General features: G+C 63.6%; 99 protein-coding genes and 2 pseudogenes (1 of these 101 running past the window's edge). 60 read left to right on the forward strand and 41 right to left on the reverse strand.

Going from position 1 to position 115,343, the window contains the following annotated elements; all coding sequences use genetic code 11:
- The 4 genes and pseudogenes from ACZYOF_RS04675 to ACZYOF_RS04690 form a co-directional block, all read left to right on the forward strand.
- Positions 1-132, forward strand: a pseudogene (locus ACZYOF_RS04675) (IS481 family transposase); the annotation flags it as partial.
- 302 nt (positions 133-434) lie between these two features.
- Positions 435-1,079, forward strand: a complete 645-nt coding sequence (locus ACZYOF_RS04680; RefSeq protein WP_463714972.1) for a response regulator transcription factor — start codon at positions 435-437, stop codon at positions 1,077-1,079.
- A gap of 244 nt (positions 1,080-1,323) precedes the next feature.
- A complete protein-coding gene (locus ACZYOF_RS04685; RefSeq protein ID WP_463714973.1) occupies positions 1,324-1,701 on the forward strand; it encodes a response regulator transcription factor in 378 nt (125 codons plus the stop codon).
- Between the two features lie 211 nt (positions 1,702-1,912).
- On the forward strand, positions 1,913-3,529 hold the full coding sequence (locus ACZYOF_RS04690) for an ATP-binding protein (RefSeq protein WP_130578467.1): 1,617 nt from the start codon (positions 1,913-1,915) through the stop codon (positions 3,527-3,529).
- Positions 3,530-3,571: 42 nt separating this feature from the next.
- On the opposite strand, the gene ACZYOF_RS04695 is transcribed toward ACZYOF_RS04690, so the two are convergent.
- Together ACZYOF_RS04695 and ACZYOF_RS04700 are read right to left on the reverse strand one after the other, a co-directional pair.
- Positions 3,572-4,816, reverse strand: a complete 1,245-nt coding sequence (locus tag ACZYOF_RS04695; RefSeq protein ID WP_130578466.1) for an oxalate decarboxylase family bicupin — start codon at positions 4,814-4,816, stop codon at positions 3,572-3,574.
- A complete protein-coding gene (locus tag ACZYOF_RS04700) occupies positions 4,765-5,022 on the reverse strand; it encodes a Rieske (2Fe-2S) protein (protein WP_463714974.1) in 258 nt (85 codons plus the stop codon). The genes ACZYOF_RS04695 and ACZYOF_RS04700 overlap by 52 nt, the downstream gene beginning before the upstream one ends.
- An 83-nt stretch (positions 5,023-5,105) precedes the next feature.
- Here ACZYOF_RS04700 and ACZYOF_RS04705 point away from each other — a divergent pair.
- Positions 5,106-7,399: pseudogene (locus ACZYOF_RS04705) on the forward strand (FdhF/YdeP family oxidoreductase).
- A gap of 178 nt (positions 7,400-7,577) precedes the next feature.
- Here the strand turns inward: ACZYOF_RS04705 and ACZYOF_RS04710 are convergent.
- The 3 genes from ACZYOF_RS04710 to ACZYOF_RS04720 are packed head-to-tail and all read right to left on the reverse strand — an operon-like array spanning position 7,578 to position 12,284.
- Positions 7,578-7,988, reverse strand: coding sequence for a thioesterase family protein (locus ACZYOF_RS04710; RefSeq protein WP_130582077.1), 411 nt, complete (start codon positions 7,986-7,988; stop codon positions 7,578-7,580).
- Between the two features lie 10 nt (positions 7,989-7,998).
- Complete coding sequence (locus ACZYOF_RS04715) at positions 7,999-11,112, reverse strand: efflux RND transporter permease subunit (RefSeq protein ID WP_463714975.1); 3,114 nt, start codon at positions 11,110-11,112, stop codon at positions 7,999-8,001.
- The gene (locus ACZYOF_RS04720; protein WP_463714976.1) at positions 11,109-12,284 is read right to left on the reverse strand and encodes an efflux RND transporter periplasmic adaptor subunit; all 1,176 of its coding nucleotides are present in this window, start codon (positions 12,282-12,284) and stop codon (positions 11,109-11,111) included. Before ACZYOF_RS04720 ends, ACZYOF_RS04715 begins: the two co-directional genes overlap by 4 nt.
- A 964-nt stretch (positions 12,285-13,248) precedes the next feature.
- On the opposite strand from ACZYOF_RS04720, the gene ACZYOF_RS04725 reads away from it, so the two are divergent.
- Positions 13,249-14,097, forward strand: coding sequence for a helix-turn-helix transcriptional regulator (locus ACZYOF_RS04725; RefSeq protein WP_394569170.1), 849 nt, complete (start codon positions 13,249-13,251; stop codon positions 14,095-14,097).
- Between the two features lie 33 nt (positions 14,098-14,130).
- On the opposite strand, the gene ACZYOF_RS04730 is transcribed toward ACZYOF_RS04725, so the two are convergent.
- On the reverse strand, positions 14,131-14,481 hold the full coding sequence (locus tag ACZYOF_RS04730; RefSeq protein WP_463714977.1) for a hypothetical protein: 351 nt from the start codon (positions 14,479-14,481) through the stop codon (positions 14,131-14,133).
- A 230-nt stretch (positions 14,482-14,711) separates the two neighbouring features.
- On the opposite strand from ACZYOF_RS04730, the gene ACZYOF_RS04735 reads away from it, so the two are divergent.
- From ACZYOF_RS04735 to ACZYOF_RS04770, 8 genes are all read left to right on the forward strand, one after another.
- The gene (locus ACZYOF_RS04735; protein WP_463714978.1) at positions 14,712-15,914 is read left to right on the forward strand and encodes an MHYT domain-containing protein; all 1,203 of its coding nucleotides are present in this window, start codon (positions 14,712-14,714) and stop codon (positions 15,912-15,914) included.
- Between the two features lie 174 nt (positions 15,915-16,088).
- Positions 16,089-16,952, forward strand: coding sequence for an FAD binding domain-containing protein (locus ACZYOF_RS04740; protein WP_463714979.1), 864 nt, complete (start codon positions 16,089-16,091; stop codon positions 16,950-16,952).
- A 13-nt stretch (positions 16,953-16,965) separates the two neighbouring features.
- Positions 16,966-17,466 (forward strand): (2Fe-2S)-binding protein, encoded by a 501-nt coding sequence (locus tag ACZYOF_RS04745; protein ID WP_463714980.1) that lies wholly within the window; start codon positions 16,966-16,968, stop codon positions 17,464-17,466.
- Positions 17,463-19,883: an aerobic carbon-monoxide dehydrogenase large subunit gene (locus ACZYOF_RS04750; protein WP_463714981.1), complete on the forward strand. Its 2,421-nt coding sequence runs from the start codon at positions 17,463-17,465 to the stop codon at positions 19,881-19,883. Before ACZYOF_RS04745 ends, ACZYOF_RS04750 begins: the two co-directional genes overlap by 4 nt.
- Positions 19,884-20,756, forward strand: coding sequence for an AAA family ATPase (locus ACZYOF_RS04755; RefSeq protein ID WP_463714982.1), 873 nt, complete (start codon positions 19,884-19,886; stop codon positions 20,754-20,756).
- Positions 20,753-21,958: a vWA domain-containing protein gene (locus ACZYOF_RS04760; RefSeq protein ID WP_463714983.1), complete on the forward strand. Its 1,206-nt coding sequence runs from the start codon at positions 20,753-20,755 to the stop codon at positions 21,956-21,958. The genes ACZYOF_RS04755 and ACZYOF_RS04760 overlap by 4 nt, the downstream gene beginning before the upstream one ends.
- 75 nt (positions 21,959-22,033) lie before the next feature.
- Positions 22,034-22,861, forward strand: a complete 828-nt coding sequence (locus ACZYOF_RS04765; RefSeq protein WP_282528023.1) for an XdhC family protein — start codon at positions 22,034-22,036, stop codon at positions 22,859-22,861.
- A gap of 21 nt (positions 22,862-22,882) precedes the next feature.
- Entirely contained in the window at positions 22,883-23,389 is a 507-nt protein-coding gene (locus ACZYOF_RS04770; RefSeq protein WP_282528022.1) for an SRPBCC family protein, read from the forward strand.
- A gap of 968 nt (positions 23,390-24,357) precedes the next feature.
- Here the strand turns inward: ACZYOF_RS04770 and ACZYOF_RS04775 are convergent.
- The 23 genes from ACZYOF_RS04775 to ACZYOF_RS04885 form a co-directional block, all read right to left on the reverse strand.
- Complete coding sequence (locus ACZYOF_RS04775; protein ID WP_463714984.1) at positions 24,358-24,984, reverse strand: FMN-dependent NADH-azoreductase; 627 nt, start codon at positions 24,982-24,984, stop codon at positions 24,358-24,360.
- Positions 24,985-24,997: 13 nt separating this feature from the next.
- The gene (locus tag ACZYOF_RS04780; protein ID WP_463714985.1) at positions 24,998-26,569 is read right to left on the reverse strand and encodes an isochorismatase family protein; all 1,572 of its coding nucleotides are present in this window, start codon (positions 26,567-26,569) and stop codon (positions 24,998-25,000) included.
- A 20-nt stretch (positions 26,570-26,589) separates the two neighbouring features.
- Positions 26,590-27,438, reverse strand: a complete 849-nt coding sequence (locus ACZYOF_RS04785) for an MBL fold metallo-hydrolase (protein WP_456635424.1) — start codon at positions 27,436-27,438, stop codon at positions 26,590-26,592.
- Between the two features lie 46 nt (positions 27,439-27,484).
- Complete coding sequence (locus ACZYOF_RS04790; protein ID WP_463714986.1) at positions 27,485-28,372, reverse strand: amidohydrolase family protein; 888 nt, start codon at positions 28,370-28,372, stop codon at positions 27,485-27,487.
- A complete protein-coding gene (locus tag ACZYOF_RS04795) occupies positions 28,369-29,487 on the reverse strand; it encodes a vWA domain-containing protein (RefSeq protein WP_463714987.1) in 1,119 nt (372 codons plus the stop codon). The genes ACZYOF_RS04790 and ACZYOF_RS04795 overlap by 4 nt, the downstream gene beginning before the upstream one ends.
- Positions 29,484-30,365, reverse strand: coding sequence for an AAA family ATPase (locus ACZYOF_RS04800; RefSeq protein WP_394565541.1), 882 nt, complete (start codon positions 30,363-30,365; stop codon positions 29,484-29,486). Before ACZYOF_RS04800 ends, ACZYOF_RS04795 begins: the two co-directional genes overlap by 4 nt.
- A gap of 11 nt (positions 30,366-30,376) precedes the next feature.
- On the reverse strand, positions 30,377-31,399 hold the full coding sequence (locus ACZYOF_RS04805) for a xanthine dehydrogenase family protein molybdopterin-binding subunit (protein ID WP_028162190.1): 1,023 nt from the start codon (positions 31,397-31,399) through the stop codon (positions 30,377-30,379).
- A gap of 2 nt (positions 31,400-31,401) precedes the next feature.
- Complete coding sequence (locus tag ACZYOF_RS04810; protein ID WP_394565539.1) at positions 31,402-32,982, reverse strand: xanthine dehydrogenase family protein molybdopterin-binding subunit; 1,581 nt, start codon at positions 32,980-32,982, stop codon at positions 31,402-31,404.
- A gap of 12 nt (positions 32,983-32,994) precedes the next feature.
- Positions 32,995-33,474 carry a (2Fe-2S)-binding protein gene (locus tag ACZYOF_RS04815; protein ID WP_130582371.1) on the reverse strand — a complete coding sequence of 160 codons (480 nt, stop codon included), beginning with the start codon at positions 33,472-33,474 and terminating at the stop codon, positions 32,995-32,997.
- 19 nt (positions 33,475-33,493) lie between these two features.
- Complete coding sequence (locus ACZYOF_RS04820; RefSeq protein ID WP_394565538.1) at positions 33,494-34,312, reverse strand: FAD binding domain-containing protein; 819 nt, start codon at positions 34,310-34,312, stop codon at positions 33,494-33,496.
- A gap of 16 nt (positions 34,313-34,328) precedes the next feature.
- Positions 34,329-34,772, reverse strand: a complete 444-nt coding sequence (locus ACZYOF_RS04825) for an SRPBCC family protein (protein ID WP_130582373.1) — start codon at positions 34,770-34,772, stop codon at positions 34,329-34,331.
- A 1-nt stretch (position 34,773) separates the two neighbouring features.
- The gene (locus ACZYOF_RS04830; protein ID WP_225116590.1) at positions 34,774-35,211 is read right to left on the reverse strand and encodes an SRPBCC family protein; all 438 of its coding nucleotides are present in this window, start codon (positions 35,209-35,211) and stop codon (positions 34,774-34,776) included.
- A gap of 9 nt (positions 35,212-35,220) precedes the next feature.
- Positions 35,221-38,103 (reverse strand): flotillin family protein, encoded by a 2,883-nt coding sequence (locus ACZYOF_RS04835; protein WP_463714988.1) that lies wholly within the window; start codon positions 38,101-38,103, stop codon positions 35,221-35,223.
- 21 nt (positions 38,104-38,124) lie between these two features.
- Positions 38,125-38,958: a phosphoenolpyruvate hydrolase family protein gene (locus ACZYOF_RS04840; protein ID WP_282526769.1), complete on the reverse strand. Its 834-nt coding sequence runs from the start codon at positions 38,956-38,958 to the stop codon at positions 38,125-38,127.
- Positions 38,959-38,961: 3 nt separating this feature from the next.
- Entirely contained in the window at positions 38,962-41,178 is a 2,217-nt protein-coding gene (locus ACZYOF_RS04845) for a Tm-1-like ATP-binding domain-containing protein (RefSeq protein WP_463714989.1), read from the reverse strand.
- The gene (locus ACZYOF_RS04850; RefSeq protein WP_463714990.1) at positions 41,171-41,953 is read right to left on the reverse strand and encodes an ABC transporter ATP-binding protein; all 783 of its coding nucleotides are present in this window, start codon (positions 41,951-41,953) and stop codon (positions 41,171-41,173) included. The genes ACZYOF_RS04845 and ACZYOF_RS04850 overlap by 8 nt, the downstream gene beginning before the upstream one ends.
- Positions 41,946-43,016 (reverse strand): branched-chain amino acid ABC transporter permease, encoded by a 1,071-nt coding sequence (locus ACZYOF_RS04855; protein WP_463714991.1) that lies wholly within the window; start codon positions 43,014-43,016, stop codon positions 41,946-41,948. The genes ACZYOF_RS04850 and ACZYOF_RS04855 overlap by 8 nt, the downstream gene beginning before the upstream one ends.
- A gap of 1 nt (position 43,017) precedes the next feature.
- Positions 43,018-44,028: a branched-chain amino acid ABC transporter permease gene (locus tag ACZYOF_RS04860; protein ID WP_463714992.1), complete on the reverse strand. Its 1,011-nt coding sequence runs from the start codon at positions 44,026-44,028 to the stop codon at positions 43,018-43,020.
- Positions 44,029-44,304: 276 nt separating this feature from the next.
- Entirely contained in the window at positions 44,305-45,132 is an 828-nt protein-coding gene (locus tag ACZYOF_RS04865) for a helix-turn-helix transcriptional regulator (RefSeq protein ID WP_463714993.1), read from the reverse strand.
- A gap of 123 nt (positions 45,133-45,255) precedes the next feature.
- Positions 45,256-46,506 carry an ABC transporter substrate-binding protein gene (locus tag ACZYOF_RS04870; RefSeq protein ID WP_463714994.1) on the reverse strand — a complete coding sequence of 417 codons (1,251 nt, stop codon included), beginning with the start codon at positions 46,504-46,506 and terminating at the stop codon, positions 45,256-45,258.
- Positions 46,507-46,699: 193 nt separating this feature from the next.
- On the reverse strand, positions 46,700-47,707 hold the full coding sequence (locus ACZYOF_RS04875; protein ID WP_463714995.1) for a CobW family GTP-binding protein: 1,008 nt from the start codon (positions 47,705-47,707) through the stop codon (positions 46,700-46,702).
- Complete coding sequence (locus ACZYOF_RS04880; RefSeq protein ID WP_245475688.1) at positions 47,700-48,041, reverse strand: hypothetical protein; 342 nt, start codon at positions 48,039-48,041, stop codon at positions 47,700-47,702. Before ACZYOF_RS04880 ends, ACZYOF_RS04875 begins: the two co-directional genes overlap by 8 nt.
- Entirely contained in the window at positions 48,016-48,771 is a 756-nt protein-coding gene (locus ACZYOF_RS04885; RefSeq protein WP_130577282.1) for a GntR family transcriptional regulator, read from the reverse strand. Before ACZYOF_RS04885 ends, ACZYOF_RS04880 begins: the two co-directional genes overlap by 26 nt.
- A 71-nt stretch (positions 48,772-48,842) precedes the next feature.
- Here ACZYOF_RS04885 and ACZYOF_RS04890 point away from each other — a divergent pair, with 71 nt between their 5' ends.
- Genes ACZYOF_RS04890 through ACZYOF_RS04920 form a run of 7 tightly spaced genes read left to right on the forward strand, consistent with a single transcriptional unit; the run spans position 48,843 to position 55,790 of the window.
- The gene (locus ACZYOF_RS04890) at positions 48,843-49,715 is read left to right on the forward strand and encodes a branched-chain amino acid ABC transporter permease (protein WP_463714996.1); all 873 of its coding nucleotides are present in this window, start codon (positions 48,843-48,845) and stop codon (positions 49,713-49,715) included.
- Positions 49,712-50,701: a branched-chain amino acid ABC transporter permease gene (locus ACZYOF_RS04895; protein ID WP_245475689.1), complete on the forward strand. Its 990-nt coding sequence runs from the start codon at positions 49,712-49,714 to the stop codon at positions 50,699-50,701. The genes ACZYOF_RS04890 and ACZYOF_RS04895 overlap by 4 nt, the downstream gene beginning before the upstream one ends.
- Positions 50,688-51,440: an ABC transporter ATP-binding protein gene (locus ACZYOF_RS04900; protein WP_463714997.1), complete on the forward strand. Its 753-nt coding sequence runs from the start codon at positions 50,688-50,690 to the stop codon at positions 51,438-51,440. Before ACZYOF_RS04895 ends, ACZYOF_RS04900 begins: the two co-directional genes overlap by 14 nt.
- On the forward strand, positions 51,437-52,153 hold the full coding sequence (locus ACZYOF_RS04905) for an ABC transporter ATP-binding protein (RefSeq protein WP_282526781.1): 717 nt from the start codon (positions 51,437-51,439) through the stop codon (positions 52,151-52,153). Before ACZYOF_RS04900 ends, ACZYOF_RS04905 begins: the two co-directional genes overlap by 4 nt.
- 18 nt (positions 52,154-52,171) lie before the next feature.
- Entirely contained in the window at positions 52,172-53,566 is a 1,395-nt protein-coding gene (locus ACZYOF_RS04910; protein ID WP_463714998.1) for a dihydroorotase, read from the forward strand.
- A gap of 29 nt (positions 53,567-53,595) precedes the next feature.
- The gene (locus ACZYOF_RS04915) at positions 53,596-54,798 is read left to right on the forward strand and encodes an amino acid ABC transporter substrate-binding protein (RefSeq protein ID WP_463714999.1); all 1,203 of its coding nucleotides are present in this window, start codon (positions 53,596-53,598) and stop codon (positions 54,796-54,798) included.
- Positions 54,795-55,790, forward strand: coding sequence for an amidohydrolase family protein (locus ACZYOF_RS04920; RefSeq protein WP_463715000.1), 996 nt, complete (start codon positions 54,795-54,797; stop codon positions 55,788-55,790). The genes ACZYOF_RS04915 and ACZYOF_RS04920 overlap by 4 nt, the downstream gene beginning before the upstream one ends.
- A 104-nt stretch (positions 55,791-55,894) precedes the next feature.
- Here the strand turns inward: ACZYOF_RS04920 and katG are convergent, their stop codons facing one another.
- The gene (katG, locus tag ACZYOF_RS04925; RefSeq protein WP_394565525.1) at positions 55,895-58,078 is read right to left on the reverse strand and encodes a catalase/peroxidase HPI; all 2,184 of its coding nucleotides are present in this window, start codon (positions 58,076-58,078) and stop codon (positions 55,895-55,897) included.
- A gap of 104 nt (positions 58,079-58,182) precedes the next feature.
- On the opposite strand from katG, the gene ACZYOF_RS04930 reads away from it, so the two are divergent.
- Together ACZYOF_RS04930 and ACZYOF_RS04935 are read left to right on the forward strand one after the other, a co-directional pair.
- Entirely contained in the window at positions 58,183-59,127 is a 945-nt protein-coding gene (locus ACZYOF_RS04930; protein WP_130577290.1) for a hydrogen peroxide-inducible genes activator, read from the forward strand.
- A 27-nt stretch (positions 59,128-59,154) separates the two neighbouring features.
- Positions 59,155-60,390, forward strand: a complete 1,236-nt coding sequence (locus tag ACZYOF_RS04935; RefSeq protein ID WP_463715001.1) for a dienelactone hydrolase family protein — start codon at positions 59,155-59,157, stop codon at positions 60,388-60,390.
- Positions 60,391-60,417: 27 nt separating this feature from the next.
- On the opposite strand, the gene ACZYOF_RS04940 is transcribed toward ACZYOF_RS04935, so the two are convergent.
- On the reverse strand, positions 60,418-61,428 hold the full coding sequence (locus tag ACZYOF_RS04940; RefSeq protein ID WP_282526788.1) for a LacI family DNA-binding transcriptional regulator: 1,011 nt from the start codon (positions 61,426-61,428) through the stop codon (positions 60,418-60,420).
- Between the two features lie 121 nt (positions 61,429-61,549).
- Here ACZYOF_RS04940 and ACZYOF_RS04945 point away from each other — a divergent pair, with 121 nt between their 5' ends.
- Together ACZYOF_RS04945 and ACZYOF_RS04950 are read left to right on the forward strand one after the other, a co-directional pair.
- Positions 61,550-62,422 carry a phytanoyl-CoA dioxygenase family protein gene (locus ACZYOF_RS04945; protein WP_463715002.1) on the forward strand — a complete coding sequence of 291 codons (873 nt, stop codon included), beginning with the start codon at positions 61,550-61,552 and terminating at the stop codon, positions 62,420-62,422.
- Between the two features lie 87 nt (positions 62,423-62,509).
- Positions 62,510-63,859, forward strand: coding sequence for an MFS transporter (locus ACZYOF_RS04950; RefSeq protein ID WP_463715003.1), 1,350 nt, complete (start codon positions 62,510-62,512; stop codon positions 63,857-63,859).
- Between the two features lie 78 nt (positions 63,860-63,937).
- Here ACZYOF_RS04950 and ACZYOF_RS04955 read toward each other — a convergent pair whose 3' ends face one another.
- Positions 63,938-64,603: a VOC family protein gene (locus tag ACZYOF_RS04955; protein WP_463715004.1), complete on the reverse strand. Its 666-nt coding sequence runs from the start codon at positions 64,601-64,603 to the stop codon at positions 63,938-63,940.
- 773 nt (positions 64,604-65,376) lie between these two features.
- Between ACZYOF_RS04955 and ACZYOF_RS04960 the strand changes: the two genes are divergently transcribed.
- The 5 genes from ACZYOF_RS04960 to ACZYOF_RS04980 all read left to right on the forward strand — a co-directional run bounded on the left by ACZYOF_RS04960 (position 65,377) and on the right by ACZYOF_RS04980 (position 69,604).
- Positions 65,377-65,814 (forward strand): hypothetical protein, encoded by a 438-nt coding sequence (locus tag ACZYOF_RS04960; RefSeq protein WP_282526792.1) that lies wholly within the window; start codon positions 65,377-65,379, stop codon positions 65,812-65,814.
- Positions 65,811-66,668: an alpha/beta fold hydrolase gene (locus ACZYOF_RS04965; protein ID WP_463715005.1), complete on the forward strand. Its 858-nt coding sequence runs from the start codon at positions 65,811-65,813 to the stop codon at positions 66,666-66,668. Before ACZYOF_RS04960 ends, ACZYOF_RS04965 begins: the two co-directional genes overlap by 4 nt.
- A gap of 20 nt (positions 66,669-66,688) precedes the next feature.
- Entirely contained in the window at positions 66,689-67,885 is a 1,197-nt protein-coding gene (locus tag ACZYOF_RS04970) for an ABC transporter substrate-binding protein (protein WP_130577298.1), read from the forward strand.
- 63 nt (positions 67,886-67,948) lie between these two features.
- Positions 67,949-68,833 (forward strand): NAD(P)-dependent oxidoreductase, encoded by an 885-nt coding sequence (locus tag ACZYOF_RS04975; protein ID WP_463715006.1) that lies wholly within the window; start codon positions 67,949-67,951, stop codon positions 68,831-68,833.
- Between the two features lie 15 nt (positions 68,834-68,848).
- Positions 68,849-69,604, forward strand: coding sequence for an IclR family transcriptional regulator (locus tag ACZYOF_RS04980; protein ID WP_130577300.1), 756 nt, complete (start codon positions 68,849-68,851; stop codon positions 69,602-69,604).
- A gap of 13 nt (positions 69,605-69,617) precedes the next feature.
- On the opposite strand, the gene ACZYOF_RS04985 is transcribed toward ACZYOF_RS04980, so the two are convergent.
- Positions 69,618-70,298, reverse strand: a complete 681-nt coding sequence (locus ACZYOF_RS04985) for a GntR family transcriptional regulator (RefSeq protein ID WP_130577301.1) — start codon at positions 70,296-70,298, stop codon at positions 69,618-69,620.
- A gap of 140 nt (positions 70,299-70,438) precedes the next feature.
- Here ACZYOF_RS04985 and tcuA point away from each other — a divergent pair, with 140 nt between their 5' ends.
- Genes tcuA through ACZYOF_RS05000 form a run of 3 tightly spaced genes read left to right on the forward strand, consistent with a single transcriptional unit; the run spans position 70,439 to position 73,254 of the window.
- Complete coding sequence (gene tcuA / locus ACZYOF_RS04990; protein WP_463715007.1) at positions 70,439-71,830, forward strand: FAD-dependent tricarballylate dehydrogenase TcuA; 1,392 nt, start codon at positions 70,439-70,441, stop codon at positions 71,828-71,830.
- Complete coding sequence (gene tcuB / locus ACZYOF_RS04995; RefSeq protein WP_130577303.1) at positions 71,817-72,923, forward strand: tricarballylate utilization 4Fe-4S protein TcuB; 1,107 nt, start codon at positions 71,817-71,819, stop codon at positions 72,921-72,923. Before tcuA ends, tcuB begins: the two co-directional genes overlap by 14 nt.
- Positions 72,924-72,942: 19 nt before the next feature.
- Positions 72,943-73,254 (forward strand): putative quinol monooxygenase, encoded by a 312-nt coding sequence (locus ACZYOF_RS05000; protein WP_463715008.1) that lies wholly within the window; start codon positions 72,943-72,945, stop codon positions 73,252-73,254.
- A 3-nt stretch (positions 73,255-73,257) separates the two neighbouring features.
- Here the strand turns inward: ACZYOF_RS05000 and ACZYOF_RS05005 are convergent, their stop codons facing one another.
- Positions 73,258-73,845, reverse strand: a complete 588-nt coding sequence (locus ACZYOF_RS05005; protein WP_130577305.1) for an ANTAR domain-containing response regulator — start codon at positions 73,843-73,845, stop codon at positions 73,258-73,260.
- Positions 73,842-75,017, reverse strand: coding sequence for a transporter substrate-binding domain-containing protein (locus ACZYOF_RS05010; protein ID WP_463715009.1), 1,176 nt, complete (start codon positions 75,015-75,017; stop codon positions 73,842-73,844). The genes ACZYOF_RS05005 and ACZYOF_RS05010 overlap by 4 nt, the downstream gene beginning before the upstream one ends.
- Positions 75,018-75,437: 420 nt before the next feature.
- On the opposite strand from ACZYOF_RS05010, the gene ACZYOF_RS05015 reads away from it, so the two are divergent.
- The 9 genes from ACZYOF_RS05015 to ACZYOF_RS05055 all read left to right on the forward strand — a co-directional run bounded on the left by ACZYOF_RS05015 (position 75,438) and on the right by ACZYOF_RS05055 (position 84,963).
- Positions 75,438-76,838, forward strand: coding sequence for an amidase (locus ACZYOF_RS05015; protein ID WP_463715010.1), 1,401 nt, complete (start codon positions 75,438-75,440; stop codon positions 76,836-76,838).
- A gap of 17 nt (positions 76,839-76,855) precedes the next feature.
- Positions 76,856-77,854 carry an acetamidase/formamidase family protein gene (locus ACZYOF_RS05020; protein WP_282526800.1) on the forward strand — a complete coding sequence of 333 codons (999 nt, stop codon included), beginning with the start codon at positions 76,856-76,858 and terminating at the stop codon, positions 77,852-77,854.
- 33 nt (positions 77,855-77,887) lie between these two features.
- Positions 77,888-79,126: an urea ABC transporter substrate-binding protein gene (locus tag ACZYOF_RS05025; RefSeq protein WP_463715011.1), complete on the forward strand. Its 1,239-nt coding sequence runs from the start codon at positions 77,888-77,890 to the stop codon at positions 79,124-79,126.
- Between the two features lie 82 nt (positions 79,127-79,208).
- The gene (locus ACZYOF_RS05030; RefSeq protein ID WP_463715012.1) at positions 79,209-80,075 is read left to right on the forward strand and encodes an ABC transporter permease subunit; all 867 of its coding nucleotides are present in this window, start codon (positions 79,209-79,211) and stop codon (positions 80,073-80,075) included.
- An 11-nt stretch (positions 80,076-80,086) separates the two neighbouring features.
- Positions 80,087-81,160 carry a branched-chain amino acid ABC transporter permease gene (locus ACZYOF_RS05035; RefSeq protein WP_463715013.1) on the forward strand — a complete coding sequence of 358 codons (1,074 nt, stop codon included), beginning with the start codon at positions 80,087-80,089 and terminating at the stop codon, positions 81,158-81,160.
- A gap of 1 nt (position 81,161) precedes the next feature.
- Positions 81,162-81,881, forward strand: a complete 720-nt coding sequence (locus ACZYOF_RS05040; protein ID WP_463715014.1) for an ATP-binding cassette domain-containing protein — start codon at positions 81,162-81,164, stop codon at positions 81,879-81,881.
- Positions 81,871-82,581 carry an ABC transporter ATP-binding protein gene (locus tag ACZYOF_RS05045; protein ID WP_282526805.1) on the forward strand — a complete coding sequence of 237 codons (711 nt, stop codon included), beginning with the start codon at positions 81,871-81,873 and terminating at the stop codon, positions 82,579-82,581. Before ACZYOF_RS05040 ends, ACZYOF_RS05045 begins: the two co-directional genes overlap by 11 nt.
- An 82-nt stretch (positions 82,582-82,663) precedes the next feature.
- Positions 82,664-83,425 (forward strand): SDR family NAD(P)-dependent oxidoreductase, encoded by a 762-nt coding sequence (locus tag ACZYOF_RS05050; RefSeq protein WP_282526806.1) that lies wholly within the window; start codon positions 82,664-82,666, stop codon positions 83,423-83,425.
- A gap of 134 nt (positions 83,426-83,559) precedes the next feature.
- Positions 83,560-84,963 carry an amidase gene (locus ACZYOF_RS05055; RefSeq protein ID WP_463715015.1) on the forward strand — a complete coding sequence of 468 codons (1,404 nt, stop codon included), beginning with the start codon at positions 83,560-83,562 and terminating at the stop codon, positions 84,961-84,963.
- Positions 84,964-84,980: 17 nt separating this feature from the next.
- On the opposite strand, the gene ACZYOF_RS05060 is transcribed toward ACZYOF_RS05055, so the two are convergent.
- Positions 84,981-85,136 (reverse strand): hypothetical protein, encoded by a 156-nt coding sequence (locus ACZYOF_RS05060; RefSeq protein ID WP_463715016.1) that lies wholly within the window; start codon positions 85,134-85,136, stop codon positions 84,981-84,983.
- 242 nt (positions 85,137-85,378) lie between these two features.
- Between ACZYOF_RS05060 and ACZYOF_RS05065 the strand changes: the two genes are divergently transcribed.
- From ACZYOF_RS05065 to ACZYOF_RS05090, 6 genes are all read left to right on the forward strand, one after another.
- The gene (locus tag ACZYOF_RS05065; RefSeq protein WP_463715017.1) at positions 85,379-85,948 is read left to right on the forward strand and encodes a cytochrome c oxidase subunit 3 family protein; all 570 of its coding nucleotides are present in this window, start codon (positions 85,379-85,381) and stop codon (positions 85,946-85,948) included.
- The gene (locus ACZYOF_RS05070) at positions 85,949-86,215 is read left to right on the forward strand and encodes a cytochrome C oxidase subunit IV family protein (protein WP_463715018.1); all 267 of its coding nucleotides are present in this window, start codon (positions 85,949-85,951) and stop codon (positions 86,213-86,215) included.
- 105 nt (positions 86,216-86,320) lie between these two features.
- Positions 86,321-86,773, forward strand: a complete 453-nt coding sequence (locus tag ACZYOF_RS05075; protein WP_027578878.1) for a c-type cytochrome — start codon at positions 86,321-86,323, stop codon at positions 86,771-86,773.
- Between the two features lie 40 nt (positions 86,774-86,813).
- Positions 86,814-88,160 (forward strand): cbb3-type cytochrome c oxidase subunit I, encoded by a 1,347-nt coding sequence (locus ACZYOF_RS05080; protein ID WP_463715019.1) that lies wholly within the window; start codon positions 86,814-86,816, stop codon positions 88,158-88,160.
- A gap of 61 nt (positions 88,161-88,221) precedes the next feature.
- A complete protein-coding gene (locus ACZYOF_RS05085; protein WP_463715020.1) occupies positions 88,222-89,034 on the forward strand; it encodes an AAA family ATPase in 813 nt (270 codons plus the stop codon).
- A 10-nt stretch (positions 89,035-89,044) separates the two neighbouring features.
- Positions 89,045-90,958, forward strand: a complete 1,914-nt coding sequence (locus ACZYOF_RS05090) for a nitric oxide reductase activation protein NorD (RefSeq protein ID WP_463715021.1) — start codon at positions 89,045-89,047, stop codon at positions 90,956-90,958.
- Between the two features lie 279 nt (positions 90,959-91,237).
- Here ACZYOF_RS05090 and hemN read toward each other — a convergent pair whose 3' ends face one another.
- From hemN to nirK, 3 genes are all read right to left on the reverse strand, one after another.
- Positions 91,238-92,590 carry an oxygen-independent coproporphyrinogen III oxidase gene (gene hemN / locus ACZYOF_RS05095; protein ID WP_463715022.1) on the reverse strand — a complete coding sequence of 451 codons (1,353 nt, stop codon included), beginning with the start codon at positions 92,588-92,590 and terminating at the stop codon, positions 91,238-91,240.
- 76 nt (positions 92,591-92,666) lie between these two features.
- A complete protein-coding gene (locus ACZYOF_RS05100) occupies positions 92,667-93,530 on the reverse strand; it encodes an SUMF1/EgtB/PvdO family nonheme iron enzyme (RefSeq protein ID WP_463715023.1) in 864 nt (287 codons plus the stop codon).
- 65 nt (positions 93,531-93,595) lie between these two features.
- A complete protein-coding gene (nirK, locus tag ACZYOF_RS05105; protein WP_463715024.1) occupies positions 93,596-94,717 on the reverse strand; it encodes a copper-containing nitrite reductase in 1,122 nt (373 codons plus the stop codon).
- Positions 94,718-94,889: 172 nt separating this feature from the next.
- Between nirK and ACZYOF_RS05110 the strand changes: the two genes are divergently transcribed.
- A complete protein-coding gene (locus ACZYOF_RS05110) occupies positions 94,890-95,102 on the forward strand; it encodes a DUF1858 domain-containing protein (protein ID WP_463715025.1) in 213 nt (70 codons plus the stop codon).
- A 34-nt stretch (positions 95,103-95,136) separates the two neighbouring features.
- On the opposite strand, the gene ACZYOF_RS05115 is transcribed toward ACZYOF_RS05110, so the two are convergent.
- Positions 95,137-95,859 (reverse strand): Crp/Fnr family transcriptional regulator, encoded by a 723-nt coding sequence (locus ACZYOF_RS05115; protein ID WP_463715026.1) that lies wholly within the window; start codon positions 95,857-95,859, stop codon positions 95,137-95,139.
- 189 nt (positions 95,860-96,048) lie between these two features.
- Between ACZYOF_RS05115 and ACZYOF_RS05120 the strand changes: the two genes are divergently transcribed.
- A complete protein-coding gene (locus tag ACZYOF_RS05120; protein WP_463715027.1) occupies positions 96,049-96,504 on the forward strand; it encodes a pseudoazurin in 456 nt (151 codons plus the stop codon).
- A 343-nt stretch (positions 96,505-96,847) separates the two neighbouring features.
- Here the strand turns inward: ACZYOF_RS05120 and ACZYOF_RS05125 are convergent, their stop codons facing one another.
- Positions 96,848-96,979 (reverse strand): hypothetical protein, encoded by a 132-nt coding sequence (locus ACZYOF_RS05125; protein ID WP_282526816.1) that lies wholly within the window; start codon positions 96,977-96,979, stop codon positions 96,848-96,850.
- Between the two features lie 381 nt (positions 96,980-97,360).
- Here ACZYOF_RS05125 and ACZYOF_RS05130 point away from each other — a divergent pair, with 381 nt between their 5' ends.
- The 10 genes from ACZYOF_RS05130 to ACZYOF_RS05175 form a co-directional block, all read left to right on the forward strand.
- Positions 97,361-98,668 (forward strand): hypothetical protein, encoded by a 1,308-nt coding sequence (locus ACZYOF_RS05130; RefSeq protein WP_463715028.1) that lies wholly within the window; start codon positions 97,361-97,363, stop codon positions 98,666-98,668.
- A gap of 22 nt (positions 98,669-98,690) precedes the next feature.
- Positions 98,691-99,197: a DUF2249 domain-containing protein gene (locus tag ACZYOF_RS05135; protein WP_463715029.1), complete on the forward strand. Its 507-nt coding sequence runs from the start codon at positions 98,691-98,693 to the stop codon at positions 99,195-99,197.
- Positions 99,194-99,508, forward strand: a complete 315-nt coding sequence (locus ACZYOF_RS05140; protein WP_463715030.1) for a metal-sulfur cluster assembly factor — start codon at positions 99,194-99,196, stop codon at positions 99,506-99,508. The genes ACZYOF_RS05135 and ACZYOF_RS05140 overlap by 4 nt, the downstream gene beginning before the upstream one ends.
- 234 nt (positions 99,509-99,742) lie before the next feature.
- Positions 99,743-101,602: a flagellar hook-basal body complex protein gene (locus ACZYOF_RS05145; RefSeq protein ID WP_463715031.1), complete on the forward strand. Its 1,860-nt coding sequence runs from the start codon at positions 99,743-99,745 to the stop codon at positions 101,600-101,602.
- Between the two features lie 41 nt (positions 101,603-101,643).
- A complete protein-coding gene (gene flgK / locus ACZYOF_RS05150) occupies positions 101,644-103,536 on the forward strand; it encodes a flagellar hook-associated protein FlgK (protein ID WP_394567450.1) in 1,893 nt (630 codons plus the stop codon).
- Positions 103,537-103,543: 7 nt separating this feature from the next.
- Positions 103,544-105,112, forward strand: coding sequence for a flagellar biosynthesis protein FlgL (locus tag ACZYOF_RS05155; RefSeq protein ID WP_463715032.1), 1,569 nt, complete (start codon positions 103,544-103,546; stop codon positions 105,110-105,112).
- A gap of 268 nt (positions 105,113-105,380) precedes the next feature.
- A complete protein-coding gene (locus ACZYOF_RS05160) occupies positions 105,381-106,016 on the forward strand; it encodes an STN domain-containing protein (protein WP_463715033.1) in 636 nt (211 codons plus the stop codon).
- The gene (locus ACZYOF_RS05165) at positions 106,013-106,525 is read left to right on the forward strand and encodes a sigma-70 family RNA polymerase sigma factor (RefSeq protein WP_463715034.1); all 513 of its coding nucleotides are present in this window, start codon (positions 106,013-106,015) and stop codon (positions 106,523-106,525) included. The genes ACZYOF_RS05160 and ACZYOF_RS05165 overlap by 4 nt, the downstream gene beginning before the upstream one ends.
- 100 nt (positions 106,526-106,625) lie before the next feature.
- Positions 106,626-107,636, forward strand: coding sequence for a FecR family protein (locus tag ACZYOF_RS05170; RefSeq protein WP_463715035.1), 1,011 nt, complete (start codon positions 106,626-106,628; stop codon positions 107,634-107,636).
- Positions 107,637-107,787: 151 nt separating this feature from the next.
- Positions 107,788-115,343 carry the 5' portion of a two-partner secretion domain-containing protein gene (locus tag ACZYOF_RS05175; RefSeq protein ID WP_463715036.1) on the forward strand. It continues 385 nt past the right edge of the window, so the window shows 7,556 of its 7,941 coding nt (coding positions 1-7,556); its start codon is at positions 107,788-107,790; its stop codon lies off the right edge, out of view.

Raw genomic sequence — 115,343 nt, forward strand, 5'->3', positions numbered from 1 at the left:
CGTCGTGCCGACGAGCTTCCGATCTGGCTGCACCAATACAACTGGCATCGGCCTCACGGCGGTATAAAATCTCAAACGCCGATCAGCAGACTCGGTCTCACCGAGGACAACCTCTTGAGGCTCCACATCTAGCTCTTTGTTTGAGCATGATCTTTTTCGGAAAACCGGTCTCCACTTTTCCGGATCATGCTCTAGCCTCTTCCGCAGTTTGGCCCTTCGATCCCGATCGGCTATTTTGTCGCAGGCATGGCAGCAGCGCCGCCGGAGCATGGTTGCGTCCTGTTCCCGGCATCCCCGTAGAATTGCGGAGGTTCCCCTGATGTGTTCTAACGTCAGGGGCCAGCGTTACCCGGAAAATCAGTTTTGAATCCGAAACATCCGTCTGCTGCCGTCCGGTGGAGTTTTCATACGGCCATTGCATGCGGAGATAGCGCATGAAGCCGTTTGCGTCGCCTTACGATCTGACGAACGGGCAGGAGTCAGTCGTCGTCGACGATGACGAGAGCGTACGACGGGCGCTTGCCAACTTGTTCCAATCGGTGGGCCTACAGGTGCAGGAGTTCGGCTCCGCTGCGGAACTGCTGCACAGCAAGCTGCCTGATGTCGCGAGTTGCCTGGTGCTGGACATCCGGCTGCCGGGGTTGAGCGGGCTCGATCTCCAGCTCGAATTGGCCAGGGCGGACGTCCACATTCCCATCATCTTCATGACCGGTCACGGCGACATTCCGATGAGCGTCCGGGCCATGAAGGGCGGGGCAGTCGACTTCCTGACCAAGCCGTTCCGCGATCAGGATATGCTCGATTCCGTGATGACGGCGATCAAGCGCGATCGCGAAAGGCGCGAGGCGGAGAAAGCCGTTACGGGCCTGCGAGAACATTTCGAGACCTTGACCGAACGTGAACGCGAAGTGCTCGCTTTGGTGGCTGCGGGCCTCATGAACAAGCAGATTGCGGCGCAGATCGGTGTTGCCGAGATCACCGTCAAAATCCATCGTGGCCGCGTCATGAAGAAGATGGGCGCAAAATCGCTGGCCGATCTGGTCAGGATGGCCGAAATGATCGGGATTCGTCGCCGATAGGTGTGGGCGAGAAACCTAAGTATGATTCCCCGCTGTATCGATAGAGCGCATTTTACCATTACCAGTGCACGATCCGGGGAAGCGGGTACCGGCTTTTCCGCGCGACAAACGGGGAGGGTTTGCGCGCAGATCGTGTCCCAGACAACATCTAGGGCGGGCTGACGGTTCGTGGAAAAGTCATCGCGCGCTAGCGGAAGCTTTATCCCCGTTTCCCCGAAGGACAGCGATCTTGCCGACAACACCGATGATTTCCATCATCGACGACGACGCGTCCGTCCGTACCGCGACCGACAATCTACTGAGGTCCCTGGGTTATGGCGTTCTCACGTTCGGGTCGGCTGACGAATTTCTGCAGTCGGATGTGCTCGACCTGACCTCCTGCGTGATCGCCGACGTCAATATGCCCGGCACCAACGGCGTCGAGCTTCTGCTTCGCCTGCGCGCCAGGGGCACGCAGATACCTTTCATCTTTATCACGGCTTTTCCCGAGGCGGCCGTGTCCGCCCGGGCCGCAAGCGCCGGTGCAGTCTGTCTCTTGACCAAGCCGTTCGAGACAGACAATCTGGTTCAAAGCCTTGAGCAGGCCCTGCAGGGGCGTGGTGGGCAAGGTCCGGACCAGTAAGGTCCTGAATTCTTCGGCCGGCGGGCTTTCCCGACCCCGGTCGGTCGGTAGGCGGGACAGGTCCCGACTGATCACCAAAACCGCAGCTCGGCCGCCCTTCACGGCTCGTCCAGTCCTGCCACACGGAAATTCAACGGGTCTTGAGTTGGAAGAACTCCTGAGCGACCGTAAGCAGGTATACCACGATCGGGCGGCATAAGGAGCATTCGGCATGTATCCGGGCCAGCGTAGCAGCGAAACACGTGCGCCGGTCTTGTCCGTCGATGCGCCGCGCGGCCCTTCAGATTGGCGTTTGGGACTGACCGATATCGATCAGACGCCTTGGGTGACGTTCTCCCGTTATGCGATTGCGATCTTGTCGGTTACTGCAGCTCTATTCGCCTCCAAGGCCGCGGTCGAGTACCTGAACATCGAACCGTACGTATCGCTGTTTCTATGCGCGATCATGTTTGCGGCCTGGTTTGGGGGCCTCGGCCCGGGCTTGGTGTCGACCGCGCTTGCCGGTTTGGCGTTCGAGTATTTTGTGACGACTCCGACCCATTCGTTCGAGATCGATGTTCATCAGATCCCGCGCGTGAGCTTGTTCTTGATCACGGCGCTGTTCGTCAACTGGATCAGTGCGGCGCAGAGAAAGGCGACGAGATCGTTGGAGCTTTCCCGCCGCGACCTCTTGGCCGCGCTCGATGAGCAGAAGCGGACCGAGGCCCGGCTGCTGCGGAGCGAAATGTACCTGGCCGAGGCCCAGCGGCTGAGCCGGACCGGAAGTTTCGGCTGGAAGGTGGCGACCGGCGAGATCAGTTGGTCGGAGGAGACGTTTCGGATCTTTGAATGCGATCCGGCGACAACGCCGACACTGGAGTTCGTTCTGCAGCGTATGCATCCCGAAGATCGGGATTTCGTGCAGCAATTGCTCGAGGAGGCGTCCCGGGATGGCGTGGATTTCGGTCATGATGCCAGGCTGGTGATGCCGAACGGCGCGGTGAAGCATATCCGAACCTTGGCCCATGCGGTGACGGACGGTCCTGATGGCATCGAGTACATCGGTGCGGTGACCGACGTCACGGCCGCCAAGCAGGCCGAGGCCGCGCTCAACGACGCGCAGGCGGACCTCGCGCACGCCACGCGCGTGATCTCGCTCGGCGAGTTGACATCCTCCATCGCCCACGAGGTGAACCAGCCGCTGGCCGCGATCATGTCCAACGGCGAAGCCTGCCTGCGCTGGCTCGATCGCGGCGCGGCGGGCATGGAGCATGCGCGGCGCTCGGTGGAATGGATCGTCAAGGATGTCAGCCGTGCGGCCGACGTGATCGGGCGCGTTAAGGCGCTGGCACGCAAGACCGATACCGAGCGGGCGCTTCTTGACATCAACGAGGTCGTCAACGAAGCCCGCGTGCTGATGCGGCGCGAGCTCACGAGCAAGCAGATCACGCTGCGCACGGAGCTCGCGGCCGATCCGCTGATCGTCCGGGCCGACCGCGTTCAATTGCAGCAGGTCGTCATGAACCTGGTGATGAACGGCGTCGAGGCGATGCAGCCGGTCACGGATCGGCCGCGCGAATTGCTGATCCGATCGCAGCGCAGTTTCGACGCCGATCAGGCCATCCTGATCATGGCGGACTGCGGCGTCGGTTTCTCCGACGAGAACGCCGAGCGGCTGTTCAATGCGTTCTTCACCACCAAGTCGACCGGCCTTGGCTTGGGATTGTCGATCTGCCGCTCGATCGTCGAGGCCCATGGCGGAAAGCTGTCCGCCACCCGCAATGCCGGGCCCGGCGCGACCTTCCAGTTCACCCTGCCTCTCCATGAGGATGTCGGGCGGGCGCAATAAGCCTGCCCGACTGAGCTCATGCCTTCGGCAAGATGCCCAGGTTCATGCCTTCGGCATGATACCCGGGCTGTTGTCGGGCCACTTCGCAATCGTCGCTTCGTCGATGTTCAGATGCTGCGCGACCAGCTTGGGCGGCGTATGCGTGAGCCAGTTCGTCAGCGAGACTTCCTCATAGCGAGGCGCGCGGAACACGCCGACGAATTGCAGGTCGGTATCGCCGACGTTCTCGACATAGTGCCCGTAGTTCCGCTTGACGTAGCCGATGTCGCCCGCGTTGAAGTCCATCGTCAGCGCATTGGGGCCGGTGTTGAACACCGTCATCCGGCCCTTGCCCTTGATGTAGTATTGCCACTCGTCGGCGTTCGGGTGCCAGTGCATCTCGCGGACCGCGCCCGGTTTGAGCGTGACCAGCGCCGACGCGACGGTCGTTGAAACATTGAAGTTGGTGCTGTCGGCAACGTGAATCGTGCCGGCATCGGACTGCTTGAGCGGACGCGAGCCTTCCAGCGAGAAGATGAAGGGATGCGGCGGCATCTCCGCATTCCTGCTCATCGCAGCGCGGTCGGCGGCGAGGTCGCCGGGCACGGTACCCTGGAATATCCAGAGGTTGTGCAGCGGAATGTTCGCGAAGCTCTCGACGGGAACGCCGAAATTCTTGGCGAGCACTTCGGGCGGCGTATGGGCCATCCAGTCTGACAGCAGCAGCGTATTGAATTCGTCGGCGTGGCCGTCATCGAAGCAGATCACGAATTCGCATCCGTCTGGTCCGAGACCCTGCAGCGAGTGCGCCGTGCCGGCCGGGAAATACCAGAGGTCGCCCGCCTTGACGTCGCCGACATAAGGACGCCCCTGCGCATCGAGAACGGTCACGCGGCAGGTGCCATAGGTCATGATCGCCCACTCGGCGGCCTGATGCCAATGCAGCTCCCGGATGCCGCCGGCGGCGAGGCGCATGTTCACGCCGGATATCTCCGTCGAGATCGCGAAATCGTCGACCGTGACCTGCCGCGCCCAGCCGCCGTTCTGGATGCGTCTCGCTGCATTGTTGAAGGACGCCCAGGTCGTCGGCAGGCCGCCAACGTCGGTCGCGGGCGGAGTGAATGCGGATGGAAACTGTTTTGCAATGGCCGGATTCTGCGGACCGGGATCGGTCAGACTTCCAGGCGACTTGGCATTGATGGCGCCCTGAGGCGGCTCGTCCGGGTTACCGAAGCTTGCAGCATGCGCGGATGCGGTCATTGCGGCTCCGACAGCCGACGCCGCCAGAAGATCTCGTCGCGAGAACATGGATTGAGACTCCAGAAAGAGAAGATCAGACCGGCATAGATCCGCTCATCAGCGGACCGTTCGTCGACAGTTAAACAGGCGATCCTCGTTTCACTTCCGTAATGACACGCGTTTTTCCGGAATGCACTGCCGTGATGACAGATGACGCGCAGTTGCGTGAGCGCGATGCGCAAGCTCTTCACGCGGCGGGCGGTGCGATTGCGCAATTCCGGCCTCGTTTTGGAAAGACATCTGTTGGACGGCTCTCCTTTACTCAGTCGATCCCGCCCATTTTCAAAGGCCTTTGCCAATGACCGTTCGCAAATCCATCCGTCCCTATCATCAGCCGGCCGGCGGGTGGGGAGCGCTCAAGGCGCTGAGCGAGCATCTGATCGAGCAGCGCGTTCCGATAAAGGGTGCAACGACGCTGAGCCGGATGAACCAGCCCGAAGGATTCGACTGTCCGGGCTGCGCCTGGCCGGATCCGAAGCATACCTCGTCGTTCGAATTCTGCGAGAACGGCGCCAAGGCGGTTGCCTGGGAAGCGACGGCGAAGCGCTGCACGCCGGAGTTCTTCGCCGAGCACTCCGTCACCGAGTTGTCCGGCTGGAGCGATTACGATCTCGAAATGGTCGGCCGGCTCACCCATCCGATGGTCTATGACGGGGAATCCGATCATTACCGTCCGGTAAGCTGGGACGATGCGTTCGCGATCATCGGCCGTCACCTCAACGCGCTGCCCGACCCGAACACGGCGGAGTTCTACACCTCAGGTCGCACGTCGAACGAAGCCGCGTTCCTCTATCAGCTTTTCGCCCGCGAATACGGCACCAACAATTTTCCTGATTGTTCGAACATGTGCCATGAGGCAACCAGCGTCGGCCTGCCGCAGTCGCTTGGGGTAGGGAAAGGCACCGTGCTGCTCGACGACTTCGACAAGGCGGACTGCATCTTCATCTTCGGCCAGAATCCCGGCACCAACAGCCCGCGCATGATGACGAGCCTGTGGAAGGTGTCGCGCCGGGGTGCAGCGATCATTTCCTTCAATCCGTTCCGCGAGCGGGCGCTGGAGCGCTTTCAATATCCGCAGAATCCGATCGAGATGGCGACGTTGTCGGCGACCAAGATCAGCTCGCCGCTCTACCAGGTGCGCGTCGGCGGCGACATCGCCGCGCTCAAGGGCATCATGAAGGTGATGGTCGAGGAAGACGCGGCCGCGCGCGCAAGCGACAAGCCCGAGCTCCTCGATTGGGATTTCATCCGTGGCCATACCGCCGGCATCGAGGCGTTCATTGCGGATCTGAAAGCTGTGCAATGGCCCGATATCGAGCGGCAATCCGGTCTCTCGCGCGAGGATCTTGAGCATGCCGCCCACGTCTATATGAAAGCCGAGCGCGCGATCATCGTCTATGGCATGGGCATCACCCAGCACAAGCGCGGCGCCTGCAATGTGCAGCAGCTTGCCAACCTCGCGCTCCTGCGCGGCCACATCGGACGCGAGGGCGCAGGCCTCTGTCCGGTGCGCGGCCACTCGAATGTGCAGGGCGACCGCACCGTCGGCATCACCGAAGTGCCGACAAAGGAGTTCCTCGACCGGCTGGAGCACCGGTTCGGCTTCGAGCCGCCGACCGCGCACGGCCACAATGTGGTGACGGCGCTCGAGGCGATGCTTCGCGGCGAGGTGAAGGTGTTCGTCGCCATGGGCGGCAATTTCGCTGCGGCTATACCGGACTGGCAGCAGACGCAGGCCGCGTTGCGCAATCTCGATCTCACGGTCCATGTCTCGACCAAGCTCAACCGCAGTCATTTGATCCATGGGCGCGATGCGCTGATCCTGCCGTGCCTCGGGCGCACCGAGATCGATATCCAGGCGACCGGACCGCAATCGATCACGGTCGAGGACTCGATGTCGATGGTTCACGCCTCCGGCGGCCGCAACAAGCCAGCCTCGGAGCATCTTTTGAGCGAGCCTGCGATCATCGCCGGAATCGCGCGTGCCACCCTCGGCAACCGCAGCGTGGTGGACTGGGAGCCCTTGTCGCCGACTACGATCGCATTCGCGATGCGATCGAAGACGTGTTCCCGATCTTCCAGGGCTACAACGCCCGCATCCGCGTGCCGGGCGGTTTCCATCTCACTTCGACCGCGCGCGAGCGCATCTGGATGACGCCGTCGGGAAAAGCCAATTTCCTGCTGTTCGATGGACTTGGCGAAGATACGTGCGAGAGCGATCCGGAGATGCTCTGGCTGAGCACCATCCGCAGCCATGATCAGTACAACACGACGCTCTATTCGATGTCGGACCGCTATCGCGGCGTATACGGCCAGCGCGACGTGGTGTTCCTGAACGAGGAAGAAATGAAGAAGCGCGGCCTTGCCGACGGCGACCGGGTCGATCTCGTCACGCTGTCGACTGATGGGATGGAGCGCAGCGTGCACAATTTCCGCGTGGTCCGCTATTCCTTCCCGAACGGCTGCTGCGCCGCCTATTATCCCGAGACCAACCCGCTCGTGCCGCTTTATGCGCATGATCCCATGAGCTTCACTCCGTCGTCCAAGGGAATTCCGATTCGGATCGTGCGCTCAGCGACGGAGCAAAGCTGAAGCGACGAGCCACCTGACCTCGCCCCGCTCGCGGGGAGAGGTCGGAATTCAAGCGAAGCTTGAATTCCGGGTGAGGGGGACTCTCCGCAGACGTAACTCTCACCATGTTCGCGGAGCCAACCCCTCACCCCGCCCTCTCCCCGTGAAGGACGGGGAGAGGGAGAGACAGAGGCCGCGGTCACGCGGCGGCATTCTCATTCACGCCGAACCGCTTCTCGAATTCTGCGACGTTGACGAGGCCGCGGCGGTGGGTGCCTTCGCCGATCTTGCGCTCCTCGTTCCAGGCCTCGACCGCGAACAGGATGTGCCTGGAATCGAGCTCGATGACGCGGGCGGTCGCGCGCACGGTGTGGCCGATCGGAGTTGCCGCGAGGTGGCGGACGTTCACCTCCATGCCGACGCTGACAAATCCCTTCGGCAGCGCCGCTGAGATGGCGGCACCTGCGGCGATTTCCATGTGCAGGATCATCATCGGTGTCGCATAGACCCGCGGCATGCCTGGAACGAAATGTCCAACCGTCAGTTCCGGCGTCACGATGATCATCGTCTCCGCGGTCATGTCGAGCTTCAATAGTTCACGTGCATCCATATCCGCTTCCTTATTCTGCTGCCGCCGCAACCACCTTCTTGGCGTGCCGCTTGCCGGTGTTGCCGAGCCATTGGCCCAGCCTGTCGAGATAGAGGTAGACCACTGGGGTCGTGTACAGGGTCAGCACCTGCGACAGCATCAGGCCGCCGACGATGGTGTAGCCGAGCGGCTGGCGCAGCTCCGACCCGGTACCGGTTCCAACCATCAGCGGCACGCCGCCGAGCAGCGCCGCCATGGTCGTCATCAGGATCGGCCGGAACCTCATGGTGCAGGCCCGATAGATCGCCTCTTCCGGGCTCAAGCCCTCGTTGCGCTCGACCTCGAGCGCGAAGTCGACCAGCATGATGCCGTTCTTCTTGACGATGCCGATCAGGAGGATGATGCCGATGATGGCGATGACAGTGAGATCCATGCGCACCGCCATCAGCAGCAGCAACGCACCGATGCCTGCCGAAGGCAATGTCGACAGGATCGTGATCGGATGGATGAAGCTCTCATAAAGCACGCCGAGAATGATGTAGATGACGATCAGCGCCACGCCGATCAGGAGCGGGGTGCCCGACAGCGACGACTGGAAGGCCTGGGCGTTTCCTTGGAACGACGTCGCGAGCGACGCCGGCTTGCTGGTTTCCTTTTCGATGTTCTGAATGCCGCTTACCGCCTCGCCCAGCGACGCGCCGGGCTTCAGGTTGAAAGAGATGGTGACCGACGGGAACATGCTCTGATGGTTGACGAGGATCGGCGCCGGCTTGATCTCGCTCTTGACGAGCTGGCTGAGCGGGACCTGCTGGCCGCTGGCGGAATTCACGTAGATGTTTTTCAGTGCCTCGGGCCCGTACTGGAAGCTCGGATAGACCTCCATCACAACGTGATACTGGTTCAGCGCAGTGAACATGGTCGAGACGATGCGCTGGCCGAAAGCGTCATCCAGCGTGTTGTCGATGGTGGAGGGGAGAATGCCGAAGCTCGACGCCACTTCGCGATTGACGGTGACATCCAGCATCGGCCCGGCGTTGGCCTGATCGCTGGCGACGTCGGTGACGAAGGGCAGGCTCCTGATCCGTTCGAGGAAGATGGCCGACCAATGCGTCAGCTCGTTCGAATCCGCGTCGGTCAACGTGTACTGATACTGGGTCTTCGACAGCCGCGCGCCGATCGTGATGTCCTGCGCGGCCTGCATGTAGAGGGTGATGCCCTGGATGTGGGCGAGCTGCGACCTCAGGCGGTTGATGATCTCGTCCGCGCTCGCCTTGCGCTGTGGCTTGGGCTTCAGCATGATGAAGATGCGGCCCTGATTGAGCGTCGCGGTCGGCCCGCCCGGCCCGATATAGCTCGCCACCGAATCGATCGCGGGGTCCTTCAGCAGCGTGTCGACCAGCACCTGCTGGCGCTCGGACATCGCCGGGAACGAGATATCCTGTGCGGCTTCGGTGATGCCGACGATCTGGCCGGTGTCTTCCTGCGGGAAGAAGCCTTTCGGAATGATGACGTAGAGATATCCGGTGAGTGCGATCGTGCTCAGCATCACCATCAACGTAACGAAGCGATGGCGCAGCACCACCTTCAGGCCGCGGGCATAAAGCGCGAGCAGGGAATCGAAGCCCCACTCGAAGGCAAGATAGATCCTGCCATGCTTCTTGTGGCTGTCGTCCTTCAAGAGCCGCGAGCACATCATCGGCGTCAGCGTCAGCGAGATTACGAGCGACAGTATCAGTGAGGCGGTGATCGTGATCGCGAATTCCTGGAACAGCTTGCCGACATAGCCGCCCATCAGGAACAGCGGGATGAACACTGCGATCAGCGACAGCGTGATGGAGACGATCGTGAATCCGATCTCGGCCGAGCCCTTGAGCGCAGCCTGCATCGGGGTGAGGCCTTTCTCGAGGTGGCGCACGATGTTCTCGATGACGACGACGGCATCGTCGACAACGAAACCGACCGCGATCGACAGCGCCATCAGCGACAAATTGTCGAGGCTGTAGCCGAGCACGTAAAGCGCAGCAAAGGTGCCGATCAGCGATAACGGAACGGTCACCGCCGGAATCACCGTCGCCCACAGATTTCGCAGGAACAGGAAGATCACCATCACCACCAGAGCTACCGTCAGCATCAGCGTGAACTGGACGTCGGCGACGGCGGCGCGGATGGTGGTAGTGCGATCGGCCGCGATCGTCACCTTGATCGCTGGCGGAATGGATGCCTGAAGCGTGGGCAATAGCTTCTTGATGCGGTCCACGGTCTCGATGACATTGGCGCCGGGCACGCGCTGAACCGCGAGGATGATCGCCGGCTGCTTGTCATACCACCCGGCCAGCAGGTCGTTCTCGGGAGCCTCGATCGCCTTGCCGATATCGCGGATCCGCACCGGAGAGCCGTTGCGATAGGCGATGATCAACTCGTCATAGGCGGCGGGGTTGAGCAACTGATCGTTGGTGTTGAGCGTGTAGGTCACGCGCGGGCTGTTGAGCGTGCCCTTCGGCAGATCGACGTTGGCGCCGGCGATGACGGTGCGGACGTCCTCGAGGCTGATTCCCCTTGCGGCGAGCGCCTGCGGGTTGACCTGGATGCGGATGGCGGGTTTCTGCTGACCGCCGATGCCGACCAGGCCGACGCCGGGAATCTGTGAGATCTTCGGCAGCAGGATGTTCTCGGCATAAGCATCGACCGTGGTCATCGGCAGCGAGTCCGAGGTCAGCGCGATCAGCATGATCGGCGTCTCGGCCGGGTTCACCTTCCGGATCGTCGGTGGGTACGGAATGTTCTGCGGCAGATAGGGGCTCGCGGCATTGATCGCCGAGAGCACGTCGACGGCGGCGCTGTCGACCGTGCGCGAGAGCTCGAACTGCACGACGACCTGGGCCACACCGAGCGCGCTCGACGACGTCAGTTGCGTCACGCCGGGGATCTGGCTCAGTTGCTGCTCGAGCGGCGTCGCGACGGACGATGCGATGGTTTGCGGATCGGCGCCGGGCAATTGCGCTGAGATCTGGATCGTCGGATAGTTGACATTCGGCAGTGCGCCGACCGGCAACAGCGGATAGGCGGCAAGCCCGCACAGCAACAGCCCGGCCATCAGCAGGATGGTCGCGATCGGCCGGGCGATGAAAGGCGCCGACAGGTTCATGGAATGGCCTTCTGCACCGAGCTTTGCAGATCGGCTTCCGTTGCGGCCTTGCCATGCAATTCCTTGACGCGGCTGCCCTGCTGCAATCTGTATTGGCCATCGACCACGACGGTCTCATTGGCCTTCAGTCCGTTATCGATCAGTGCCTGCCCCTGGCTGATCTGTCCGACTTTCACGGAACGCAACTGGGCGGTCTTATCCGGCGTCACCACGTAGACATAGGAGCCGTTCTGGCCTTGCTGGACCGCGGAAGCGGCGATCGTCAGACCATCCTTTCGGGTTTCAAGCAGCAGGTTGACATTGACGAGCTGGCCGGGCCAGAGCCGATGCGCGGCATTTGGAAATTCGGCCTTGAGCTGGATGCTGCCGGTCGTCTGCACGATCTCGTTGTCGACCAGGAGCAGCTTGCCTTCGTCGAGCTTGATCTTGTTGTCCTGGCTGTAGGCGATCACCTTCAGCGGACCCTTGGCCATCTCCTCTTGAATTCGCGGCAGATAGCTTTCCGGGAGCGTGAAGATCAGTGAAATCGGTTCGATCTGGGTGACGACCACGAGGCCGTTCGGATCGGTCGGGTGAATGATGTTGCCGACGTCGATCTGGCGCACGCCGGTCACGCCGGGAATCGGCGACGTCAAGCGCGTGTAGCTGAGTTGGATCTTAGCCTCGTCGATCTGGGCCTGATCCGCCTTCACCGCGCTTTGCAACTGCGCCACCTGCGCCTGCTGGGTCTGGATCAGTTGCGGGGTGGCATAGCCCTTGTTGCCGAGCTGGGTGTAGCGCGACAGATTGGCCTGCGCATTCTCAAGCTGCGCATTGTCGCGCGCGAGGTTCGCTGTTAGTTGCTCGATCTCCGCCTGATAAGGCCGCAGATCGATTTGCGCCAATAGATCGCCGGCCTTGACGGTTTGTCCTTCGACGAAGGTGATTTGTGTGATCTGTCCCTGGATTTGGCTGCGCACCAGGTCGGTATTGTAGGCAATCACCGTGCCGACGCCGGTCAGATAGATCGGGACATTACCGCTGGTGACGGTCGTCGCGACCACCGGGATCGGCGCCGGCTCCGGCACTGCGGCGGCTTGCTCCGACGTCAGCGAGCGCTTGAAGTACCAGAATCCGCCGCCCGCCAGCACCACGAGCAGAACGGCCACTGCGATCGCGATCTTTCGCTTCACGGCATGCCTCGCAAATGTGTTTGTCTCAACAGCCGCCCGGCGCCGTTGTCGTGGTTGTCGCGCCATCGGTCGGGCAAGGCATCGCCTCGGTCGGAGGCGAAGAGCCTATCGGCGATGACGCAGGTAATGGGAGCGACAGCGCCGGACTGAGACCTGCACTGCCCAGTTCAGTCGAGCCCAAGGGAATCGAGTCCGAGCGAGTTCCGATCGGCCCCACGGATGACGATGTCGAAATCATGGGACGCACGATGCTCGTCGTGCCGCGCGCACCGCAGCCGGCCGATGAATGTCCCGACAGCCCTCCGCCATCGAAAATCGCTCCCGGTTTGCTCGCCATGAAACAGTTTTCGTTTCCGAAGCTCATGTTGGCGCCGGATTGCGGCAGCACCGGACTCGTGCCGGGTATTGCAAGTTCCGTCGATCCCAGCGGAATGCCTGCCGGCCGGATCGCGGAGCCCGTTCCCGAACCGAGCGGCGAGGTGAGGTTCGGAACTGGCTGCACGCCAGGCGTCGCTGCCTGCGCGCTTGCAGGTTCTGACGACATCGATTCGACGGCGAGCCACAGCGAAGTGCAAGCAGCGAGTGCGGCGATTAAGGATCGTCGTCCGGACGTGCGCGAAAGCTGGTTTCGCGTCGACCGAAGCAGACCTGTCATAGGACGGCTCTCCGGAGGTTAAGCTCTCCGAAAAGTTACTTCCCGCCTTCCGCGACGGTATTTCAAGAACGCACGCCCCACCCGCCGAACGCACGCAGCAGATACCAAGGTATGATGTCCTAAGCCCACAATATACGTAGGTGAAAACGCCCGTAGAATGGAGCGCGCGGCGGTGCTAGATATTCTCCAAGGCACAAGTCGGAATGCGGCCGCTCCGAGGAGAGACGCTCAACGAAGAGTGATCTCTCGATTGGTAACTTGAAGGGGCCTTCCGGCGTACGGTCACCATGGCGACAGAGAGATGGTACCATGCCGCAGATTCAGCTTCGACGAGATGACAACGTTCACTTCAACGATGATCTGCCGGTTCACGCGACTGTCTACGAAACACCATATCGCCGTAAGACAGTTGCAACCGACCGTTTGGATAAGCCGACGCAGGCCGCAGTGCTGCTGCCCGGCCGACCTATCGTCGATGACAGGATGGCGCTTGCCTTTGAACGCCTGCACCTCGTGCTCGCGATCGCAGCGCAAGGTCATGCGGAGGGGAATGCCGCTGAGCGCGACGCGCTGCTGAACGCCGCCAGCAGCCTCGATGTCTTCCAGCACAAGGCTGCGATCGAACGGCTCAAGGATCCCGTCATCAAATGCCTGTCGGATGCGCTCGCGGACACCGGGCAGGCCTATGACCGTCATGCCGGAATTCGCGCCGATGCGCTGCGGCTCGCCGTGGCCATCAGGTTGCTTGGCCTGCAGGCCGAGAACAGCTCAGCCATCGATGATCGAGCTGTCACCACTGTTCCTGCCGAGCGAACGGTCGGGGGATTGCAGAAATGGCGGCTGAAGCGTGTCGGCGAATATGTCGACAGCCATCTGTCGAAGAAGATCACGCTCTCGGATCTGGCGGTCGTCGCGGGATTGAGCCGGATGCATTTCGCTTCGCAATTCCGGATCGCGACCGGCCTTCGGCCGCACGAATATCTGCTGCGACAGCGCATCCGCCGGGCCGACGAACTGCTTCGGCACACGACGATGACGATCGTCGAGGTCGCCCTGAGTGTCGGATTCCAGACCCAGGCTCATTTCACCACCGTGTTCAAGCGGATCGCGGGAAGCACGCCGGCTCAGTGGCGAAACGCGCACTCCGTTAACGGCTAGGCCTCCGCGCGACGTGCGGCCGCGTGTGACCGCTCATCGCGCCGCCGCGAGCGCGCGCGTTGCCCTGTCGAGTTGCGCGTTGCATTGCGCCACATCCCCTGCGCGATCGGCGGCACGCGCAAGGTCGAGCGCATTGAGCACGCGTTGCAGACGCCGCCCATATTTGCCTTCTGAGGCCGCGATCGATCGCGGCGTCGGCTGGTAGTTGCGCGTCGCGTCGAGACTCTCCTTCTGCCAACCTCCGGCGCCGGCGCGCTTCTCGATGGCGGCATCGGCCTGGGCTTGAACGCGCACGATCGAGTCCTCGCAGGGGCCGGCGTGGCCCGGCGGAGTAGTCAGAAGCAGGATGAGGATGGCGGCTCCGAACGGCGCGACCTTTTCCATGGGTTCGTCTCCTTGTGTGCGGCCAACTGTTACTTGGTTACCAGATGACAATGTTCGTGACGATGTCTTTCGCAATTGAACGTGGACGCGCAACCACGAGCTTTTCGAGATAACATCGCATTTGCGAAGGGAACAAGGCGCCGCCGCAGCGGTGGACTGTCTCTAACTGTCCGGTTATGTAGGGAGGCTAGGGAGGGGCCAGCCCGTGGAGACGGGCGGCCGAGACGATCATGTTCGAAGGACACGATCCCTATCTCGTCGCGCTGTCGGTGGCGATCGCGATCCTGGGTGGATATACGGGCTTCAGCCTGGCGGCGCGGATTCGCGGCACGCCGGGCGGCAGCAACCGCATCCTGCTCGCGGGCGCCGCCGCGTTTCTGGCTGTCGGCATCTGGACCATGCATTTCGTCGGCATGCTGGCCGCGCCGCTGCCGCCCGACACCGTCTATCTGGTCCTGCCTACGATCATCTCGTTTCTGATCTGCGCGCTGGTGGTCGGCATCTCCCTGTTCTTCGTCAGCATCGGCGAGCCTTCGCTCAAGCGCGTGGTCTCGTCCGCCGTGTTGCTCGGCGCCGGTATTGCCAGCATGCATTACGTCGGCATCCACGGCCTGTCCGGTCATTTCACGATCGAGCATGACGACGTGTTCGTCCTGCTGTCGGTGATCGTTGCGATGGTGACGGCCTATGGCGGCTTGCGTGCCTTCCTGGCACAGCAGGAGGGCTTTCGCTTGGTCGTCACTTCGATCATCTTCGGAGTCGCGGTTTCCGGCATGCACTACACGGCGATGGCCGGGATGCATTTCGTGCCGCTTGCGGCGGGAGTGCATCAGCATCTCGGCGGCGGGCTTGCTGCGTCGCAACAAATCCTTTCTATCATCGTTGCCGTGCTCTGCTTCGTGATCGCGGCTGGCTTCCTGCTGTCGCTGGTGCCCGATCCGCGACGGCAGAATCTGGTTCCGGCCATGGCTGGCGATCTGGCGCCCCCGGCCGATGTGCTTGTGCCTGAACCGGTCGCGGCCGTTGCTGCACCGCGAATGAGCATGGCACCGCTTGGCGGTGTCGGCCGGCCGCCCCGTCCGGCGCCCGCGCCGCGGCTGCCAGTGGAAGGCGCCGACGGCACACACTTTATAGATATCGCGGATGTGCGCAGCGTCCGGGCCGATGCTCATTATACCCGGGTCCATGACGGGACCCGGGAACGGATGTGTCCGTGGTCGATCTCCGAGGCCGAGGCGCAGCTCGATCCCGCGCTGTTCATGCGGGTGCATCGCAGCCACATCGTCGCGATCCCGCATGTTGCGTTCGTTCGCAGGGAGGGCGATGGCGCGATCATCGAACTCGACGGTAGCTCGCCGCATCGCGTCCCCGTCAGCCGCGCCAAGATCGCCGAGGTCAAGGCGCGACTCGGTCTCAGCCGTCGCCATGCCTAGGCCCGGTCGCGGGCCATAGGTCGCGGCGGTTGACGCAATTCGTGTCTCGCCATCCGCATTTCGTGCGAAAAACCCCATTCCGTGCCCGAACGATTGCGGTCGGGAAAAACCGGAGAGACCGTCCCGCCAACGTCCACGCGCCCGACCGGCGCCAAAGGACGATTGGAGGAAACGATGATTCCGGGACCTTTCAGCTATCACCGGCCGGCAAGCCTGGCCGACGCGGTCAAATTGCTGGCCGATCTGGGCGACGACGCCCGGCCGCTGGCGGGCGGACACAGCCTGGTGCCGATGATGAAGCTGCGGCTCGCCACACCAGCTCATCTGGTCGACCTTCACGATGTCGCCGATCTCAAGGGCATCCGCCACTATGGCAGCACGATCATGATCGGCGCGATGACCACCCAGCACGAGCTGCTGGTCTCCAGGGAAATCCGGGAAAGCTTGCCGATCCTGCAGGAGGCGGCAGCCCTGATCGCCGATCCTCAGGTGCGCTACCGCGGCACCATCGGCGGCAATGTCGCCAACGGCGATCCCGGCAACGACATGCCGGCGCTGATGATGGTGCTTGGCGCGAATTTCCGGCTCAGCGGTCCAGGCGGTGAGCGAGAGGTCGCGGCGAGCGAATTCTACCAGGGCGCCTATTTCACCGCGCTCGAGCCCGGCGAAATCCTGACGTCGATCTCGATTCCGGTGCCGCCGGCCGGTCACGGCTACGCCTACGACAAGCTGAAGCGCAAGGTCGGCGATTACGCCACCGCCGCCGCGGCCGTCGTGCTGACCGTGGCGGGCGGCAAGGTCGCGACCTGCGCGATCGGGCTGACCAATTTGCACGAGACGCCGCTGCTCGCGACCGACGCCGCCAATGCCGTCATTGGCACCAGTCTCGACGTGGCCACCCTGAAGCAAGCCGCGGCCGCCGCGGAAGCGATCATGGCGCCGGCGGCGGATACCCGAGGTCCGGTCGAATACCGCAAGCATGTTGGCGGCATCATGGTGATGCGAGCGCTGCAGCGCGCCGCTGGCCGCGCGGTGTAGAGGGAGAGAACAGATGGCAAAGACACATGTGACCATGAAGGTCAACGGCGCGGAGGTCGAAGGCCTGGTCGAGCCGCGCACGCTGCTCGTGCACTTCATCCGCGAGAACCTGCAGCTCACCGGCACCCATGTCGGCTGCGAGACCACCCATTGCGGCGCCTGCACCGTCGATCTCGACGGCATGTCGGTGAAGAGCTGCACGGTGTTCGCCGTGCAGGCCGATGGTTCCGAGATCACGACTATCGAAGGCATGGCCAATCCCGATGGCTCGCTCTCGGCGCTGCAGGAAGGCTTTCGGATGATGCACGGCCTGCAATGCGGCTTCTGCACGCCGGGCATGATCATGCGCGCGCATCGGCTGCTGCAGGAGAATCCGTCGCCGACCGAGCAGGAAATCCGGATGGGCATGTCTGGCAATCTCTGCCGCTGCACCGGGTACCAGAACATCGTTCGGGCGATCCAATACGCCGCCGCCAAGCTCAACAATGTCGAATTCAAGGAGGCCGCGGAATGAACGACATGACTCCCACGCGGGAACAACGCACCGCCGCACTCGAAGGCATGGGCTGCAAGCGCAAGCGCGTCGAGGACATCCGCTTCACGCAAGGCAAGGGCAACTATGTCGATGACGTCAAGCTGCCGGGTATGCTGCATGGCGATTTCGTCCGCTCGCCGCATGCGCATGCGCGCGTCAAGGCGATCAAGGTCGAAGAGGCGCTGAAGGTGCCGGGCGTGCTGGCGGTAATCACCGCCGAGACGCTGAAGACCGTCAACCTCGCCTGGATGCCGACGCTCGCCGGCGACGTGCAGATGGTGCTGGCCGATGGCAAGGTGCTGTTCCAGAACCAGGAGGTGGCGTTCGTGGTTGCCACCGACCGCTATGCCGCCGACGATGGCATCAACAAGGTGGAGGTCGAATACGAGCCGCTGCCGCCGCTGGTCGATCCGTTCAAGGCGATGGACCATAACGCGCCGGTGCTGCGCGAGGATCTCGCCGGCAAGACCACCGGCGCGCATGGGCCGCGCAAGCATCACAACCACATCTTCGAGTGGACGGTCGGCGACAAGGACCTGACCGATGCGGCCTTCCGCAAGGCCGAGGTCACGATCAAGGAGATGATCTCCTATCATCGCACCCATCCGTCGCCGCTGGAGACCTGCCAGTGCGTCTGCTCCTTCGACAAGGTCAAGGGCGAGCTGACGATCTGGGGCACCTTCCAGGCCCCGCATGTGATCCGCACCGTGGTGTCGCTGATCGCCAAACTGCCGGAGCAGAAGATCCACGTGATCTCGCCGGACATCGGCGGCGGCTTCGGCAACAAGGTCGGCGCCTATCCCGGCTATATCTGCGCGGCGGTCGCTTCCATCGTCACCGGCAAACCAGTGAAGTGGGTCGAGGATCGAATCGAGAACCTGACCGCAACCTCCTTTGCGCGCGACTACCACATGACGACCGAGATCGCCGCGACGAAGGAGGGCAAGGTCACCGGCCTTCGCGTCCATGTGCTCGCCGACCACGGCGCCTTCGATGCCTGCGCCGATCCGTCGAAATGGCCGGCGGGGTTCTTCAACATCGTCACCGGCTCCTACGACTTCCCGACTGCGCATCTCGTTGTTGACGGCGTCTACACCAACAAGGCGCCGGGCGGTGTCGCCTATCGCTGCTCTTTCCGCGTCACCGAGGCGGCCTACTGCATCGAGCGTGCGATGGACATCCTGGCGCAAAAGCTCGGGATGGATCCGGCGGAGCTGCGGCTGAAGAACTTCATCAAGCCGGAGCAGTTCCCGTATCACTCGGCGCTCGGCTGGGAGTACGATTCCGGCGACTATCACACCGCCATGCGCAAGATGATGGAGACGACTGACTACGCCGCGCTCCGCAAGGAGCAGGCTTCGAGGCGCGCGGCGTTCAAGCGCGGCGAGACCCGCGAGATCATGGGGCTCGGCGTGTCCTTCTTCACCGAGATCGTCGGCGCCGGCCCGTCGAAGAATTGCGACATCCTGGGGATCGCGATGTTCGATTCCTGCGAGATCCGCATGCATCCGACCGGCGCGGGCATCGCGCGCATGGGCACCAAGAGCCAGGGCCAGGGCCACGAGACCACCTGGGCCCAGATCATCGCCACCGAGATCGGCATTCCCGCCGACAACATCCAGGTCGAGGAGGGCAACACCGACACCGCGCCTTACGGGCTCGGCACCTACGGCTCCCGCTCGACGCCGGTTGCGGGCGCCGCGATCGCAATGGCGGCGCGCAAGATCAAGGCGAAGGCGCAGATGATCGCCGCCTATAAGCTCGAGGTCCACGAGGATGATCTCGAGTTCGATATCGACGGCTTCCGCGTCAAGGGCCTGCCGGAGAAGTTCATGTCGATGAAGGATATCTGCTGGGCGGCCTACAACTCCGTGCCACCGGGCATGGAGCCGGGGCTGGAGGCGGTGAGCTACTACGATCCGCCCAACATGACCTATCCGTTCGGCGCCTATCTCTGCGTGATGGATATCGACGTCGATACCGGCGTCTACAAGATCCGGCGCTTCTACGCGCTCGACGATTGCGGCACGCGCATCAATCCGATGATCATCGAGGGCCAGGTGCATGGCGGGCTCACCGAAGCCTTCGCGATCGCGATGGGGCAGGAGATCCGCTACGACGACACCGGCAATGTCGTGACCGGCTCGTTCATGGACTTCTTCATGCCGACCGCGGTCGAGACCCCGCACTGGGAGACCGACTTCACGGTAACGCCGTCGCCGCATCATCCGATCGGCGCCAAGGGCGTCGGCGAGAGCCCGAATGTCGGCGGCGTGCCGGCATTCTCGAACGCCGTCAACGATGCCTTCTCGTTCCTGGGCTCGACCCACATCCAGATGCCGCACGATTTCTGGCGCAACTGGAAGGCGGCAAAGAATCTCGGAGCGGTCGCCTAGATGAAGGGACGTGAGGAGATCGCGCAAGCATTGGCCGCGTCGGGTTATATCGCCGATGCGGAGCTTGCGACCGCGATCTCGCTGATGCAATTGCTGCGGCGTCCGCTGCTGCTCGAGGGCGAGGCGGGCGTCGGCAAGACCGAGGTCGCGAAAGCGCTGGCGCAGGCGTATTCGACCGAGCTGATTCGCCTGCAATGCTATGAGGGGCTCGACCAGTCGGCCGCGCTCTACGAATGGAACTACCAGCGGCAGCTCTTGGCGATCCAGGCGCATCATGGCGAGGATGCCGATGCGGTCGAGGACCGGATCTTCTCCGAGAAGTATCTCCTCGAACGGCCGCTGCTCGCCGCGATCCGCCGCGAGCAGGCGCCCGTGCTCCTGATCGACGAGATCGATCGCGCCGATGACGAGTTCGAAGCGTTCCTGCTCGAACTGCTGTCGGACTTCCAGGTCTCGATTCCCGAACTCGGCACCGTGTCCGCGGTCACGATCCCGCACGTCGTGCTGACGTCCAACGGCACGCGCGAGCTTTCGGATGCGTTGCGGCGACGCTGTCTCTATCACTATGTCGACTATCCCGATGTCGATCGCGAGACGCGCATCATCCTGGCGCGGATTACGAATGCGAGCCCGTCGCTGTCGCTGCAGATCGCGCGCATGGTGCAGGCGATCCGCAAGGAGGATCTGCGCAAGGTCCCCGGCGTTGCCGAGACGCTGGACTGGGCCGCGGCGCTGGTCGGGCTCGATATCCGCGATCTCAACGACGCGCCCGAGACGGTGCATGAAACGTTGATCTGCCTGCTCAAGACTCATGAGGATCGCGCCCGCTTCACGCCGGAAGTGACGCAGCGGCTGTTGGGGAAGGTCGCATGAGCTGCTGTGGCACCAATCCCGGCTTCGAAGAGATCGACGAGGTCTCGCGCCTCGTCTCCGGACGGCTCGCCGTCTTCCTCCGGACGCTGCGCGACAATGGTTTTCGCATCGGCCTTGCCGAGGGCCGCGATGCAGCGGCGCTGATGGCCGAAGGCTATGCGGCGCGGCCCGGATTGTTGCGGTCGGTGTTCAAGCATCTGTTCTCGGCGCGGAAGTCGGATTGGGAGAAGTTTGACGGGCTGTTCGATGCGTTCTGGCTCGGCAGGCGCGTGCGCTCGCGGTCGCGGACGATGGCGTCGGGGCAGGCGGCGAACAGCCCGTCGCTCAAGCGCCTGCAGGATGGCCAGACCGAACCGAGCGGCCAGTCGGCGACCGACCAAGTGCCGTCGTCCGATGATGCGCCCGAGGGGCAGAGCGGCGAGGGACGGATGGAAGGCGCCTCGCGCGCGGAAAATCTCGCCGAGGTCGATTTCCGCAAGCTCGCCGATCCCGAACAGGTCGCCCAGGCCCACGAGGCTGCAGCGCAACTCGCGAAGGTCATGCGCACGCGATTGACGCGACGGGACCTCGCGCGGCGGCGCGGCTACCGGCTCGATCTCCGCCGCACCATCCACCGCAACATCAGCCATGGTGGGGTGCCGATCAGCCTGGTGAAGCGGCAGCGCAAGGACAAGCCATTGCGGCTGATCGTGCTGCTGGATGCGTCGGGCTCGATGAGCATGTACACCAGCGTATTCCTGCGTTTCATCCACGGCGTGCTCGACGAATTCCGCGAGGCCGAGGCGTTCCTGTTTCATACCCGTCTCGCTTACGTCTCCGACGCCATGAAGGAGAAGGACGCTGGCCGCGCGCTCGACCGGCTCTCGATCATGGCGCAGGGCGCGGGCGGCGGCACAAGGATCGGCGAGAGCCTGCAGACGTTCAACCGCTGGCATGCCGCGCGCGTCATCCATTCGCGCAGTTGCGTGATGATCGTGTCCGACGGCTATGAGACCGGCGATGCGGCGCTGCTCGGCCGCGAGATGGCCGCGCTTGCACGGCGCTGCCGCCGCATCGTTTGGCTCAACCCGATGATGGCCTGGGAGGGTTATGCGCCGGAGGCGCTCGGCATCAAGGCGGCGCTGCCGCATGTCGATCTCTATGCGCCCGCCAATACGCTGCAGAGCCTGCGCGCGCTCGAGCCCTATCTGGCGAAGCTCTAGATTGCTGTTATGACGCGTTTTCTTCTCGCGAACCGGTGTCCACTTCGCTCGAAAACGCTCTGAAGGAGGTGTCCGATGACTGCTCATGTCGAAGTCATGGACCTGGTCGCGCAGATGAAATCGGCCGAGCGGGCCTTTGTGCTCGCGACCGTGGTGCGTACGGTCTCGGTGACGGCGGCGAAGGCCGGCGCGAAGGCGATCATCGCGCCTGACGGCACCATCGTCGCGGGCTGGATCGGCGGCGGTTGCGCGCGAGCCGCGGTGCTGAAGGCGGCGCGCGAGGCGCTGGCCGATGGCGCGCCGCGGATGGTGTCGGTGCAACCGCAGGATCTGCTCGCCGAGCTCGGCGTCAAGGCCGGCGAGAGCCGCGAGGGCATCCGCTTCGCCAGCAACATGTGCCCGAGCCAGGGCACCATGGATATTTTCGTCGAGCCGGTGCTGCCGCATCCTTCGCTCATCATTTTTGGCGCGAGCCCGGTGGCGATGTCGCTTGCCGCGCAGGCGCGGACGCTCGGCTATCACGTCACGCTCGCCGCGCCCGCAGCCGATGTTCCCGCCAAGCCGGATGCCGACGAGCGGATCGATGGCTTCCAGTTGGGCGAGCTGAACGACGCCAAGCGCTTCATTGTGGTGTCGACGCAAGGAAAGGGCGACGAAGCCGCGTTGCGCGCCGCGGTCGCGATCGATGCCTGTTATCACGCCTTCGTCGGCAGCCGTCGCAAGATGGCTTCGATGCGCGCGAAGCTGATCGGCGAGGGCGTGGACTCTTCGCTTGTGGACCGCGTCAAGGCGCCGGCCGGCCTCGACCTCGGCGCCATCACGCCGGAGGAGATCGCGATGTCGATCCTGGCCGAGATCACGATCGAGCGGCGGCGCGGCCAGCGCCTGCCGGTGTCCGCCTGAAGTGACCTGAAGGAACTGATCATGCAGATGAACGATAGCCAGCGCATCCCCGCGTCGAAGGAAAAGGTGTGGGCGATGCTGAACGATCCCGCGGTGCTCAAGCTGTGCATTCCGGGTTGCGAGGCGCTCGAGATAACATCGGCGACCGAGATGACCGCGACCGTCGTCATCAAGGTCGGACCGGTGAAGGCGTCCTTCGGCGGCAAGGTGACGCTGTCCGATCTCGATCCGCCGAACAGCTATCGCATTTCGGGCGAAGGATCCGGCGGTGTCGCCGGCTTCGCCAGGGGCGGAGCGACGGTGCGTCTGGAGGCGGAGAGCGCCGATGTCACGGTGCTGCATTACGAGGTCGATGCGCAGATCGGCGGCAAGCTCGCGCAACTCGGCTCGCGGCTGATCGACTCCACGGCCAAAAAGCTCTCCGGCGAATTCTTCACGCGCTTCGCCGCTGCGGCAGGCGGGACGCCGGATGCGGCGCCGGCGGAAGCAGGCGAGAAGAAGGGCTGGATCGCAAGCCTGATCTCGTGATGGTTTGCACCGCGGCCGTAGGGTGGGCAAAGGCGCGAAGTGCCGTGCCCACCATCAAGCACTCCGCCCGTGATGGTGGGCACGCTCCGCTTTGCCCACCCTACGATGTCGTCCCTGCGAAGGCGGGGACCCATAACCACAGGGAGGCGTTGTGGCGTCGGCAAGTGGTTGCAGCGGAGCACATCATACAGGCCTGTGGTTATGGGTCCCGGGTCAAGCCCGGGACGACGCGGGGGTGAGTTCTGATGCAAATGTCAAACAGCGTGAGGATGTGAGCTCACGTTCTCGCGACGCGATGCGCCCGAGCTTTGCTTTACTTTCCACCCTCCTCGATATCAGAGGGCGCAGGGAAAGCCGGGTGCTGGTTGCACCCGTGGGTCCCGTGCAACAAAAAGCACGGGGGTAGGACCACAGGTTCAACCGAAGCATTCCGGCTTTCCCTGCGCGATGGTTTACGGCTTACTTCGTGCTCTCCCCGGTGACCGGGCTTTTTTGCCACCGTCACTTCGTAAGAAGTTTAGCGCCAGCGTCGGGGCGCCAGGACCACACGACTTCGCCGTCCGTGATGCGCGTGCTCGTCAGTCATACGCTTCACGTCCACCGCATCTCACCGCAACGTTCGTGACGATCGCGACCCGCCCCTCTCTTGGGTGAGACGCGCGGAGTTAAATCATTGATTTGCCCGACGGCGAAAGTGGAATATTTTTCGCGCCAAGGCTGGACAGACTTTCGGCTGATTTGCCCGTCGGGTTGTTTTGTCGCACCCAAAGCATCCACATCGTCATTGCGAGCGGAGCGAAGCAATCCATAGCGCCGCAAGCGGAGACATGGATTGCTTCGCTTCGCTCGCAATGACGGAAAGTGAGGAGTCTGTGGCTGATCCCTCGAGACGCCGCTGGCGCGGCTCCTCGGGATAAGGGGCGGTCATTTTCGGCTCGCGCCAAGAGGGGCGTAATTCGCCATCTCGATCAAAAGTTCACAGCCAACTCGGCCAAGCGGCGATTGGCATTCTCGCGCGCGATCCGGATCGGGTCGGCCGGGCCGGTGGTGGGGCCGATCGGCACGAAGCGGACGCTGCTGATGCCGATGAAGCGGAGCGCCTCGCGCAAATACGGCGTTGCCATATCGATGCGTCCGCGATTCATGCCGGTGACGAAGTCGCTGCCGCTGGCGAGGATGACGAGCGTCGGCCGGTCCTTGAGCAGCGGCAGATAGCCTTGCGACGGATCGAAGCGGAACGTCAGCCCGGGCTGGATGATGACGTCGAGCCAATGCTTCAGTTTGTAGGGAATGCCAAAATTCCACATCGGCGTCGAGATCAGCACGCGGTCGGCAAGCGCGAGGCGGAGCGCGATGCGCTCGGCGGCGGCGAAGCCGTCACGCTCAGCTTCGGTGAAGGCCTGGCCTTTCAGGCGGGCGTATTTGGCATCGAGGATCGCGCCGGAGAATTCCGGCAGATGATCGCGCCAGAGATCCATCAGATCGATGTCCCAGTCCGGTCGCACTTTTCGAAAATGGTCGAGGAAGATGCGTGCGCCGGCTGCCGATTCCGAATCGGCTCGCGGCGAGCAGGCGAGATGAAGGAGCTTTGGCACGCACCTGCGCCTTTCATCCCAGGGCCTTGATGACGGTGTCGGCATTGGTCACGACGGCAACGTTCTGCAGGGCGAAGTTGATCGAGGCGTTGTGCCAGTCCGCGTTCATGGTCGAGCAGCAATCCTCCGGCACGATCATGAAATAGCCCTTGTCGGCGCCGGTGCGGGCGGTGTGCTCGACCGACATGTTGGTCCAGGCGCCGGTATTGATGATCATGTCGCGGCCGGTGGCTTTCAGGATGGTTTCGAGCCGCGTGCCCTCCCAGGCGCTCATGCGCATCTTCTCGACGACGAAATCGCCGGCGCGCGGCTCCAGCCCCGACACCGGCGCGGCACCCCAACTCCCGCGCACCATCGCCTTGCTGTCGACGAGGCCTTCGAACAGCGGTGCATTCAGGGTGACGCCCGGCGCGCCCGGCTCGACGATGAACCAGACGTGGATGATGACGACACCGCGCGAGCGCGCGACTTCCGCAAGACGACGGACATTGTCGACGACGCGCTGCTGCCGCGCATGCGCCGGCGCGCCTGATTCCGCGAACGCGCCGCCGTCCATGATCACGTCGTTCTGCAGATCCTGGATGATCATCGCGCAGCGCTGCGGATCAAGCCGCATCTCGCCATCGGTCAGGTGAGGGGCGGGCGCCGAAGAAGCGGCTGCAGTGCCGCCGCGCCGGCCGCTCATATAGGGCTCGTGGCGCGGACCGACCTTGGTCGGGATCGCGTAAACCGAATGTGTCGCGGTCAGATAAAGCGTACGAAAGTCTGTGCCGCCCCAGGCGAGATTGGCGACAAGTTCGGGAAGGCGCACTTTGCCAAGCAGTTCGCCATTGCGCGAATAGGCCCAGACGCCGCCGGGCGCGGTGACCCAGACATTGCCGTGCTGGTCGCATTTCATGCCGTCGGGCACGCCGGGCTCGAACTCGGAGCGGATGTTGCTTGCAAAGACGCGCGGATTGGCGAGCGCGCCGTCGGCCTCGACGTCGAAGGCGCGGATCAGCGCCTGCACGGTGTCGTTGACATAGAGCACGCGCTCGTCCGGCGAGAAACAGAGTCCGTTGGGCTGCTCGAACAAATTACGGTCGACGAGCAGGCGGGGCGCGCCGCCGCCGGGCGGCACGCGATAGACACCCTGAAAGCCGAGCTGGCGCGGCCGCTCGACGCCATAGACCGGCATGCGGCCATACCACGGATCGGAGAAATAGATCGCGCCACTCGAATGGACGCAAACGTCGTTCGGGCTGTTGAGCTCCTGGTTCTCGAAATGCGAGGCGAGCACGTCGCGTCGCCCGTCCGGCCGCTCGCGGATCAGCGACGAGGTGGCATGCTCGCAGACGATCAGGTTCAATTCCGCGTCATAGGTCATGCCATTGCATTTGTTCGAGGGGCGTCTGACCTCGACGACGCCGCGCCGCGCATCCCAGCGTCGGCGCACGTCGGCCGGCATGTCCGAAAACAGGAGATAGTGATCCGTCGGATGCCAGATCGGTCCCTCCGTGAACTCGAAGCCCGTGCCGACCTGGCCGACCGGCGCATAGGGATCGATCAGGTTCTCGAATTCCGGCCGCAGGGTGACGTGCGTCATCGGCTAAAGTCCTCTTGAGCTCACGCCGGGAACCAGTGGCGCTCCGGCAGGCTCTGCACGATGGGTCCGGGGACTTGGTCGTGCAATCGGCCGACCACCGCGCCGCCTTCGATCTTGGCGGGCCGGTCGTGCACAGGCAGCAGATAGCGCGAGCCGCTGAGCAGCTTCTTGATCGCGGCCTTCTCCGCCCGCTTGGTGGTGCCATGGTTGCCGGTCGTGCGCGGCTCCCAATCATGGATCTCGTTGAAGGGCGTCACGATCTGGTCGTTGAAATCATAGATCACGTCGCCGCAGATCGTGGCGATGCCATCGGCGGTGTGGACGTGGATGTTCATCGAGCCTTCGGTGTGGGCATTGGCGGCGTCGCAATAGACGCCGGGCATCAGTTCGATCGGGCCGGTGATCTCGAGATCGAGGAAGCGCAGCGCGCCCTTGGTGTGCAACCGGTCGACCAGGTGCTTGATGTCGGGCGCCGGATATTGCGGATGCATCAGGCCGGATACGGAATATTCGAGTTCGCGGCGGTTGAGGACGACGGTCGTGTTCATCGGAAACAGATCGTCCTTGCCGGCATGGTCGATGTGAAGATGGGTGTGGCAGACGAAGCGCACGTCACCCATGCGCACGCCGTGACGCGCGAGCTGATTCTCGATCATGTTCTCGTGGAATTGCAGGCCGCGCATGCCGAGCGTCTCCATGATCTGGTTGGAGCGATAGCCGGTGTCGACCACGACAGGATAGGGGCCGCCGAGGATCAGGAAGCCGAGCGTCAGCACGCGTCGGGTGCGGCCGCAGTCGCGCCCGAGCACGAGGAAGCTCGACTCCAATTCGATATCGCCATAGTCCAGGATCTTGATTTCCAACGGCATCCATTCCCTCCCGATTGATCTTGTTTTGTGCGGCGATCCTTTGCCGTCATCCGATGCGATAGACGCGCATCGTGGTTGCCCTGAAGATCGCGTCGCGCTGCTCGCCGCGAAGCTGCACAGTAGCCGCGCGATAGGTGGCAATCAGTTCGCGATAGCTGGTCCAGAGTTTTTCGATCGGAAAGTTCGAGCCGAACAGGCAGCGCTCGGCGCCGAAGATATTGACGGTGTCCTCGATGACCCCACGGATATGCGCGAGGTCATTGCGGTGAATGAAGGTGCCGAGCCCCGAAAGTTTTGAGACCACGTTCGGGCAGCTTGCTAGCCTTGCCATGCCGGCGCGCCAGGCGGCGCGGCCTTCCGGCGACAGGTCCTCCAGCATGCCGGCGTGCTGCAGGATGAAGGTCACGTCGGGGCAGGCTTCGGCGAGGCCGGCGGCATCCGCCATCTGCGGCGCGAACACCTGCAGGTCAAAACTCCAGCCATAATCGGCGAGGCGGGCGACGTTGCGGCGGATCGCGGGATCGGCGCAGAGGTCGGCACGCGCGGCGAAACGGTAGAGCGGATTTTCATGCCAGTGCAGTTGCATGCGCACGCCGCGCACCAGCGGATAGCGCGCGAGGCGATCGAGTTGCGGGCGCACGTCACTGGCGGAGAAATCGGCATAGGCGACGATGGCATGCGGCCAGCCGTGCTCGCCCGCCGTCTGTTGCACCCAGGCCGTTTCGTCCTCGAAGCGATCAGTAGGCCAGTTGGTCTGCACATAGACCGAGCGGATCACGCCGGTGCCGGCGAGGTCGTCGAGATATTCGCGGATCGGATAGTCGCGGCGGATCGGCTCATAGGGGCCGAAGATGCGCGGCTGCATCGGTCCGGACAGCCAGGCGAGATCCGCCTGCCGCCAGATGTGGTGGTGGGCGTCAACGATGTCGGTCATGCGGCTCTCCTTCCTCCGAGCGACAACAGATGCGATACGACGGCGGCACTCGACCCGCCGTCGGAGAGATCATCGACGAAACGCTCGATCGCGATCAGCGCTTCGGTCTGCGGCCGGAAGCCGGGCCCGCTAGCCAGCGGCGTCAGCCAGCTCAGCGACCAGGCGCGTCGCGACAGTTTCGCGACTGCGTCGCGCAGCGCGGATACATCGCCACGCTCCAATCCATCGGAGACCACGACCACGGCGGCGCCGCGCGCATAGCCGCCGAACCGCGGTACGGCGAGGAACGCCTGCAAGGCGTCGCCGATACGCGTGCCGCCGTCCCAGTCGCTGACGAGGTGGGCGGCCGCGTTCAGCGCCTGCTCGCGGCGTTTCATCCGCAGGGCGCGAGTGACACGCGTCAGCCTGGTGCCGAAGGTGAACACCTCGACATTGCGCGCAGCCTGCATCAGAGCATGGGCGAGCGTCATGTTCTCCTCGGTGCGCGCCTTCATCGAGCCGGAGACGTCGATCAGGAGCAGGATCTTGCGCGGGCGCAGGCGTCGTTTCAGATGCCCGAGCCGCAGTACTTCGCCGTCATTGCGCACGCTGTCGCGCAAGGTGCGGCGGATATCGGCGAAGGGCCCGCGGCGCGCGCGCATCCGGCGGTGGCCACGGCGGCGCGGCAGCCGCCTCGGCGCTTCGCGCGAGAGCCGGCGCAGCGCGTCGTTGGTCGTGCCATGTGCAAAGCGGCGCTCGACCAGGGCCTCGGTGCGGGCGGCGGCGAGGCCAGATTCGTTGGCCTCGTCGGCGAGCGGCGGTTCATCCTCGCCGCGACCATCCTCCTGCAGGCGAACGATTTCCTCGTCTTCGCCCTCGGCGCGCTCGATGGCCTCGCTGCCGCGGAAATGGATATCGAACAGCCGGTCATAGGTCGCGCGCCGTTCCGGCGGTGGCGCCAGCGTCGCGAGACCCGCGCGGCGGATGTGTTCGAGGCTGCGCGGCCCGAGCAGTTCGATCGCGGCGAGGAAGGCGGTGGTCTGTTCCGGCGCGACCGCGAAGCCGTTGTGGCGCAGCAGCGCGACAAAGGAGATGAAGGTCTGGGCAGCGCGCGGCAGCGGCAATACGTCGTTCACGCAGCAGCCTCCGCTATCAGCGCGTCGAGCCGGGGCGAGATGAAATGAAGGTCCTCCTCGTCCTTCAGTGCGACGCCGATCGATCGCTTGAAGGCATCCGGCCAGCGCGCGCCGCCTTTGTGCAAGAGCGTGGCGGCCTCCGCCCAGTCGACCGCCTCGGCGATGCCGGGTGCCTTGCTCAGCGGTTCGCGCCGGAGCTTGCCGACGGCGGCAACGACGGCGCGCGCGGTCGCTTCGGCGACGCTGGAAGCGCGCATCATGACGATGCGCGCTTCGCGCTCGGCGGTCGGGTAGTCGATCCAGTGATAGACGCAGCGTCGCCGAAGCGCCTCGTGCAGGTCGCGCGTCCGGTTCGAGGTCAGCACCACGACCGGATGTTCAGTCGCGCGCACCGTGCCGCGCTCGGGGATGGAGATCTGGAAGTCGGACAGGAATTCGAGCAGGAAGGCTTCGAACTCCTGGTCGGCGCGATCGATTTCGTCGATCAAGAGCACGGTCGAGTCGGGTGCGCGCAGCGCGGCGAGCATCGGCCGCTCGATCAGGAAGGTCTCGCCATAGATGTCGATGGTCTCGTCGCCGGCCTGCCGGATCGCCAGCATCTGGCGCGGATAGTTCCACTCATAGAGCGCGGCCGCGGCGTCGATGCCCTCATAGCATTGCAGGCGGATCAATTTGCGCCCGAGCACGGCGGCGATGGCCTTGGCGGCTTCGGTCTTGCCGACGCCGGGCGCGCCTTCGAGCAGCAGCGGCTTGCCGAGCGCGAGCGAGAGATAAGCCGCGGTCGCGATGCCGTCGTCGGCGAGGTAATAGGCCGCGCGCAGCGCCTTCTCCAGCGCTTCCGGTGAGTCGATGCCGACGATGTTGCTGCGAACCGGCATGTGTCCTGCCTCTAGCGCCGCGCCTGTGGCCGCGCGCCGCCCTGCGCCTTGATCGCGCGCAGCACCTTCTCCGGCGTGATCGGCAATTCATCGATGCGGACGCCGACGGCGTTGAAGATCGCGTTCGCCACGGCCGGCAGCACCGGATTGGCGCACATCTCGCCCGGCCCCTTGGCGCCGAACGGTCCATCAGCCGCCGGGCGCTCGAGCACCGCGATGTCATGCGGACAGATGTCGCCGGGCCCCGGCATGAGATATTCGACGAAGTCGCGTGGCCCGTGGCTCGGGTCGGGATAATAAGGCTCGGGCGTCTCGTAGAGCGCGTGGCTGATGCCCATCCAGGCGCCGCCCACCAGTTGCTGCTCGACCAGCCGCGGATTGAGCGCACGGCCGAGCTCGTAGGCGCTGTCCATGCGGACCATCGCGACTTCGCCGGTCTCGTCATCGACCTCGACCTCAGCGACCAGGCAGGCATGCGCATAACATGTCGCGGGCGACATCTCGCCGGTTTCAGGGTCGACGTCGGAGAGCGGCACCAGGAAGATGCCGCGGCCGGAGATCGTCTTGCCCTGCTTGAACTGCGCGGCGATCGCCACGTCCTTGGTCGAGATGGAACGGTGCGGCGCGCCCTTGACGTGGATGTTGCCGCGGCCATCGGTCTCAAGGTCGGCGGCGTTCACCTCCAGCTCCTCGGCGGCGGCCTCCATCATCACGCCGCGCGCCTCGCGTGCGGCCATCATCACCGCATTGCCGACGCGATGCGTGCCGCGCGAGGCGAACGACCCCATGCAATGCGGCCCGGTGTCGGAATCGGCGGTGTCGACATAGACGTCCTCGACCGGCACGCCGAGCGTCTCCGCGCAGATCTGCCGCGTCACGGACTTCATGCCCTGGCCGAGATCGATCGAGGACAGCGCCACCGTGAACTTGCCGCTGGGATTGGAATGAACCAGCGCCTGGCTGGGATCACCGCCGAGATTCATCCCGATCGGGTAGTTGATCGACGCGATGCCGCGTCCGCGATGCCTGGTCATGGTCAGCGCCTCCTGGTGCCGAAGACGGAGGAGAAGCGGGCGGCGCCGTGCGAGGGCGCCTGCGGCCGTGGAGGAGGGGGCGGCGGAGGTGGAGGTGGGGGCGGCTCGCGCGAGGCAGGCGGCGCGCGGTCATAGGTCGTCCGCTGCTGTGACGGCGTCGCGGCCGGCGCGTAGGACTCGCGCGGCGTCGGCGGGATCGCCGCGCGGCTGCCGCCGCCGTCCTTGCGCGAGGAGGCGCGCTTGAACTCCTCGCGGATCGGCCATTTGGCCTTCTCGGCGGCGACCTGGACGCATTCGATCAACGCGGTGTTCTTGGCCTCGCGGCGATGCGCCTTCATGTCGCCGTCGCGATAGGCGTTGAGGATGCGGAACTCCATCGGGTCCATGCCGACGAGATGCGCGAGCTTGTCCATCTGGCACTCGATCGCGAAATCCATCGCGGTGACGCCGAAGCCGCGCATCGCGGTCGCGGGCGTGCGGTTGGTGAAGACGCAATAGACGTCGCCATAGACATTGGGGATCGTGTAAGGGCCCGGCAGATGCGCGGCGCATTTGACCGCGGCGTAGCTCGACAGCCGCGTATAGGCGCCGCTGTCGAAATAGGCGCGGATCTTGCGCGCCACGATCCGCCCGTCGCGCATCACGCCATCCTTGATGTAGATGCGCTCGGCGCCGCGCGGCGGACCATATTGCATCTCTTCCTCGCGCCCGAACACGTAGCGAACCGGACGTCCCGTGAGCATCGCGCCGAGAATGGAGAGCGGCTCGGTGAGGGTATCGACCTTGCCGCCGAAGCCGCCGCCGACGGTGCCGCCGATGAAATGGAAGGTGTTCGAGGGCACGTCCAGGATCTTGGCGCAGGTGTCGAGCGAGAAGAACAGCGCCTGGGTCGAGGTGTAGACGATGTAGCGGCCGTTGGTATCGGGCGCGGCGATCGAGCCGTTGGTCTCGGTCGGTGCGTGCTCGATCGGCGACATCTGGTAGCGCTGCTCCAGGACGTGGTCGGCCGTGGCTAGGCTGCGCTCGACATCGCCGAAGCGCAGCTTCTGGTGATCGTAGACATCGTGATAGATGAACGCGTTCTTCGGATAGGTCTCGTTGACAACAGGCGCGCCGGGTTTCAGCGCGTCCTCGACGTCGAACACGGCGGGCAGCGGCTCGTAGTCGATCCTGACCTTCGCCATCGCCTCATAGGCTTCGCGCGGGCTGTCGGCAACGATGGCGACGATCGGCTCGCCCTTGTAGCGCACTTTCTCGACCGCGAGCGACGGCTCGTCGTCCTTGCCGAAATTGATCAGGCTGAGCAGGGTGTTGAGGTTGCGCGGCACGTCGCTGCCGCGGATGATCCGGCGCACGCCCGCCGAGCGCTCGGCCTCGCTGGTGTCGATGCGTCGCAGCCGCGCATGGGCATGCGTGCTGCGAACCACCTTCAGATGCAGCATGCCCTGCAGCTTGTGGTCATCGAAATAGGTCGAGGTGCCCGTGACATGCCCAAGCATGTCCTGCCGCTGCGTGCCCTTGCCGATTTCCTTCAGATTGTCGTCGCGCTCGTCGGCGAAAATGTCCTTGCGCAGTTCCAGCATGGCTTAAGTCCTTTACGCGCGGGCGCGGCCGGTGGAGGCGGCGGCGAGCACGGCGTTGATGATGGGTTCGTAGCCGGTGCAGCGGCAGATATTGCCCGAGATCGCCTCGACGACCTCCGCGCGGCTCGGCTGCGGGTTGCGGTCAAGCAATGCCTTGGCGGCCATCAGCATGCCCGGCGTGCAGTAGCCGCACTGGGCGGCAAAGTTGTCGGCAAAGGCGCGCTGCAGCGGATGCAGGTTCGGGCCGTCCTTGATGCCGTCAAGCGTCTCGACCGAACGGCCGGCGACTGTCTCAGCCAGCGTCAGGCAGGAGAGATGCAATTCGCCGTCGATCAGGACGCTGCAGGCGCCGCAGCCGCCCTGGCCGCAGCCGAATTTCGGCGTCATGTCGCCGATCAATTCGCGCAGCGCGACCAGAAGATTGGTGCCGCCATCGACGAAGATCGCGACGTCGCGGCCGTTGTGTCGGAATTGCAGGGCGGTCTTGGCCATCGTGATCCTCTTGGTGATCCTATTCCTGACCGGACAGCAGACGTCTCAAGTGAACGCCGACGATCTCGCGCCGGTACCAGCCGGAGGCGAGCGCATTGTCGGCGGGCGAGGTGCCCTCGACCGCGGCTGCGGCGGCGGCACCCATCGTCGCAGCGTCGAGCGTGCGTCCTTCCAGCGCCCGCTCGGCGGCACGGGCGCGAATTGGCGTCGGCGCCATCGAGCCGAGCGCGATGCGCGCGCCGGCGATGCGGCCGTTGCTGACAGGCAGATGCGCGGCGAGCGCGATCACGGCGCCGCCCTTCGGCTTGATGCGGGCGATCTTGCGATAGCGGAATGCGTCCGCGGTCGCGGGCTTCTGAAAGGAAACCGCGAGCACGAGCGTGCCGGTCTGCCGGTCGCGCGTCTGTAGGAATTCCTCGATCGGCACGTCGCGGCTGCCAAGGCCGCCCTGCACGGAAATCATGGCGTCGAGCGCGAGTAGCGCGACGGTAAAGTCGCCATATGGATTTGTGGCAAACAGATTGCCGCCGACCGTGCCCATGTTGCGGACCGCCGGCCCTCCGATCGAGCGAGCGGCTGCGTGCAGGAAGGCGAGATCGCGCTCGGCGAGGATGCGGGCAAAGGTGACGCCCGCACCGATCGTGACGCGGGAACCGGTCGCATCGATCCGCGTCAGCGCATGGTCGCTGGCGCGCACGATGGTGGAGATCGAGATGTCGCCTTCGTTCAGCGCGCGCATCACCAGCGTGCCGCCGCCGAGATAGCGCGCGCTGCGGTCGGATGACAGCACAGCGGCGGCCTCGCCGGTTGAGGCAAAGGTCCTTACAGTGACGGTCATGGGCGTTCCTCCGCGCTCATGCAGCCTCCTTCAGATGCCGGCGAATAGCTTCGAAGCCGGCCTGATAGATCTGCTCGGACACCATCTGCGTGATGTCGACGCTGTCCTCGGGCCGCGTGGTGAAGCGCGATTCCCAATGCCAGAAGGTGCGGTCGCCGTCGGTGACGGGCAGCAGGCGGACGTGCGCGACATAGTTGAACATCGGGATCGGCGTATCGAGCAGGCAATAGCTGAAGGACTGTTCAAGGTCGGACAGCGCCAGCAATTGCTCGCGCAGTTCCGCGCCGTCTTTGAGCTTGAAGCGCCTGACGCAGCCGATCTTGTCGGAGCTGTGTGCACGCTCGATCGTGCTGGTCGCAACCGCCGGATGCCAGCGGTCGTGCCCGTTGAAATCGCGGAGCACGCCCCACACCGCGTCGGTCGGCGCATCGATGATCGTGCTCTTGACGATATGCGGCACGCTAGCCTCCGAACGCGCGCTTGAGGGCGTCGAAGCCGCCCTGGAACACGCCGCCGCCGATATTGCCCACGAGCTCGGCCTCCCGCTCCGGCGCGCAGTCGAACTCGGCGGTCCATTCGAGAAACGTCTGGTCGCCGTCGGTCACCGGCGTCAGCCGCAGCGTCGCGACATAATTCTCCACGCCCATCGGCGACTCCAGGATGGAGTAGGTGCAGAACATGTCGTAGTCGGACAGGCCCAAGAGCTTCTCGCGGATGCGGTCGCCATTGCGCAGACGGAAATCACGCACGCATCCGATCTTGTCGGCGGGTTCGCCGCCTTCGATGCGGCTCTCGGCAATTGCCGGATGCCAGTTCGGCAGGCCATTGAAGTCGCGCACGCGGGCCCAGACGCGATCATTGCGGGCATTGACGACGGTGGAGACATAGACCCTGGCCATGGCGCGTGCTCACTCCTTCTTGCGCGGGGGGCGCGGCTCGCCTGTGGCGGGACTTGCGGGCGGCTTGGGTTCACCGCTCTTGCGGGTCGCGGACTCCTTGATGCCCTGCATGTCGCGCGCCTCGCGGATCAGGCCGGGCATCTTGGCAAGGCTGCCGCCCTCGACGCCGATGTCGGACAGGATCGAATCGATCAGCGGCGCCTGCACGCGGTAGCGCAGCGCGGAGTCGATCACCTCGTCGGTGGCGCTGCGGGAGGAGCCATTGCCGTGGCCATTGCCGTTGAGGCCGTCGACCTGGAGGATGCGGATGCCCTCGATCTTCTCCATCGGCTTGACGCTCTCGCGCACGATGCCCTCGATGCGGTCGAGCAGCTTGCGGCGGAACAGCGAGTAGCGCGCCTGGTCGGTGAGCACGTTCTCGGCTTCGTTGAGCAGCCGCTGCGCTTCGGCCTCCACCGCGGCGCGCACGCGCTCGGCCTCGGCGGCGATCCGCGTCTCCTCGGCCTGTTTCTCTGCGAGCAGCACCTCCACCGTCTTGCGGCGGCGCGCGATCTCGCTCTCGCGCGCGGTGACGACGCGCTCGGCGGCTTCTGTGGCGCGCACCCGCGCATCTTCGGCCGCCACCTTGGCCGCGGATTCTTCCAGGGATTTCTGATAGAGGGCGATCGCCTTCTCCATCAATGCGGTCTCGACGTCCTTCTCGCGGTTGACTTCGAGCCGGCGTAGATCGCGCTCGCGGCCGATGCGGGCCTCGTCGAGGCCACGGTCGGAGGCGATGCGGGCGCGCTCGACCTCCTCGCGGGAGGCGATCTCGGCCTCCTGCAGCGACTGGACGCGGGCGACCTCGAGTTGCTCGATGGAACGGCGGCGTTCGAGCCGTGCTGCCTCCAGCGCCTGCTCGCGCGAGACGTCGGTAGTCTCAACTTCCTTGCGCGCCACGATTTCCGCCTGCCTGACCTGGCGGTCAGCATCGATGCGCTCGGAACGCTTCACCGACAGCGCGATCACGCGCTCCTCGTCGGCGATCTCGATCGTCTTCTTCTGGTCGATATTGAGCACCTCGCGTGTCCTGGATGAAGCGATGCGCTCGGATTCCAGCGCAAGTTCCACCCCGATCCGTTGGCGCTCGATCGCATCGCGTCGCTTGAGGTCGGCTGCCTCGATCGCTTGGGTACGCGCGATTTCGAGGGCCCTCGTCTCGCGTTCGGCCTGGATGCGCTCGGCCGCAACAGCCTTCTCCTGCGCGATGCGTGCAGCCTCGATGGCTTCGCGCGAGGCGATGTCGGCTTCCTCGACGGTGCGGTTGCGCGCGATCTCCAGCGAGCGGATGCGTTCTTCCTGGGAGATGCGGGAGGCTTCGGTCGTCTCGCGCGCAGCGATGCCGGCGACTTCCAGCGCCTGGTTGCGCTCGATCTCCAATTGCCGCGTATTCTGCTCGGCGGCGATTCTTTCGGCCGCAAGGGTGCGCTCGCGGGCAATGCGCGCTGCTTCCACTGCGCGCTGCGCCTCGATCTCCGCTTCCTGGATGGCGCGGACCTGCTTGATCTCAAGCGCGCGGGTGCGTTCGTCGGAGGCGATGCGCTCGACATTGACGGTCATGGTCTGGGTGATGCGCGCCTTCTCGGTCGCCTCCTTCGCGGCGATCTCGGCTTCCTCGACCGTGCGCGTGCGCTCGATCTCGCGCCGCCGGGTCTCTTCCTCGTTGGCGATCCGGGCATCGGTCACGACGCGATCCTGCTGAATGCGCGCCTTCTCGATCGCCTCACGCGCCGCGATCTCGGCTTCCTCCACCGTGCGCATACGCTCGATCTCGCGCTGGCGCACTTCGCGCTCGGAGGCGATCCGCGCGGTGTCGACCGAGCGCTGGTTGGCGATCCTGGCTTTCTCGATCTCCTCGCGGGCCAGCAGTTCCCGTTCGTCGACCGCGCGCGTCCGCTCGATCTCCTTCTGCCGGGTTTCGCGTTCAGAGGCGATGCGTGCCTCGGTGATCGCCTGTTCGTTGGCGATACGTGCCTTCTCGATCGCCTCGCGTGCGGTGATCTGGGCCTGCTCGGCCTCGGTCTCGCGCAGCGCGCGTTCGCGCGCCACTTCGGTGCGCTGCAGGGCGCGGCGCATCTCGATGTCGCGTTCCTGCTCCAGCCGCGCCGTCTCGCTCTCGCGCTCGATCTCGAGCGCCTGCCGTTCGGCCTCCAGGTTGCGGGAGCGGATCTTGATCATCGAGTCCTGCTCGATGTCGTTGCGCAGCTTGCGCTTGGCCTCGATGTCCTCCATCAGGCGGGTGAGACCTTCGGCGTCGAAGCGATTCGAGGGATTGAAGAACTCGAGATCGGTCTGGTCGAGGTCGGTGATCGCGACGGATTCGAGCTCGAGGCCGTTCTGGGCGAGCGCTTCGGCGGCCGCAGCCTTGACGCGGGCGACATAGTCGCCGCGCTGCTCGTGCATCTGCTCCATCGTCATTTCCGAAGCGACCGACCGGATCGCCGAGACGAACTTGCCGGAGAGCAGCGTATGGAGCTGTTCCGGCTCCATGGTGCGGCGGCCGAGTGTGGCCGCCGCGATCGAGACGGCCTCGCGGGTCGGCTGCACGCGGACGTAAAAATCCGCCTCGATATCGACGCGCATGCGGTCGCGGGTGATGACGGCGTCCTGCCTGGATCGCACGATCCCCATCGGCAGCACGTTCATGTTGACCGGCGTGTAGTCATGAATGAAGGGCAGCACGAAGGCGCCGCCATTGATCACGACACGCTCGCCGAGGAAGCCGGTGCGGACGAAGGACACTTCCTTCGACGAGCGGTGGTACAGCCAGTTGACGATATAAACGATAACGACGATCGCGATGATCGCGATGATGAGCCAGAGGATCAATTCGCCGATCAGAATCCCTGACATCTTAACCTCCCTTGCTCGGCGCTAGCGGGCGCCGATCATCTTGAACTTGCGTACCTGATCCGTGAGCGCCCGCTCGACCGGCAGGCGCTCCATCGAGGAGGCGCCATAAAAGCCGTGGCATTTGCGGGTCTTCTTCATGATGAAATCGGCGTCGGCGGGGTCCGCGATCGGGCCGCCATGCGCGAGCACCAGGATGTGCGGGTTGACGCTGAGCGCGGCCTCGGCCCAGGTATCGATGCGGGCCGGGCAGTCCTCGAGCCTGAGCGCGGTCTGCGCCCCGATCGAGCCGCCGGTGGTCAGGCCGAGATGGCAGACGACGATGTCAGCGCCTGCAATCGCCATCGCGGCCGCTTCGGTCTCGCTGAAGACGTAGGGCGTCGTCAGCATGTCCTTGTCATGCGCCTTCGCGATCATCTCGATCTCGAGCGCATAGGACATGCCGGTCTCCTCGAGATTGGCGCGGAATATGCCGTCGATCAGGCCGACGGTCGGAAAGTTCTGTACGCCGGAGAATCCGAGCGCCTTGAGCTGATCCAGGAACAGGTCCATGTCGCGGAACGGATCGGTACCGTTGACGCCGGCGAGCACCGGCGTGTTGGTCACGACCGGCAGCACTTCGCCCGCCATCTCCAGCACGATCGCATTGGCATCGCCATAAGGCATGAGGCCGGCGAGCGAGCCGCGGCCCGCCATGCGATAGCGTCCGGAATTGTAGATCACGATCAGGTCGACGCCGCCGGCCTCTTCGCACTTGGCCGAGAGCCCGGTGCCGGCGCCGCCGCCGACGATCGGCTCGCCCCTGGCCGCCATGTCGCGAAACCTCTTCAACAGCGCCGCGCGTTCAAACCTGGCCATGGGTCACCTCGCCACTCTCCGCCGTCCACCGGCGCGTCCGAGCAGAGGACGGAACGCGGCTACGATTGCAGCCGCAAATTCGGGATCGTTGATGTTGCGCCTGATGCGAATGAGCTGGCGGTTGCCGGTCTGGCGCACGGTGCGCTCCAGCGCGCGGAACAGCGTCGCATCGGCATCCGGATCCCAGAACGGTTGACCTGCTGCATCGAGCGCGGAGACGCCGCCCTCGGGCAGGAAGAAGCGCACGGGACCGTCCATCTGGTTCAGCCGTTCGCCGATCCAGCGGCCCATGCGTTCGTTCTCTTCCACTGTCGTCCGCATCAACGTGACCTGCGGGTTGTGGACCTGGAACTGGCGCTGGCGATAGCGCTCAGGGATGGTGTCGGGGGCACCGAAATTGACCATGTCGAGCGCGCCGACCGAGCCGACATAGGGCACGCGGCTGCGGATGATCGCCCCGAAGCGATCGTCGGTGGCCGGGAAGACGCCGCCCATCAGGAGATCGCAGATTTCGGTGGTGGTCAGATCAATGACGGCAGCGAGTTGGCCGGAATCGACGAGCTTTTCCATCGAGCGGCCCCCGACGCCGGTGGCGTGGAACACCAGGCACTCGAAATCGTCCTTCAACTCGGCCGCGATCTTCTGGACGGCAGGCGTGGTCACGCCGAACATGGTGATGCCGATGGCGGGAAGGCCGCTGCCGGTCTCGCGCTGCCGGGCGCCGCGCTCGTCGAGACGTGCTTTCACCATGCCGACCAACGCATTCGCGCCGTTGGAGAGCACCGCGCGCGAGATCGAGTTGAGGCCTTGGACGTCGGTGACCGAATACATCATCATGATGTCGGCCGGGCCGACATAGGGACCGACGTCACCCGAGGCGACGGAAGAGATGATGATCTTGGGCACGCCGATGGGCAGGGTACGCATGGCAGGCGCGACCAGCGAGGCGCCGCCGGAGCCGCCAGCCGAGATGATGCCGGCGACATTGCCCTGACGGCGCAGCCATTTCGCGAAGGCATCCGCCATCGCGCTGACCGAGGCGCCGCGATCGGCGCCGAACACGCCGGGTCCGCCGCGACCATGGTTCAGCGCGATCTCCTGGGCGGAGACATCGCAGGTCGTCTGCTTGCCGCTGGTGGAAACGTCGACCAGGCGGGAGCGCAGCCCGCTTGCCGCGATGATGTCGCGGATGAAGCGCAGTTCCGGTCCCTTGGTGTCGAGCGTGCCGACGACCAGCACGACCGGCGGGCCTGCGGTCTGCGCGGCGGCCGGTTCGCGCCGCTGCCGTGTGCTCTCTTCCAGCCGTGTTACGCCGGCCGAATGCGTTCGCGCGGCCGCCTCGATGCGGGCGATTGGTACCGGCTGCGACCAGCGCGTCGGCGGCACGGGATTGGAGATGTAGATGCGGACCGGGCCCTTGCCGCGCGCGGGCCGCGGGGCGGCATCCGGCTCCGGCTTTGCGGGGCCAGCGTCGATATCGGCTGCAACATCGCCATGGAGCCCGACGCCGAGCAGGCGCTGCTGCAACTCGCGGTCGGCGGCGAGCCGCACGGAATCGATGATGCGGTTGATGCGGCCGTTGACCATGATGGCGACGTTCTTGGAAACCGCCGTCGCCACGCCGATGTTCTGCTCGATCACCAGCACCGACATGTCGCCGTCTTCGCCGAGGCGGACCAACATCTCCTCGACCTGCGCCACGATCACCGGCGCCAAGCCCTCGGTCGGTTCGTCCATGATCAAGAGATGCGGATTGGTCAGAAGCGCGCGAGCAATCGCGAGCATCTGCTGCTCACCGCCGGAAAGCTGGCTGCCGCCATGGTCCCTGCGTTCGGCAAGGCGCGGGAAGGTGTCGTAGATCCGCTCGACCGTCCACGGGCCGCGGCGCATCCCCCCGGCGAGCTGCAAATGCTCGTCGACGCTGAGCGAACGCCACAGGCGCCTGCCTTGCGGCACGTAGCCGACGCCAAGCCGCGCGATCCGGGCCGGGCTCATGTGCGTGGCGTCCTCGCCGCGAATGCGCACGGAGCCGCCGCTGGCCCGCACCAGGCCCATGATGGTCTTGCACAGCGTAGTCTTGCCCATGCCGTTGCGGCCGACCACCGAGAACACGCCGGAATCGAGCGTGAGGTCGACGCCCTGCAGCGCATGCGAATGGCCATAGTAGACATCGAGACCCCTGACCTCCAAGGCGGGCGCGGCGCGGCGGATATCACTCATGTCCGCCTCCGAGATAGAGCTCCTGCACTTCAGGATCGGATTCGATCTCGCGTGGCAGGCCCTCCTTGAAGACGCGGCCGTTGTGCATCATCGTGACGCTCTCGACGACGCGCAGCGCGACATCCATGTCGTGCTCGATGATGATGTAGCCGATATGCGCTGGAAGCGAGGTCAGGATCTCGATCAGTTCGAGCCGCTCCGCCGGCGACAGGCCCGCCGCCGGCTCGTCGAACAGGATGAAGCGCGGCGCACCGGCGAGCGCGAGAGCGATCTCGAGCTGGCGTTGCTGGCCGTGAGCGAGCTCGGCGACGCGCTGGTTCTTTACCAATGTCAGGTGCACCGCCTGCACCAGCGTCTCGGTCGCGTGCATCAGCGCGTCGTTCGCACCCGGACGCAGGAAGGAGAAGCGCCCGCGCGAGACGCCGCGGCAGGCGAGGTAGACATTGTCCTGCACGGTGAGGCCGGGGAACAGCGCCGATATCTGGTAGGTGCGGCGGAGGCCGCGCCGGATCCGCTCATAGGGCGGGAAGCGCGTGACGTCCTCGCCGAAGAAGCGGATGGTGCCGGAGGAGGGCAGGAAATCGCCGGTGATGCAGTTGAACAGCGTGGTCTTGCCGGCGCCGTTGGAGCCGAGCACGGCGCGCCGCTCGCCCGGGCGTACTGTCATGGTGACGTCGGTCAGCGCGGCCAGCGCGCCGAACAACCGCGTCACGCCGCGCAGTTCCAGCGCAGCGCCGGCGCCGACTGCGGAGAGGCGATGCGCGACGCTATCCATGTCGGCTTCCCGCGGTGCTGCTTGAGGTTCGTGTTTGGCGGCGGCGCCAGCGCTCCCAAAGGCCGATCACGCCGTCCGACGACCAGAACACGATGGCAAGGAAACCGAGCCCGATCAGGAGCCGGAAGCGATTGCCGTCGAGCCCGAACTTGATCAGGACGTCGAGCGCGAAGGTGCGCAGGATAACGAAGATGAGCGCGCCGATGAATGGGCCGACCGGCCGGGTGATGCCGCCGACCACGGCGATGATCAGGATGTCGATGCAGCGCTCGACGCCGACCGAGCCGGGCGAGATCTGCCGATAGTTCCAGACCTGAAGCACGCCGCCGAGCCCGGCAATGAAGGATGCGAACGCATAGGCGGCGACACGGTGCGCGTTGACGTTGAAGCCGAGCGCCGCCATGCGGCGGGGATTGTCGCGCACGCCCTGCAGCGCCAGCCCGAACGGAGCGCGCGAGACGTACTGGACCGCGAAATAGCAGAGAGCGGCGACGCCGAGTATCAGGTAGTAGAAGGGAATATCGGAGCGCCAGTCGACGCTCCAGAACTGCGGCGTAGCGACGGTGTTGATGCCGGTATGGCCGTTGAAGATGGCCCAGTTCTGGTTGGTGAAGTAGTAGAAGGCCGCGCCGATCGCGAGCGTGATCATGATGGTGTAGATGCCCTCGGTGCGGACCGCGAGCGCGCCGCCGAGCGTGCCGAAGATCGTCGCGAGCACGAGCGCCACCGGCGTCGCCAGCCACCACGGCCAGCCGAGGCTGATATTGGCATTGCCGCTGACGCCGAACACCGCGACCATGTAGCCCGCAAAGCCCGCGATGGTGAGCTGCATCAGGCTGACCATGCCGCCGTAGCCGGCGAGGAACATCAGGCTGAGCGCGACGATGCCGAGGATCAGCGAGGTGCCGAAGATCTCGATCAGGAAGAAGCCGTTGGCGATCACCGGCATGATCACCAGGATCAGCGCAACCAGCCACGCGGCCGGGTTGTTGAGCTCGGGCCAGGCGCGGAACTTCGGGCGTTCTACCGCGGTCGCTGGTGCATGAAGCTGCGTCAACGACATGTCATCGCCTCGCCAGCAGGCCCTGTGGCCGCAGCGCCAGCACCAGCACCATGATCAGGAAGGTCACGACGATGGCGTAGGTCGGGATGTAGACGGAGCCGAGCTGCTCGGCGAGGCCGATGATGACGGCGCCGAGCGCCGCGCCCGGGATCGATCCCATGCCGCCGACGATCACGACCACGAGGGAGGCGAGCAGGAAGCGCGTATCCTCGCCCGGCGAGATCGATTGGAACGTGCCGCCGACCACGCCGGCGATGCCGGCTAACCCCGCACCGAGCGCGAACACCAGCACGAACACGGCCTGGATCTGCACGCCGGTCGCGGCCAGGATGTCGCGATCATCGACGCCTGCGCGCACGATCATGCCGATCCGCGTGCGGTTCAGCGCCAGCCACATCGCAATGCCGATGATGACGGAGGCGGCGAAGATCGCGAGCCGCACCATCGGATATTGCAGATAGACCGGCTCGCCGGAGGATTTGACCGCGGTGATGAACGGAAGCTGCACCGGGCCGATCAGCCAGCTCGGCGTCGCGATCTGGTAGAAGTCGCCGCCGAACACCCACAGCATCAGGTCGGCGAACACGATCGCAAGCCCGATCGTCACCATGGTCTGGCGCAGGTGTTGGCCCTCCATGCGGCGGAACACCAGGATCTGCAGGAGCACGCCGACGAGCGCGACCGCGAGGAAGGCGACGACGAAGCTCAGGATCCAGGAGCCGGTCCAGGCGCTGATGGCGTATCCGACATAGCCGCCGAACAGATAAAGCGAGCCGTGCGCCAAATTGACGTTGCGCATCAAGCCGAAGATCAGCGTGAAGCCGCTCGCCACCAGGAAATAAAGCCCGCCGAGCGTGATGCCGTTGAAGACGGCGTTGAGGAAGACCCGCTTGCGGCCGATCGCCTGCTCCAGGCCCGGCGGCCAGACCGCGAAGACCAGCCACAGCAGGAGCGCGATCGCGACGATCGCGATCAGCGCCCATGCCGGATGGCGTTCGATGAACCGTGCCATCGACGTGCGTTCCCTCAAGGCCTCGCGATCGTCTTTGCGGATCGCGTTGTTTGCATCCTAGTGCGGGCCGAGGCGGCGGATTTGACCGGGAGTATCTTTTATCGGCGCTGACGATGGGGTCGAATTGCATCCGCAGGCGACGCTGCGCTCCCTCTCCCGCTTGCGGGAGAGGGCTGGGGTGAGGCTGTCTCCGCATTGGGACTCCCTGTGTGGAGAGAACCCTCACCCGGCGCTACGCGCCGACCTCTCCCGCAAGCGGGAGAGGTGAAGTCGGGGCTAGGGGCGCAGCACTTTGGCGGCGCGGCGGTAGTCGGTTGGGGCCATGCCGACATTGGCGGCGAAGAAGCGGGTGAAGCCGCTTTGCGAGGAGAAGCCGAGATCGTAGCCGATATCGGCGATCGGCGCCTCGGTGGCGACCAGCGCGTCCAGCGCCTGCTCCATCATCAGCGTGTTGCGATAGAGGTGCGGCGTGACGCCGGTCTGGGTGCGGAACAAGCGGTAGAAGTGCGGCCGCGACAGGCCGGAGGCGCGGGCGATCGAATCCAGCTCGATCTCGGCGCCGGGGCTTTCGGACAACAGCTTGACCGATTTGCGGATGCGAAAATCAGTGATCGCGGCGGCGGTGCGAATTTCCTGCGGGACTTCGGATTGTCGCCAGCTTTCTTCGTAACTGAGATCGATCAGGCGCCGCAATTCGCCATCGAGGCTCTTGAGCGAGGGTGCGCCGCACACGAGCGCTGCGGTGTGGCGGATCAGCCTGTCGAGTATGTCGCTGCGCTTGAAATGCGTGCGGCCGAAGCGGAGGCCTTGCGTGCAGGACGCGTCGGGCGCGAACCATTCGGCGTTGACATAAAGCACGAAGAAGATCGCGCCCCTTTCCATGTCCGTCGGCAGGAAGTTGTGCGGCTCCCACGGGTTGACCGCAACGACGGAATCCTCGGTCAGGAGCCGGCGCTGATCGCAGACGTCGATCTGTGCCGGCGTGCCGCCGACATGGAAGATCAGATGTCCTTCGCGGTGCGCATGCACGTTGAAGGGACGGTTCAACTGATAGACCGTCGCGCGACCGAACCGGCCGTGGAAGACGGCAAGCGCTTTGCTCATGCCCTCCCTCCCGCGGGATGTTCTTGTCTTTTTTAACCAGCGTTCAACATCCAGCAAAAGAACGCAAGCGTGAGAACGCCGCGCCCGTCAACCAACGGTCGGTTCGCACCTGCAAAAATTAGGTCAGTACTTCTTGCATTCCGGGACGGTGCGGCTCGGCAGGCCGATCTTGGCGAACACCGCCGGATCGTAGCCGAGCGTCTGGTTCACGTTCGGGATCACCTTCACGACCTTGCTGAACAGGGCGCCCTTGCCGTCATCCACCACCTCGGTCACGAAATTGGTTCCGATCGCCTGGCGGTTGGAATCGAGCTTGATCTTGCCGTTGGGCGCGTCGAGCTCGATCTTGGCCAGCGCTTCCTTGAGCTTCGCCTGGTAGTTGCTGAGGTCGCCATTGACCTGACGCAGCGCCAGGATCAGGGCCATGGTCGAGCCGTAATAGTTGGTGGCGAGCAGCGAGGGGCTCGGGAAGCGCTTGTTCGGCGGGAAGGAGTCCTGATAGGCCTTCACGAATTTCTGCCAGCCGGGATCCTCCCAGGTGTCGGCCTGGCCGCTCGCGGCGATGGTGCCGATCAGCGCGTTCTTGGCGTTGCCCTTGGAGGACAGGATGGTCTGGTCGATCATGATCGAACCGCCCATCAGATGCGCCTTGCCGCCGGCCTGCTGATACTGGTTGAGGAAGTTGACGGCGTCAGCACCGCCGAGGCCGAGATAGATCGCGTCGACATCGTCGGGCAGGGCGGCGATCACGGAGGCGAAGTCCTTGGTGCCGAGCGGCACCCATTGCCGGTTCGTGACCTGTCCGCCGGCACCGCAGAATTCAAGCACCAGGCCGAACACCTGGGTGTAGATGAAGGAGTAATCCTCGCCGACGGTCGCGATCTTGCGATAGCCCTTGTTTTCATAGGCATATTTGCCGAGACCGACCTGCCACTGCGCGCCGTCCATGTTGTAGCGGAAGAAGTTCGGGGCAGGGTCGACATAGGTCGTCTCCTGCGCACCGGAGGCGGCGTTGACGAAGGTCAGCTCGGGACGTGACTTGGCAAAATTCTTCACCGCGATGCCTTCGTCGCCGGAGAGCGGCGAGAGCAGGATCTGCACCTTGTCCTGCTCGATCAGCTTGCGCACCGCGCGCACCGCGGAATCGGGCGTCGCATCCGTCGAGGCGATGACGAATTCCAGCTCCTTGTCGCCGACCTTCTTGCCGAGCGTGTTGAGCGCGGTCTGGAAACCGCGGATGCCGTCCTCGCCAAGCACGGTGTAGGTGCCTTCGAGGGTTGCGGTGACGCCGACCTTGATCTTCTCCTGCGCGACTGCGGCGCCTGAAAGCAACAGGCTGCCTAGCGCGATCAGTCCCACACTGCCTTTCAACATCGCTCTCCTCCTCCCATTTTGCAGCGTCTTGCATGCGGCCCGCGTGTTTGCGATGGCCGCGACGTCTGGTTGTTGGGCGAAGGCTAACCGATGGCGGATGCAGCGCGGACGTCTCCGCGCCGCGCGGCTTGACGGGCAGTCTCATTTTGCATGCTGCGCCGCAGCGAGCCGCGCGATGACGGCGTGGGTCACGCTAGGCCGGCTCGGACACGTGAAATCGGCTATGCGCCTCCGCGAGATGCAGGAAGCGCGTCAGACTCTGCGCGATCGGGTCGCGCGTGAGTCCGCGGGTGATGAACACCAGGAACGACGGTTGCCCGGCGTCCTCGCCGGTGAGATGAACCGGCGGGTGCATCGAGTGCTGCACGCCATGGATCACGACTGGATTGGCGCCGGCTGACGTTCGGACCAGGCCTTTGACGCGCAGGATGCGGTCGCCGTGCCGATGCAGCAGCGCGGAAAGCCACAGCGTGAAGGCAGGCCAGTCGATCCGCTCGGGCAGCGCCAGCGTGAATGAGCCGACGTCCTGATCGTGCTGCGGGACCTCGGTGGCCGTGAATGGCGTCCCACCGCGGGACGCACTCTCGCCCGCCGTCCGGTCGAACAGCCGTGCAAGACTGAAGTCGGGATCCTGCGCATCGTGCAGAACAAGGTCGGGCGCGATCGCGGTCGCTGCCGCGGTGATGTCGCGGGTAGGATGTGCGGCGCGAAGATCGGTCTTGGTCACCACCAGCGCGTCGGCGATCGCGACCTGTCGCCGGGCTTCGTCAAAGTCCCGCAGATTGCGCAAGCCTGCGACGGCATCGATGACCGCGATCACGCTGACGAGTTCGACATGCTGACGCAGCCATGGGTCGCGTGCGATGGTGCCGACGATCGGGGAGGGGTCCGCAAGTCCGGAGGTCTCGATGATCGCGCGCGTGAAGCGGGACTGTCCGTCCTGCCGCGACATCCGCACCAGATCGTAGAGCGCGCGGCCGACATCGGCGCGCCGCGCGCAGCACATGCAGCCATTACCGATCAGCTCGACGTTCTCGGCGGCATGCACCATCAACCGATGGTCGAGACCGGCCTCGCCGAATTCGTTGACCACAACGCCGGTGCCCTGGCCTTCCGGCTCCCGCAGAAAGCGCTGGACCAGCGTCGTCTTGCCGCTGCCGAGAAAACCCGTGACGATAAAGAGCGGCAGGCGATCAGGCATGTCGGCTACCGCCGGCGAACGATGGGTCAAGCGGGTCGATGCGCCGTCCGGACAGCGCCTCCGTCGCCGGCCAGACATCGTTGAGGGTCGGCGCGATCCTGGAGCGGCCGACCCGGTCGAATACCATCAGGGCCTCGCCGTCCCAGTCCTCGCAGCTCGCTTCAAGCGGCGCCAGGATGATGTTCAGGAGCTCGATGCGGCGCTTGCGCTCGTCCCGATAGTGCTGGATGTCATCGAACGGAAAGCGCTCGTCGCGCAGGCGGCCGAAGTCGCTCCAATGCTCGCCGGCGCCGAAGATGGCGCATACTTCACACATCGGCCACCTGTTCGCCAAGCCGGATCTCCATCGCCGGCGTCATCGTCTGCGTCAGGCTCTCCGACACCCGCTTGCGGGCGAGGTCGGCATGGGATCGCGCCAGCTCTTCGGCGCGATCGCCGTCGCGCTCGCGGATCGCTTCCACCAGTTCCCGATGCTCGCGGACGATCTGGCCCACATGGCTGCGATACGAGCGCTCGGTCGGAAAGCACTCGCTGGTCATGGCGAGCCGCGCAATGCGCAGGTCGGCCGTAAGCTGCTGGATATAGAAGCGTTGCAGCAGGGAATTGCGGCAGGCGGCTCCGATCACGGCGTGAAAGCGGAAGTTGGCGTCCAGCATCGCCACCGAGTCGTCCTGCCTGAACGCGGTCTCGAACGCCTTGCGCTCGATATCCATCTTCGCGACCTGCTCGTCGGTGCGGCGGATTGCCGCCCATCGCGTGACGAGGCGCTGTGACACGTCGAACGCTTCGAGATGTTCGCGGATGTCGTTCCAGCCCATCGGCGCGACGCGTGCACCGCGATTGGGGACGAGCTGCACCAGGCCTTCGGCGGCAAGCCGCACAAGGGCTTCGCGCACCGGCGTGCGCGAAACGCCGAAGCGGGCGACCAGCGTCGCTTCGTCCAGATCCTCGCCCGGCACCAAGGTGAAAGAGACGATCTCCTGCATCAGGGCGCGGTAGGCATGCTCGCTGCTGGCACCCTTCAGTGCCTTAACATTAGAGCGCGATGCCTTGTTTTTGCTCATTGCGGCCTCCGTCGCTTTATGTATATTTTGTGTATGCACCGTTTGCAACTCATCGTCGACAAGGTTTTTTGATGCTCGCACAAGCCACCGTGAATGGCATCTTGCTGGGAGGCCTCTACGGCCTCGCGACGGTCGGCTTTTCCATGGTGTGGGGCGTGATGGGGGTGATCAATCTCGCCCACACCGCCTTCATCACGCTCGGCGCCTACGTCACTTACGTGCTGTTCGAGCGCTACGGCCTCGATCCCTTGCTCTCGATGCCGCTCGCCATGGCGTCGATGTTCGTGCTCGGCTACGGCATCCAGAGATTGATCCTCAATCACGTCATCCGCACCAGCCTCTTGCTTTCGCTGGTCGTGACGTTCGGCATCGAGCTCGTCCTGACCGATGCCACCGTGCTGATCTTCACTTCCGATGTGCGCTCGGTGAACGCCTCCTACGCCAGCACCTCGGTCGCGGTGTTCGGCACGCTGGTGCCGGTGGTGCGGTTGCTTGCCGCCGGGCTCTCACTTGCGCTGGGCGTCGGGTTCTTCGTGTTCCTGCGCCGCGCCAGCCTCGGGCAGGCTATCCTCGCGACTGCGCTGGACCGCGAGATGTCGAATCTGATGGGCATCAATCCGCAGCAGGTGTTTGCGCTCACCGCGGGCGCCGGCGCGGCGCTGGCGGGGGCCGCGGGCTCGCTGTCGAGCATGCTGTTTCCGGTATCGCCGACCATGGGCGTCAGCTTCCTCGGCGCTGTGTTCGTGATCACTGTGCTCGGCGGCATCGGCAGCGTCGAAGGCTGCATCGTGGCAGGCTTCCTCTATGGCCTCGCGCAGGCCTGGGCTGCCTATTGGCTCGGGACCAGTTTCCAGGAAATCGTCGCGTTCGCGATGTTCCTCGGTGTGCTCGTGGCGCGGCCGCAGGGCCTGTTCGGTCGCGCCTTCTTCGGAGAACACGCATGAGCGAGGCCGCAGTCCTGGAGCAGGGCGCCAAGGCGTCCACCATGCGCCCCCTGGTGTGGGCTGCGGTCGCGATCGGTCTTCTCGTGCTGTGCGCGGCGCCGCTCGGCATCAGCTCCTACTGGCTGCGGGTGCTGACCACGGTGCTGATGTATGTGATCGTCACGCAGGGGCTCAACGTGATCGTCGGCATCACCGGCTATCATGCCTTCGGCAACGGCGTGTTCTTCGGGATCGGCGCCTATGCGTGCGGCACCGCGATGGTGGCGGGGCTGCCGTTCGTGGCCGGCATCGCGCTCGCCATCGTGATGTCGGCGGTTTGCGCGTTCATCCTTGGCTGGCCGATCCTGCGGCTGAAGGGCCATTACTTCGCGATCGCGACGGTGGCGCTGAACCTTGCGGCGGTGCAGATCATCATCCAGATCGGCGGCATCACCGGCGGCGCGCAGGGCCTTGCGCTGCCGCTCAGCGACTGGGACCCGAAGCCGCTCTACATCGCGCTCTATTACCTGATGCTCGGCGGCGCAGTGGCGTCGACCGCGATCGTCGCCATCCTGTTGAAGCGTCCGCTCGGCTTCGCGCTGCGCGCGATCCGCGACAGCGAGCGTGCCGCCGCGGTGATGGGCATCAACACCACGAAGGCGAAGGTCTATGCCTGGGCGATCAGCGCGGGCCTGACCGGTTTCGCCGGCGGCGTCTGGGCCTACTGGATCACTTTCATCGAGCCGTCCAGCGCCTTCGATCCGGCCGTCGGCGTGAAGGCCTACATCATGCTGATCATCGGCGGCATGGGCAGCATCCTGGGGCCGGTGATCGGCGCTTTCGTGCTGGAGATCGTCTCCACTCTGGTCTGGAGCGGATTCCTGAAGGCGCATCAGTTGATCCTGGGGCTCCTGATCGTCGTCGTCTGCATCGTCGCCCCCAACGGCATCATCAACGCCTTTGCACGGCTCGTTCGATCGGTGAGGAGGAACGATGGCGCTGCTTGAAGGCCGCAACCTCACCATCAAGTTCGGCGGCGTGCTCGCGCTCGATGGCGTCAGCTTCGGCGTGGAAGCCGGACAGATCTTCGGCGTCATCGGCCCCAATGGCGCCGGCAAGACCACGCTGCTGAACGCCATCTCCTCGGTCTACAAGCTCGATGGCGGCTCAATTTCGTTCGCCGGGGAGGACGTCACCAACGTTCCCTCGTACCAGCTATCGCAGCTCGGCGTGGCGCGCACGTTCCAGATCGTGCAGCCGTTCAACCACATGACCGTGCGCGAGAACGTGACCGTCGGCGCCATGTATGGCCACGCCCGATTGCGCCAGCGCAACGAATATCTCGATGCCGCCGACGAGGCGCTGGAGCGCGTCGGCCTGATCGCCAAGGCGCATTTCATGCCGCCGCATCTGACGCTGTCGGACCGCAAGCGGCTCGAAGTCGCCCGCGCGCTCGCCATGCAGCCGCGGCTCCTGCTGCTCGACGAGGTCATGGCGGGGCTCAACCTCACCGAGATCGAGCGCATGATCGACCTCGTTCGCGAGATCAATGCCGCAGGCATGACGGTGATCGTGATCGAGCACGTCATGAAGGCGGTGCTGGCGCTGTGCCACCGCGCCATGGTGCTCAATTTCGGCCGCAAGCTGACCGAGGGCCTGCCGCATGACGTGGTCAACGAGCCTGCCGTGATCGAGGCCTATCTCGGCACCCGCTTCGCAAAGACACGTGCAGGGAGTGCCGCATGAGCCTGCTGTCGGTTGAACAGCTCGCGGTCAGCTATGGCGACAGCCGGGTCCTGGTCGATGTCGGCTTTACGCTGCAGCAGGGAGAGATCGTCGCGCTGGTCGGCGCCAACGGCGCCGGAAAGACGACGCTGCTGCGAACCTTGACCGGGCTGGTGTCGCCGCGATCGGGCTCGATCACGTTCGACGGCCAGCCGATCCTCACTGTCCCGCCCTATGAGCGCGCGCGGCTCGGGCTTGCGATGGTGCCGGAGGGACGCCGCCTATTCCAGGGGCTGACGGTGCGACAGAACCTGGAGCTGGGTTCGCGCGCCGCGCCTGATACCTCGCACAAGACAGAAGATATCGACTTCGTCTTCGAGCTATTCCCGGAGCTGGTGCGGCTGCAGAACCGGCTGTCGGGCCTTCTTTCCGGCGGCGAGCAGCAGATGTGCGCGATCGGCCGCGCGCTGATGGCGCGGCCAAGGATGCTGCTGATCGACGAGATGTCACTCGGGCTCGCGCCTGTTGTCGTCGAGCGCATCGCCGGCGTGATCCGCACCATCAACCGCGACCGCGGCATCAGCATCCTGCTGGTCGAGCAGGACGTCGGCCTCGCGCTGGAGATCGCAGCGCGCGGCTACGTGCTCGACACCGGCCGCATCATCATCGACGGCCCGTCGTCGGAGCTGCTGCTTCGCGACGACATCCGAGCGGCCTATCTCGGGCTGCAATAGATCAAGCTGGAGGAGTTAGTGAGCGTAGCCTACGATCTCGTTATCGAAAACGGCACCATCTGGTCGCCGACGTCGTCCTACCGCGCCGACGTCGCGGTGAAGGACGGCAAGATCGCCGCGATTGGCGGCCCGTTCCCCGATGCCGCCAAACGCATCGACGCGCGCGGGCAGGAGGTGCTGCCCGGCATCTGGCACGTGCACTGCCATTTCCGCGAGCCGGGACACACCTACAAGGAAGACTTCCAGACCGGATCGGCGGCCGCGGCGGCCGGTGGCGTGACGTTCTGCATCGACATGACCAACAACACGCCGCATCCGACCAGCCTCGAGCATTTCGAGGAGAAGAAGGCAATGGTCGCGCCGAAGGCGCATGTCGACTATGCGCTCTATGGCGGTGGGCTCTATCCGCGCACGGTCGAGGCCCTGGCGAAGGCCGGCGCGATCGGCATCAAGATCTTCAACACCCGTCACATCAAGGAAGTCTATCCCTATATCTCCGAGCTCGGCGTGCTCGACCACGGCATCCTCTACGAGCTCTACGAGGCGACCCGCGATGTCGGCCTGGTCGCCTCCGTGCATCACGACGATCCGGAGTGGTGCAAGCGGCTGACCTTCCGCGACTACATCGACAAGGGCCACACCGACGCGATGGCCTATCAGGAAAGCTTCGCCAAGGGCTACATGTACGGCCATGGCATGGTCGCCGGTCTCGCCGCATCGCTCTATTACGCGCGGATCGCCGGCGTGAGGCTCCATGTTCTGCATCTCGGCGTGATGCCGCCCGGCGCCAACGAGATGATTCGCCATGCCAAGTTCGAGCTAGGCCAGGACGTTACCGCGGAGCTCGAACTCGGCACGCTGTTCATGACCCGCGAGCAGATGGAGAAGGTCGGGCCCTATACCTACAACTGGGGCTACGCGCCGGAGCACGGTTGGAAAGCGATCGAAAACGGCATTGCCGATTTCATCGTACTGGAACACGCGCCGCATACCCGCGACGACGTCGAGCCGGGCTGGAAGGACATGTTCTCGGTTCCGCTCGGCATGACCGGGGCGCAGGAATTCGTGCCGCTGATGATCAACGCGGTCAACGAGGGAAGGCTGACGCTCAACCAGGTGGCCCGCATGGCGGCCGAAAAGCCGGCGCGCACCTTCGGAATCTATCCGAAGAAAGGCGTGATCCAGGTCGGCTCGGACGCCGACTTCAGCATTATCGACATGAACCGCGAAGGCGAATTCCGGCATGAGGACATGCTGTCGAAGTCGGCGCATACGAGCTGGGTCGGCATGCGCACCAAGGGCGCGGCGACCTACGGCATCGTTCGCGGCACCGTGGTGATGCGCGACGGCAAGGTCGTCGGCTCGCCCGGCTATGGCCAGTTCACGCCCGGCACCGCCGGCCGTTCGACCTAACTGCGAACTGAAGGGGGAAGGCGATGAGGATGAGTAGATCTGCGTTTCTGGCTGGCGCGCTTGCCAGCGGTTTGTTGCTGATCGGCGGCGCGCAGGCGCAGGAGGTCGTCAAGATCGGCGCGGCCGTGAGCCTGACCGGCAACTTCTCGCGCGAAGGCAATCTTCTCAAGAACGGCTATGCCTATTGGGAAAAGCTCGTCAACGAGGCGGGCGGCATCAACGTCGCCGGCAAGAAGGTCAAGGTCCAGGTCATCTATTACGACGACGAAAGCAAGCCGCAGAGTTCGGCGCGCCTGACCGAGAAGTTGATCACGGAAGACAATGTCAACTTCATCCTCGGGCCGTATTCGTCCGGGATCGCCACCGCCACGGCGGCGATCAGCGAGAAATACAAGGTCATCACCATGACGCCGATGGCCACCGCCGACAGTCTCTATCAGCGCGGCTACAAGTTCATCTTCTGCCCCGCGCCGCTCGCCTCGACCACGCTCGATCCGATGCTGGACATGATCAAGAAGCTGCCGACGCCGCCGGCGACGGTCGCGATCGCCGGCCCCGACGATCTATTCCCCAACGTCTTCGCGGGCGCCGCGCAGAAGAAGGCCGAGGCGCTTGGCTTCAAGATCGCCTACAACAGCAAGTATCCGAAGGGCGCCGTGGATCTGTCGTCCGTCGCCACCGCGCTGAAGGACGCCAACCCCGAGGTGCTGATCCTGACCGGCTATGTGCAGGATTCGATCCAGCTCGTGAAGGCGCTGCAGTCCTTGAAGGTGAACCCGAAGATCATCGGCTTTGCTTTCGCCGTCGGCATTCCCGACGTCCTGAGCGCGCTTGGACCGGCTTCGGAAGACCTCGTCGGCGTGCAGATCTGGGATCCCGCGGTCAAGTACAAGGGGCCGCTGGTGGCCGACGCTGCCGCCTATGTCAGCGGATATGAGAAGGAGTTCGGCGGCTCCAAGCCGAACTACATCACGGCATCGGGCACGGCGGGAGCGCTCGCGCTGCAGCTCGCGATCGAAAAGGCCGGTTCGCTCGATCCGGTGAAGGTGCGCGACGCCATGCTGCAGCTCGATGTGGAGACCTTCTTCGGCCACGTCCAGTTCGATCAGACCGGGGTCGACAAGAAGGCATCGGCGGTGATCTCGCAGGTTCAGGGCGGCACTGCCGTTCCGGTTTATCCGGCGGAGATCGCGGCCAAGCCGGTGCGCTATCCGCGCAAGCCGTTCGAATGATCATCGACGTACACGCCCATGCGCTCACGCGCGCGTTCTTGTCGGAGCTCGCGCGCGAGAAGGCATTCGGGATCGAGGCGAGGGAAGAGGGCTTCGGGTTCGGCGGCTATGGGCCGCTCGATCCGCTCCTGTTCGATATCGAAGGCGCCGCACAGAGTGTTGCCGCGCGCGGCATCGTCTTGCAACTTGTGTCACCACCGCCGCGCATCGTCAGTCATGCGAGCTGGGGAGCCGATCGCGCATTCGCGCGCAGGCTGAACCGGCAGACCGCGGATTTCGTAAAGGAGGCTGGTCGGCGCCATGGCGGTCTCGCGGTGCCGGCATTGACCGAGCCGGAGCATGCCGTCGCCGAGATCAGCCGCGCGCTCGACGAGGATGGACTGACCGGCGTAGCGCTGCCGACCTCGGCGGCAGGCCGGCCGCTCGACGATCCGGCCTTCGAGCCATTGTTTGCGGAATGCGCCCGGCGCGGCGTGATCGTGTTCATGCATCCGACCACCGGCATCGAACGCCCGGCGTTCGGCCAGTACACGATGCTGCAACTGGTCGGCTGGCCGTCGGAGACGGCGTTGTGCGTAGCGCGTCTCATCTTCGCCGGTGTGTTCGAGCGCCATGCAGGATTGAAGCTTGTGTTGGCGCATGGCGGCGGAACGCTGCCGATGCTCGCCGGACGGCTCGATCTCGCCTATGAGGCGCCGCGCTACGAGGCCAATCCCGATTGCCGCAAGAACATCTCGCGGCCGCCGAGTTCATATCTGAAGCAGATTTTCTACGACTCTGTGGTCGCCCATGCCGCGCCGTTGCGCTACCTGATCGACCTCGTCGGTCCCGGGCAGATCGTGTTCGGCTCTGACTTCCCGTTCGAGATCGGTGATCCCGTCGGCGCCAAGGCGCTGCCGGCGATCGCACAGCTTCCCGAGGCTACCGCGGCCGCAATCCTACACGGCAATGCGTCGCAGATTCTCGGCGGGAGCAGACCGAACGCGGTGTGACGGAAGCGGGTATCGTGTGGGAGGCTTGATACTTTCAGGGCGGCGTTTCGGGTTGAAACGCCGCCCTGATTTCTTGTCTATGGCTTGCGACAGCCTTCAGGGTCTCAATGGGCCACGAGGTCGAAGCGGTCGAGGTTCATGACCTTGGTCCAGGCCGCCACGAAGTCCTTTACGAACTTCTCCTTCGCGTCCGAGCTCGCATAGACTTCCGCCAGCGCGCGGAGCTGCGAGTGCGAACCGAAGATCAGGTCGGCGCGGGTGCCGGTCCACTTGACGTCGTTGGTCTTGCGGTCGCGGCCCTCGAACACCAGTCCGGCGCTGTCGGACGCCTGCCACTGCGTGCTCATGTCGAGCAGGTTGACGAAGAAGTCGTTCGTCAGCTTGCCCGGCTGCTTGGTCAAGACGCCGTGCCCGGACTTGCCCGTGTTGGCGCCGAGGACACGCAGGCCGCCGACGAGAGCCGTCATCTCCGGCGCCGTCAGCGTCAGCAACTGCGCCTTGTCGACCAGCAGTTCCTCGGGCGAGATGTGCTGCGCGCCGTGCTGATAGTTGCGGAAGCCGTCGGCGATCGGCTCGAGCGGCGCAAAGGATGCGACGTCGGTCTGCTCCTGCGAAGCATCCGTGCGACCGGGCGTGAAGGGCACCTTCACGTCGAGGCCGGCGTCCTTGGCAGCCTTCTCGATCGCCGCGCTGCCGCCGAGAACGATCAGGTCGGCAAGCGAGACTTTCTTGCCGCCGGACTGCGAAGCGTTGAACTCCTTCTGGATTCCTTCCAGCTTCTGCAGAACCTTCGTAAGCTGAGCCGGCTCGTTGACCTCCCAGTCCTTTTGCGGCGCAAGGCGAATGCGCGCGCCGTTCGCGCCACCGCGCTTGTCGGAGCCGCGGAACGTCGAAGCCGACGCCCAAGCCGTCGAGATCAGCTCGGAAACCGACAGCCCGGATGCCAGGATCTTCGCCTTCAGCGCCGCGATGTCCTGCTCGCTGACCAGCTCATGATTGACGGCGGGAACATGATCCTGCCAGATCAGCTCTTCCTTCGGAACGAGCGGGCCGAGGTAACGCACGATCGGACCCATGTCGCGGTGCGTGAGCTTGAACCAGGCGCGAGCAAACGCATCCGCGAACTGATCCGGGTTCTCGTAGAACCGCCGCGAGATCTTCTCGTAGTCCGGATCGACCCGCAGGGCGAGGTCCGTGGTCAGCATGGACGGCGCGTGACGCTTCGACGCATCGTGCGCATCCGGCACCGTGTTGGCGCCTCCGCCGTTTTTCGGCGTCCACTGATGCGCGCCGGCCGGGCTCTTGGTCAGCTCCCATTCGTAGCCGAACAGGTTCCAGAAGAAATTGCTGCTCCACTTGGTGGGCGTCGTGGTCCAGATCACTTCCAGGCCGCTGCCGATCGCGTCACCGCCCTTGCCCGAGCCATACTTGCTCGCCCAGCCGAGGCCCTGCTGCTCGATGTCGGCGGCTTCCGGCTCCGGGCCGACCAGCGTCGCATCGCCGGCACCGTGCGTCTTGCCGAAGGTGTGACCGCCGGCAATCAGCGCAACCGTTTCCTCATCGTTCATCGCCATGCGGTGGAACGTCTCTCTGATATCGCGAGCCGCCGCTAGCGGGTCCGGATTGCCATTCGGCCCCTCCGGGTTGACGTAGATCAGGCCCATCTGCACGGCAGCGAGCGGATTCTGAAGGTCGCGGTCGCCGCTATAGCGCTCGTCCGCCAGCCACTTGCCTTCGGGACCCCAGTAGATGTCGACTTCAGGCTCCCAGGTGTCCGCGCGTCCGCCGCCGAAACCGAAGGTCTTGAAGCCCATCGACTCCAGCGCGACGTTACCGGTGAGGATCATCAGATCGGCCCAGGAGATCTTGCTGCCGTATTTCTGCTTGATCGGCCACAACAGGCGGCGCGCCTTGTCGAGGTTCACGTTATCAGGCCAGCTATTCAGCGGCGCGAAACGCTGCTGGCCGGCTCCGGCGCCGCCGCGGCCGTCGTGGATACGGTAGGTGCCCGCGCTGTGCCACGCCATGCGGATGAACAGCGGCCCGTAATGGCCGAAGTCGGCCGGCCACCACTCCTGCGAATCCGTCATCAGGGCTCGAAGGTCCTTGATCACGGCATTCAGGTCGAGGCTCTTGAATTCCTTGGCGTAGTCGAACGCCTCGCCCATCGGATTGGACAGGCTCGAGTGCTGGTGGAGAACCGAGAGGTCGAGCTGATTCGGCCACCAGTCTTTGTTTTGATTTATGCGGGTCGCACCCGAAAACGGGCACTTCGTAGTGTCATCCATCATCGCCTCCTGCGGCAGTTTCTGGTGGGGGTCTGGAACAACTCTAAACAACCGATATCATAAGGTGAAATTGACTTTCGTGATTGTTGCGATAAGCTTTCCTGATGATCCAGTTTACCCTGCGACAACTTCGTTATTTTGACGCTCTGGCGCGTCACGGCCATTTCGGACGCGCAGCGGAGGCATGCGCCATCACGCAGCCAGCGCTGTCGATGCAGATCAAGGAGTTGGAAGAAGCGGTCGGCGGCGTCCTGCTCGAGCGCAGCGCCCGGCAGGTCGTGCTGACGAAGTTCGGCGAAGAGCTCGCTCAGCGGGTCCGCGAAATCCTGCGCTCGGTCGATGAACTCGGCGACTTTGCGCGGGCGTCGCGGGACCAGCTCGTCGGCCGGCTGCGCATCGGCATGATCCCGACGATTGCTCCCTATCTGCTGCCCAAGGTGATCGGCAATCTCACGCAGATGCATCCCGAACTCGATATTCACGTCCGCGAGACCGTGACGCCGAAGCTGATCAAGGAGCTGGCGGAAGGCCGGCTCGACACCGCCATTGTCGCCCTGCCGGTGTCCGAACCCTCGTTGACCGAGGTCGCGCTGTTCACGGAAAATTTCCTGCTGGTGCGGCCGGGGGAGGACGAGGGAACGCCGGTGCCGAGCAGCGAAGCGCTGCGCGAAATGAAGCTTCTCCTGCTGGAGGAGGGACATTGCTTTCGCGAACAGGCGCTGTCGTTCTGCAACATGAAATCATCGCCGCCGCGCGAGGTGCTGGAGGCGAGCTCGCTGTCCACCCTCGTTCAGATGGTCGGCGCCGGCATCGGCGTCACCTTGATCCCGGAAATGGCCGTGGGGGTGGAGACGCGCTCGGCATCGGTGTCGGTCGCCCGCTTCAAGGACCCGCAACCCTCGCGAACCATCGGTATGGTCTGGCGCAAGACCAGTCCTCTGTCCAGGCAGCTCATGCAGATTTCCGAAGTGGTTTGTTTGTCAGCCGATGCGTTGCGCGAGCAGGGCGCTCCAAAGTCTTCATCGCGATCGCGCCATCGCCGGGCCTAAACAAAGAAACGAGAGGAGATCGATACGATGGCGGGACAGTGGATCGACATCGCCGCAAAGGACGGCGGCGGCGGCTTTAAGGGATATCTCTCCGTGCCCGCTTCGGGCTCCGGTCCCGGCATCCTGCTCCTGCAGGAAATCTTCGGCGTCAACGCCTCGATGCGCGCGGTGGCGGACTACTACGCTGAGGAAGGCTATGTCGTGCTCGCGCCGGATCTGTTCTGGCGCATGGAGCCGGGCGTCGAGCTCGGCTACAGCGAGGCGGATTTCGGCAAGGCGATGGGCTACTACCAGCGCTTCGATGTCGACCAGTCGATCAAGGATGCGGCCGATGCGCTGAAGGTCCTGCGCGCGCGTCCCGAATGCAAAGGCGGGGTCGGCCCGCTCGGCTTCTGTCTGGGCGGCAAGCTCGCCTATCTCCTCGCCGCGCGCACCGATGTCGATTGCGCCGTCAGCTATTACGGCGTCGGCATCGAGGCCGATCTTGGCGAGGCCGGCAACATCAAGGGACCGATGGTGTTTCATTTTGCCGAGCTCGACCGCTTTGCGCCGGCGGAAGCGCGCGAGCAGATCAAGGCTGCGTTTGCGGGGCGTCCCGACGTCGAATTCTATCTCTATCCCGGTTGCGATCACGCGTTCGCCGCGCCGGAGCGGACGAGCTTCAACAAGCCTGCATCGCTAATGGCGCATACGCGTTCGATCGCGTTGTTCCGGAAGGTGCTGGGTCCTCGGTACGATCTCTCCGCATTGTGGGACAAGCATACCGAGCTCGAATTCGCGACGCGCTCGGCTGAGGAGACCATGAAAACCATGGTCGCCGAGCCCTATGTCAACCACATCCCGACCATGACCGGCGGCGTCGGCTATCGCGACCTGCTCCGCTTCTACAAGAACCACTTCATCCCGAAGACGCCGCAGGACACCAAGCTGGTGCCGATCTCGCGCACCATCGGCGCCGACCGTGTCGTGGACGAGATGCTGTTCTGCTTCACCCACGATATCGAGATCGACTGGATGCTGCCCGGCATTCCGCCCACGGGTAAATATGTGGAGATCCCGCTGGTCGCGATCGTCCGCTTCCGCGGCGACAAGCTCTACAATGAGCATATCTATTGGGATCAGGCTTCGGTGCTGGTGCAGATCGGATTGCTCGATCCTGCGAAGCTTCCGGTGGCGGGCGTCGAGACCGCGAGGAAACTCGTCGACGAGTCCTTGCCGTCGAACACGTTGATGGCGCGCTGGGCCGAGAGCGCTCCGAAATAATAGGAACTAATCATCGGCGGCGCGGCGCTAGCCGCTGTCGCGCAGCACCAGTTCGAAGCCGAGATCGATCCGGCGCTCGCCGCCGCGCTCGAGCGTCAGTGTCGCGGCGGTGCGGCCGATCGCATCGCCATGGACGCTGATGGTGCTGAGACTCGGCGAGATCAGCCGTCCCATCTCGAGATCGCCGAGGCCGACAACGGCGACCGGCTGCGCCGCGGCCGGGCCGTCGCGGAGCAGTCCGGCCTTGCGCAGGCCGGCCATGAAGCCGATGGCATGGGCGTCGTTGGCCGCGAACACGGCATCGACGCCGGGCAAATTCGCATGCGCGGCGACGCTGCCGGACGCGTTGCGTTCGAGGATCAGCCGCCGCGGCGGTTGCAACCCGCACGCCAGCGCGTGGTCTTGGAAGCCGAGCCATCGCCGCGTGCCGCGCGGGTCGTCGCCGCCGATGAAGGCGAGATGCTGACGGCCTTGCTCGATGAAGTGGCGCGCGACGGCGACGCCGGCTTGGTAATTGTCGAAACCCGCAACGGCGTCGATCGGATCGATCGGCAGCTCCCAGGTCTCGACGATCGGAATGCGCGCGTGACGCAGCAGGCGCTTGCCGTCCTCGGTCGCGGGCGAGCCGACCATGATGATCGCTTCCGGCCGCCGCGACAGCAGCGCCGCGAGCATGCGGTCCTCGCGCGCGGCGTCGTAGCGTGACTGCGCGAGGATCACCGAATAGCCGAGCGGCTCGAGCTTGTCGGACAGGCCCTGCACAGTGTCGGCAAAGATCGAGTTCGCGATCGTCGGCACCAGCACGCCGACCGAATTGGTCTTCGCGCTCGCCAGCGCTCCGGCGACCAGGTTGGGCACGTAGCCGAGTTCCCGCATCGCCTTCTCGACCCTGGCGCGCGTCTCCGGCGCAACCAAGTCCGGCAGCCGGACCACCCGGCTCACGGTGATCGATGAAACGCCGGCGCGTTTGGCCACTGCCGACAGCGTCGGGGCGACCTCGTCGGAACTGGTGTTGGTCTCAGTCAATTCGGAACCCATGGTGGTGGTGAATCTGCACGATTCCGGATTGCGCATCCATAGTGACAGCGCTAGCATTGCATATGATAGCGCTAACATTCGAGCATGATAGCGCTAGCATAACAAAAGGAGGAACCGCCGTATGATTTCAGACGAAGTGGTCCAGGCCTACCGGCGCGACGGGGTGATCGTCGTCCCTGATGTGCTCGACAACGATACTCTGGCGCGGGTCCGCGACGTGCTGGCCGAACTGGTCGCCGGCGCGGCTGCTGTGACCGAGCATACCGACGTCTATGACCTCGAACCCGGCCACACCCAGGAGAACCCGAGGGTCCGCCGCATCAAGGCGCCGCACAAGGTGCACCCGATCTTCGATCAGATCGTGCGCAGCGAGCCTGTCATCTCCATCCTTACCAAGCTGATCGGACCCGGCCTGCGCCTGCATGGCTCCAAGCTCAACATGAAGTCCGCGCAGTACGGCTCGCCAGTCGAGTGGCACCAGGACTGGGCGTTCTATCCCCACACCAATGACGACATCCTTGCGATCGGCGTGCTGCTCGACGATTGCGACCTGGAGAATGGTCCCATACTGGTGACACCGGGATCGCATGTCGGCGACACCATGTGGAATCATCACGGCGAGGATGGCTGCTTCGCCGGCCTGATCGATCCCGACCTGATTCAGGACGAGATCAAGCGTGCGGTGCCCTGCATCGGCAAGGCGGGCAGCATGTCGTTCCATCACGTGCGCGCGCTGCACGGCTCGGCGACCAACACGTCGAACCGCCCGCGCAACCTTCTGCTCTATGAAGTCGCGGCAAGCGATGCCTGGCCGCTGGCGGGCGTGAAGGATCTTGCCGAGTTCGACAGCCGCCTGCTCGCCGGCGGCCCGGTGGTTGCGCCGCGCATGACCCGCGTTCCGGTGCGGATGCCGTTGCCGCCGCCCAAGCGCCAAGGCTCGATCTACGAAACGCAGTCCGCGTCGAAAAAGACCTACTTCACGCGCGCCGCCTAAAAGAATTCCGACGAAGCCCGCGGGGAGCAACACCCGCGGGCTTCGTGCTTGCGACGACCAATAAACAAACAACAGGGATGGAAACCAATGACCGAGCTCAAGGCCGGCGCCGCCGGCCAATCGCGTTTACGTGTGATCCTTGCTGCGAGCGTCGGCTCCGCGCTCGAATGGTATGACTTCTTCCTCTATGGCACCGCGGCCGCGCTGGTGTTCGGCGAACTGTTCTTTCCCAAGAGCGATCCCGTCGTCGGAACGCTGCTGGCGTTCCTGACCTTCGGCGTCGGCTTCGTGGTGCGCCCACTCGGCGGCATCCTGTTCGGCATCATGGGCGATCGCTATGGCCGCAAGCCGGTGCTGGTTGCGACGCTGTTGATGATCGGCATCGGCACCACCGCGATCGGCCTGTTGCCGACCTATGCGCAGATCGGGATCTGGGCACCATTGCTGCTGGTCGCAATGCGCGTGGTGCAGGGCCTCGGCGCCGGCGCCGAATATGGCGGTGCGGTGATCTATCTCGTTGAGAATGCCCCGGCGAGGCATCGCGGCTTCTGGGGCGGCTTCGCGCCGCTCGGTGTGTCCGTTGGCAATCTGCTCGCCGCCGGCGCCTTTGCGCTGGTGACCATGCTGCCGCGCGAGGCGATGTTGAGCTGGGGCTGGCGCCTGCCGTTCCTGGCGAGCTTCCTGTTGATCCTGGTGGGCATCTTCGTCCGCCTGCGCGTGACGGAAACGCCTGTCTTTACCGAGGCGGTCGTTGCGCGCGGGAAGGTGGAGCGCAACCCGGCGATGGAGGCGCTACGCCAGCATCCGCGCAACTTCATGGTCGTGCTGGGCGCGCGGATGGCCGAGAACGGGCTCGGCTATTTCTTCCCGGTGTTCGGGCTCAGCTACGTCATCACCACGTTGGGCGTACCGAAATCGGAGGCGCTGAGCGCGCTGATGCTCGCATTCACCATCGAGCTGTTCGCGATCCTCGGCTTCGCGGCGTTGTCGGATCGCATCGGACGGCGGCCGGTCTATCTGTTTGGTGCGCTTGCAGGCGTGGCGCTGGCTTTTCCGTTCTTCTGGATGGTCGGGACCAAGGAATGGATCTGGATCGCGGTGGCCTTCATCCTGGCGAGGGCCGTGGTGACGGCCGCGATGTTCGGACCGCAAGCTGCTTACTTCGCCGAGCTGTTCCCGCCGCAGCGGCGCTTCGCCGGATTCGCGTTTGCGCGCGAACTCGGCTCGCTGCTCGCGGGCGGTCCGGCGCCGTTCGTCGCAACGGCGCTGGTCGCCGCCTACGGCAGTTGGTGGCCGGTCGCCTGCTACGCGGTGTTCCTGTCGCTATGTACGGTGATCGCGATCTGGATCGGGCCCGAGACCTATCGGGAAGATATCGCTGCGGACGAGCCCTTCGTGCAGCACGACTTGCCTGTGGCGATGCCGCAGCGGGCCTGAGGGGCAGCGCAGCCACTCCGCGTCCAGTCGCCGCTCCGGTTGATGGAGCGGCGATTGGCCGACGCGGCAACGCCGCCGCTATGACGGCAGCGGTTTGCCGGCCTGTTCATTGACGATGTACTCGGCGTACCAGTCAGGCCAGTTCTCATCGCGCTGGCCGCCGTTCCGCTTCTCGTGCTCGCCGTGCGCGGCCGCCGCGCGCCGGAGTGCGTTCGCGAGCTCGGTCGATGAATTGAATGTCGTGCCGTCCGTGTCCACGCGTCCCGGCAAACGCGCGGTGATCTCCTGGAGCAGCCAGCCGTTGCCGTCAGGATCGCTGAAGGAGGCAAACGACTGGTAGCTGCCACGCTCGGGATCGCGGCCGCTGACCCGCAGCCGGCCAAACAAATAGGGTTCGTCACTGCCAGTGTGCACGTCGCCGCCGCCGTGGAAGGCCTCGCTGACCTTGATGCCGCGACCGAGCAGATCGTTGCGGGCGGCCTCGATGTCGGGGACGACGAGGTACAGGCCTTGCGCGGAGCCGGGCGCCGCCGCGGTGACATTCTTGCCGAAGATGACCGAGGAGGGCGAGCCGGGCGGCGTGAACTGGATCACGCGCCAATCACCAGCGGCGAAGTCGGCATCGAGCCTCCAGCCAAGGTTCGCGTAGAATTGCTTCGCGCGGTCGACATTCGAAACGGGAATGACGACGATCTCCAGTTTCATGTCGACCCGCGCCCTCGCGCCTTCGGTCACATCTGTCATGGATCTCTCCCTGATGTTGATAGTTGCTCTGCGAGCACGCGGCGCGTGCCTGATCATCCTATTTCGATTGCCGCAGGCGATACGGCGTGAGGTGGTCACGGACTTTCGGTTCCCTTTTCTCACGTGCTTTCACGATCTTTTTATTCCCACATCGGGACTATGGGATGCGGATTCGGACAGGCCTCACAATTTACTTGAAATGACAGCCGTCATCTGACGGGGGTTGCCCAAATTTTGCCTGGAGCCGCATATGGGTGAAGTCGTTCGATTTGTTCCAAAGGCTGAGCTCGAGCGGGCTCGGCTTATTCGAGAGGCGCGCGCGATATACGACGCCATATTCCCGGCGGCCGACGAGGCCAGCTCACAACAGGGCGACGAGACACCGCAACGTCGGTGACTTTACCGTTCAAGACGGCCGCTGCTCGCGTGCATTGAGCGCTCGGGCAGCCTCGATCGAAATCTGCTTTGGCGCCGGCTAGGATCCACGCGCTACGTTCGACGTTTCCCCGCGGCCGACCGCGATGAGATCCGCTGCTCCAGTACCGAGAATTTCCTCGGGACGTTGCCCATCCCAGATCATATCGACCGTCATTGTGGTCATACCTGCGCCCCCTCGGGTCGCGCGGAGGAAATACCTATGGAGCTCGCTCGACTACCAATCACCAGATGTCGCCGATCCCCCTTGAGTTCACTGGGAAACCAAGTGTAAAAGGGCAACGACAAAATAGAACATCGTTCTGCTGCACAGAACGATAGGGTTGGAGGAATCGAGCGTGAACCCTGATGCGGCATCGACCGACCGGCCATCTGTCGCGTTCGACAATCAGGTGGTCGAAGCGTTCAAGACCATTCCGGAATTGCTGTCGCGCGATGAGAAGCTGATCAGCCGCGGCCGGCTGCTTGATGTGGAGTGTCTGCTCGGACCCACGGTGCAGCCCTTTCATGTGACCATTTGCGGCGGGCAAATCCTCGATATGACTCCCGCACCGGTGCTGATGCGGTCCTGGCGTTTCGCCTATCGCGCGACGCCGGCCGCATATCGCGCCTATTGGCAGGCGATGCCGCCGCCGGGCTGGCACGATCTGCTCGCGCTCACCAAGCGCGGGGAGGCGACGATGGAAGGCGATCTGCATCCCTTCATGTCGCACCTGCAGTACTTCAAGGATCTCCTGGCGTTGCCGCGTCGCAGCGGTTTGGTGGGCGCATCATGAGTGGCTTTGTCGAACCGATCGTTGGACGCTACGTCCATGTCGAGATCGATGGCGAGATCAACCGCATCTATTTCGAGGAAAATGGCACCGGCATTCCCCTGGTCTGCCTGCACACCGCCGGCTCCGACGCGCGGCAGTGGCGCCATTTGCTCATCGACGAAGAGTTCACGAAGCAGTTCCGCATCATCGCGTTCGACATGCCCTGGCACGGCAAGTCGAACCCGCCGGACAGCCGATATGCCAACGAATACAGGCTGACGACGGCGACCTACACGGCCACCATCCGCGCCTTTTGCAACGCCTTGGGGCTCGATCGGCCTGTCGTGATGGGCTGCTCGATCGGGGGACGTATCGTCCTCAATCTTGCGATATCGCATGCCAGCGAGTTTCGCGCGCTGATCGGACTCGAGGCCGCCGACTTCCAGCAACCCTGGTACGACACGGCCTGGCTGAACCGGCCCGATGTCCATGGCGGCGAAGTCTGCGCCGCGCTGGTCTCCGGCCTGATCACGCCGAACGGTCCGCAGGTCGCGCGCGACGAGACCCTTTGGGGCTACAAGCAGGGCGGTCCCGGTATCTTCAAGGGCGATCTCTATTTCTACCGGGTCGACGGCGATCTGCGCGGCCGCGTCGGCCAGATCGATGTGCGCCAGTGCCCGCTCTATCTCTTGACCGGCGAATACGATTTCTCCTGCACGCCGGAGGACACGCTACGTACTGCCGCAAGCATTCCAGGCGCCAAGGCCACGATCATGGAGCGGCTTGGCCATTTCCCGATGAGCGAGAATCCAGCGCAGTTCCGCGCCTATATCGCTCCAGTACTGCAGGACATCCTGAGCAGGCAGAATACTTGAGTTAGGTAGGGAGGGTATTGATGAAGTTGTGTTGGACGATTGTGGCCGTGCTGGCCGCGCAGGTGAGCGTCGCGTCGGCAGCCGATAACGTCATTCGGATCGGCGTGCTCAACGACCAATCCGGTGTGTTCGCCGACAATGGCGGCCGCGGCTCGATCGCCGCGGCGAAGCTCGCGGCGGAGGATTTCGGCAACGAAATTCTCGGCAAGAAGATCGAGATCATCACCGCCGATCACCAGAACAAGCCGGACATTGCCTCTGCCACCGCACGCAAATGGTTCGACAACGAAGGCGTCGATATGATCGCCGATGGCGCCGCATCCTCCGCGGGCTTTGCCATCCTGGAAATCGCGCGGCAGAAGAACAAGATCTTCGTCATCAGTGGGCCCGGCTCGTCCGACTTCACCGGAAAATCCTGCTCGCCGATCAGCTTTCACTTCAACTACGACACCTATGCGCTGTCGAAGCTGACCAGCGATGCGATCACGCGTGCCGGCGGCAAGACCTGGTACTTCGTCACGGCCGACTATGCGTTCGGCCATGCGTTGCAGCGCGACGCCACCAAGTTCATCGAGGCCGCCGGCGGCAAGGTGATCGGTTCGGCCGCACACCCGCTGGGCACCGCGGACTTCGCCTCGTTCCTGCTGCAGGCGCAAGGCTCAAAGGCCGATGTCGTCGGGCTCGCGACCTCGGGCGCGGACGTGCAGACCGCGATCAAGCAGGCCGGCGAGTTCGGCATCGTCGAGGGCGGGCAGAAGCTGGCCGGTCTCCTTGTGTTCATTACCGACGTCAACTCGCTCGGGCTGAAGGCGACGCAAGGCCTGCAGGTGACGACCTCGTTTTACTGGGACCTCAATGAGGAAACCCGCGCCTGGTCGAAGCGCTATGCGGCGTTGATGGACGGCAAGGTCGCGAGCATGGTTCAGGCCGGCGTCTATAGCGGCGTCCACCACTATCTCGCCGCGGTCAAGGCGGCCGGCACGACCGATACGGCCGCCGTTGCCGCCAAGATGCACGAGATGAAGGTCAACGACATGTACAACAAGGATGTCGCGGTCCGCCCTGATGGACGCGTGCTGCACACCATGTATCTGGTGCAGGTGAAGAAGCCGGAAGAATCCAAGTACAAATACGATTATTACAGGATCGTCAGCTCCAGGCCCGGCGAAGAAGTGTTCCGGCCCATGAACGAAGGCGGCTGTCCGCTGGTCAAGTGAAGCTATCGAGACGGGCAGGCGTTCGCATCGGTCGCCGCCCCAAAGTGTGAGGAGAATGCCTGCATGACAGGGACAATCGGTTTCATCGGTCTTGGCGTCATGGGCGAGCCGATCTGCCGCAATCTGGTGCGCAAAAGCGGACGGAAAGTGCTGGCGTTCGACCTTGCGGCGGAGCCGCTGGCGCGGATCGTCGCCGATGGCGCCGCGGCCGCCGGATCGGTTGCTGATGTCGTCAGCGGCAGCGAGGTCACCTTCATCTGCCTGCCGAGCGCAAACCATGTGTCATCGGCTTTCGAGGGCGGCATCGCGCAGTCGATCCGAAGCGGTCAGACCGTGATCGACCTCGGTACCTCCGATGTCGGCATGACCCGCGAGTTTGCGCGGCGGCTGGCGGAAAAGGGCGCGCTGTGGATCGACGCGCCGATCGCGCGCACCCGTCAGGCGGCGCAGGAGGGTACGCTCAGCGTGATGGTCGGCGCGACGGCCGACGCGTTTGCCAAAGTCGAACCGCTGATCCGCCATTTCGCCACCGACGTCACGCTCTGCGGCGGCACCGGCGCCGGACAGGTGACGAAGATCCTGAACAACATGGTGTTGTTCGAGACAGTCAATGCATTGGCGGAAGCTGTTGCGATTGCGAGCCACAGCGGCGTCGAACCAAGACTGCTGCTGGAAACCCTGTCCAAGGGATCGGCGGACAGTTTTGCGCTCCGCAACCACGGCATGAAGGCGATCGTTGCGAAGGAATTTCCGCTGCGCGCGTTCTCGACCGAATATGCGCTGAAGGACCTGACCTATGCGCTGGAGCTGGGAGGGCAGGCCGGCGTGAACCTGCGGGGCGCGGCGCTCATGCGTAGCATTTTCGAGGAGACGATCGACAAGGGGATGGGCGATGCGTACTTCCCGGTTATCGCAAAACTGATCGATCCGGCCGGCTTCTCCAAATAGGAGATACGAGACACCATGCGTTCGCCCGGCGTTGCCGCCGTCGACCGTGCGCTCACCATCCTGGGGGCGTTCGAGGAAAAACCGGAGCCGATGAGCCTCGCCGAGCTCTCCCGGCATACCGGGATGTACAAAAGCACGCTGCTGCGGCTGATGACCTCGCTGCAGGAATTCGGCTATCTCGTGCAGCTCCCCGAGGGCCGCTACCATCTCGGGCCGACGCCGTTCCGATTGGGTGCGATCTATCAGCGCGCCAACAATCTGCATGACCAGGTGATGCCGGTCCTGAGGCAACTGGTGGCCGCGGGCACGGAAAGTCCGTCGTTCCACGTTCGGCATGACGGCAAGCGCCGCCTGTGCGTCTTTCGCATCGATTCCCAGCACTCGACGCTCGACCGCGTCGAGGCCGGCATGCTGCTGCCGCTCGACCGCGGCGCCGCGGGACGAGTCATCCTGGCGTTCGACGGCGAGAACGGCGAGGCCTATGATCGTATCAGGAGGGGCGCGATTGCGGTTTCGTTCGGCGAGCGCGACCCGGACTGTGCCGGCATTGCCTGTCCGGTGTTCGGACCGAACGGGAAGCTCGTCGGCGCGCTGTCGCTGTCCGGCCCCAAGCCGCGCTTCACCAAGGACAGCATCAAGACGATGTCATCGCTGCTGTCGCAAGCGGCGGCACGGCTGACGCGGTCGCTCGGCGGACCGACTGAACTCCTGGATCGCGTTGCTCCGCCGCTCGAGGGGACGGCGCGCTCGCCGCGGCGGGCAAGGAAATAGCGCGGAGCGTTCGCTACTGCTTCTGCAGAAGTTTCAAGCGGCAGCGCAGCGCTTCCCTGATATGGGCGCGCGCCAATTTCTCCGCCTTGTCGCCGTCGCGGGCGGCAATCGCGCTGATGATGGCCCGATGTTCCCTACGGCTGGTCGAGGGGCGGCCGGTCACGGAGAAGGTGGTGGGGCCGAGCAGCGCAATCCAGTCCTGCAGCTCCCTGGAGGCACCATCGAGATAGCGATTGCGGGCAGCGCGGCAGATCGCTTCATGGAAGGCGCGGTTGAGCTCTGCCATCTCCGTGGGATCGTCGGGGTGTTCCGCAAAGGCCTGCTCGATATCCGTCAGGGCATCGATCTCGGGCCGTGAGGCGTGTTCGGCGGCAAGCCGGGCGGCCGCGCCTTCCAGGATCTCGCGCATGGTATAGAGCTCGAGCACTTCGCCGACATCGAGGCTGCGGACGATCAGCCCGCGGCCGCCCGCCGGCGCCACGAAGCCGCGCTCCGCAAGCCGGCCCAGCGCCTCGCGCACCGGGGTGCGGCTGACCTTCAGCCGCTGCGCAACTTCCTCTTCCCGCAGCCGGTCTCCGGCCCGATAGGCTCCCGCCTTCAGCGCCTCGCACAATGAGCGGAACACGGCTTCCCCGAGCTGAACGCCGGAGCCGCGCGAAATCGATCCGATCGCCTTGTTCGGCCGCTTTGCCATCCTGCCTCCGGTCGCAGTCGCATCAATCCCATGCAAAGACGGCGCTTGCGGCGCTTATGTATATCTTTGTATACAAAAAGGACAATGGTGCAGGCATCCCGGAAAACGCCGAAAATGGCCTTTCTCGGTTGGGCAGAGGAATGAACAGCAAATACGACGTGCTGGTGATCGGTGGCGGCAATGCGGCCCTGTGCGCGGCGATCAGTGCGCGGCGTGCCGGCGCCTCCGTGCTGGTGCTCGAGGGGGCGCCAAAATTCTACCGCGGCGGCAATACGCGCCACACACGCAACATGCGCTGCGCCCATGACGCGGCGACCGAGATCCTTACCGGCCCCTATACCGAGGAGGAGTTCTGGAAAGACCTGCTGCTCGTGACTGGCGGCCAGACCGACGAGGAACTTGCCAGGTTCATGATCCACGAGTCCAAGGACATCCTGAACTGGATCGTGGAACAGGGCGTGCGCTGGCAGCCCTCGCTCGGCGGCACGCTCAGCCTCGGCCGCACCAATTCATTCTTCCTCGGCGGCGGCCGCGCGATGCTGAACGCGCTCTATCTTACGGCGGAACGGCTCGGCGTCGAGATCCGCTACGACGCCGAAGTCGTCGATCTCAGGATCGAAGACGGCATGTTCCTCTCGGCCGAGCTGAAGCAGCCGATCGACGGCGCGACCGAGGTGCGCGCCGCGGCGCTGGTTGCGGCCGCCGGCGGTTTCGAAGCGAATATCGAATGGCTGAAGGAATATTGGGGCGAGGCCGCCGACAATTTCCTGATTCGCGGCACGCCCTATAATCGCGGCTCGATCCTGAAGATGCTGCTGGCCAAAGGCGTGCAGGAGGTCGGCGATCCCACCCAGTGCCACGCCGTGGCGATCGACGCCCGCGCGCCGAAATTCGACGGCGGCATCATCACACGACATGACTCCGTCGTGTTCGGCATTGTCGTCAACAAGCATGCGGAGCGCTTCTACGACGAGGGCGAGGACATCTGGCCGAAGCGCTACGCGATCTGGGGCCGGCTGGTCGCCGCGCAGCCCGACCAGATCGCCCATATCATTTTCGATTCAACCGTCGTGACCAGCTTCATGCCGACGCTGTTCCCGCCGATCGCCGGCGCCACGATCGCTGAGCTTGCCGGCAAGCTCGAGCTTGATCCAACGGCGCTGGAAAAGACCATCACCGAGTTCAATGCCGCGGTGCGGCCCGGCACTTTCGATCACACCATCCTCGATGATTGCCGCACCGAGGGCATCGTGCCGCCGAAGACGCATTGGGCGCGCCGGATCGAGACGCCGCCCTATCTCGCCTATCCGGTGCGGCCCGGCATCACCTTCACCTATCTCGGCACGCGCGTGAACAGGCAGGCGCGGATGCTGATGAAGGATGGAAAATCTTCCGCCAACATGTTCGCCGCCGGCGAGATCATGGCCGGCAATGTGCTGGGACGCGGCTATGCCGCCGGCATCGGCATGACCATCGGCAGCGTGTTCGGCCGGATCGCAGGATGGGAAGCGGCAAAGAATGCACGGAACTAGGACATTGCAGGAAGCCGATCGTCTGATGACGGTCTGCAATTCGTGTCGCTATTGCGAGGGATTGTGCGCGGTATTCCCCGCGATGGAGATGCGCCGCTCGTTCTCCGACGGCGACCTCAACTATCTCGCCAATCTCTGCCATGCCTGCGGCGCCTGCTACGTCGACTGCCAGTTCTCGCCGCCGCACGAATTCAACGTCAATGTGCCGAAGACGCTGGCGGTGGCGCGCGCCGAATCCTATGCCGCCTACGCCTGGCCGCGCGCGCTGTCCGGTATGTTCGCACGCAACGGGCTCGTCATCAGCCTGATTGCCGCGTTCAGCATGGCCGCTTTCATTCTCGGCTTTGCCGCGTTCAACGATCCGACGCTGCTCTTCGGCGTCCACACCGGCCCCGGCGCCTTCTACAGACTGATGCCGCACAATGCGATGGCGGCACTGTTCGGTGCGGCCTTCCTCTATGCCATCCTGGCCCTCATCATGAGCGTGCGCGCGTTCTGGCGCGACATTGGCGAGCCGATCAGTGGCCGCGCCGATGGCGGCTCGATCTTCCAGGCGATCCGCGATGCCGGCGAGCTGCGCTATCTCCATGGCGGCGGGGTCGGCTGCTACAATGAGGATGATCGGCCGACCGACCGGCGCAAGCTCTATCACCATCTCACCTTCTACGGCTTTCTGCTCTGCTTCGCGGCGACGTCGGTTGCCACGCTCTATCACTACCTCCTGGGACGTGAGGCGCCCTATGCGTGGTGGGACCTGCCGGTCGTGCTCGGCTCGCTCGGCGGCATCGGTCTGATCGTCGGGCCGATCGGGTTGTTGCTCGCGAAAGCCCAGCGCGATCCCGCGCTGCTCGATGATACCAGCTATGGTATGGATGTCGGCTTCATCGCCATGCTGTTCCTGACGGGCGTCACCGGAATGGCGCTGCTGGTGTTGCGTGCGACGCCGGCCATGGGACCGCTGCTCGCGCTGCACCTCGGCGCCGTGTTCGCGCTGTTCATCACCATGCCCTATGGCAAGTTCGTCCACGGCATCTACCGCTTCGCCGCGCTGGTGCGTTACGCGCAGGAGCGGCGCGACGGCTTGAATGGTTAGGCGAATCAAGGAGGGCGAGATGTTGACCATCACCGCGATCATCCGGGCCAAGAAGGGCCATGAGGCCGCCATGCGTCAGGCGCTGCTCGAAGTCGCAGCGAGCGTTCGAGCGAACGAAACGACGACTGTCGGCTATCACATATCGCAGGACACGACGGATCCGTGCGTGTTCACGACCTACGAACGCTACGTCGATCGCGCGGCGATGGATCGGCATAACAACTCCGAAGCCGTCCTCCGCTTCTTCGGCGTAGCCAAACCCATCATTGACGGCGAGGTAACGCTGGTCGCCGGCACGGAAATTTCCACCAAGTCGAACGAATACGTTTAAAATCTATCCGGTCGCGCGGGGCAGGCTTCCGTTCGCGGCGATCTCAGCCGACATCTGCTCGATTGTTTTGCGCTGCTCCATGGCAGCTCGCCGGATCAGTGCAAAAGCGGCAGGTTCGGCAACAGAGTGCGTATGCATCACTTGCAGGACGGCAGCCAATACGACACGGCGCGAGCGAAGACGTTCTTCCAGCTTGAGGACTTGCTGCTTTAGCTCGCTGGTGCGCTCGGCCCGCTCGAAGGCCATCACCAGCGCCGCATAGATGCCCGCGGAGCGCAGCGGCTTGACCAGAAACGACGCCGGATCGAGTTCCAGCACCAGCTTCAGCCGGCTTGGGGTCTCCGTGCCCAAAAGGGCGATGACGGGACATCGTCCAAGCAAGGCCCGCTGCGCCGGCGAGGTGAGCGGCAGGAATTCATCGTCGATCAGCGTCACATCCGGATGGCACCCGAGAGCGCTTCCTTGCTCCCATGTGAGGACGTCGATTCCCAGACGTTCGAACTGGCGCCTGACGATCGACAGGTCACGCTCGTCCTTGATAGCGACGAGGGCCTTGCGGCCGCGGAGGGAAAATGAAGATGGTTTGCTCATTTCACGACCCGCAAGTGGAGTGCACTCGGCGACGATCCGTCCCTTGACTTCTCAGGCACGGGACCGACGGCGACGTCGAGCTGTGTCAGGTAGGGATCCGGCTTAACCGGCGCGTCGGACTCCCAGAAGATGTCGAACTGTCCCTGCGCATTCGATACGGCCAGGCGTGGCGTAAGGACGCAATGGTTATTGGCACCATCGATCCAGACCGGTCCCTGCGGCGAATTGTAGCGATACCCGGCGGCCGCGCGCCGCACTTCACCAATGTTGGACGTCCCGGCCCGATGCAGCGCACGCGCCAGCAGATACACCGCGACATAGGCGGATTGTCCATCGACGGATGGGCTGCTCGCCTCGCCATGACGCGCCTTCCAGCGCTGCACGAAAGCAAGGTTCTCGGGCAGGCGGATGCTCTCGAAATAGGCTGACGATGTGATGCATCCGGCGGATGCGGGTCCGACGATCTTGAGCTCCGGTTCGCAGAGGCTGCAACTCAGCATCGGAATGTCGAGACCTGCAGCCGTGGTGGCGGCATGAAAGGCGCGGATGAAATCGTAGCTCGAACTGCCGACGAGCGTATTGAAGACGACGGGCGGCTTGCGGCGGACGATTTCGTCGACGATGTGCCCGACTGCGCTTTCGCCCAGCTCGAGCAGCCGTTCGGCAAGGATGCTTCCCTGCGCCGCCGTCACCAGCTCGCGGGTGACGCGATTGGTCTCCCACGTCCAGACATAGTTGGATCCGACGCAGAAGATGTGCCTTGACACGTTGTCGAGCACGTACCGCACGAGCGGCAGGACATTATGATTGGGCGATGCGCCGACGTAGATGACATTGTCTGAACATTCGAACCCTTCGTAACGCGCGGGATACCAGAGCAGGCGATCGGTGCGCTCGACGATCGGCAGCACTTGCTTGCGCGAGGCGGATGTGTAGCAGCCGATGATATGCTCGACCCCGGCGTTGCGAATGAGGTCATCGCAAACCGTGTGGTATTCCGAAATGACTCCGCGGGGATCGCGGACATGCGCAGTGAGCGAGAAATCAAAGTCAGGGTGATCGTTGATCTCGTCAACCGCCATCAGGGCGCTCTTCAATATCTCGCGCCCCATGGCCTGATAGGGCCCGGACTGCGAACATATGATGCCAACTGGAACCGACGGCTTTGTCATTGACGGCTTTCGAAGGGGCGGAGCCTTGAGGAAATCATCACCGCCGATACCGGTGCAAGAGGTCTTGCCGATTTGCTGCGCATGACGCTTGCGAAATTTGTGCAACCTCCCTCGTTGACAATGCGCTAGGCACGAACCTAGACTTTTTGACTACCGGGCTTACTGTCGAACCTTAATCTGCTTCGGTCAGGCCGATGACGTCCTGATCCCTGCAGCGACTGCTCCGTTCGATCTTGAGCCCATGCGATAGACCATAGCAGCGGCATTTGAGCCATTCGTCACCTCATTCCGGAGGGGCGGGTGGCTTTTTTCTTTTGCCACACAAGAAACTGGCGAAACATGCGTGTCGCCAGGCTGATGGCGCGTGCGCGACGATCGGCCTGATGCGCCTGGGAAGCGACGAGCGAGGAGCGAAAGGCGATGCCGACGACAGATATTGGTTATCTCGGGCTGGTTGAGGTTGGGCAGCAGATACAGGCGAAGAAGCTGTCGCCCGTCGAAGTGACGAAGGCGATGCTTGAACGGATTGAGCGGCTCGATTCGAAGCTCAAGAGTTACGCCTATGTCATGGCTGATTCCGCGCTTGCGGAAGCGGCCGTTGCGGAAAAGGAAATCGCGTCTGGAAAGCTGAAGGGGCCGTTGCACGGCGTGCCGGTTGCGATCAAGGACCTTTGCTGGGTCAAGGGTGCGCCGGCCGCGCACGGCATGACCATCCACAGCGACTTCCGTCCGAATGAGGATGCCACGGTCGTCGCACGGCTGAAGGACGCGGGCGCAATCATCCTCGGCAAGCTGCAGCAGACCGAAGGTGCGTACGCCGATCACCATCCGAAGATCGACCCGCCGAAAAATCCGTGGAATGCGGATTTGTGGTCGGGCGCGTCGTCGAGCGGTTCGGGTTCCGCCACCGCGGCCGGCCTCTGCTTCGGCTCACTCGGCACCGATACCGGCGGATCGATCCGCTTTCCTTCCGCAGCCAACGGCATCACGGGGCTGAAGCCGACCTGGGGGCGGGTCAGTCGCTATGGCGCATTCGAACTCGCGGCGACGCTGGATCATATCGGGCCGATGACGCGCAGCGCGGTCGATTGCGGCGCCATGCTCGGTGCGATCGCGGGCGAGGACGCCAAGGATACCACCGCTGTGCCGCTGGCGGTGCCGGATTATCTTGCAGGCCTGTCCGGCAGTCTGCGGGGCGTTGTGATTGGTGTCGATCGACGCTGGACCAGCGAAGGCACCGATGAGGCCGCAAGCAAGGTCCTCAGTGAAGGTTTGCGCGTCGCGGCGGACCTCGGCGCAGAGATCAGCGAGATCACCTTTCCGGATGCCAAGGCCATTGTCGACGACTGGTTTCCGCTTTGCGGCATCGAGGCGGCGGTCGCGCATGAGGGGACCTATCCCTCGCGCAAGGACGAATATGGCCCATCCCTCGCTGGACTGCTCGATCTTGGCCTGCAGCAGTCCGGCACCGATTATCAAAAGATCGTGCTGCGGCGCGAAGCGTTTCGCGGCGCGGTACGGCGGCTGTTTGAGACGGTCGATCTCATCGCTGTGCCGGCCCAGGCCTTTGCCGCACCCACGCTAGCCAAGATGGCGGCGCTCGGCGAAGACGCTTCCCTGATTGCCGGATTGTTGCGCTTCACCTGTCCGTTCGACATGACCGGAAGCCCGACCATTACCCTTCCGGGCGGCTTCGCCCCGAACGGCGGCCCGGTCGCCTTCCAGTTTGTCGGCCGCCACTTCGACGAAGCGGGTCTCGTCCACGCGGGTGACGCGTTCCAGCGCGTCACCGACTGGCACAAGCGCCATCCCGCTCTCTGATCCAAGGAGCCGTTCGCATGAAAGCAGAAGACTGGTTGCAGAGTTCCATCATGTCGAAGCGCGCCGTCGCCAAGGGGGCAGCCGGCATGAAGCGCAGCCTGACGATCGAGCAGCAGGGGGCCTTCCACTACGTCTACGGACCTTATGCGAAGCCGACGCTGTCGATCGATCCGGGAGAGATCGTTGTCGTCGAGACCGAGGACGCCTTTGGCGGCGTACTCACGAGCGAGAGCGACAGTCCCACAGCGAAACTGAACTTTCCGTATCTCAACCCGCAATGTGGACCGATTGCGGTCAAGGGCGCCAAGAAGGGCGATTGTCTCGCCGTCTATATCCACGACGTCGAGACGCGCGGCGAGCAGCCCGCCGGAACGACCTGTATCATCCCCGAGTTCGGCGGCCTTGTTGGGACGAGCTCGACGGCGATGCTCAATCCGCCGCTGCCTGAGCGCGTCCGCAAGCTGCATGTCGACAGGAACGGCGTTCGCTGGAACGACAAGATCACGCTGCCCTACGAGCCGTTCATCGGCACGATTGGTGTGTCGCCCGAGATCGAGGCGATCTCCTCGCTGCAGCCGGACTATCACGGTGGCAACATGGACCTGCCCGATGTCGCGCCCGGAGCCATTCTCTATTTGCCCGTGCATGCCGAGGGTGGGCTTCTTTACGTCGGCGACTGCCACGCAACACAGGGCGATGGCGAACTCTCCGGTGTCGCGCTCGAGCAGCGTGCGACGGTCACGCTACAGATCGATCTGATCAAGAACTGGAGCTTTGCCTGGCCGCGCCTGGAGACACGCGACTTCATCATGACGATCGGCAGCGCACGCCCGCTCGAGGATGCGGCCCGCATCGCCTATCGCGAACTCACGCGATGGATGAGCGCCGACTACGGCTTTGACGAGATCGATGCGTACATGCTGCTCAGCCAGGCCGGGCGCATGCGGCTCGGCAACATGGTCGACCCGAAATACACGATGGGTGCATCGATCCTGAAAACCTACCTCAAGGCGTGAACCTCAGCGGCTTTTCAACAAGGGGACATTTCAATGAATTCCGGACATCTGCTCAGGACTGCCTTTCTTGGCGTCGTGCTGGGGACGGCGGCGTTCGGCGCCGCGCAGGCAGCCGAGCCGCCATTGAAGGTCGGTCTGCTCGAAGACGTCTCCGGCGATCTGGCGTTCATGGGCATGCCGAAACTGCACGGCTCGCAGCTTGCGGTCGAGGAGATCAACAAGAGTGGCGGCATCCTCGGGCGGCAGATCGAGCTCATCCATCTCGACCCGCAGGGCGATAACGCCCGCTATCAGGAGTTTGCGCGACGGCTGCTCAGCCGCGACAAGGTCGACGTGCTGATCGGAGGCATCACGTCCGCTTCGCGCGAGGCCGTTCGGCCGATCATCGATCGGACGACCACGCCGTACTTCTACACCAACCAGTACGAAGGCGGCGTGGGCGACGCCAGCATGATCAGCATGGGGGCGGTACCCGAGCAGCAGTTCTCGACGCTGATCCCCTGGATGGTCGAGAAGTTCGGCAAGAAGGTCTACGTCATCGCCGCCGACTACAATTTCGGACAGATTTCGGCGGAGTGGAACCGCAAGATCATGAAGGATCTTGGCGGCGAGGTCGTCGGAGAGGAATTCATCCCGCTCGGCGTTTCACAGTTCGCGCAGACGATCCAGAACATCCAGAAAGCGAAACCGGATTGGCTTCTGACGATCAATGTCGGCGCCGCCCAGGACTCGTTCTTCGAGCAGGCCGCCGCGGCGAAGCTCAACCTGCCGATGGGCTCGTCGATCAAGGTCATGCTCGGCTTCGAGCATAAGCGGTTCAAGCCGCCGGCGCTCAACAACATGCATGCGACCGCGAACTGGTTCGAGGAGATCGATACGCCCGAAGCCAACGACTTCAAGAAGCGCTGGCATGCGAAGTTCCCCGACGAGCTCTACATCAACGACATGGGCTACAATGCCTATAACGCGCTCTACATGTACAAGACGTTGGTCGAGAAGGCGAAATCGACCAAGCTCGAGGACATGCGCAAGGTGATCGCGACCGGCGATGCCTGCATCGATGCGCCCGAAGGCAAGGTCTGCATCGACCGGAAGAGTCAGCACACGTCCCATCGCATGCGTCTGATCTCTGTCGGTCCCCAACATGAAGTGACCGTCGAGAAGGACTACGGAACCATCAAGCCGTATTGGCTTGGTGACATCGGCTGCGATCTCACCAAGAAAAATGACAAGGACCAGTACACGCCGAGCCATTTGCCCAACAAGTCGTGACGCCACTCATCGGATCATGACTTCGGACTGCGCGGGCGCCGCATCGCTGCGGCGTCCATGATGAAGGAGCAGGAGACCGATGATGTCGGCTGAACTTTTCTCGGTATTCTACCAATTCGCCGACGTCTTTGCGTTTCTGATCCTCTCGGCCGCAGGCCTCGCCATCGTGTTCGGCATGATGGGCGTCATCAACATGGCGCATGGCGAGTTCATCATGTGCGGCGCCTATGTGACGGTCGGGCTTGTGAAGCTCGGTGTACCGCTTGCCCTAGCTCAGGTGCTTGCCGCGGTGACGGCTGGATTGATCGGGGTTGTCGTCGAATACCTCATTGTTCGTCGGCTATACAAAAGACCGCTGGATTCCCTGCTCGCCACCTGGGGGCTCAGCCTGATCGTCACGCAATCGATGCTCCTGATCGTGGGATCATCGATCACGGGGATTGGCACGCCGGAGGGCAGCTTTGCGATCGGCGGCTACACATTCTCGACCTATCGCCTGGTGCTGTTCGCGTGTGCAGTCGCCGTGCTGATCGGTCTCTACGTGATCTTCATGAAGACGCGGTTCGGCGTGATGGCGCGCGCGACCATGCAGAATGCCGCGATGGCAAAGGCGTTGGGTGCGCGCACGGGGCGGATCTACGCAATCAGTTTCGGCATCGGCGCCGGGCTCGCAGGTCTTTGTGGCGCGCTTTACGCGCCGACGATGACGTTGATTCCGACGATGGGTGCGACATTCGTGGTGGAGAGTTTTGTCACCGTCGTGGTCGGCGGGGCAAATGTCCTGCTTGGTACCGCGCCGGCCGCGGTGTTCCTGGCGATGATTCGAATGGCCCTGAATGCAAGCTATGGGCAGATCATCGGCCAGATCGGCATGTTGTTTGCAGTGATCCTGATCATCCGTGTCTTGCCCGAAGGCCTTTCCAGCGTGCTGGTCCGTCGCGGGCGCTAAGCGGGGGTGTGATGTTCAAACTGCTTGATGGTCCGCAGACCTTGGGACGTGGACGGACGTTCTGGTCCTGCTTTCTCGCCGTGCTGGCCGCCGCGCTGATCTATCCGGTCTTTGCGGACTCCTACGATGTCGGCAACTTCTCCTACTTCCTGATTTGGGTTTTCATGGCGCTCGGCCTCTGCCTGATGTGGGGCTATGGCGGCATGCTGTCGTTCGGCCAGACGTTCTTCTTCGGCATCTCCGGTTATGCTTATGGCGTGCTGGCCATCAACATGGGCGGAGGTTCGACGACGATCGCGGCGCTCGTACTGTCGGTCATCATCGCGATGATCGCGGCGGGGATCCTCGGTTACTTCATGATCTGGGGCGGCATCAACGGCATCTTCTTCGGTATCGTGACGCTGTCGGCGACGCTGGTGCTGGCGTTCTTCCTCGGACAGACGGCCGGACCGGAATGGCACATCGGCACTGCGCGACTGAACGGCTTCAACGGCATGAAGGGCATGGATCCGCTCACCGTCGGCGATTTCTACATCGAGGGGTCCGCCCTCTACTATGTCATGGTCGCGCTCATCGTGATCGTCTACATCGCGCTGCGCATGCTGGTGAACTCGCGCATCGGCAACGTGATCGTTGCGACGCGCGAGAACCCGCAGCGCGCCGAGATGCTCGGCTACGACGTCCGCAAGTATCAATTGCTCACGTTCATCATCGGAAGCGGGCTCGCGGGCCTCAGCGGCGCGCTGTATACGTCGTGGGGGCAATTCATCACCCCGTCGAGCATCGGGCTGCCGGCCGCCGCGATGCCGATCGTATGGGTGGCTTTCTCCGGGCGAAGCGATCTGACAGCGACGCTGGTTGGCTCGTTCCTGCTGCTGTTCGGGTTCCAGACCATCACCGTCTATAGCCAGCAGGCCGCGCTCGTGCTGATGGGTACGCTGCTGCTCGCCACCGTGATGTTGGCGCCGCAGGGTTTTGTGCTCGGTGTTGGCAAGCTTGTGGTTGACCGATGGACTAGGCGCCGGCGGCGTGACGCGAATTCCACTCTGGCGGACGCCGGCTGCCTGCAATCGGACGAGGCCTGACATGGCGCTTGTCGATGTGAAGGGCGTGACCAAACGCTTTGGCGGATTGACGGCCGTCTCCGACGTCGATCTGACTGTCAATGTCGGGGAGGTTCATTGCCTGATCGGCCCCAACGGGGCCGGCAAGAGCACGCTGTTCAAGCTGATCGTCGGCCTCTATCCGCCGACCAAAGGCAATATATTCTTCGACTCCATCGATATCACCGAAGAGCGGCCCTTTGCGCGTGTGCAGCGGGGCATGAGCATCAAGATGCAGGCGCCGAGCGTGTTCAAGGAGCTGCCGGTCCGGCAGAATATCCAGATCGCCCTGCAGGGGCGTTTCTCGGGCGCGGAGCGCGACGTCGAGGAGGAGCGGCTGCTTACGCTGCTCGATCTGGCGTCGGAGAGCAGCAAATTGGCCGGAGCACTTTCGCATGGCCAGCAGCAATGGCTCGAGATCGGCATGGCGCTGGCGCTGCAGCCGCAGCTATTGCTGCTGGACGAGCCGACGGCCGGCATGTCGCCGGAGGAGACGTTCGAGACCGGCGAACTCATCAAGTCGTTCAATGCAGAGGGCATGACGGTGCTCGTCGTCGAGCACGATATGGCGTTTGTGCGCCAGATTGCGCAACGCGTGACTGTGCTGCATCTTGGCAAGATCTTTGCGCGAGGCAGTCTGGAGACCATCATTCAGGACGAGAAGGTCGCCGAAATCTACCTTGGGAAGACGCATGCCCACTGATCGGATTCTGGAGGTATCGGAACTCTGGGCGGGCTACGGCGCCACGCCGATCCTGCAGGGCGTGAGCATGTCGGTATCCCGCGGCGAGATCGTCGGCGTGATCGGCCGGAACGGCGTCGGCAAGTCGACGCTGATGCGATGCCTGATCGGGCTTCTGGAGACGTGGCGCGGCACGATCACTTTCTTGGACCAGGATGTAACCCAGTTGCAGGCGGACGCCCGGGCGCGCGCCGGCTTCGGCTACATCCCGCAGGGACGGGATGTGTTTCCACAGATGAGCGTCGAGGAAAACCTGCAGGTCGGCGAGCTGATTGGCGGACCGGAGGGCAAGAAGCTGCCGGAGCTCGTCTACGAGTATTTTCCGCGATTGAAGGAACGACGGCGGCAGGTTGCCGGCACCATGTCGGGAGGCGAGCAACAGCAACTCGCGATCGGCCGGGCTCTGATCGGAAACCCGACCTTGATGATCCTCGATGAGCCGTCCGAGGGCATTCAGCCGTCGATCGTGCAGCACATTTGCGATGCGCTGAAATCGTTCCGGGCTGAGCTGGGCACGACGATCGTTTTCGTCGAGCAGAACCTCGACACGATCCTGGAGATCGCCGAGCGATGCTACATCATGGAAAAAGGCAAGATCACGCGATCACTGATCGGCGGGGACGTCAACGCCGACAATGTCCGCGGGCAACTGTTGTTGTGAGGCTGATCCGCCGTTTTTGAGAACGCGTCTTGTTCATCAGCGTGCCATTTGAAGTCAAAAATGACCAGGGAGGGAGACGAACATGGACTTAGGACTCAAAGGAGCCAACGTTCTCGTCACGGGCAGCACCAAGGGCATCGGCAGGGCGATCGCCGAGACCTTCGCCACTGAGGGCGCCAATGTCGGAATTTGCGCGCGCAATCAGGCGGACGTGGACAGCACCGTCGCCGCCCTCAAGGCAAAGGGCGTCGCGGCGTTTGGCGGTTCGGTCGATGTATCCAATGGTGCGGCGCTCAAGGCCTGGGTGAGCGATATGGCATCGAAGCTCGGCGGCGTCGATGTCGTCGTCGCCAATGTCAGCGCCCTCTCGATAGGGCAGGACGAGGAAAGCTGGGAGAAGGAATTCTCCACCGACATGATGGGAACGGTCCGCCTGGTGAACGCCGCGATGCCATATCTGGAAAAGAGCGGCGCTCCTGCGATCGTGACGATCGCCAGCGTGTCGGGACGCGAGGTCGACTTTGCGAGCGGCCCCTACGGCACCTTCAAGGCGGCGATCATCCACTATACGCAGGGCCTGGCCTACCAGCTCGCCGCGAAGGGCATACGGGCCAACTCCGTGTCTCCGGGCAACACCTATTTCGAGGGCGGTGTCTGGAACATGATCAAGGACAGCAATCCCGAACTGTACAAGACCGCGCTGGCGCTCAATCCGACGGGACGGATGGGCACGCCGCAGGAGATGGCGAATGCCGTCGTGTTTCTTGCGAGCCGGGCCGCCAGCTTCATCACGGGAACGAACCTTGTCGTGGACGGTGCCTTGACGCGAGGCGTCCAGTTCTAGAGCATTTTCGGTTCTGATTGAATCAGAACCGAAGCTCTAGATTCTTGTTTTGACGCGTTTTCTTCACGCGAACCGGTATCCACTTCGCTCGAAAACGCTCTAAGGCGCATTCCCGATGGCAACAGGAACTCGATATGTCCGCGGATCAACTGCACTACAAGTCCATAACTGAACTGTCCGAACTGTTTCGCCGTAAGGAGCTGCGGCCTTCGGAGGTCACCGAAGCAACGTTGAACCGTATCGACAAGCTCGATGGAGGCTTGCACGGATATGCCATCGTCCTCGCGGAACGGGCCATGGCGCAGGCAAGGAAGCATGACAGCGAGATCGTCAAGGGCATTTGGCGCGGCCCCCTTCATGGCGTTCCGATCGGTCTGAAGGATCTGTGCTACACGACATTCGCACCGACGGCGGGCGGCACGAAGATTCATGCGAACTTCGTGCCGTCGTTCAATGCGACCATCGTTGATCGGCTCGAGCGCGCCGGCGCGGTCACGCTCGGAAAGCTCAAGATGACGGAAGGCGCCTATACCAGCCATCATCCTGATGATCAGGCCCCGCTCAATCCCTGGAATGCGGATTATTGGGTCGGCTCTTCGTCGACTGGATCGGGCGTCGCCACCTCCGCCGGTCTCTGCTACGGATCGATCGGAAGCGACACGGGCGGTTCGATCAGGTTTCCATCGGCGACCTGCGGGCTGACCGGAATCAAGCCGACATGGGGCCGGGTGAGCCGCTATGGCATTTTCCCGCTGGCGGACTCGCTCGATCATATCGGGCCGATGTGCCGAAGTGCTGTGGACGCTGCAGCGATGCTGGGCGTCATCGCAGGCGCGGATGCCAATGACCCGACGGCTCTGCAGGCTCCCGTTCCGAATTATCTGGCTCGGATTGGCGATGGCGTACGCGGCCTCAGGATTGGGGTGGATCGCAAATACACGCAGGAAGGAATCGACTCGCAGATTGTGGCGGCCTTGCTCGAAGCGGAGCGCACGCTGGTGGAGCTCGGTGCCGAAATCCGTGAGGTTCGATTTCCCTCCTACGAGAAACTCGTCAGCCTGTGGATCCCGATGTGCTCGGTCGAGACGGCTGAAGCTCACCTCAAGACTTATCCGTCGCGCAAGTCGGAATACGGTCCGGACCTTGCGCAGTTGATCGAGCAGGGCAGGTCGGTGAGCGGTATCGAAATCGCCGCCATTCATCATGAGCGCCTCAAGTTCTGCGGCAGCCTCGCAGCATTGTTTGGGGATATCGACCTTTTGCTCATTCCGACGATGCCGGTGCCGATTCCGACGCTTGCGAAGATGAGTGAATATGGCGCTGATCCGAATGTGTTGTTGAGCATCCTGCGCTTCACCGCGGTGTTCGACTTCAGCGGAAGTCCGACCATTACGCTCCCCATGGGGGTTGCGTCAGATCGGATGCCGTTGAGCATGCAACTGGTCGGCCCGCATCTATCTGAGGCTGTGCTTGCTCGCGCAGCTCACGCGTTCCAGTCGACGACGGACTGGCATACCCTGCGGCCGCCGATTGGATGACCCTGGCCGGGACCGGCCTATTGCGTGAAGAAGAGCACGGCGGCGATGGCGGCCGACAGCGCAATCGCCGCGATCGTCGCGGTGGTCGACAGGACGCCCATCGCTCGCAGCGCGCCGGCGAAGATCATGATCAGAGGCGTCGCGGTGACGAGGCCGACCTGCGCGTCGCTCATGGTTCCAACTCCGATTCGTAGATATCTTTGTTTGAGCATGATCTCCGCGCAAACGCTTCGCGTTTGTCGCGAGGGAAAACCGGTTTCCACTTTTCCGGATCATGCTCTGACGCCGTCCGCCTTAGCGCGACCGTGCTGACCCGGACCCTACGCGGCGGGCTGCCCCCGTCTTTGTCCCGCAACAAAGATCGCCGCTGTCATCCCCGATAGCGATCCCAGCGACGACCCCGCCCGGAGGATCCATGTCGGCTCAAGATTGCGAAATGCAGGAAAGCGGCCTGCTGGCTGAACTCCCCGGCGACCCCATGATCTGGGTCCTGATCTTCAGCGAATTCGCCGTCTTTGGTCTGCTGCTGGGCGCGTTCGCGGTCGCCCGCGCCGTCAACCCCGCCGTCTTCGCCTCCGGCCAGGCCGTCCTGGATCCCGGCCTCGCGGCCCTCAACACCTTGGTGCTGGTGACCAGCGGGTGGGCCGCGGCACGTGGAGCCGCGGCCGCTCGCGCGCGTGCAGCGGCGGCCTGCCGTCGCTGGCTGGGGCTTGCGATCGCGCTCGGATGCGCGTTCGTCGCGATCAAGCTTCTCGAATACGATAGCGAAATCGCGACCGGTGCCGGACTGGAGACCAGCACGTTCTTCACGCTGTACTTCCTCCTGACCGGCTTCCATCTGCTGCATGTCGTGCTCGGCATGGTGATACTGGCGGTGGTTCAGCGCGGTGCGGAACCTGGCGCGGTCGAGACCGGAACGTCGTTCTGGCACATGGTCGACCTGGTCTGGATCCTGATGTTTCCGATCATCTACCTGGTGCGCTGAATGATGGCCCGTCATCCGCTCGAAACGACCCTGATCCTCCTGATCGGCCTCGCGATCGCGACGCTGATCGCTTCCCGCAGCGTGCCAGTTGCATGGTTGAGCAATGTCGTCGTGCTCGGGCTCGCGGCGCTGAAGGGGCGATGGATCCTGCTCGACTTCCTCGGACTTCGCGCGGTGCCGGCGATCTGGCGCGGACTGGTCAGCGCCTGGGTGCTCGGCGTGGCATCGTTCGCCTTGGCTGCCTCCGTCGCCAGACTGCTGATCTGAGGCGGCGAATGCGACGCTGGTTGCTCCAGCACAAAGAACCGATGGGGCTGCTACGTAGATTGGCGCGGCGCTCGCACTATCAACAAGAACGGGAAAGGATAGGTGATGGCTGAACGCCTCACGAAAACGGCTGCCCGGAACGTCTTCTACGGGGGATCCGCCTTCTTCTTTGCGATCTTTCTCGGCCTGACGGCCCACAGCCACTACTACATGGTGAACACCTCGACGAACGCCTCGACGCTGACGGATTCGGTCGCGCGCGGCAAACATGTCTGGGAAAAGAACTCCTGCATCAACTGCCACACGCTGCTGGGCGAAGGCGCCTATTTCGCGCCGGAAGTCGGCAATGTCTGGGATCGCTGGGGCGGCAAGGAAGACCCGGCCGCTGCAAGGGACATCCTGAAGTCGTGGATGCAGGCGCAGCCGTCCGGCGCGCCGGGCCGGCGACAGATGCCGCAATTCAACCTGACCGACCAGGAACTCAACGATCTCGCCGACTTCCTGCAATGGACCAGCACCATCAAGCGCCAGGACTGGCCGCCCAACAAGGCCGGATGAGCACCGCATCCCGACAGCCCTTCAACAAGAGAGCTTTTCGATGAAATACCAGACCCAGAAAGTCGCGATGCTGTATTTCTACGGCGCGCTGACGCTTTTCCTCGCCCAGGTTATCTTTGGCCTGCTCGCCGGCACGATCTACGTCCTGCCGAATACGCTTTCGGTCCTCCTGCCCTTCAATATTGTCAGGATGATACACACCAACGCCCTGATCGTGTGGTCGCTGATCGGCTTCATGGGCGCGACCTACTACCTGTTGCCGGAGGAGACCGAGACCGAGCTTTTCAGTCCGCTGCTCGCCAAGATCCAGTTCTGGATGTTCTTCGGCGCGGCGGGCGCCGCGGTCGTCGGCTATCTCTTCCACTATCATGAGGGACGTGAATTCCTCGAGCAGCCCTTCATCATCAAGGTCGGCATCGTCGTCGTCTGCCTGATGTTCCTGTTCAACGTGACGATGACCGCGTTGAAGGGGCGCAAGACCACGGTCACGAACATCCTGCTGTTCGGCCTGTGGGGCGTCGCGATCTTCTTCCTGTTCGCGTTCTACAATCCGGCGAACCTCGCGGTCGACAAGATGTACTGGTGGTACATCGTGCATCTGTGGGTCGAGGGCGTCTGGGAGCTGATCATGGCCTCCGTGCTCGCCTTCCTGATGATCAAGCTCAACGGCATCGATCGCGAGGTGGTCGAGAAGTGGCTCTACGTCATCATCGGCCTGGCGCTGTTCTCGGGCATCCTCGGCACCGGCCACCACTTCTACTGGATCGGCGCGCCGGGATACTGGCAGTGGATCGGCTCGCTGTTCTCGACGCTCGAGGTCGCGCCCTTCTTCACCATGGTGATCTTCACCGTGCAGATGACCTGGAAGGCCGGACGCAAGCATCCGAACCGTGCGGCGCTGTTGTGGTCAGTCGGTTGCTCCGTGATGGCGTTCCTCGGCGCTGGCGTGTGGGGCTTCCTGCACACCCTGTCCTCGGTCAACTATTACACGCACGGCACCCAAGTGACCGCTGCGCACGGGCACCTGGCGTTCTTCGGTGCCTATGTGATGCTGAACCTCGCGGTGATGGCTTACGCGATCCCGGAGATCCGCGGACGCGCGCCCTACAACCAGTGGCTCAGCATGGCAAGCTTCTGGATCATGTGCACGGCGATGCTGACGATGACCTTCGCGCTCACCTTCGCCGGCATCATCCAGGTCCATCTGCAGCGCGTGCTCGGCCAGGGTTACATGGAAGTGCAGGACCAGCTCGCAATGTTCTACTGGGTCCGTCTCGGCTCCGGTGTGTTCGTCGCGATCTCTGCGCTGATGTTCGTCTGGGCCGTGCTGGTGCCCGGACGTGAGAAGCGGTCCTTCGCCGGCGGAGCGCTGCAGCCCGCCGAGTAGAGCAACGCGGCGGCCGCGCACGTCGCGGCCGCCATTCCCCTGGATGTCCCGGAGAACCATCATGAAATCCGTCCTTCAGGCTGTAGCAGGCCCCGCTTCTGAGGTCCCGGCCTATGTGCCGAGTGGAAACGAGTGCGCGCTGTTCGAGCACGCGTGGCGTCACCGCCTGCCGGTGCTGCTGAAAGGCCCAACGGGCTGCGGCAAGACCCGCTTCGTGGCTCACATGGCCGCACGCCTCGGCATCCCCTTGCATACCATCGCCTGTCACGACGACCTCACCGCCGCCGATCTCACCGGCCGCTATCTGCTCGAGGGTGGCGACACGGTCTGGACGGACGGTCCCCTGACCCGGGCGGTGCGCGAAGGCGGCATCTGCTATCTCGACGAGGTGGTGGAAGCCCGCAAGGACGTGACGGTCGTGCTGCATCCGCTGACCGACGACCGCCGGCTCCTGCCGCTCGAGCGGACCGGCGAGGAGCTCGTCGCACCGCCGGGGTTCATGCTGGTCGTGTCCTACAATCCCGGCTACCAGAGCCTGTTGAAGGCATTGAAGCCTTCGACGCGGCAACGCTTCGTTGCCATCGAGTTCGACTTTCTGCCGCCGGAGCAGGAGATCGCCGTCGTGTCGGCGGAAAGCGGGCTTCCACCGGATCGCGTGCGCCCGCTGGTCCAGCTCGCTGGCCGTCTGCGCGCGCTGAAGGGACATGACCTGGAGGAGGGCGTCTCGACGCGCCTCATCGTCTACTGCGCCACCCTCGTCGCGGCCGGTGTTTCCGTCACCGAGGCCGTCCTCGCCGGCATGATCGAGCCGCTGACTGACGATGGCGACGTCAAGGCCGCGCTGGTGGAGGTCACACGGGCCGTGATTGGATAGGTGAGCGCCGATGCTGGATTTTCTCGAGCTGGAGGAGACCGTCGGCCGTGCGTGGCATCGCCTGGTCGGCGCGACTGCGTCCTATCCGGTTCACGCTGATCACGCCGTCGCACTCTCGGAGATGCAGGGACAGATCGCCGTCATGTTCCGCGCGCTCGGCGGCGAGGCTGGCGTCGCGCTCGCCGGCGCAGGCGCGCGCAAATCCGGACACCGGCTCGCCTGGAGGCAGCGAATTGGCCTCGGCGACGAATCCCTTGCCCATCCTGGACGGGACGCGGCAACCGTGTTCCTGCCCGAGCGCATCGCCCTGTTTCCGGATCGCACCCTGAACGCGGCTCTCTATCGTTGGCTCGCTGCGTGGTTTGCGACCGTGCCGCTGGAGGCGATAGATGAAACCGATCCGCTCCGACGCGATCTCCTCATCCTGCGTCGCGCCCGTGCCACGGCCGCCATGGTCGCCACTCGATTTCCCGGACTCGCAGACTCCTACACACGACTGGCTGCGGCAGTGGCATCCGCTCGGCCGCAGCGGCCATTGCCTCGCGTGGAGCGCGAGGTCGAACAGATCGTGCTCGCACTGCTTGGCGCTGCGGCACCTCCGCAAGGGAAGCTGTGGTTTTCGCTGATCGGCGAGAACGCGCTGCCGGAACGGGCGCCGCCCGGATATCGCCCGGTGCTGCCGTGTCCGTTGTGGGGCGATTGCTGGACCCGCGACGTCGGGCAGGTATCTCAGGATCTGGACGACGCCTCGCACGACGCCCAGGCGGACGCGCCGGACTCGCGAAAGCGCTTTGCGACCCGCGAGCGGGAGAACGGAGCCGACAAGAGAGATCCGTTCATCCTCAACCGGTTCGAGAAGATCCTGGCGATGGCGGAGATGGTGAACGTCGACCGTCCCTCCGACGATACCGAAGACGAAAACGCGCCCAAGGCGGCCGACGATCTGGAGGAATTGTCGATCGGGAGGCGCAGCGGAAAGCCTGCGACGAAGCTGAAGTTCGATCTCGACCTGCCGCCGGAAGCGGTCGACCCCTCGCGGCTCGACGGCGAACGGCTGTATCCGGAATGGGATTACCGCAGTCGCAGCTACATGCAGGACCACTGCCGTGTGTTGACGGCGCATGCGAGCGAGACCGGCGAAAGCTGGGCGGCGGACCAGGCCACGCGCCGCCGCATCCGCCAGGTGCGGCGCCAGTTCGAGGCGCTGCGGCCCCGCCACGAGCTCGCGCGGGCACAGCCCGACGGGCACGACCTCGACATCGATGCGCTGGTCCGCGCGCGTTGCGACCTCCGTGCCGGCAGCGGCCCCCTCGATCGCGTTCACCTCGCGATGCGGCCGCAAGGCCACGATCTGGCGGTGACGCTGCTCGTCGACGTGTCGCTCTCGACCGACGCCTGGGTCGACGGGTACCGCGTGCTGGACGTGGAGAAGGAGGCGTTGCTTGTCCTGGCTCACGGACTGTCGGCTTGCGGCGATCACCACAGCATCCTGACCTTCACCTCGCGCCGGCGCTTATGGGTGCGGCTCGAAACCGTCAAGGCGTTCGGAGAGCCGATGAGTGCGCAGGTCGAGCGGCGCATCGGGGCGCTCAAGCCCGGCTACTACACCCGCATCGGGGCAGCGGTGCGCCACGCCGCGTCCGAACTTGCGGCGCAGCCGCAGCGGAAGAAACTGCTGATCGTTCTCACCGACGGCAAGCCGAACGACGTCGACCACTATGAAGGACGCTTCGCCATCGAAGACACCCGTAAGGCCGTGCAAGAGGCGCGTCGGCTAGGCGCCGCAGTCTTTGGTGTGACGATCGATGCAACAGCCCAGAGCTACTTTCCGACGCTGTTCGGGCGCAGCGGCTATGCGATCGTCGGCAACATCCGACGCCTGCCGGCCGCCTTGCCGGCGCTCTACCGGCAGCTCACGCAGTAGCCAGATTCTGGTGGGCGGTTCCCTTCGCGGCCCATCCTTCGAGACGCCCGCCTTTGGCGGGCTCCTCAGGATGAGGTCTGATTTCGCGGCGGAATCTTAGACCCTCATGGTGAGGAGTGCCGCTTGCGGCGCGTCTCGAGACGATGCTGCGCATCGCTCGGAGAACCATGAGGCCCGTCTCGTCCGCAGCCATCAAACCGCTATATGCGATAGCCTTGCGCTTGCGGGGAGGTGAAGCCAGGCCGCAATCGATTCAACCTGATCGGATCATGCTCTAGTTCAGACCGCGCGGCTGTGCGTGGCTGCGGATCGCGGAAGATGCGCGTCGAATGCCGAAGCGACGCTGCGGACCAGGAATTCCGCACCGTCGTTGACCGCGAGGCGGTCATCGAACATCGTCACGGCGCCATCGGCGATGAGGCTATCGATCCGTGACCGATCGACGATAGCGGACTCCGGATCACGGCCGTGCAGCCGCGATACCTTGGGGAGGTCGACGGCAAGATCGCACATGATCCGTTCGATGATGTCGGCGCGGAAGAGATCTTCCTCGGTGAAGGCGTAGCCCTTGATCGTGGCGAACCGCTCCTCGACGATGCGCGCAAGATAGTCGCGCGTTGGCACGGCGTTCTGCACGAAACCTTGAGGCATGCGGCCGATGGCGCTGGCGCCGAGACCGATGAGCGTGTCGGCCGTATCGTCGGTGTAGCCCTGGAAATTCCGCCGCAACCTGCCTTCGCGTCTTGCCACGGCAAGATTGTCGGTGGGAAGGGCGAAGTGATCGAGGCCGATGCGCACATAGCCTGCATCGAGCAGGGCCTGCGCGATCGTCTCCGACTGAAGATGCCGCTCGATGCTGTCAGGCAAGGACTCCTCGGCAATCTTGCGCTGGTGCTTCTTGAAGGAGGGAATGTGCGCGTAGCCGAACACCGAGAAGCGATCCGGACGCAGCTCGACGCATTTTGCGACCGTGTCCAGGCACGAATCCACGGTCTGCAGGGGCAAGCCATAGAGCAGGTCGAAATTGAGCCTGCGGACGCCGGCCCGGCGCAGCCGCTCGACGGACGCGGCCGTCTGTTCAAAGCTCTGGTGGCGATTGATGGCGCGCTGCACGGCCGGGTCGAAGCTCTGGACGCCAAGGCTCGCACGGTTGACGCCGCAATAGCCCAGCGCCTCCGCCATCGGCTCGGTCAGCGTGCGGGGATCGATCTCGACGGCGATCTCGGCTTCGGGGAGCACGAAGAACGAATAGCGCAGGGCGCCGACGAGATCCGCGAACGTCTCCGGCGACATGATTGTCGGAGTGCCGCCACCGAAATGGATATGGGAGAGCGGCAGCCTTTGCCCAATCGTCTCGGCGACAAGGAGCGCTTCCGTGCGCAGGCCCGCCGCGTAGATCGCAATCGGCTCGTCACGCTTGGTCACGGATGTATGACATCCGCAGTACCAGCACATGGCTCGGCAGAACGGCACATGGAGATAGAGCGACGCTGGCTGGCGAATGGGTATCGATTTGAGCCACTGCCGATAGTCGGTTTCGCCGATCTCAGGCGAAAAATGCGGGGCCGTCGGATAGCTGGTGTACCGTGGGAGCCGGTCCTGCCCGTAGGATTGCGCCAAGTCGGATCGCATCTGCCTTCCTCCTTCGTCTCCGCATGATCTATCGGACCCGTGGGGGAATGACTTTGTTCTAGCTCAACCCGTCCGCTTATGTCCGCGGCAGCAGCTTCGCCATGTTCCGGGAGATCGCCGCGGCGACCGAGCTGGAAGGCTCGACGACGAGCCTGAAGCCGAGATTGGTCGGCGGAATGCCCACGGCGCATCCGCCGGACTTGGGATCACGAATGAAATCCGTCATGTAGGCGCGGTGGGCTCCCTCCACGACGCGGACCCCGCAATTCGTGTTGGTGATCCGCTCACCTCCGTCATCGAGCGAGGCGCGGACGAAGCAGCTATCCGTCCACTCCCAGACATTGCCGGCCAGGTCGTCCAGTCCGTTGCTGTTGGTGCCGAATGTCCCCCCGGGTTGCGCGGCCTTTTCGGCAGGCTTGGAGCGGGCGGATTCGGCTTCATAACGGGCGATCCAGGCCTGCGCCGGATCCGCAGGGTCGACCAGCGGCAACGCTTCGTCGCGCGCCTTCTCGGCGGCCGCGAATGTCCACTCCTCGTCGGTCGGCAGGCGATGGGTAACGCCGGTCCTGCGCGACAGCCATGCAGCATAGGCCGAGGCGTTGTGCCAACTGACGCCGACGACGGGCAGGTCCAGGGAGCCGTTGGGGACCGGCACCTTTGGACATGCTCCGTCATCGACGCAGCGCACGTACTCGGCGACCGTGACCTGCCGCTTCATGACAGTGAGATCAGCAGGCAGGCGGAGTTTGCGCAGCGGCCCTTCGACCGGTCTGTCATTCCGCGAGAAATCGCCGGCAGCCCGATAGCTGAAGGAAACAGGAGAGAGGCGCACAGCACCGTAGTCATCATGCGGAGGCGCGGGCGAGAACACGGTGGCCAGGATCGGCGCAGCCAGCGCGCCAGCGAGCATGGCCGTCTTCATTTTCATCAGGATGAGCATGATGTCGCCTCCACTTGGTGAAACGGCCCGCGGGTAGGGACCGCGGGCCGTTCCTTCAGCTCCACCTACCGGCTTAGGGTCACCGGGTCGGCGGCGCCGAGCTTGTCGGCCGGGATCGGGCCGGGAGGAGAGACCTGCTTCATGAGGTCATCGCTCCATTTGCCTTCCACCTTGATGTGCGCTGCGGCTCCGAGTTCGAAGGCCTCGATCAAGTTGTGGTTGAGGTAGGCGTACACGCCAGGCTGACGGAAGGTATACATCGCGGCTGCCGCCGAACCGCCGCGCACCAGCCAGGTCTCGAGATCCTTCTCCGGCGGGTTGTTGAACTTGCCGGTCTCCCAGACATAGTCGCCGTGCCCGCCGATCAGGTGAGGACGGGTGTCGCGGTTGGCCTGCGAATGCACGATCATCACGGTCTCGCCGACCTTCGCAGTCAATGCATTCTTGCCGGTCAGCGCACCGACCCGTCCGTTGAAGACGACGTGCGTCGGGATCAGCTTGCGCATGACCTCCGTGGTATCAGCATAGGACTCGCCGACCGTATCGTAGGTCTTGTACTTGCCGTTCGCGTCCTTCGGTATGTAGAGGTCGTTTTCGCCGATGTAGAATATCTTGTCGTAGCGTAGCGGCTTGCCGTCACGGTCCTTCAGCCCATCGCGCGGTAGCACCATCACCGTGCCGTGCATGCCGGACACCACGTGCCATGGGACCATGCCTTCAGGCGCGCAGTGATAGACGAAGACACCGGGACGCGTCGCCTTCCAGCGCAGCACCGCCTGTTCGCCCGGATTGACCTTGGTCAGCGCGCCGCCGCCCAGCGCTCCGGTCGACGAGTGAAGGTCGATGTTGTGCGGCATGGAATTGCTCGCGGGATTGACCAGCGTCAGCTCCATGTAGTCGCCTTCGTGCACAACCATCATCGGGCCGGGCATCGAGCCATTGAAGGTCATCGCATGAAATTTGGTGCCGGCGTCGTCGACCACGACTTCCTTTTCCTGGACCGTGAGCTTGAACTCCACGATCTTCGGTCCGGCTTTGGTCGCCTGTTCGTGCGCATGCACGAACGGCGGCGCGACCAGCTCGACACGTTCGCGTGGCAGCTTGAGATCGTCGGCGGCCAGCGCCGGCGTACTTATCATCAGCGCCGCGATCGCGGCTCCCATAAGGGCGGTCCTTCTCGTCAGCATGATGTTCTCCATCGCTTCAATCGTCCTAATTCGATGCGTGCATCATGTGCGATCTGGTGGCCAGACACTTTGCTCTGGAACAATGAGATGTCGATTTATTCGACGATGAGATCTGCTTAAGAATTTGCGGACGATCAAAGATAACTGGAGGCAAACACGTTAAGGTAGCGACATGAAATCGAATGCATTGCCTACCGCGGATATGATGGTCGACGACGTGATGCGTCGATGGCCGCTCGCGATAGGCGTCTTTCTCGACTTCAGGATGCTATGTGTCGGCTGTCCGATCGGCGCTTTCCACTCGATCGAAGAAGCATGCGGCGAACACGGCGTAGACACCGGCGTCTTCGTGTCGAAGCTCATGGATACTGCGAGAGCGGCTTAGATCATGATCCGATTAGAAGGAATCGGATCATGCTCTAGGGCTCGCGCTTGTGTGCCTGAACGGCTTCTTCGCCTTCGGCGAGACTATGCAGCCGATGTGTGTCGCGCAGAACGATGCGCTGCCTGCCACCCTCGACCAGGCCCTGCTGCTCCCACGCACTGAGAATACGGCTGACGGTATGCAGCGTCGTTCCGGTCATCTCGGCGACATCCTGCCGGCTGATCGGGAAGTCGATCTCGACACCGGCATGGACTTTCTTGCCGGCCTGTTTGGCGAGGCGGAGCAGTGCATGGGCGACGCGCTGCTCGACCTGCTCGCTTGACATCTCCATGACGCGCGCTTGCGTGTCCTGAAGACGGCTGCCCACGGTCTGGAGCGCGGTGCTGGCGAGGCTCGGGTATTTGACGATCAGGCGCTGCCAGGAGGACGAAGGCCAGGCGAGCGCGATGCTGTCCACGGCGGCGACGGCGGTTGCCGGATAGTGCGTCAGGTTCATTGCCTGCGCGACGCCGAACAGCTCGCCGGCCGAGACGTAGCGGACCACGGACTGCTGCCCCTGCGATGTCGTCTTCTCGACCCGAAGATGTCCGTGAAGCAAAAGGAAGAAGCGATCCGCCTCGGCGCCCTGGTCGAACACCGCGGCCCCCTTCGGGTATCGAATCGAACGCGCCTCGCGCAGCAGTTCGTCCTGTTCGGTGGGCGTAAGCCCGGCGAACATCGGTAGGTTCGCGACCAGCGAGCGGTCGACTGCGGCCATGGATATCCTCGTTCCAATGTGCCGCGGGGACTATCGGCGGCCGACGCAAGCCCCAGCGGCTCGTCAGAGTTCTTAGTCCAGGATTCTACGACGAAGTTGAGCTGGCGCAACCTAGACCGGGCGAGGCGGGGATATCTGACTTGCGGGAGCCCGGTGGACCTCGGGCGCAAGTTTCAGGAAGTGGAAAGCATGAGACAGATTGCGATGTTGGTTGGCGCGGCGGCGGCTCTAATCCTGGCCGGAAGCGCCCAGGCGGCGGACGTGGAAGTCAAGCTCCTGAACAGGGGCGCCGAAGGTGTGATGGTGTTCGAGCCGGCCTTCGTGAAGATCGCACCCGGCGACACCGTGAAGTTCCTGTCTACCGACAAGGGCCACAACGCCGAATCCATCAAGGGCATGCTTCCCGACGGCGCAACGCCGTTCGTCGGCAAGAACGGCGAAGATATTGCCGTCAAATTCGACAAGGAGGGTGTCTACGGCATCAAGTGTCTTCCCCACTACGGCATGGGCATGGTCGCGATGATCGTGGTCGGAACGCCCGGCAACGTCGATCAGGCCAAGGCAGTCCCACAGAGCGGCAAGGCAAAGCAGGTGTTCGCGACGCTCTTCGACAAACTCGAAGCCGGCAAGACCGCGTCCAAGTAACGGTCTACCGGCCTCAGCTTCGCCAGAGCGTGATGCGATCAGATCGCTTGGCATCCCCGATGGCAACTGCGCTCCCTCTCCTGCTTGCGGGGGAGGGCTGGGGTGGGGGTATCTCCGCGATTCACGGTGTCCTTGCAAGCGGAGAGAGCCCCCACCCGGCGCTGGCGCGCCGACCTCCCCGCAAGCGGAAGAGGTAAAGCAGTCGCTGCGGATTTAATCAAATCGCATCAGGCTTTAGTAAGTCGAATGGCGGGAGCCAGCCGCCGTCCGGGGCAGCGCCACACATTAACAGCTATTCTATTGCCGAAAGCGACAGGCGCATTGATATAGCGCAAAGCCAGACCTATTGACGCACCTTCTCTTCGACCGGGCAGCAGGCAGCCTTGCTCTCGGGGAAAATCAGGATCGACGTTCCCTCCTCGAGCCTCCGGAGAATATCGTCGGTGATAGCCTCGAAAAGTTTGCGTTCGATCACGCGATCTCTTCGGCTTCGTCGTCGCAATCTTTCGAAAATCCGCATCGCGTCCTCCGTTCATGATGAACCCAATATTGCAGATTTGGGGCGGTTCGATCTTTGTCGGGGATCAAACAGCTAGAGCTTCGGTTCTGATTGAATCAGAACCGAAGCTCTAGATTCTTGTTTTGACGCGTTTTCTTCACGCGAACCGGTGTCCACTTCGCTCGAAAACGCTCTATGTGAAGGACACGGCAATTTGTGCTCCGACAAAGAGCCCTCGATCGTGACGACCTACGATTACGGTTATTGAACGAGAATGACGCCCAAAGACGCCAATGGCGGCGATGCAGAGAGAGTTCTGAGATCACGATGATCGGCGCCAGCATATCACGATGGACGATGAGCTACTTCGCGATGGCGATCGCCTGGCTGTTCGTCGCGCTGGCGCTGATGGTGGCGGGCGTCGGCTTTCCCGCGGCCGATGTTGCAGCACCGGATACGCTCGTCCTCGCGCACGTGGTCTGCATCGGATGGCTCAGCCTCGCAATGTGCGGCGCGCTGTTCCAGTTCGTGCCTGTGCTCGTGGCGAAGCCGCTGTTCTCGGAGAAGTGGGCTTTGCCTGCTCTGGGTCTTCTGACCGCCGGTCTCGCCTCGCTGCTCGCGGGCTTCCTGGCATTGGGAGGTCGGCTGCCGGCCTGGCTCTGGCTGCTTCCGCTCGGCGCGGTCCTGCTGATCGCCGGATTCGGGCTGATCGTCGTCGATCTCGGGCTGACCGCATGGTTGCGGCCGGTGGGGCCGGCCCGCTTCGTCCTCGTCGGGTTGGCCTCTCTCTGTGTCACCGTCTCCTTCGGCGCGGTGTTCGCGTTCGCACTCGTGGGGTGGGCGGGATCGACCGGGCAATCGCTTCTGGCCGGCGGCGTGCCGCTGCACGCGATCGCCGGTCTTGGCGGCTGGCTGACGTTGACGGCGATGGGCGTCAGCTACCGGCTATTGTCCATGTTCATGCTCTCGCCTGACGTCGACGACCGGAAAAGCGGCACGACGTTGATGGCGGGCGCGCTCGCGATCGCCGTCACAGTGGTCGGCGGCGTCCTCGCGGTCGAGCTCTTTGCCGGATTGGACGTGGTGCTATCGATTGCCGCGGTCCTCGGCCTGGCGACTGCCGCTCTATACGGGCGCGACGTGTGCGCAATCTTCCGCGCGCGCAAGCGCCGCCAGCTCGAGCTCAATACGCGGATGGCGACGCTGTCCTTCGCGAGCCTGGCGGGGACGGCGCTTCTGGGCGCAGCGCTTGTCGTGACCGGCGACTTTGCCGCGCATGTCGGAGCCTTCGCCTTCCTCGCCGTCTTCGGCTGGCTGTCGGGCCTGGTCCTCGCCAAGCTCTACAAGATCGTAGCGTTCCTGACCTGGCTGGAGACTTATGGTCCGGTGATGGGACGAACCCCGACTCCCCGCGTTCAGGACCTCGTCGCGGAGCGGAGGGCATCGAAGTGGTTCGTGATCTACTACGCGGGCGTCTGGACCGGAACGCTGATGCTGCCGGTCGGCCAACCCTGGGGATTCCGGGCCGCCGCGATGGCGATGACGGCCGGAGTCATCGGCATCGTTCGCGAAGTGATCCGGACGCGGCAGCTTGCGGATGTCGCGAATCCGCTGCGCCTTCCGGGCGGCGCCCGCGCGCCCCATCTGCTGTTTGCAAGGAACTAAAGACCAAACGGAGGGAAGAAGCATGACCGAATACATCGACGTAGATGTCCGTCCGATCCTGCGTGCAGGCGGCGAACCGTTCTCGGTCATCATGGCCGCACTAGAACGCCTAGAGGCAGGGCAGGGGCTCCGCCTTTACGCCACGTTCAAGCCGATCCCGCTATTCGCCGTCATGGCAGACAGAGGGTTCATGCATTCCGAGCGCGCGCTCGACGGCGGCGAATGGGAAGTTCTGTTCACGCCGGCGGAGGCGACGGAGAACACGGCCGCTCCGAGCGGCACGCCGAGCTTCGACAATTGGCCGGAGCCTGCTGTGACGCTCGACAATCGCGACCTCGATCCTCCTGAGCCCATGGTCCGGATCCTTGCGGCCGCCGAGAAACTAGGTCCCGGCGAGACTCTTTCCGCGCTGCTGCGCCGTGAGCCCGTCTTTCTGTTTCCGCAGCTCGAGAAGCGTGGATACCGCTGGCTCGGAGGGTTCACGCCTGATGGCGCGACCTACGAACTGACCGTGAGGGCTCCGTCTTGACAAGCGAACTCGTCGACCGTATTCGGGACGCGCTGCGTGTCGTGATCGATCCCGAGCTCGGTCACAACATCGTCGATCTCGGCTTCGTCTATGACATCTCGGTCATCGGAGACGCCGTCCGCATCACGATGACGGCGACCACCCCAGGATGCCCCGCGACCGGTTTCCTGCAAGAAGGCGTGACCAGCTGTGTTGCGGAGGTGCCGGGCGTCGGCTCGGTCGATGTCGAGATGACGTTCGATCCGCCCTGGACTCCAGCACGTATCGATCCAACCGTCCGCGCGGCGCTTGGCTTCGCCGCGGTCAACTGACCTCGGGACGACGACGTTCCCGGCAAGGCGACGTCGTATTCGCGGCACGCGAACAGGTGGGCAAAAGTTGCTCGGTCCGGCAATTTTGATCCGGTCTTGCCGCTATCTCGCAGTCTCAATTATCTGATTTTATTGCATTTTTTCATTGGCAGGCGGCTTGCAACGATCCCAGCGGTTGCGGCCATGACACCTGAAGCATCCCGGCGGCCGCCCGGATCCATTGGAGATGATGTAATGGGTATCTTCGGCGCCCTGACCACGTCCGTTGCAGGACTGCGGGCAAACTCGTACGCGCTGGAAAACATTTCCGGTAACATCGCGAACTCGCAGACGACCGGCTTCAAGCGGATCGACACCAGCTTCCTTGACCTCATTCCCGACACCGGCACGAACGCGCAGCTTGCAGGCAGCGTGGTTGCGAACTCGCGCAGCACCAACACGCTTGCCGGCTCCGTTCAGTCGGCTTCGGTCTCCACCTACATGGCGATCAACGGCGACGGCTTCTTCGCCGTGCAGAAGCCGGGCAGCATATCTGACAGCCAGCCGATATTCGACGGCGTCAACCGATACACTAGGCGCGGCGACTTTACGCTGGATAAAAACGGATATCTCGTTAACGGTGCCGGCTACTATCTCGAGGGCGTGAAGATTGATCCGACGACCGGAAATCCCGCCGGAAGTACGCCAGAAGTCCTGAGGTTCCAGAACGATTTCCTGCCGTCGCAGGCAACCACCAAGATCGACTATCGAGCCAATCTCGCCAGCTACCCGCTGACAACCAAGCACCAAACATCAGTGCCAGGCTCGGAATTGCTGAGGCCTGCCGATTTCATATCCAATCCACGAACCCTTGGAACGGCCGCGACGCCATTTGCCAATACACCCGTGACCGGTAATGCGCGGAACAACCTCGAGACGATAGCGAAACCCATTTCCGCAGCAACGTCGCTCGTGAGCGCGGCGGGCACGGATTCGCTCACGGCGGGCTTTGCCAGCGGTGATACTCTGGTGTTGAAGACCACCACGGGCGGTGTGACCACAACCAAGACGATCTCCTTCTATACCGGAGCCGCGCCCGCGCCTGTCGCCGGCACTACCTTTGTCGATCTCGCCACCGCGACGGTTGGAAGCCTTTTAACCACCATTGACGGTCTTACAGGCAATGTTTCGCCATCACCGGCATCCAGCGTGTCGAGCACCGGCGCAATCACCTTGAATACGGGCACGGCAAGTGACTTCAGCCTCGCCGCAGGTTCTTCCGCATCGGCTGTCGCAGCATTTCAAGCGCTGGGCTTCTCGGGCACCGTTGTCGGGATGCGTGCGGGCGGCGGGACAGCCGGTACCGGCGTCGTCATTGGCAGCGACAATCAAGCCTTCCTGGATGAGTCGATAAGCGGAGGCGCGAGGACCGTGTATGACGGCAACGGCGCTCCAGTCAGCCTGCAGTTCCGCTGGGCCAAGGTTGAATCGTCCACCATGGGTGGGACGGATACCTGGAATCTATTCTACCAGGTCAATTCCAACGCGACCGGAAACACCGTTGCCTGGCAGAACGTCGGAACGGACTTCAAGTTTGGTCCGAACGGGCAGATGCAGCCGGTGGTCAGTCAGATCACGCTGGCCGGGCTTACCGTGGATGGTACCAGCCTGGGTAACGTCACAATGGCATTTGGCACCGGCGGACTAACGTCGTTTGCGGACACCAATGGCAACGTGCAAGTGAACCAACTGCAGCAGGACGGTTACGCCGCGGGTCAACTGCAAAGCGTATCGGTCAGCGACGAGGGACGTGTTGTCGGCACCTACTCGAACGGCCGCACCATCGATCTCGCGGAGGTCTCTATTGCCACCTTCAACGGCGCTAACTTCCTGAAGCGTGTCGACGGCGGCGCTTTTGAAGTGACCAACGAATCCGGAGACGCGCTCTATGGAAAAGGCGGGAGTATTTCGGGCTCGTCGCTCGAATCTTCGAACACTGATATCGCTGACGAATTCACAAAATTGATCGTGACGCAGCAGGCCTATTCGGCGAACACCAAGGTGATCACGACAACGAACACGATGGTCCAGGATCTCCTGAACGTGATGCGGTAATTGACACCGGCGCGCGCGTAACCGCTTGAGAGGAACTTGTCATGAGTCTGAATGACGCCCTCGCCATCGCCATGTCCGGCCTCCGCGCCAACCAGGCGGCGATGTCGCTGGTCTCATCGAACGTCGCCAATGCGGAAACGCCCGGCTATGTTCGCAAGACGCTCGACCAGGTCACGTCCTATGCCGGTGCACATGGCAGCAACGTCGTCGTCGCCGGGATCAATCGTGAACTCGATCAATATATCCAGGCGCAGTTGCGCACGGAAACGTCGGGCGCGTCGTATGCCTCGCTTCGCTCAAACGTTCTGCAGCAACTGCAAAGCCTCTATGGAGATCCGGGTTCAATCGGAACGCTGGAGAGCGCATTTAACAACCTCACGACGGCGCTGCAGGCGCTCACCACCAGCGCTGACAGCCAGTCGGCCCGAATAGGCGTTCTCAACGCGGCGTCGACGCTCACGCAACAACTGAACTCGATGACGCAAGGTATTCAAACCTTGCGCGGCACCGCAGAGACCGGCATCAAGGACTCGGTCACGACGGCGAACAATCTGCTCAAGCAGATAGCGTCAATCAACAACCAATTGAAGGCTAATCCATCCGGCGGCACGTCTACCGATGCGTCGACCGCCGCATTGCTCGATCAACGTGACCAGTATGTGAATCAGCTGTCCGAGCTGATGGACATCCGTGTCACGACCAATGGCGCCAACCAGGTCACGGTTTTTACCGGCTCGGGCATCCAGCTCGTGGGTAACGAAGCCGCGACCCTGTCGTTCAATGCTCAGGCCACCGTTGGTGCAAATACGACTTGGAGCAGCGATCCCAATCAGAGCCAGCTTGGCTCCGTCATACTTGAGTTTCCGGGCAGTGGCGCGTCGATCGATCTCACGGCTACCGGTGCGATCAAATCGGGCAAGATCGCGGCTTATACCGAGCTGCGAGACAAGACGTTAGTCACGGCACAGAACCAGCTCGACCAGTTTGCTGCGTCGCTGTCGAGCGCGTTGTCCGATCAAACAACAGCGGGCACCCCGATAACGGGCTCGCCAGTCCCCGCCGGAACGCCTTCGGGGTTTGCGCTCGATGTCTCGGGCATGAAATCCGGCAACGTCATTCATCTCACTTATACCGATGCGGCGACCAATCAACAGCGCCAAATCTCCCTCGTGCGGGTTGATGACCCCCGCGTGCTGCCGCTGTCGAACGATGTGACGGCGGACCCGAATGATCAGGTGATCGGGATCGATTTCTCCGGGTCGTTCTCGTCGGTGCTCGATCAGCTCAACGCGGCTCTTGGTGGCAACGTCACGTTCAGCGGGACAAGCACATCGCTGAGCGTTCTGAGCAATCCCGCTTTCGCCCGGATCGATAGCGCCTCGGTTACGGTCACCAAGGGCACGAACGCCTTGAGCGATGGCAGCCCGCAGATCGATCTCTTCACTGACAGCGGTTCACCTTACAGCGGTGCGATCAGCGCGTCGGGATCTCAGATAACGGGTCTTGCGGGACGCCTGACGGTCAACAGCGCGCTGATCAATGATCCTGCCAAGCTCGTAACCTACGGGAGTTCGACGCCCGCAGGGGACACCACACGGCCCTCGTTCATCCTCAATCAGCTGAGCAACGCGACTTACACGTTTGGTGCGCAGAGCGGGGTTGGTAGTGCGAGCGCGCCGTTCAAGGGCACGCTGCTCAGCTTCATGCGACAGTTCACCAGTCAGCAGGGGGCAGATGCCGACGCTGCGAAGCAGCTTGCTGATGGTCAGAACGTCGTGCTCAGCACGCTCCAGCAGAAGATGTCGACGTCCTCGGGCGTGAACATGGATGAAGAGATGGCGCATCTCTTGTCGTTACAGAACGCTTATTCGGCAAACGCGCGCGTGATGTCGGCGGTCAACGACATGTACAAGACCCTGATGCAGGTATTCTGAGGCAGCCATGACAATATCCGGGGTTAGTCAACGCACATCCTATATCGGCTCGGGCATTCTCGATTTGCGCAGTCAGCTTGATACGCTGACGCAGCAGCTCGCGTCCGGCAAGATTTCCAATACTTACGCTGGACAGGGGAGTGGCCGCAGCCTTGCGATCGCGCTGCGCGCGCAGATCACAGGGATAGGAGCCTATTCCGATACTGCGACCAATCTGAACACGCGCATTGGTGTCGTCAACCTTTCACTGCAGCAACTGGTGAAGATCGGGTCGGAAGTGAAGGGCGCCGCCGTCAGCGCAAGCACGGATCTCGACGATGCGGGCCATACCTCCGGCCAGAAGACTGCATTGCTCGACTTCACCGATTCAGTCGACATGCTCAACGCGAAGTCAGGCGATCGCTATCTGTTTTCCGGCCGTGCTACCGATACCGCGCCCGTGGCGTCGGCCGATGAGATCATGAACGGTCGCGGCGCGCAGGTCGCCGGACTGAAGCAGGTCATCGCCGAGCGAAAGATCGCTGATCTCGGTGTCAATCAGAATGGCCGCGTCGGCAATGCCGTTGGCACGCCGGCAACATCAGTTGTTCTCAGCGAGGAGGACGCAACACCGGCTCCTCCGCAGCAGGCGCAGCCGTTCGGGATCAAGCTAACCGGCGTATCCACAAATATAACGGGCGCTACCGTCACCCAGCCCGTCGACCTGCCCGCGACCGTTCCGCCGGCGCCGCCGGCAACGCCGGTGCAGAAGTCCATGTCGGTCGATCTTGGCGCGACCAATCCGAAGCCCGGCGACCAGGTCAAGTTCACCTTCACCATGCCGGACGGCACCAAAGAAGATATTGTCATGACGGCGTCGAACACCACGCCGCTCGCCGCCAACAGCTTCCTGATTGGGGCCGATCCCACCGCGACCGCGGCCAACCTGAACACGGCGCTCGGGACCTCGATGAAGAATCTGGCGAACGGTCCGATGGTGGCAGCGTCTGCGATGGAGGCCGGTGATAACTTTTTCGATCAACCTCCGCTGCGCGTCGGCACGACGCCGCTTGCCTCGGCCACGACGCTTGTGGCCGGCACTGCCGACAACACCGTGATTTGGTACAACGGCGAACAGAATACTGCTGCGAACGGTTCGGCGCGCGGATCGGCGGTAGCCCAGATCGATACATCCATCACGGTGCAGTATGGCGCCAGAGCCGACGAACCCGCATTGCGTTCGCAACTGCAGACGGTGGCAGTATTCGCGGCTGTGACCACATCGGCGACGGACCCCTATGCCAATGCCCAGGTCACCGCGCTCAACCAGCGCGTCGCGAACAGTTTGGCAACCGTCCCGGGGACCCAGACGATTGAAGATATTCAGGCGGACTTCGCCGGCGCGCAGGGCTCGATCAAAGCGGCCACCGATCGGCAAGTTCAAACCAAGGCGATGGCGCAAACGATGCTGGATTCCATCGAAGGCATCAATGACGACGAAGTCGCGACCAAGATCCTGGCACTGCAGACGGCGCTGCAGGCGTCTTATCAAACGACATCGATGCTTTACCAGATGAGCCTCGTCAAATTCCTCTAACTGCAGGCTTTCGGCAGGGCCGGCACGCGTGTCGTGAAACTGTAATATCGCGTCTTTAGTGTCGTGACATTCGTCGGCGTGGGGATGGATCTGCTGGCGTCCAACTTGAATCGTCAGCAGCCAGTGTCTTTCCGAAGCTTCTACTGCTGATCGGGCAGTGAAAATGCTTCAGTCGGCCGATACGGCGGTTAGGTTACACCATAATTTGCAGCGTTGCTGGCTCAGTTATGTCGCCCCTTGGGCTATTGGACTTGCGCTGACCGGCATGATGCCGGCTGGACGACCGGTTCTGGCGCAGTCAGGGAGCGAGACAGTCGTCGATTTTTCGATCCCGTCGCAGCCGCTGGCCTCGGCGCTCGGCCGCTACGGCGATGCAACGGGCAATGAGGCGCTTTACGAAGGAGGCCTCGCGGACGGGCGACTCTCGGCCGACGTGCAAGGGCGGTTGACGCCGGCCGAGGCCTTGCAGCGCCTCCTGGCAGGGACCGGCCTCGTTGCCCGCTTCGTCGCCGAAGGCACCTTCGTCCTCGCGCCCGCGCCGCAGCACAAATCGAAGCAAGCGATGCCGGCTGCGCATCAACGCTATTATGCGCTTATCCAGGAGGATGTGCTCGACACCTTGTGCAGGCTGCGCGAAGCGCGGCCTAATCACTACCGTCTTGTTACCGTGTTCTGGATTGCGCAAAGCGGCGCTGTTGAAGATCTCTTGCGCGTCGGCACGTCGGGAAGTGCGAGTACCGATCAACTGATCGATCAGACATTGCGCGGGCTGAAATTCAGAGAACCGCCGCCAGCCGATTTCGTACAGCCGGTTCGTCTGTTGTTCGTGCCGCAAGGCCCTGGCGTGAATTCGGGCTGCGCAACCGCAGACGCTCGCCTGCGCGCTCATGGAGCCGCGCCGTGACCGAGACCGCCTTGGCGATCATGCGCAGGCTGTTTATCGACGGCTATGACGATCTGAAAAAGCGACTGACCCTGCGCCTGGGCTCGGCCGACCTCGCGGGCGAGGCCATGCATGATACGTGGTTGCGTCTGGCACGGCTGGAGCCGGCCGGCGCGGTCCAACGTCCCGAGCATTATCTTTTTCGCGCCGCCTTGAATGCGGCCGACGATCGACGCCGCCGCGAGAAGCGCCACAGCCGCAACGTCGAGCTGGATGACGCTTTGGAGATTCCAGACGGGCAGCCGACGGCGGAGGAGGAGCTGATCGCCCGATCGGAGCTTGCGGCGTTCGAGACGATCATGGCAGAACTTCCGCCGCGTCGGCGCGCGATTTTTCTGGCGGCGCGTGTCGGCAATGTCCCTCGCCAGGTCATTGCCGACCAGATGAGGATTTCGCGACGACTGGTTGCCAGAGAGCTGATGCTGGCGCACAAGCACTGTCTGTCGCGCTGGAAAGAGTTGATGGAATAGCGTTGCCGTTTCGGCCTCCCAGAACCGTCTTAGTATAGAGAACTATGAAGATTGCGAGCCGTATCCTCGGGCGTCGTGCGGAGAGAAGCGCGGTAGTGCGATGAGCAAAGAGCATGGCCAAGGGCCAGATCTCAGCCGCATCGAGCATGAAGCTGTCGGTTGGGTCCAAAAGATCACGTCTGGTGAAGCGACGCCGGAGGAATTGCAGGCGGCGCTGCGCTGGCGTACGCAGAGCCCGCTTCATGCCAAGTCCTATGCGGACGCGGAACGCGTTTGGAGCAGGATGGGCGTAGTTGGCCGTGCGCAGCACGGCCGCGACATGGACTTTATGGGTCCCCTGAAGGAGTTCGGGCAGCGCAAAGCGGCGATGAACCGTCGTATGATGTTGGGTGGCGGCGCGGCCGTGATTGGGATAGCGGCCGTCTACGGCGTGATGAATCCGCCGCTTGGTCTGTGGCCATCGCTTTCGGAACTGCGGGCCGATTTTCGCACCGGCACCGGCCAACAACAGACGATCCGCTTCGTTGAGGCCGTCGCGATCGACCTGAATACACAGACAAGTCTTGCGATCCGTCCGGCGACCGCGCAGGAGGATTGCATCGAGTTGCTTGCCGGGGAAGCATCGTTTGCGACGCAGGGTCGTCTGGCGCGGTCGCTGGCCGTGTTTGCCGCAAATGGCAAGACGGTGAGTGATTCCGGCCGGTTTGATGTCCGCCACATTGCGACCAGCGATCATGCCGTGGTCAACGTGACTTGTTTCGAGGGCCAATTGCGGATCGAATTTCGCGATGATGTCGCTGAGCTTCGTCCGGGACAACGGGTCCGGTATGACGGCGTCGGCTTGAGCGAGATCGGTACGGTCGATCTGGCGGTCGAATCGGAATGGCGGCGGGGCATTGTCGAGTTCCGCAGCACACCGCTTGCGGATGCGGTCGAGGAAATGAACCGATATCGGCCGGGCCGCATCATCCTCGTGAACCCTGCGCTAGGGCGAAGACTGCTTAGCGGCCGCTTCCGGATCGACCAGATGGAACGGGTGTTGCTGCAGCTCGAGCACACTTTTCAGGCGAAGCTTCAACGCCTTCCAGGCGGAATCGTCCTGCTGAGCTGACCACTCCGCATTTTTTTAAGAATTTCTTCCCCCGACGTTGCTCAACCTGCGGGGTCACTCAGTCTCCCTCAATGAGAGCCAATTTTGCCGAGGCGGCAGCGTCATCGCGCTGCTGCGTCGGTCGTCCATTGTCGGCTGAAGGAATCGCCCGATGTCCGCCCTAGCAGTTTCCTCCATCAACACAATGCGTTGCAGGGCTCGTTACGCCGCCCTTCTCGCCGGGGTGAGTATTGCGGCCCTTGTCCTGTCCAGCCCGCATGCGGCAGCTCGTCCCCTTGGTGGTTCGGCGCCGACCCCATCTGCGGCGGCAATCGCCGCGGCACAATCGGCGGCACAGGAAGCAGCACAAGCGGCGCAGTCCGCCGGCAATTCGCTGAACCGCACGGCGCTGGCGATCCAGGCACAGCAGGCCGTTCAGCAGGCGGCGCGAGACGCGGCAAGGGCGGCGCTGCAGGCGACGCCGGATAGCGTGCCGAATGGTTTGCGGCCGGGCGGTTTGCAAATTGGGGCTGGCGTCGTCGGCCCCGACGGCAGCGTGAACCGGAACCTCTGGAGAGGCGCTGACCTTCCGACCGAGTTTACCAATGGCGATCGCGTCAACGTCGACATCAAGCAACGCGAGCAGAGGGCAATCCTGAGCTGGGATACCTTCAACGTGGGCGGCCGGACGGATCTACGCTTCGACCAGCAGGGCAATCGCGACTGGGTTGCGCTGAACCGCGTCCTCAGTGCGGATGCGCGGCCGAGCCAGATCCTCGGCAGCATCAAGGCCGACGGCTCGGTCTATGTCATCAACCAAAATGGAATCATCTTCGGTGGCGGCTCGCAGGTGAATGTCGGCGCGCTGATCGCCTCGACCGCTCACATCACCGACACTCAGTTTCTGAACAGCGGCATCTATTCGACGAAGCCGTCGGACAGCAGCCCCTATCAGCCGAGCTTCATTAATGCCGGCGGCTTGATCAAGGTGGAGGCTGGGGCGCAGATCAAGACCCATGCGCCGCAAAAGGCGGAGCAGGGCGGCGGTTTTGTGCTCTTCCTGGGCACGGAGGTCGACAATGCGGGATCGATCTCGACGCCGAAGGGGCAAACGCAGTTTGCTGCCGGCGACAACTTCATCCTCAGGCCTGGTTACGGCACCGATGCGAACCAGTCTTCGACGACGAACGGCAACGAGATCGTGCCGCTCCTGAATGGCGCGAGCGCAAGCGGGCTGGTGCGGAATTCCGGGGTCGTTTTCAGCCAGCAGGGCGATATCACGCTTGCGGGGCACACCATCGAGCAGAATGGCCTCCTGATGTCAACCACCTCGGTCGACACGCGCGGTACGATCCATCTTCTGAACTCGGTGTCAGATACGAAAGGCAGCGTTACCCTCGGTGCTGGCAGCGTGACGACAATCCTGCCGGAGCTGACGAGCGATGCCACCGCGCTGAACGGCAAGCGTGATGCCCTGATCGCGGCCTCGGGTGACCTCAAGCACCGTCCGATCGCGAACGCCCAGTTCGACAACCTCTCCACCATGGATGACCGGCTCGACCAGTCGCGCGTGGAAATCGTCACCGGCGGCAGTGCTGTGTTCAAGGGCGGTTCGATCACCCAGGCGCAAGGCGGGCAGATCGTCGTGGAGGCGCCAAAGGCGCGCATCTTCGTCGAAAGCAACGCCGTGCTCGATGTCTCCGGCACGCGCGGCGTCCTGCTGCCAATGTCTGCCAACAACATCGAGGTCAACATCCAGGGCAATGAGCTGCGCGACTCGCCGGTGAACCGCGAAAGCAGCAGCCTGAAAAACGCCAACGTCTGGATCGATCTGCGTGATCTCGTTCTGGTGCCGGCCGGGACCGGCGGCTACGAGAACGATCGCTACTACACGCCAGGCGGGTTGTTGGAGGTTTCCGGATATCTCGGCAACACCGCGCACAAGATCGGCGAGTGGACCGCCGTTGGCGGCACTATCACGCTCTCCGCCAAGGAGGTCGTCGCGCAACAGCACGCGATCTTCGACGTCTCCGGCGGCTCGGTTACCTACGAAGGTGGCTATATCACGACATCGAATTTCCTCGGCGCCGACGGCCGCATGTACAACATCAACAATGCGCGCGGAGATATGCAGTTCTTGGGTCTGGGTGAGGGCTTCATCCGCGATCACGAGCATTGGAACGTTAAGGAGGTATGGGCCAGCCCGTTCGGAAAGGGCCGCACGAGCCGCCGCTGGGAGGACGGTTACACGGTTGGCCGCGATGCCGGCCATCTGGTGTTGTCGACGCCGACCTCGATCTTCGAAGGCGACATCCTCGCCGGCGTGGTCACGGGCGAGCGGCAAACCGGCAAGCGACCGTCGGGAGCGAGTGACGGCTACAAGCTCGGCCAGAACGTGGTCGCGCAGGCCGGTTCGCTCGAACTTGACAAATATACGCCGGTCGAAGGTCGCGACGCCTACGTCACCGAGGTGATCCTCGGCCGGATCTTGCCGAGCGCGAACACGGTCAAGCCTGGCGATAGCCTGCCGTCAGATCGCGCCAACACCGCATGGTTCGATGCTGCGCATCTGAATGCGCAGGGGTTGGGCGGCCTGGAGATCAGGACGCGTGACAGCATCACGGTCGATGCGCCGCTGGCGCTGGCGGACGGCGGCGTGCTGTCCTTCACCGCGCCGGTCATCGACTTCAAGGCCGATGTCACCGCGCATGGGGGCAGCATCAGCACGGGCAACGTGCTGCAGCGGACGAATACGGCGCTGACACTGGATGGCCTCGCCGCCGTCACCTTGCGTGCGGGCGTCACGCTCGATGTCAGCGGACAGTGGAGCAACGGTCTCCTGGATCGAACAACGTTGCGGCTCGCGTCTATCGATGGCGGATCTGTCTCGCTGCAATCGTCGCAAAGCGTCATCATGGAATCCGGCAGCGTGATCGACGTGTCGTCGGGCGCCGCGATCCTGACCGACGGAAAAACCAAGGGCGGCAAGGGCGGCAATGTCACCGTCCTGGCCAATGCCAATGCAAATTCGACGACCACGGGCGTGGGCAAGTTGGTGCTCGATGGCGAGTTCCGCGGCTATGGAGTGGAAGGCGGCGGCAGGCTCAGCGTCGGAGGAGCAGCCGTGCTTATCGCCAATAATGACGCCGCGCTTGAAGCCGGGCAGATTCTCCTGAAGCCCGACTTTTTCAAGAAGGGCTTCTCGCAGTACGAAATCAAGGGAACCATCACCAACAGCGGCGGTGTGACGGTCGCAGACGGCACCGTGCTTGATGTGGAGATGCCGGTCTACCGCTTCACCGACGCGGCTTACGCCACGTCCACCGGCGCCGATCCCGCTGCTGCGCTGGAAATCTGGACGCCGCCGCTTTATCTCGAAAACATCAGGACAGCGAGCTTCGCCCAGCGCAAAGGGGCAAGCCTCGCATTTTCCGATGTGGGGTACGTATCCGTCGGGACGGGTTCGCTCATCGAGGTCGATCCCGGCCAGTCCATTGCCATTTCGGCGCTCGGGCAGGTCACGATTGATGGACGGCTCAATGCCTGGGGTGGTGCAATCAGCCTCAATAGCGGCGTAAGCGAAAACGTGGGCATTGTTTTTGTGCCGGGGCGCTCGATCTGGATCGGCGATAACGCGGTGCTCGACGTCGCCGCGCGCGCGGTCACCGGGGTCGATCGTAGCGGTCGCACGTTTGCGCAAGTTCCGAATGGCGGCTCGATCAAGATCGGCATCGAGACGCTAACGCCGAACCGCGATGGCGAGCTGGACACGATCAGCGGAGCCCTGGTGATCATACGTCCAGGCGCGGTCCTCGATGTCTCGGGCATCAGTGCGACAATCGATCTTGCGTCGGGCGGCAATCCGCTATTGCGCTCCGATGTCGGGACATTGCCCAGCAGCGGCGGGTCGATCATGCTCGCCTCGACCACGGGCCTTATGCTCGATGGCGAGATGCGCGCCGCATCAGGTGGTGCGGGGGCCACCGGTGGCAGCCTCGACGTGATCCTCGAAACAACGAGTTATTTGAAGACAGATATTCAAGCGATCAAGCAGCCACGCATCTTCACCGTGACGCAGGCGCGCCAGTACTCAGGCTTGCGGGCCGATCTCAAGCCAGGCGAACAGGATGCGTCGCTTGGCTACGCACGCGCGCGGCTGAGCGTCGAGCAGGTCGCAGCCGGAGGCTTCGACAATCTCTCGCTCTGGAGTTCCGACGTCATACAGTTCGAGGGCGATGTCTCGCTGCAGATGGGCCAGAGGCTCGCCTTGCAGCGCGGCGTCATCGCTGTGGCGGATACGACGCCGGAGGCGCGGATCTCTCTTGCGGCGCCCGTGGTGTCCATGGGTTTGGGCGTCGGCTCCGTGCCCAGTTCAGGAAGTGACGCGAGGGCAGGAATTATCAATCCCCGTCTTTTCGCTCTCGCGCCAACGCAGAGATATGCCGGCCGGCTGACGGTGGAAGCAGACCTGATCGATGTCGGCGCGGTCCAGTTTGGCGCATCCGGCACTTATGACTTCGCGATCGATTCCAGCGGTCCACTTCCTGTGATGGTCTCAGCCCCGCTCGACGTCGCAGGTTTCGCGGACGTTCATCTCCTCAGCCGCGGCGATATCCGTTTCCGCGGCGGCTCATTCACCAGCGCGGGTAATCTGACTTTCACGGCGGCGCAGCTCTATCCCGTCACCGGCGCGACCGCGATGATCATGGCAGGTGCTGTCTGGGACGGATCTTATGCCAGATCGCGGCCAGACAGCGTTCTCGCCATCCGCAGCAACGGCACGTCTGCGCAGATGCCATCGTCCGTGTTTGGCAAGCTTCAACTTGTTGGCGGCGTCATCGACCAGGGCGGCGTTCTTCGCGCACCACTCGGCACCATCCAAATGGGTGACCCGTATAGAGGTAGCGGCCGCGTGATCCTGCGGGACGGCAGCATCACCTCGGTCAGCGCGGCGGGCCTTGTCATTCCCTACGGCGGCACCGTGGATGGTGTCAAATACATCTATAATGGCGCTGAATTGACGCTTCCCGACCTGATGACTCTCAACGCCATGGGCCGGATCGAGATCACATCGGACAAGTTTGAGGCAGCGCCCGGTGCGGTGCTTGATCTTACCGGTGGTGGCGAACTGGCCGGCGCGGGCTTCATGGCTGGCCGCGGCGGCTCGGTCGATGTCCTCAAGACGCCGCTCTTGAGCGCCAATCCCGCCTTCAGTTACAGCGCGGCGGGCAACAAGGTCTATGCCATCATACCCGGTTACGCCCCGGGTTATGCGCCCGTCGTCCAGGAAAAGGGAGCAGGCGATCCGGCCATCGGCCAGCAGATCACCATTCCGTCGGGCATTCCCGGACTTCCGGCCGGCACTTACACCTTGCTGCCTTCAACCTATGCACTCATGCCCGGCGCCTACCGCGTCGAGATCGGCGGCGGTCTGCCACGCGACAACGGCGCGGCCCCGCTTGGCAATGGCTCCTATGTTGCAAGTGCCCATCTCGGTGTCGCGAATACGGCGATCCGCTCCGTCCTGCCGAACCAGGTCATAGTCACGCCCGAAAAGACGGTGCGCACGCATTCCCAGTACAATGCGGCGAGCTACAGCACCTTCGCACTGGAGACCGCGGCCCGCTTCGGCACCACGCGGGCGCGCCTGCCCATCGATGGCAAGCAACTCGTGCTCTCCTTCGAGGAGGCCGGCGATGTGCTCGACTTCAAGGGCACCGCCCGGTTCGCGCCGGGCGAAGGCGGCTATGCCGGCACCCTGCTGGTCCAGAGCATCAAGCCACTGGAAATCAAGGCATCTGGCGCCGCGGCCACTGCGGGCATGGCGGCGCTCGATGCGGAGGACCTTTCGCGCTTCAACGCCGGAACTCTGCTCGTCGGAGCGGAGTATTGGGCGAACCGGGGCTTTATCACTCTTCAACAAAACAGTTTCGGCAGCAGCGATGCGATCACGGTGCGGTCTGGCGCCGAGCTTGAGGCGGGCCAGATCCTCCTGGCTGGCAATGCGGTCTCGGTCGAAGATGGAGCTGTCCTCGACACGACCCGCAGCGCCTTTGTGGTGCCCGACTCGACACTTGGTTACGTCTTTGCGAACGGCAACTCCCCAGACAACGTGCCATTCGGTTCTGTGCTTGTGGTCGCGAACGGATGGTTCAATCTGTTGCCGGCGGTGGTTCCGAGGAATGCGCGGCCGAGCACATTGACGGTGGTAGACGGTGCCATCCTGCGCACGCGCGGGACCATCGGATTTATCGCCTCCGATCGACTCTCGCTTGGACAAGCGCAGCTCAACACACGCTATCTCGCATTGAGTCTGCCGGCCGTTAACGTGGGAACGGAAGCTTCGCTTGCCGCCGCAGAAGCGGCGGGTGTGCTCGGTACCGGCTGGAATCTGACGCAGACAACGTTGGACCGCCTGCTCAATCCTGCCACGACGAACCTTGCGGCGCTCGAGCGGCTGTCGATATCGGTGCGTGATGCGATCAAGTTCTATGGCGATGTCGCACTCGATGCGCGCAGTCGGGCCGGCGATTCCGTGGAGACCATGGTCGTACTCAATACGCCGGCGATCTACGGTTGGGGCGATAGTACATCCGCCATCCTCGCCGCCGACACGCTGATCTGGAACGGTGTCGCAAGCGGCGATGGGTCAGTGCAGAATCCTTTTGCCAGCCTGAAGCCGCCGGCCGTACAGCCGAACGGCGCCGGCACCGGATCCGGCCGGCTTACCTTCCAGGCGCGCGAAATCCACTTCGGCTATGATCCGCTGGCGCGCAGCCAGAGCAGCGCCGAGCTTGAGCGGCTGGCGCTCGGCTTCTCGAGCGTGGACCTCGTCGCCAGCGAGAAGATTACCGCCAATAATCGCGGCAGCGTGTCGGTCTATCACACCGGCACGGATGCGGCGTCCTATAGCGGCGGCAACCTCATTATTTCGACATCGCTCTTCACCGCCGACAGCGGCGCCATGATCGACATCCGCGCCGGCGGCTCGATCACGGTCAATGCCGGGGGCAAGACCATCGATCCGTCGGCGCGCAGCGATCTCGGCGGCGAGATACGCCTGCAGGGTACTGCCATCGCGCTCGACACGACGGTCGCTGTGCCGAGCGGGCGCCTGGTCATGGCAGCGCAGGACGACATCGTGCTCGGCAACGGCGCGCTCATCGATCTCGCCGGCCGCGCGATCTCCTTTTACGAGGTGACGAAATACAGTTGGGGCGGGACCCTGGAGATCGAAAGCCGCGCTGGCAGCATCATCCAGGCTGCGGGCTCTGTCATCGATGTGTCGGCCAGCAACAACGACGCGGGGGCGATCAAGGCGTCTGCAGTCGGCGGCACGGCAACATTCGGCGGCACATTGCGCGGTGGGAGCAGCGGCGGCTCGAGCGCGGGCAGCTTCTCGCTTGCTGCGAACACCATCGCCGATTTTGCAAGCCTCAATACCAAGCTCAACGCGAGCAGCTTCTTGGGCACACGCAGCTTCACTGCCAAGAGCGGTGATCTTGTCATCGGCGACGAGGTGAAGGCGCGCATCGTCGATATTTCGGCCGATGGCGGCAGCCTGATCGTGAACGGCAGGATCGATGCGAGCGGCAACAAGGTCGGCACCATCCGCCTTTCTGCACGCGATAATCTCACGCTGACATCGAATGCCGTTCTCGACGCGCATGGCAGCGTGCTGCAAACCGACAGCTACGGCGCGGCGATCGAAGCCTCCAATCGCGGCTC

The organism is Bradyrhizobium sp. LeoA1Lang (assembly GCF_055413685.1).

Coding starts and splice junctions, on each gene's coding strand:
- ACZYOF_RS04680 (WP_463714972.1), top strand. CDS start 435: ATGAAGCCGTTTGCGTCGCCTTACGATCTGACGAACGGGCAGGAGTCA.
- ACZYOF_RS04685 (WP_463714973.1), top strand. CDS start 1,324: ATGATTTCCATCATCGACGACGACGCGTCCGTCCGTACCGCGACCGAC.
- ACZYOF_RS04690 (WP_130578467.1), top strand. CDS start 1,913: ATGTATCCGGGCCAGCGTAGCAGCGAAACACGTGCGCCGGTCTTGTCC.
- ACZYOF_RS04695 (WP_130578466.1), bottom strand. CDS start 4,816: ATGTTCTCGCGACGAGATCTTCTGGCGGCGTCGGCTGTCGGAGCCGCA.
- ACZYOF_RS04710 (WP_130582077.1), bottom strand. CDS start 7,988: ATGGATGCACGTGAACTATTGAAGCTCGACATGACCGCGGAGACGATG.
- ACZYOF_RS04715 (WP_463714975.1), bottom strand. CDS start 11,112: ATGAACCTGTCGGCGCCTTTCATCGCCCGGCCGATCGCGACCATCCTG.
- ACZYOF_RS04725 (WP_394569170.1), top strand. CDS start 13,249: ATGCCGCAGATTCAGCTTCGACGAGATGACAACGTTCACTTCAACGAT.
- ACZYOF_RS04730 (WP_463714977.1), bottom strand. CDS start 14,481: ATGGAAAAGGTCGCGCCGTTCGGAGCCGCCATCCTCATCCTGCTTCTG.
- ACZYOF_RS04735 (WP_463714978.1), top strand. CDS start 14,712: ATGTTCGAAGGACACGATCCCTATCTCGTCGCGCTGTCGGTGGCGATC.
- ACZYOF_RS04740 (WP_463714979.1), top strand. CDS start 16,089: ATGATTCCGGGACCTTTCAGCTATCACCGGCCGGCAAGCCTGGCCGAC.
- ACZYOF_RS04745 (WP_463714980.1), top strand. CDS start 16,966: ATGGCAAAGACACATGTGACCATGAAGGTCAACGGCGCGGAGGTCGAA.
- ACZYOF_RS04750 (WP_463714981.1), top strand. CDS start 17,463: ATGAACGACATGACTCCCACGCGGGAACAACGCACCGCCGCACTCGAA.
- ACZYOF_RS04755 (WP_463714982.1), top strand. CDS start 19,884: ATGAAGGGACGTGAGGAGATCGCGCAAGCATTGGCCGCGTCGGGTTAT.
- ACZYOF_RS04760 (WP_463714983.1), top strand. CDS start 20,753: ATGAGCTGCTGTGGCACCAATCCCGGCTTCGAAGAGATCGACGAGGTC.
- ACZYOF_RS04765 (WP_282528023.1), top strand. CDS start 22,034: ATGACTGCTCATGTCGAAGTCATGGACCTGGTCGCGCAGATGAAATCG.
- ACZYOF_RS04770 (WP_282528022.1), top strand. CDS start 22,883: ATGCAGATGAACGATAGCCAGCGCATCCCCGCGTCGAAGGAAAAGGTG.
- ACZYOF_RS04780 (WP_463714985.1), bottom strand. CDS start 26,569: ATGACGCACGTCACCCTGCGGCCGGAATTCGAGAACCTGATCGATCCC.
- ACZYOF_RS04785 (WP_456635424.1), bottom strand. CDS start 27,438: ATGCCGTTGGAAATCAAGATCCTGGACTATGGCGATATCGAATTGGAG.
- ACZYOF_RS04790 (WP_463714986.1), bottom strand. CDS start 28,372: ATGACCGACATCGTTGACGCCCACCACCACATCTGGCGGCAGGCGGAT.
- ACZYOF_RS04800 (WP_394565541.1), bottom strand. CDS start 30,365: ATGCCGGTTCGCAGCAACATCGTCGGCATCGACTCACCGGAAGCGCTG.
- ACZYOF_RS04805 (WP_028162190.1), bottom strand. CDS start 31,399: ATGACCAGGCATCGCGGACGCGGCATCGCGTCGATCAACTACCCGATC.
- ACZYOF_RS04810 (WP_394565539.1), bottom strand. CDS start 32,982: ATGCTGGAACTGCGCAAGGACATTTTCGCCGACGAGCGCGACGACAAT.
- ACZYOF_RS04815 (WP_130582371.1), bottom strand. CDS start 33,474: ATGGCCAAGACCGCCCTGCAATTCCGACACAACGGCCGCGACGTCGCG.
- ACZYOF_RS04820 (WP_394565538.1), bottom strand. CDS start 34,312: ATGACCGTCACTGTAAGGACCTTTGCCTCAACCGGCGAGGCCGCCGCT.
- ACZYOF_RS04830 (WP_225116590.1), bottom strand. CDS start 35,211: ATGGCCAGGGTCTATGTCTCCACCGTCGTCAATGCCCGCAATGATCGC.
- ACZYOF_RS04835 (WP_463714988.1), bottom strand. CDS start 38,103: ATGTCAGGGATTCTGATCGGCGAATTGATCCTCTGGCTCATCATCGCG.
- ACZYOF_RS04840 (WP_282526769.1), bottom strand. CDS start 38,958: ATGGCCAGGTTTGAACGCGCGGCGCTGTTGAAGAGGTTTCGCGACATG.
- ACZYOF_RS04845 (WP_463714989.1), bottom strand. CDS start 41,178: ATGAGTGATATCCGCCGCGCCGCGCCCGCCTTGGAGGTCAGGGGTCTC.
- ACZYOF_RS04850 (WP_463714990.1), bottom strand. CDS start 41,953: ATGGATAGCGTCGCGCATCGCCTCTCCGCAGTCGGCGCCGGCGCTGCG.
- ACZYOF_RS04855 (WP_463714991.1), bottom strand. CDS start 43,016: ATGTCGTTGACGCAGCTTCATGCACCAGCGACCGCGGTAGAACGCCCG.
- ACZYOF_RS04860 (WP_463714992.1), bottom strand. CDS start 44,028: ATGGCACGGTTCATCGAACGCCATCCGGCATGGGCGCTGATCGCGATC.
- ACZYOF_RS04865 (WP_463714993.1), bottom strand. CDS start 45,132: ATGAGCAAAGCGCTTGCCGTCTTCCACGGCCGGTTCGGTCGCGCGACG.
- ACZYOF_RS04870 (WP_463714994.1), bottom strand. CDS start 46,506: ATGTTGAAAGGCAGTGTGGGACTGATCGCGCTAGGCAGCCTGTTGCTT.
- ACZYOF_RS04875 (WP_463714995.1), bottom strand. CDS start 47,707: ATGCCTGATCGCCTGCCGCTCTTTATCGTCACGGGTTTTCTCGGCAGC.
- ACZYOF_RS04885 (WP_130577282.1), bottom strand. CDS start 48,771: ATGAGCAAAAACAAGGCATCGCGCTCTAATGTTAAGGCACTGAAGGGT.
- ACZYOF_RS04890 (WP_463714996.1), top strand. CDS start 48,843: ATGCTCGCACAAGCCACCGTGAATGGCATCTTGCTGGGAGGCCTCTAC.
- ACZYOF_RS04895 (WP_245475689.1), top strand. CDS start 49,712: ATGAGCGAGGCCGCAGTCCTGGAGCAGGGCGCCAAGGCGTCCACCATG.
- ACZYOF_RS04900 (WP_463714997.1), top strand. CDS start 50,688: ATGGCGCTGCTTGAAGGCCGCAACCTCACCATCAAGTTCGGCGGCGTG.
- ACZYOF_RS04905 (WP_282526781.1), top strand. CDS start 51,437: ATGAGCCTGCTGTCGGTTGAACAGCTCGCGGTCAGCTATGGCGACAGC.
- ACZYOF_RS04915 (WP_463714999.1), top strand. CDS start 53,596: ATGAGTAGATCTGCGTTTCTGGCTGGCGCGCTTGCCAGCGGTTTGTTG.
- ACZYOF_RS04920 (WP_463715000.1), top strand. CDS start 54,795: ATGATCATCGACGTACACGCCCATGCGCTCACGCGCGCGTTCTTGTCG.
- katG (WP_394565525.1), bottom strand. CDS start 58,078: ATGGATGACACTACGAAGTGCCCGTTTTCGGGTGCGACCCGCATAAAT.
- ACZYOF_RS04930 (WP_130577290.1), top strand. CDS start 58,183: ATGATCCAGTTTACCCTGCGACAACTTCGTTATTTTGACGCTCTGGCG.
- ACZYOF_RS04935 (WP_463715001.1), top strand. CDS start 59,155: ATGGCGGGACAGTGGATCGACATCGCCGCAAAGGACGGCGGCGGCGGC.
- ACZYOF_RS04940 (WP_282526788.1), bottom strand. CDS start 61,428: ATGGGTTCCGAATTGACTGAGACCAACACCAGTTCCGACGAGGTCGCC.
- ACZYOF_RS04945 (WP_463715002.1), top strand. CDS start 61,550: ATGATTTCAGACGAAGTGGTCCAGGCCTACCGGCGCGACGGGGTGATC.
- ACZYOF_RS04950 (WP_463715003.1), top strand. CDS start 62,510: ATGACCGAGCTCAAGGCCGGCGCCGCCGGCCAATCGCGTTTACGTGTG.
- ACZYOF_RS04955 (WP_463715004.1), bottom strand. CDS start 64,603: ATGACAGATGTGACCGAAGGCGCGAGGGCGCGGGTCGACATGAAACTG.
- ACZYOF_RS04965 (WP_463715005.1), top strand. CDS start 65,811: ATGAGTGGCTTTGTCGAACCGATCGTTGGACGCTACGTCCATGTCGAG.
- ACZYOF_RS04970 (WP_130577298.1), top strand. CDS start 66,689: ATGAAGTTGTGTTGGACGATTGTGGCCGTGCTGGCCGCGCAGGTGAGC.
- ACZYOF_RS04975 (WP_463715006.1), top strand. CDS start 67,949: ATGACAGGGACAATCGGTTTCATCGGTCTTGGCGTCATGGGCGAGCCG.
- ACZYOF_RS04980 (WP_130577300.1), top strand. CDS start 68,849: ATGCGTTCGCCCGGCGTTGCCGCCGTCGACCGTGCGCTCACCATCCTG.
- ACZYOF_RS04985 (WP_130577301.1), bottom strand. CDS start 70,298: ATGGCAAAGCGGCCGAACAAGGCGATCGGATCGATTTCGCGCGGCTCC.
- tcuA (WP_463715007.1), top strand. CDS start 70,439: ATGAACAGCAAATACGACGTGCTGGTGATCGGTGGCGGCAATGCGGCC.
- tcuB (WP_130577303.1), top strand. CDS start 71,817: ATGCACGGAACTAGGACATTGCAGGAAGCCGATCGTCTGATGACGGTC.
- ACZYOF_RS05000 (WP_463715008.1), top strand. CDS start 72,943: ATGTTGACCATCACCGCGATCATCCGGGCCAAGAAGGGCCATGAGGCC.
- ACZYOF_RS05005 (WP_130577305.1), bottom strand. CDS start 73,845: ATGAGCAAACCATCTTCATTTTCCCTCCGCGGCCGCAAGGCCCTCGTC.
- ACZYOF_RS05010 (WP_463715009.1), bottom strand. CDS start 75,017: ATGACAAAGCCGTCGGTTCCAGTTGGCATCATATGTTCGCAGTCCGGG.
- ACZYOF_RS05015 (WP_463715010.1), top strand. CDS start 75,438: ATGCCGACGACAGATATTGGTTATCTCGGGCTGGTTGAGGTTGGGCAG.
- ACZYOF_RS05020 (WP_282526800.1), top strand. CDS start 76,856: ATGAAAGCAGAAGACTGGTTGCAGAGTTCCATCATGTCGAAGCGCGCC.
- ACZYOF_RS05025 (WP_463715011.1), top strand. CDS start 77,888: ATGAATTCCGGACATCTGCTCAGGACTGCCTTTCTTGGCGTCGTGCTG.
- ACZYOF_RS05030 (WP_463715012.1), top strand. CDS start 79,209: ATGTCGGCTGAACTTTTCTCGGTATTCTACCAATTCGCCGACGTCTTT.
- ACZYOF_RS05035 (WP_463715013.1), top strand. CDS start 80,087: ATGTTCAAACTGCTTGATGGTCCGCAGACCTTGGGACGTGGACGGACG.
- ACZYOF_RS05040 (WP_463715014.1), top strand. CDS start 81,162: ATGGCGCTTGTCGATGTGAAGGGCGTGACCAAACGCTTTGGCGGATTG.
- ACZYOF_RS05045 (WP_282526805.1), top strand. CDS start 81,871: ATGCCCACTGATCGGATTCTGGAGGTATCGGAACTCTGGGCGGGCTAC.
- ACZYOF_RS05050 (WP_282526806.1), top strand. CDS start 82,664: ATGGACTTAGGACTCAAAGGAGCCAACGTTCTCGTCACGGGCAGCACC.
- ACZYOF_RS05055 (WP_463715015.1), top strand. CDS start 83,560: ATGTCCGCGGATCAACTGCACTACAAGTCCATAACTGAACTGTCCGAA.
- ACZYOF_RS05060 (WP_463715016.1), bottom strand. CDS start 85,136: ATGAGCGACGCGCAGGTCGGCCTCGTCACCGCGACGCCTCTGATCATG.
- ACZYOF_RS05065 (WP_463715017.1), top strand. CDS start 85,379: ATGTCGGCTCAAGATTGCGAAATGCAGGAAAGCGGCCTGCTGGCTGAA.
- ACZYOF_RS05070 (WP_463715018.1), top strand. CDS start 85,949: ATGATGGCCCGTCATCCGCTCGAAACGACCCTGATCCTCCTGATCGGC.
- ACZYOF_RS05075 (WP_027578878.1), top strand. CDS start 86,321: ATGGCTGAACGCCTCACGAAAACGGCTGCCCGGAACGTCTTCTACGGG.
- ACZYOF_RS05080 (WP_463715019.1), top strand. CDS start 86,814: ATGAAATACCAGACCCAGAAAGTCGCGATGCTGTATTTCTACGGCGCG.
- ACZYOF_RS05085 (WP_463715020.1), top strand. CDS start 88,222: ATGAAATCCGTCCTTCAGGCTGTAGCAGGCCCCGCTTCTGAGGTCCCG.
- ACZYOF_RS05090 (WP_463715021.1), top strand. CDS start 89,045: ATGCTGGATTTTCTCGAGCTGGAGGAGACCGTCGGCCGTGCGTGGCAT.
- hemN (WP_463715022.1), bottom strand. CDS start 92,590: ATGCGATCCGACTTGGCGCAATCCTACGGGCAGGACCGGCTCCCACGG.
- ACZYOF_RS05100 (WP_463715023.1), bottom strand. CDS start 93,530: ATGCTCATCCTGATGAAAATGAAGACGGCCATGCTCGCTGGCGCGCTG.
- nirK (WP_463715024.1), bottom strand. CDS start 94,717: ATGCTGACGAGAAGGACCGCCCTTATGGGAGCCGCGATCGCGGCGCTG.
- ACZYOF_RS05110 (WP_463715025.1), top strand. CDS start 94,890: ATGAAATCGAATGCATTGCCTACCGCGGATATGATGGTCGACGACGTG.
- ACZYOF_RS05115 (WP_463715026.1), bottom strand. CDS start 95,859: ATGGCCGCAGTCGACCGCTCGCTGGTCGCGAACCTACCGATGTTCGCC.
- ACZYOF_RS05120 (WP_463715027.1), top strand. CDS start 96,049: ATGAGACAGATTGCGATGTTGGTTGGCGCGGCGGCGGCTCTAATCCTG.
- ACZYOF_RS05130 (WP_463715028.1), top strand. CDS start 97,361: ATGAGCTACTTCGCGATGGCGATCGCCTGGCTGTTCGTCGCGCTGGCG.
- ACZYOF_RS05135 (WP_463715029.1), top strand. CDS start 98,691: ATGACCGAATACATCGACGTAGATGTCCGTCCGATCCTGCGTGCAGGC.
- ACZYOF_RS05145 (WP_463715031.1), top strand. CDS start 99,743: ATGGGTATCTTCGGCGCCCTGACCACGTCCGTTGCAGGACTGCGGGCA.
- flgK (WP_394567450.1), top strand. CDS start 101,644: ATGAGTCTGAATGACGCCCTCGCCATCGCCATGTCCGGCCTCCGCGCC.
- ACZYOF_RS05155 (WP_463715032.1), top strand. CDS start 103,544: ATGACAATATCCGGGGTTAGTCAACGCACATCCTATATCGGCTCGGGC.
- ACZYOF_RS05160 (WP_463715033.1), top strand. CDS start 105,381: ATGCCGGCTGGACGACCGGTTCTGGCGCAGTCAGGGAGCGAGACAGTC.
- ACZYOF_RS05170 (WP_463715035.1), top strand. CDS start 106,626: ATGAGCAAAGAGCATGGCCAAGGGCCAGATCTCAGCCGCATCGAGCAT.